Here is a 104143-nt window from a genome sequence, read left to right as displayed (position 1 = left end):
ACCTTTACTGCAGCTTAACATTGGCATTGGGTAAACGATGTGTAGGATAGGCCGGAGGCTATGAAGGGGCGTCGCCAGGCGTTTTGGAGCCACTGTTGAAATACGGCCCTTTGTTTGCTTGGTGTCTAATCCCTGTACAAGGGAGACATTGTTTGGTGGGTAGTTTGACTGGGGTGGTCGCCTCCAAAAGAGTAACGGAGGCTTCCAAAGGTTCCCTCAGCACGCTTGGTAACCGTGCGCGGAGTGCAATAGCATAAGGGAGCTTGACTGCGAGGCCGACAAGCCGAGCAGGGTGGAAACACGGGTATAGTGATCCGGCGGTACCGTATGGAAGGGCCGTCGCTCAAAGGATAAAAGGTACTCTGGGGATAACAGGCTGATCTCCCCCAAGAGCTCATATCGACGGGGAGGTTTGGCACCTCGATGTCGGCTCGTCACATCCTGGGGCTGGAGAAGGTCCCAAGGGTTGGGCTGTTCGCCCATTAAAGTGGCACGCGAGCTGGGTTCAGAACGTCGTGAGACAGTTCGGTCCCTATCTGTTGCGGGCGTGGGAAACTTGAGAGGATCTGACCTTAGTACGAGAGGACCGGGTTGGACGGACCGCTGGTGTACCGGTTGTGGTGCCAACTGCACTGCCGGGTAGCTACGTCCGGAAGGGATAAGCGCTGAAAGCATCTAAGTGCGAAACCCACCTCGAGATGAGGTTTCCGTACAGGGTTGTCATAGACGATGACGTTGATAGGCTGCAGGTGTAAAGCCGGAGACGGCATAGCTGAGCAGTACTAATAGCCCGAAAGCTTACCTGTGGAAATGTTGTATTATCTTTAAGTAGTCATTGGTACTTTAAAAACATAAATAGCAAGAACTTAGGCGACCTAGCCAGAAGAATTTGGGCGGTACGGCGCAGGGGATCCACCTCTTCCCATCCCGAACAGAGAAGTTAAGCCCTGTCGCGCCGATGGTACTGGGGTTACACCCGGGAGAGTAGGTCGCCGCCCTCACCTATCAGGCCCCTTTTACAGAAATGTCAAAGGGGCCTTTTTTTATGCCCTTGTCCTAGGTTCTCTTTTTATCTATGGCCTCCTAAAGGTGTAAATGGATAAACTTTTTAGATTGTGGTTTATTTTTAGCAAAAAAAATGGCAGATTTGCACAAATAAAAACAGCATGGCAATTCTATTCAAATCTTTAAAATTAATTCAGGGAGATTCAATTTTGGCACCTCAAGATTATGTTTTTGATGGTGGTATATTAAGACCTTTAGAGGGTGAAGATGAAAAATTTGATGAGGTAGTGGATGTTTCCAATTGGTTAGCTTCTGAAGGTTGGATTGATTTAAGATGTGGGGTTGGAGAGCCTGGATTTGAATATCAAGAAACTTTCGAAAGTCTTGGCGAATCGCTTAAATATTCAGGTTTTACCCAAGCTGTTATAATGCCCAATACAGAACCTACCATCCAATCAAAAAATGAGGTGGAATTTGTTAAGAATAAGGTTAAGGACTTTTTGACTAATATTCATATTCAAGGGGCTGTAACCAAGGATACAAAGGGCGATGACCTCACTGAAATCTTGGATATTAACCATCATGGAGTTAATATTTTTGGAGACGGAGTGGTGCCAGTTTCTAATTCCGATAGGATGATGAAGGTGCTTCAGTATTTACAAAAATTTGATGGAATTTTATTTGATCAATCCTATGATCCTTTGTTGTCTATTTTTGGGCAAATGCATGAAGGTTATACTTCAACAGCCTTAGGGATGAAGGGGATTCCAAATTTGTCAGAAGAAGTTGCTATTCAAAAGAATATTGAGATCTTGAGATATACAGGAGGCAATTTGCATATTCAAACTGTGAGCACAGCAAAAGGTGTGGATGCTATTAGAAAGGCTAAAGCAGATGGATTAAATATTAGTGCTGATGTTTCTATTTATCAATTGTTGTTTTCAGATGAAGATTTGATCAATTATGATAGTAATTTGAAAGTAATCCCTCCTTTTAGGGGAGCAAATGATAGGGAAGCAATAATTGAAGGATTAAAAGATGGAACCATTGATGCGATTGTCTCTAATCACCAACCAAAAGATTTTGATTCGAAACATATGGAGTTTGATCTAGCTGCTTTTGGAATGAGTGGTCTACAGACTTTCTTACCTGCACTGGTTAAACTTGAAAAGGTGCTGGGATGGCCATTGTTGATACAAAAGATTACTTCGGGGCCTGCCAAGGTAATTAAAGATGAATCTAAAAGGTTAAGTGCTGTGACTTTATTTGATCCAAATGAGGAATGGTCATTTGATAAAAAATCAAATAAATCACTTTCAGAGAACTCTCCGTTCTTTAACCAAAGATTAACAGGACGCGTTAAAGCTGTTATCAATAAGGGTAAATTTGTACGTTTGGATGACTAAATACATTAAGAACAGTTACCTTTTTGGGATAGTAGGAGGTGCACTTTCATTGCTTGCGTTTTGGGTGCTAAAAGCCTTAGACTTGGAACCTATAGATTTTACATTATTTTTTGCTTGTATGATCACTCCAGTGTTTGTCTTTATAGGTATGAAGAATTTCAGGGATCATTATAGTGATGGAGAACTGATTTTTGCCCAAGGTATGACGGTTGGTTTTGTTATATATACTTTATTGGCTTTGGTAACGGCATTAGGAATCGCCTTGTTCCTGAATTTTGACGAAGAAATATTTTTAAGTCACAGGGCTGAGAAGATTGCCTGGCTTGAGGGACAGAAGGATTATATCACTGAGAATGTGAATAAGGAGGCGTTTGAGGAAACCATGGCCAAAAATTTAAGCATGAGTATATCGGATATTGCATTGGATGTATTTTTGAAAATTTTCATGTTGGAATTATTTTTTACAATTATTATTTCCATAATTTTAAAAAGAACTAAATCTTAAATATTATGGATGATCAAATGACAATAGGAGAGGCTTCAAAAAAATGGGGACTTATTTATGGTATTATTGGTACTATAATAATACTGATTTCAGCGATGTTCGATTTTTCTTCTCAAGGTTTTGGAGCACAGGCAGCCTCTGGCTTTTTGTCAATATTGATCGCTTTTGGGGTTTATTATTTCAGTACGAAAGAATATAGAGAGGCAAATAGTGGGGTACTGAGTTTTGGTCAAGGCTTTAAGATTGTATTTCTAGTTGGCCTAATAGGAGGTGCTTTAAGAGGACTTATGTTTTATATCTATCTCAAAGTCGTGGATACTGAATATGTACAAAGGATAGTTGAAGCGCAAATTGAAGCTCAAGAGAAAATGGGGGCTACCTATGATCCTGACAATGTTCCGGCATTTATGAAATTTTTTCAATCAGCTGAATTTTTTGCAGGATCATCCTTGATTAATGCATTAATTGGAGCACTGATCATTGGTTTGATAGCTGTGGCCATTAATAAAAGAACAAATAGTCAAATCGTATAAATGATTCAAGTTTCCATAGTAATTCCAGTTTTTAATGAAGAAGAATCATTACCTGAGTTGTCCCATTGGATTAATAAGGTAATGGTTCGGCATAATCTGAATTATGAGGTTATTTTCGTCAATGATGGCAGTACAGATGATTCTTGGGAGGTGATTTCTTCCCTGGCCCGAGAAAATGGACATGTGAAAGGGATATGCTTTAGTAGAAACTATGGAAAATCTGCAGCACTTGATATTGGGTTTGGGAAGGCTAAGGGTGAGGTAGTCATTACCATGGATGCCGACTTACAAGATAGTCCTGAGGAAGTTCCTGGCCTGTATAAGATGATTAAGGAAGAAGGATATGATATTGTTTCTGGATGGAAGAAAACGCGTCATGATCCAATCAGTAAAACGGTGCCTTCCCGGTTTTTTAATGGGGTGACCAGGGTGATATCAGGTATTAATTTACATGATTTCAATTGTGGCTTGAAAGCTTATAAAAATAAGGTGGTCAAACAGATTTATATTTATGGAGAGATGCACCGCTATATTCCATTGATAGCCAAGTGGAATGGTTTTACTAAGATTGGTGAAAAGGTAGTGGATCACAGGGCAAGAAAATATGGTGAAACTAAGTTTGGGCTTGAGCGATTCGTTCATGGCTTTTTGGACTTAATATCAGTTTCTTTTGTCAATAGGTATAAAAAGAAACCTATGCATTTTTTTGGCACATTAGGTACTTTGTCCTTTTTGACTGGTTTTTTGATTACCGTCTGGTTGGCTTTCGAGAAATTTTATGGACTTAGGAATGGGCTTTTTGTGCGCGAAATTACCGACCAACCATTGTTTTATTTGGCTTTGGTAGCTTTGATTGTTGGGGTGCAACTTTTCTTGACGGGATTTTTAGCTGAGATGCTGATTTCCAATACTACTAAAAGAAATGATTACAATATTGATCAAGAGATAAACTTGGAAAATTGATGTACTTTTCAGTTATCATTCCAGTTTTTAATCGTCCAGGGGAATTAAGAGAGCTTTTATCGAGTCTTTGTCAACAGTCCGATGGTGATTTTGAAGTACTCATCGTAGAAGACGGTTCCAAAATTAGGAGTGATCAAGTCGTAGCCGATTTTGAACAACAGTTGGATATTCACTATTATTTCCAAGAGAATACAGGGCAGGGATTTGCCAGGAATTTTGGTATGCTAAAGGCTCAAGGGGAGTATTGGGTGTTTTTTGATTCTGACTGCGTCATTCCTAATGATTATTTTAAGCTGCTTCGTGAAGTGATAAATGAGAAAGGATTGGATGCACATGGTGGTCCAGATAATGCGATGGAAGATTTTTCTGATTTTCAAAAGGCTATTAACTTTAGTATGACTTCTATTTGGACTACTGGAGGAATCAGAGGGAAGGTGGCAGATCCTAAGAAATATCAAGCGCGAGGTTATAATATGGGGTTTTCAAGAAAAGTGTATGAGCGTCTAGGAGGATTTGTGGACCCTAATCAAGGAGAGGATATTGAGCTCAGTATAAGAATAAAAAATGCTGGATTTAACCTGCAATTGGTAGAGGAAGCTTATGTTTATCATAAAAGGAGAAGTGATTTTGGATCTTTCCTTAAGCAGAGTTTTTCGTTTGGGATGAACAGGGTTAATGTCAACCGATATCATCCAGGAGCGATAAAGGCGGTTCATTTAATGCCCTCAGGCTTTTTATTGGGAGCTGTTTTAACACTCCTTTCTTTTTTTATTATTCCGAGTCTTTTTATTGTAGGTGTCTTTTTCTATGGTTTGTGGACTTTAGGTGTCTTTTTGGACGCTAGCATAAGTAATCAATCTCTCGGGGTTGGTCTATTAGCAGTTTTATGTGCATATGGCCAGTTATTCTCCTATGGAGCAGGAATGATCAAGGCACTATTGGATAATAGATTCAAAGATTAATTTAGTCCCTTTTTACAGTAATAAATGATTTCTTTTGGAGGCAAGGCATGTTTGGAAACAAACTCATTTGATAGTTCCTTAACAAAATTATTTTCTTCTACTACGAGCCCTGATTTACTTAGTCTTTTAGCATAGTCATTTCCATATTTTCTTACATGGTCTCTTTGGCCAAATAGCTTTTCTCTTTCCGCAGGGGAGGAGATGGACTTGTCTTCCAGGGTCATAGGAATATCATACACAGGGGACTGGATGATTCCCCATCCATCAGGTTTTAGTACCCTGTTGATTTCCTTACAAGCAAGAATGTCATCATCCACATGTTCCATTACATGATTACAAAAGACCACGTCAAAACTATTGTCTTCAAAAGGGATGTCGTGGATGTCCATTTTTACTTTTGCCAATGGGGATTCTATATCTCCTGTGATATAGTCTAGGTTAGTCAATTTTTCAAAGCGGTCAATAAAGCACAGTTCCGGTGCCACATGAAGCACTTTCAAAGGGGCTGAAAAGAAATTGGTTTTTTGCTGAAGGAAGAGCCACATGAGTCTGTGGCGTTCCAGGGCAAGGCAGTTAGGGCATAGGGCATTTTCTCTGGCTTTTCTTCCATATGGTAAGAATTTTCGGAAGGAATGGTCACATACTGTACAGTTGACCTTGTTTCCCTTATAAAAAACAGCCATGATCCTTAGGATAAAATGACTGATTAATTGTAAAAAACTTCTTGGGATATATCGGATGACAAAACTGATTATTTGTTTCATTTTAGAGGGGAATAATTTTTCAAGGCTGCAATTTAGTAAAACAATTTTTTCTCTTTTAACAATTTTTAATTAAGAATTTAGTTTGAGGTTTTATTTCAATGGCTATATTTGGGTGTAGTTGGGTCTTTTCTTAGTGATAAAAAATTTAATTTTGTTGTTATAGCTAATGGTGATTATGCTTAATAAAATTCAATCATGAAAAAGAATTTAATATTTGTCGGTTTAGGGAGTGTGGCGGTCATAGTGCTGTTGTACTTTATTTTTTCTCCTACTGCGTCCGGTGGGGCTGCGGACTTGATTGTTCCAGTAAGGAAAGGAGACTTTACAGTGGAGATAACCACCACTGGAGAATTGAAAGCACTTCGCTCAGTGCAAATCCTTGGTCCGGTCAGGGCTAGGGATTTTAGGGTTAACCAATTGACCATAGAAAAAATGGTAGATGAGGGGACTGTGGTGAATAAAGGAGATTTTATAGCCTCATTGGATAAGTCTGAATTATTTGGAAAGATCAGTGATGGCCAAAATAACCTCGATTCCGAGATTGCAGAGTATGAAAAAACAAAGTTGGATACTGCGCTGACTTTGAGACAAGAACGGGATAAGATTCTGAATTTGGATTATACTGTAGAACAAAAGAAGCTGGTGCTAGAGCAGTCTCAATATGAACCGCCGGCTACGATCAAGCAAAATGAATATGATTTGGAAAAGGCCAAAAGGGATCTGGACCAAGCGAAAGAAAACTATAAAATCAAGTATGAGCAAGCAGTTGCTCAGATGGTACAGCGTACGGCTAGGTTAAGAAAGGAAGAACGAGAATTTGAACAAATGAAATCATTGTTGGAGGATTTTACTATCAAAGCTCCTCAAGATGGAATGGTGATTTACCAATCCAACTGGGATGGCACCAAAATCTCCGAAGGTTCACAGATTAGTGCCTGGAATCCTGTAGTGGCCACTTTACCAGATTTGACAGAAATGCAAAGTATTACCTATGTGAATGAGGTAGAGATCAGAAAAGTGAAGATTGGTCAAGAAGTAGAGATTGGTTTGGATGCTTTCCCTGAGAAAAAATTCACTGGGAAAGTGACGAGGGTGGCCAATGTAGGACAGCAAAGACCTAATTCTGATGCCAAAGTTTTTGAGGTGACCATTCTTGTGAATGAAAGTGATCCGGTGATGCGTCCAGCTATGACTACCAGTAATGCGATTATTGCCCAGGATTTAGGTGAGGCGCTTTTTGTGCCATTAGAAGCCGTGCATGTACAAAATGATAGTATAAATTATGTCTATCTAAATAACGGAGCTAAGCAAGAGGTGAAGTTAGGGACTTCCAATTATGATGAGGTGGTAATAGAAATGGGCTTAGAAGAGGGAGATAAGGTCTATCTTTCTATTCCTTCTTGGGCAGATGGAGGCCAACCTGTCAAATTATTGGCCGCTTTGGATGGGAAAAGAAATCCTAAGGATGACGAAGCTGTTGAGCCATCTATTGAAGCTAAAGAAGAAAGAAGAAGACCTGGAGGTGGTGGACCTGCCAGTGGAAGACCTCAGAGACCAGGAAATTAATTTTTTTGATATATGATTAATGCGAGACTTCTCTCCAATTTTTACAGCGCCTTTGAAGCGGTGATGGCCAATAGGCTGCGCTCTTTATTGACGGCATTGGGGATAATATTTGGTGTAGCGGCTGTGATTGCCATGATGGCCATCGGTAATGGTGCCCAGCAGGAGATTTTAGAGCAGATCAAACTGGTGGGAGTGAATAATATCATCATTGAACCTATAGTGGAGCAGGTAGAAGAAGAATTGGATGAAGCAAGTGGTTCCGGTCCCGGAGAGGAAAAGAATAAGTTTTCTCCAGGTCTTAGAATGCTGGATGTCGAGGCGATCAGGGAAGTGATACCTGGGATCCAAAAGCTCAGTCCTGAAATTATATTGGATACCTATATTGTCAAAAGTGGGTTGCGTAGATCTGCGAAATTGGTAGGTGTGACGCCTGAGTATTTTGATGTGACCAACTTCAATCTTCGTGAAGGTTCTATGTTTACCGAAAATAATTTGATAAAGGGAGATCCTGTCTGTATTATCGGTAGAGGGGTACAAACTAAGTTTTTCAGTACCGAAAACCCTATTGGTAAAATGATCAAATGTGGTAACAAATGGTTGCGAGTGATAGGGATACTTGAGGAAAGAATTGTTTCAGATAAGAGTATTGCCAAATTGGGGATCAGGGATTATAATATGGATGTTTACATTCCTGTTCAGACCATGTTGGTGCGTTATAAAAACCGTGATATGATCACCTCAGGGAGCCTGGTTTCAGGAGCAAGGGGGAGAAGAATACGTACTATTGTTGGGGCTTCAGGGGGAAGTGCATCACAAACCAATCCTCATCAGATAGATAAGTTGGTGGTGCAGGTAAAGGAGAGTCATATGCTTCAGCCTACCGCAGAAGTGCTTTCCCGTCTTTTAGAAAGGAAGCACTATAATGTGATAGATTTTGAAATAACCATTCCAGAGCTATTGCTGAAACAGCAGCAAAGGACACAAAACATCTTCAATATAGTGCTGGGAGCGATTGCAGGGATTTCACTTTTAGTAGGAGGGATAGGCATTATGAATATTATGCTGGCCTCTGTGATGGAGAGGATCAAGGAGATCGGGCTGAGGTTATCCTTGGGGGCAAAAAAGACGGATATAGTCCATCAGTTCCTTTTTGAGGCCATGATGATATCTGTTTCAGGAGGGATTATTGGGGTCATATTGGGCGTTATCCTGGCCAGTATGGTCTCCAGATTTGGAGATTTCCCTACCATTATAACTATTTCATCCATCATGGTTTCTTTTAGTGTGGCCGCTACAGTAGGTTTAATTTTTGGGATCGCACCAGCCAAAAGGGCAGCGAATCAAGACCCTATAACTTCTTTAAGACATGAATAAACGATTAACGCTTTTATTATTTGCCATTACTGTTTTATGTATTTCGAATACGGTTTTGGGGCAGGAAAAAATTAAATATTCCTTGGAGGACATTATCGCCAGGGCTAAGTCACGGTCACCAGCGGCATTAAGTGCCGAAACAAGAAAGGAAAACCGATATTGGGCTTATCGTTTTTATAAATCCAATTATAATCCTCAGTTAAGATTGCAGGGGACATTACCTAATTATCAACAGTCTGTAACGCCAGTACAACAACCTGATGGTACTTATGAGTACAGGCAAGTTGAGCAGAGTTTAATAGATCTTGGTGTTGGTTTGCAACAGAGTATTACTGCGACGGGGGGGATGATTTCAGTTAATACTTCGACAAGTAGATTTGATAATTATTATGCACAGGATAATGAAGAAGGTGTCAGGTGGAGTGGTGTTCCAGTAAACGTTAGGCTTAGTCAGCCAATATTTGCATATAACAGGTTGAAATGGGATAAAAAAATACAACCCTTGGTATATGAGCAAAGTAAGAAGAGCTATGTTGAAGAAATGGAGCAGATCAGTCGAACAGCGACTCAATTGTTCTTCAGGTATTTGATTGCTCAGGTGAGTTATGATATTGCGATGCAAAATAAAACCAATACTGAGGCTATTTATAAAATAGAAAGAGGACGGTATAATATTGGGACAACTACTGAGGATCAATTGCTTCAGGTTGAACTGTCAGTGCTTGAGGCAGATCAATCCTTAGCTTCGGCTAAACTGGATTTGGAATCTTCTGCATTGTCCTTAAGGTCTTATATTGGCCTTAATGAAAATGTTGATTTTGATTTGGTTTTGCCTGATGAGATACCAGCTTTTGAAGTGGATGTGGAAAAGGCAATAAACTTGGCTTTTGAAAATAATTCTGAAGCTGTGGACTTTAATATTAGGAAGTTGCAGGCAGAGGCAGAAGTAGCCCAAGCTAAAGGTGATCGATTTGATTTAAATTTAAATGCGAGTTACGGGTATAATAATGCCGCTGGAAATTTTTCTGGTGTATATCAAAATCCTAATCAACAAGCTATTGTTAATTTATCTGTAGGTGTGCCTATTCTCGATTGGGGAAGAAACAAAGCTAGAATGGGGCAAGCTAAAGCCAATCAAAAATATGTGAATTATACAGTTGAGCAGGATATTATCAATTTTGAGCAACAAGTATTTACCCAAGTGAAGAATTTTCAGCAGCTGAGAGATAGGATTACTATTAGTGAAAAGGCTGATGAAGTGGCCGCTAAAAGATATGAAATTTCCCGTCAGCGTTATTTGAGTGGAAAGGTAGATATTACCAATCTCAATATCGCCCAGCAAGAGAAAGATTCAAATAAGAGAAGCTATATTCAGTCGTTACAGGAGTACTGGGCAGCCTATTATGAATTGAGGCAGTTGACCTTGTATGATTTTCAAAACGATCAATTATTATACAATCCAGATTTAGAACCAAGCAAATAAAAAAGAGGCCTATTCGGCCTCTTTTTTTGTGTTTCCAGGTTTGGGTAAGCGACCTGCTTTTTTTAAGGCATCATGGATCATCCACTCCAACTGACCGTTGGTACTTCTGAATTCATCAGCCGCCCATTTCTCCACAGCCTTCATTAATTTTTCGTCTATTCTTAGGGCAAAAGCTTTTTTACCAGCCATATTTTAATCCTTTATTATTGATGTAAGGTACCTACGTTCAGTACAGGACTGGCACTTTTATCAGAGCACAATACAACCATTAAGTTGCTCACCATAGTGGCGCGTTTTTCTAAATCAAAATCGATGATTTCTTTTTCTTTCAGATCATCCAATGCCATTTCTACCATGCCCACTGCACCATCGACAATCTTCCTTCTGGCAGCAACGATGGCGGATGCTTGTTGTCTCTGAAGCATGGCACTGGCAATTTCTGAAGCATAGGCCAAGTGGCTGATACGGGCTTCGATTACCTTAATGCCGGCATGTTGTAAACGTTCACTGATTTCATCTTCTAAGGATTTGTTCACATCTTCGACGCCCGAACGTAAGGTGACTTCCGCATCTTCTGCTTCAAAATTGTCATAAGGGTAAAGGCCTGCCATTTTTCTGACGGCAGCATCTGCTTGTAAGTGGACAAAGTTTTCATAGTCATTTACCTCAAAGGAAGCTTTAAAGGTGTCTTCCACTTTCCAGACTACAATGGTTCCCACCATGACGGGGTTACCTATTTTGTCATTGACCTTTAAAGGGGTGTTTTCAAAGTTTCTTACCCTCATAGAAATCTTTTGCTTGATCATAAATGGGTTTACCCAAAAGAAACCGTTGGACTTTACGGAGCCCTTATAGGCGCCAAATAAAAGCAGTACCATGGCTTTGTTGGGTTCCACGATAAAGAAACCTGGGAGAAGAAAGATAAATATTATCCCGAAGATGATACCCAGCACAAAACTACCAGTTCCTACTAATACAACGATGGCTGCTATGATCAATAGTTCAATAAAAACCATGATATAACCTGAAATGGGCTTAGTTATTTTTTCCATATTGTTATGATGTTAAAATGATATCATAATAAATAACGTATTGAATTATAAAAGGTTGTCTAAGGGGAGGAGGCTTGAAGGACTTTACCTTGGAAAGATTAGCGGGGACACTATAAAAAAATAAGAGCCAAGAATCTCATTTCTTGGCTCCTTAATCTAAGCTCTTTGTTCTTTATTCTTAAGTTAACATGGCTCCGTTAACCTGAATAACTTGTCCTGAAATATAAGAACTCATATCAGAACCTAAGAATACACAGGCGTCAGCCACTTCTTCAGGCTTGCCTCCTCGTTTCATAGGGATAGCATCTCTCCAGCCTTGTACAGTTTTTTCGTCCAATACCTCGGTCATCTCAGTTTCGATAAAGCCAGGAGCGACTGCATTGCTTCGGATTCCTCTTGAACCTAATTCCAAGGCTACGGATTTGGTGAAGCCAATGATGCCCGCTTTTGAAGCTGCGTAGTTCGCTTGACCAGCATTTCCTTTGATACCTACCACAGAAGTGATATTGATGATGCTTCCTGATTTTTGTTTCATCATGGTTCTGTTGGCTGCTTTTACGGTATTGAAGCAAGATTTTAGGTTGATATTCATTACTTCGTCCCAAGCTTCTTCAGTCATTCTCATTAGCAAGTTGTCGCGGGTAATTCCTGCATTGTTTACCAAAATGTCCAAAGAACCGAATTCCTTAATTACATCAGCCACCAAATCGTCAGCAGCCTGAAAATCTGATGCATCTGAACGGTAACCTTTGGCTTTAATGCCAAATTCAGCCAATTCCTTTTCTAAGGCTTGACCTTTCTCCACGCTTGACAAAAATGTGAAAGCGACGTTGGCACCTTCTTGAGCGTATTTAATAGCAATTGCTCTACCTATTCCTTTGGAAGCCCCGGTGATAAGGGCTGTCTTTCCTGAAAGTAATCCCATATTTATTGTTATTGTTAGTTCATATTGAATGGTCAAAAATAGGGATTTATTCCCAAAAACAAGTTGCCGATGGTTTTAAAGGTGGATCAGTCCTATCCTTTTTTAGCATCTATATAATATGATTTTAAATTGTCTTTGAGCCCTTTGAATAATGGAAACCAAATTTTTTTCTGAGCTTAAATATTTTAAATTTGCGTTGGTTAAGAAAGCTATTTAAAAAACATATATATGTCTTCAACTAAATTTGATGTTATTGTAGTAGGTAGTGGTCCAGGTGGATATGTAGCGGCAATCCGCGCATCTCAGTTAGGCCTTAAAACTGCCGTAGTAGAAGCTGCCGAATTGGGTGGTATTTGTTTGAACTGGGGATGTATTCCTACCAAAGCTTTATTGAAAAGTGCTCAGGTTTTTGAATACATTAATCATGCAAGTGATTACGGTATTTCTGTTAAGGATGCTGAAGCGGATTTTGGAGGAATGGTGAAGAGAAGTAGAGGGGTAGCCGAAGGAATGAGCAAGGGAATCCAGTTCTTATTCAAGAAAAACAAGATTGAGCAACTTTTGGGCTGGGGAAAAGTGAAGCCGGGCAAGAAAGTGGAAGTTGAAGATAAGGATGGTAACAAAACTACCTATAGTGCTGATAATATCATCATCGCTACAGGTGCAAGGGCTAGAGAGCTTCCTGCTATCAAGATTGATAATGAGAAAATCATTGGTTATCGTAAGGCCATGACCTTGGAAAAGCAGCCTAAGAAAATGGTTGTTGTAGGTTCAGGGGCCATTGGAGTAGAGTTTGCTTATTTCTATGCTGCAATTGGTACAGAAGTTACCATAGTCGAGTTTATGGATAGGATTGTTCCTAATGAAGATGCGGAAGTTTCCAAGTCTTTGGAGAAAATCTACAAAAAGGCAGGAATGAAAATAATGACCAGCACTGAGGTAACTGCTGTGGATACCAAAGGAGATGGTTGTAAAGTGACTGTTAAGGGCAAGAAAGGTGAAGAAAGCCTTGATTGCGATGTAGTGCTTTCTGCTGCAGGTGTAGTGGCCAATATTGAAAACTGTGGTCTTGAAGATGTCGGAATCGTAGTAGATAAAGGCCGTATCCAAGTGGACGAGTTCTATAAAACCAATATGCCTGGATATTATGCCATTGGAGATGTGATCCCAGGCCCTGCATTGGCACACGTGGCTTCTGCTGAAGGAATTATCTGTGTAGAGAAAATCGCGGGCCATAATCCAGAGCCTTTGGATTATGGTAATATCCCTGGTTGTACTTATTGTTCTCCTGAGATTGCTTCTGTCGGTTATACCGAGGCAAAAGCCAAAGAGGCCGGTTATGACCTTAAGGTTGGTAAATTTCCATTCTCAGCTTCTGGTAAAGCTTCAGCAGCTGGTGCAAAAGATGGATTTGTGAAATTGATCTTTGATGCCAAATATGGTGAATTACTTGGTGCACACATGATCGGGGCAAATGTTACAGAAATGATTGCTGAGATTGTAGCTATTAGAAAACTGGAAACTACTGGTCATGAGTTGATTAAGACAGTTCATCCACACCCAACGATGTCAGAGGCGGTGATGGAAGCTGCAGCAGCTGCATATGATGAGGTAATTCATTTGTAAAATTGAATAACTTATTTTAATATTATGACACGAGAGGGTTGCCTTCTCGTGTTTTCTTTTTTAAGCAAGAAAATAATATTTAACCCTCAGCAACTTTTGCAAGAAGAACAACTCATAACAGGACTAAGAGCTCGGGATCGACAAACAGTGGACTATTTGTACGAAAAGTACTCTAAGGCCTTGTTTGCTGTTATTTCCAGAGTGATCAAAGACCGCGATATTGCAGAGGAAGTTTTTCATGATGCTTTTGTTAAGATCATTCGGAAAATAGACAGCTATGATGAATCAAAAGGCAGGCTCTATACCTGGATGGCCAATGTCTGCAGGAATGCAGCCATAGACAAGACCAGATCGAAGGAATTTTCTAAAAGCCAAAAGACCAATACGATTGATAACTACGTATATGGTTTAGAAGGATCGTCAAACACACTGGATTTGGTGGATGGGATTGGCGTGAAGGAACTCATGGGCAGTTTGAATGAGGAACAACGATTCGTGGTCGAATGTATTTATTTTAAAGGTTACACGCATTCCGAGATTTCGGAAGAGTATGAGATTCCATTGGGAACGGTGAAGTCCAGAATTCGTGCAGCCATTAATATGTTAAAAAAGAATATTAATAGAATTTAGTGGATATTCAATCTTACATAGCGTCAGGTAAGTTGGAGCTTTTTGTGCTGGGTGAACTCAGTGAAAGAGAGCGGGAAGAAGTATTGCAACTCTCTCAGCAGTATCCTGAAATTAAGCGGGAACTGAAAGAGATAGAGGAGGCCATGTTTGCTTTTGACAATGAATTGGGGGTAAAGCCTTCCGATACGGTGAAGGATAAGATATTTGATACCCTGAGTCAAGAGCTTGATACTCCTAAGATCACTGAGAAAAAGATGACTGCCGCTCCAACAAAAGAGATAGCCTTACAGCCTTGGAAAAGTTTTGCTGTAGCTGCTTCTATTGTAGCCCTTATGGCTATCGGTGTGGCGGCTTATTATGCCGTGAGGTTTTATGATGTAGAAAATAAGTTTACCAGTTTATTGGAGGAGAGAAATGTACTAAGCCAAGAACTGGAGATTAATAAGGCTCGATTTGAGGAAACAGGAGATCAATTACAAACCTTATTATCCAAAAACTACGAACGAGTTCCGATGTCTGGAGCGAGTTTTGAACTTCAGAAAGATGCTTTAGTAGATGTTTTCTGGGACAAAGCATCAAAAGAGGTATATGTTTCAGTAAATAATCTTTCCAACTTGGATGCAGATAAAGATTATCAATTATGGGCCATTGGAGATGATGGGCCGGTAGGTATAGGGATTGTTAAGCCTGGTGAAAAACTGAAATTACAGCAGATGGAAGCAGCTGTCAGTGCAGGGGCCTTTGCTATCACTATTGAACCCAAGGGAGGTAGTGAAGCTCCGACATTGGAGAATTTGGTAGTTATTGGTGAAGTAGCTTAGATTACTATAGAAATATTGATAAAAGCACGCTATTTTTATTTTAGCGTGCTTTTTGTTTTAGTGCATAATAATATTTATCTGGTTATCCGTAATGATGCCTGCAACCATAAATCCTTTGCTAAAGTGCTCGGAGACCTGAAACAGTTGATACCTAAATCAAGCAAAACAATCGTTTCCATTTGCTGATATACATAATTATTAAAATGTTATCCTTACAAGTAAATCACTTGTTTAACCTATTAAATGGATTAATTCGAGCATTTATAATGTAGCTGTTCCTTTAGAATATATTTATCAATGCCCATTGCTATAATTTGACCAGGTCAGGATAGGACCCTTTGTTTTCATGGAAATCTGTTACAAGAAAGAAAAATCTTATCTGAACCATCTAATTTCCCAACTATTCCGAAAAATCAAATTAATCATTCAGCTCCTTGAATAGTTGGAAAAATGTTAGCTGGTTGCGATAACGGAAAGATGTATTCCTAAGCTTCTTATGACCAAAATATTTAAAGGAATGTCCACATGCTTTTCTAGGACATAAGGTGTAGACTTTCCTAAGTATTTGATATGATAAACACGGCTAAAACACGGGATAAACACGGCTTAACTAGGGGTTAAATACGGGTTAAAGATGGAAGGTTAAAAATGTTACATTCATTATGTTTTTTATATTTTAAAATTTAAAATAAATCTGATTATCCGCAATGATGCCAGTAACCTTAAATCCTTTGCTTAAGTGGTCGGGAGTTTGAAGACTGAAGACCGAAGGAGTTGATGTTTTAATTAAAACGAACATTTCGATTCGCTTTTAACCTTTACTGGTGCAATTGCGGATATACATTTAAAATAAATAAGCCCTACGCTGATATTTGATTGTTAGTCAATTACTGTCAATTAGCTTGGACACACTTTTATTTTACCTGAAAAATATAGAATTTAGATTCTTAAAGCCTACCCAAATATGCAACTGGAACTTTCTACACCCGCACTTTTATTTTCAGCAATTACCCTGTTAATGCTGGCTTATACTAATAGGTTTTTGGCCATGGCAAGTTTAATTAGGGGCTTGAATGAGCGGTATAGAGAAAATCCTGATGATGTGCTATTGCTGGAGCAATTGAAGAATTTGCGTAGAAGAGTAAATATGATCAAGAATATGCAGATTTTTGGTGTGCTGAGCTTTTTGTTGTGTGTGATATGCATGTTCTTGATTTACCGAGAAATCAAGACCGCAGCCAATATTGTCTTTATGTTGAGTATGATAGCTTTATTGATTTCATTGGTAGAGATCAATCTGTCTACAAAGGCCCTGAATATAGAGCTTGGAGGAATGGAAAAGACATTCAAGGCATCTAAAGGTCCTTTTAATTTTAGGTATAAAGAGTCAAATAAACCATCGAATTCATAGCTGATGATGATAAAAAGTGTGAAGGTCTGGGGACTTTGTTTTTTCGTTTCAGTCCTGATAAGCTGTTCCGGCCAATCAGAGAAAAAAGAGTTGGCGGGAAAAAAGCATTACTTGGAATTTACTGATGTAAGCGCCACCAAGGAGTTTTTTAGCTGGAATTCAGGTAGGGATTTTATGGTAAGTGCCCATAGAGGAGGAAGCTATTCTGGCTATCCAGAAAACTCCATAGAACTATTTGATTATGTCCTGGAAAATACCTCTGCCATTATTGAATGTGATATTGCTTTGACCCAGGATTCTGTTTTGGTTATGATGCATGATAATACCTTGGATAGAACCAGTACAGGTAAAGGAAGGGTGGCAGATAAGACATTTGATGAGCTAAAACAGTTGAATTTGGTAGATCTGGAAGGGAAAGTGACCCAATTCAAAATTCCAAGCCTAAAGGAAGTGTTGAAATGGGCAAAAGGAAAGACCATTTTGACTTTGGATTTCAAAGATAATGTGCCTTATGAAATGGTTCTGGAAGAAATTAAGGCAACCGGTACCGAGGCTTATGTGGTGTTGATTACTTATAGTTTTGGAGCAGCCAAAAAGTTATATCGGTTGAATCCTGAGCTAATGCTTTCTGTTACTATCAGAAATAAGGATGAGTGGGAGCGATTTGAGGAGACAGGTATTCCTGTAGAGAATATTATTGCCTTTACAGGTTTGACAGAGAGAGAAAGTTCCTTTAATAAAATGCTTCATGAGCATGGTGTTTTTACCATCCTTGGCGTATTGGGGAATTTGGATAGAAGGGCTATTTCCAGAGGTGATCAAATTTATAAGGAATTTGTAGAAAACGGTGCCGATATTTTGGCAACAGATAGGCCCATTGAGGCGGCAAAAATGATAAAATAGCATATCAATGAATATTGAATTAAGAAGTGATACATTCACCAAGCCTACTACAGAGATGAAGCAGGCCATGTTTGAGGCTGAGGTGGGTGATGATGTTTTTGGTGAAGATCCAAGTGTAAATCGTTTAGAGGAAAAGTTGGCGAGTATTTTTGGAATGCAGGCAGGGCTTTTCTGTCCTTCAGGAACTATGACCAATCAGATTGCCGTTAAGCTTCATACAGGTCCCCAGAAGGAGGTTATCTGTCATAAAAATTCCCATATATTTCTTTACGAGGCAGGAGGAATTATGTCCAATGCCTTTGCTTCGGTGAGGCTGTTGGAAGGGGAATTGGGGAAGGTGACAGCGGAAGAAGTGAAGGAAGCTGTTAATCCATATGATGTACATGCAGCAGAGAGTGCATTGGTCTCTTTAGAAAATACCATGAATAAGGGAGGGGGGAGTATCTACACCTTGGACGAAGTTCGGCCTATCAAAAAGGTATGCGAAGAGGAAGGATTGAAATTGCATTTGGACGGAGCAAGGATATTCAATGCATTGGTGGAAAGTAAAGAAAGTGCCAGTGATTGGGGAACCATGTTTGATACCATTTCAGTCTGTCTTAGCAAAGGTTTAGGCTGTCCTGTTGGTTCTGTTTTATTAGGCGATAAGGAGACCGTTAAAAGAGCAAGAAGAATAAGGAAATCAATGGGGGGAGGGATGCGTCAGGCCGGATATCTGGCAGCTGCAGGTATTTATGCTTTGGACCATCATGTGGAGAGACTTGCAGAAGATCATCGTCGGGCAAAGGTTCTGGGCAGCTTATTGCAACAGCACCCAAACATTTCTGAAATCCTTCCAGTCCATACTAATATTGTAATAGCGAAGTTGGAAGGGCTTAGCCCAAAGCAGCTATTAAGTGACTTTGCTTTGAAGGGGATTAGAGCTGTACAGTTTGGAAAAGATCAGGTCCGATTTGTGACACATATGGATTTTACCGATGTGCATTTAGAAGAATTTAAAAGGAAGTTTTTGCCTTCATAAACATATTATTAAGAGCATGAGTCAAGAGCCATTAGCAGAAAGAATGAGGCCAGTGAGGTTGGAGGACCTGATTGGGCAGTCCCATCTTAGCGCTCCCAATACTTTTTTATATAGGGCCATAAAATCGGGAACGGTACCTTCACTGATTCTTTGGGGCCCGCCAGGGGTAGGTAAGACCACAATCGCCAATATCATTGCCAATGAGGTGAAAGCACCTTTTTATACTTTGAGTGCAATTAGTGCTGGCGTCAAGGATATTAGGGGAGTGATAGAAAAAGCACGTTTTCAACAGGGAGTGGTATTGTTTATCGATGAGATTCACCGTTTCAATAAATCTCAGCAAGATGCGCTATTGGGAGCCGTGGAGAAAGGGCAGATCAGGTTAATTGGTGCTACCACAGAAAATCCTTCATTTGAAGTCAATGCGGCCTTGTTGTCAAGGTGTCAGGTGTTTACGCTTAATTCTCTTGAGAGGGAGGATTTGGAAGCCATGATAGTACAGGCATTGAAGGAAGATGTGCTTTTGAAGAATAAAAATGTCCAGCTAAAGGAAACAGAGGCCTTGTTGAGGTTATCTGGTGGAGATGGAAGAAAGCTGCTGAATCTTTTGGAAATAGTCATCAATGCCATTCCTGAAGATCCTATAGTGGTGACCAATGAGAAGGTGACTGAAATTGCACAACAAAAGGTAGCGATATATGATAAATCGGGAGAACAGCATTATGATATTATTTCAGCGTTTATCAAGTCGATCAGGGGATCGGATCCCAATGCTGCAGTTTATTGGCTGGCAAGGATGATTGAGGGAGGTGAGGATGTGAAGTTTATCGCCAGGAGGTTAGTGATATTGGCTTCTGAGGATATTGGGAATGCCAATCCCAATGCGCTACTTTTGGCTACAAATTGCTTTGATGCGGTGAAAATAATAGGTTATCCAGAAGCAAGAATTATTCTTTCCCAGTGTGTGACTTATTTGGCCAGTTCTGCTAAGAGCAATGCCAGCTATATGGCGATCAATAGGGCCCAGGCTATTGTTCGTCAGGACGGAGATTTGCCTGTCCCTATACATCTTAGGAATGCTCCGACAAAATTGATGAAGGATCTGAATTATGGTAAAGGGTATAAATATGCCCATGACTACGAAGGGAATTTTGTGGAGGAAGAATTTATGCCGGATAAGTTGAAGGGGCAAAAGTTGTATGATCCGGGTAAGAATGCTCGAGAAAATGATCTTCGGAAAAATCTTCAAAGAATGTGGGGTAAAAAATATGGGTACTGAAACTAGTACCCATTTTTATTTTCAAGGATGGATTTTAGAAGGTTTAAGCTTGCTTATGTTTGGCTGTTTTTTCATCCATAGTGACATCTCCATTTTTGCGGATTTGCATGCGGTAATAAACCAGTACTTCATCAGCTCCAGCCTCTAGGACTGCCTCTTGGGCTTTTTTTGCAATTGCCATCAATTCGTCTTCAGGGCCTTCCATGACAGTTTCAAAAGGATTGACTTCATATTTCACTCCTGCAGCTTTTATGACTTCTATAGCTTTGTCCACAAGGCTATAGGTGTCGAGTTGGTTGCTTTTAGGGACGATTTGTATGCCTAGGTTGATTGATTTCATTTTATTTAGAGGTAAGGGTTAATCATTGAATTGGCTCATGGTCATATTGATACCAATAGTACAAAAGCCCTTTATCATGTCGATAGCCTTGTCCATGATGATCGGTAATTCATTAATTTCGGACTGTGACCATCTGCCCAGTACGTAGTCTATTTGTCTTCCTTTGGGGTAATCATCTCCAATGCCAAAGCGCAATCGGGGATAATTCTGTCCGCCGGTTAGTTCTTCAATATTTTTCAGTCCATTATGGCCTGCTGAAGATCCTTTGGCTCTTAAGCGCAGCTTTCCAAAGGGGATTGCTACATCATCGACAATGACCAATACGTTTTCCTTGGGGATTTTTAATTCCTTCATCCAGAAATTCATGGCCTTACCACTCAGGTTCATATAAGTGGTTGGTTTGATCATATAGATATTTCTCCCCTTGAATTTGTATTCTGTAGTGAAAGCCAGTCGATTGCTGCTCCAAGAAAGACTCTCTTGGTCTGCCAATCGATCAAGTGTGAGGAATCCGATATTATGTCTCGTAAGTTCATATTCTGGGCCAATATTACCCAGTCCTACAATTAAATACTTCATGAGATGCCTTTGAAGATAAATAAATTAAAATAAAAAATCCCACCGACAAGCTTGACGGCAGGATTTGTTAAGTTCATGTATGAAGGCTGAATTAATCTTCAGATTCTTCAGTAGTCTTTTTACCTCTAAGTGCTCTTGGAATACCGATGGTAGCAATAGAAACATTAGGGCTTGTAAGGATTTCAAAACCTTCGGCTTTCACCTCAGCAACTTTTACAGATTTACCAAGTTCCAAGTGGCTGATAGATACTGGAATGCTGTCAGGAAGATCTTTAGCCAAACCTTTAACAGTAAGAGTTCTTGCTTTCAATTCTAATTTCCCCCCTTTAAGGATACCTGGAGAAGAACCATGGATATCCACAGGAATGTCCATTTTGATGGCTTTATCTTCACTGAACGCCAAGAAGTCAGCGTGCAATAAAGTCTCACTTACTGGGTGGTATTGTGCTTCACGAAGGATCGCTTTTACTTTGGTTCCTTCGATGTTTAGGTCTACCATGTGTACTTCAGGAGTATAGATCAACTCCTTGAAAAGAATGGCAGGGGAATGGAAGTGAATTTGCTCTTTGATACCTGGTCCGTAAACCACACATGGTACGCTTCCTTCTTCACGGATTTGAGTCAATTCCGACTTGTCGAGATTTGCTCTTTTAAACCCTATAATCTCTAACGATTTCATAATCTAGAATATATAAGTGTATGAATAAATTAAAATTCTCTTTTTAAATAAACAGGGCACTGATAGAATCATTGCCTGTCACGGCATGAATGGCTTTGGCAAATAAATCAGCCACTGTCAATACCTTGATTTTTGAAGACTCTCTTTTTAAAGGAATGGTATCTGTGACGACTAGTTCCTCCAAAACAGAGTTTTCAATATTTTCATAGGCTTTTCCTGACAAAACACCATGTGTCGCGATCGCCCTAACTGAATTGGCTCCCTTATCCAAAAGGATTTGGGCGGCCTTGCAGATGGTTCCGGCAGTATCTATCATATCATCTACCAAAACAACATCCCTTCCTTCTACCTCACCAATTACTTGCATGGAAGCCACTTCATTAGCTCTCTTTCGGTGTTTGTCACAAACAACCATTTCTACTTCAAAATGCTTGGCATAAGCTCTGGTTCTTCCTACACCTCCTACATCTGGTGATGCAAAGATAAGATTGTCCCCTAAATCCAGGCTTTTCAAATAGGGCACAAAAATAGCTGATCCATTTAAATGATCCAAAGGAATGTCGAAAAATCCTTGTATTTGGCCGGCGTGCAAATCACAGGTCATGATCCTATCAGCACCGGCAGAGGTGATCATATTGGCGATCAGCTTAGCGGCAATAGAAACTCTTGGTCTGTCTTTCCTGTCTTGCCGGGCATATCCGAAATAAGGGACTACTGCACAAACTTTATAGGCACTGGCTCTCTTTGCAGCGTCGATCATCAGGCACAACTCTAATAGATTGTCAGCATTGGGGTTGGTCGATTGGATAAGGAAAACATGGCATCCACGTACAGACTCGTCGAAACTTGGTGACATTTCTCCATCACTGAACTTGGATAGTGTTAATTTTCCTAATTCCTGGCCGTAGTTGGTGGCGATTGATTCTGCAAGTTTTTTGGTATTGGTCCCAGCAAAGAGTTTAACCTCAGGCATCATGTGTGTATTTGTTGTAGGAATAGTTAAGACAATATTTCTCCACAAAGATAGAAAAAAAGGTGGAACTGCTAATAAAAGGATTTAGGTTAAAGATTTAATCTCCCAAGATATTAATCACGTTGTTACGATTGTATTAATATGTTGATATAAATATTAACATAAGGATAATATTGATAAGGTTTTGGAGAGAAATATTAAATATAATTTTGCAGCCTAAATATCAGAGACTGATTTATCATCCGCTGAGTTATTGTCAGATATATGCAAGGAATCTTTGACAATAGAAAAAGTAAAATTATATCTTTATAAAAAAAGCAATTCTTATGGAATTAAGGAAGGCCATTGCCTTATTTGTCCTAATCACTGTGATTACGGTAAAAGCAAATGCTGTGCAAGTTAAAGAAAATGACTCAACTAGAGTCGATGTTCAATATACCACCAGAGGTTTTCAATTTACAAGTCCGGATAATAAATATAGACTTCAGATTGGAGGAAGGCTTCAGTTTAGATACGCCTATCCAGGGGATCAAGATCCGGTCACTTTTGATGATTTTGAAGTACAAACCAGAAATATTTTCAAAATTAATAGGGCTAGGCTTAAGGTAGGAGGATTTGCTCATCAGCCATGGTTAAAGTACTATTTTGAATATGAATTAGGAGCGAATAGGTTGTTGAATTTTGAAGTGAAGTTGGAAAAGTTTAAGTGGCTTAGTTTTAAGGTGGGGCAATGGAAAATTGATTACTCCAGAGAAAGGTCCATTTCCAGCGGTAAGCAGCAAATGTTGGAACGTTCTATAATCAATCGTCCATTTACCTTGGATAGGCAGCAAGGAGTATCTGCATATGGACGAATAGATAATGGGAATTTGTTGGACTTTAATTATAGTTTGTCCATTTTGACTGGTAATGGTAGAGGAGCAAGGGACAATGATGACCACCATTTGATGTATGTGGGCAAAGTATATTGGAATTTTTTAGGAGACGGAGTCGATTTCAATGGGTCTGATTTGACCTACTTCACGAGTCCTCAGGCTTCCATAGCCGCTGCTGGAGCCACCAATACAAGTATGTATACCAGGTTCTCATCTGGAGGAGGTGGAGATTTGGAAGGATATGAAGATATTGGCCAGCCAGGCCAGTATCAGGTTGATCAATATGTGCTGGAATCAGCTTTTGAATATAAAGGCTTCAGTTGGCAGAGTGAGTATCATCGTAAAAGGATTCTAGATACACGTGGTTGGGCAGCCGACCACCATCTAGAGGGGTATTATGGCCAGGCAGGTTATGTGGTGAACCACCAAAGAGGAGCGCAAGAAAACCCTTTGTTTGAAGTAGCCGGAAGATATGCTTTCTATCAGCCTGACAGGGCGATACCTAGAAATACTACCGAAGAGTATGCCCTTGCGCTTAATGTTTTCTTTGCGGAGCATAGGAGCAAGTTGACTACTGATGTGACTTATTTTGATTTTGACAGGGCATCGGTTAATAGAAGGGCTTCCAGTTGGAGGTTCAGAGTGCAGTATGATTTTTCTTTCTAATTCGTTCAAATATGATTCAAACAGTTCCTTGAAAGGCTATTTGATAGACAAAGGTTACGAATGCCAGCGGAGTTTGATTGCGCTGGCATTTTTGGTTTAAAGCCAGTGCTAAAGAGGAAGGACTGGAATTATTGCAGTTCTTTTTTTGTTGAGCAAAAATACTTTAAGACCTTTGCAGGATATATAACCTTCCCATATATAATGTTTAATAGAGAGATTTACAAAGAAAGAAGAGCCCATTTAAGAGCAAAGATGGGTAGCGGCCAGTTATTGTTTTTAGGCAATGAAGAGGCAAGTATCAATTTTAAACACAACTGGTATCCCTTCCGTCAGGACAGTACCTTTTTATATTATTTTGGATTATCCCTTCCAGGTTTGGTGGGGGTGATAGATTGTGACGAGGACAAGGATTATATTTTCGGAAATGATTACGAGATAGACGATATTGTTTGGACCGGTCCCCAGCCAACCATTGCCGAGCTGGCAGAAAAAGTTGGCGTGAGCTATACAGCTCCTTTGTCCAAAATAGCGAATACGATAAAAAAAGACTGTCAGGTATTGCCTCCATATAGAGGAGAACATGTGTTGAAGCTGAGGGAGATTTTCAAAAAGTCAGTGGAAGAGGTGGAGGCCATGGCTTCGGTGCCATTTATTCAAGCAGTGGCCGAGCAAAGAAATATCAAGTCTAAGGAAGAATTGGTAGAATTGGAAAAGGCCGTTACAACAACTTCTGAATTACATCTGGCCGTAATGAAAGCGGCAAAGGCGGGCATGAAAGAGTATGAGTTGGTGGCTATTGCTACAAAAGTAGCTAGGGACAAAAATGCCGCTTTGTCGTTTCCACCGATATCGACCATCAATGGGCAAACCCTTCACAATCATTATTACGGTAATACTATCAAGGACGGAGATTTACTTCTTTTTGATAGCGGAGCAGAGTCACCGGAATTTTATGCAGGAGATATGACCAGAACTTTCCCTGTAAGTGCTCGATTTGATACGCGTCAGAGAGAGCTGTATGAAATCGTATATAGGTCCCACAGGGCTGCTGTGGAGGCTTTGAAGCCAGGGGTGAAGTTTAAGGATGTCCATTTGTTGGCTGCTGAGACTTTGGTAGAAGGATTAAAAGGTGTGGGTTTGATGAAGGGGGATGCAAAAGAAGCCGTAGCAGCAGGTGCACACACCATGTTTTTCCAATGCGGTTTAGGACATATGATGGGATTGGACGTTCATGATATGGAAAACCTCGGCGAGCAATATGTGGGGTATACTCCTGAGTTGAAAAAATCAACAGAGTTTGGCCTGAAATCACTGAGACTTGGCAAGGAATTAGCTACTGGCAATGTGATCACCGTTGAACCTGGTATATATATAATTCCTGAACTGATTGATATGTATAAGGCTACTGGACAGATTGATGCTTATATCAATTATGACCTGCTGGAAACCTACAGGGATTTTGGAGGAATCAGGATAGAGGAAGATTTCGTTATTACATCGGATGGGGCAGACTTATTAGGGACGCCATTGCCCATTGCTCCAGATGATGTGGAAGGTGTCAGAATGGAGGCTTTGAAAGGCTAATATGAAAATAACTCATCTCTTGGGTAGAAAACCCGAGAGATGAATTTATTTTTTTGTTAGAATTGCATTTAATTTGCAGCGTGAAAGAACCTGATGAAAGGAGAATTGATTGTTATTGTGTGATTAATTTGTCCTTAAGTCAGAAGATGAAATAATTGAAAGTGTATCAAATCATAAAAATATCGATCAACTTAGTGCTGTTAACTGCAGTTATCCTCTTCTGTTCTGAAGAGGAGCTAAAGCCGGTATATGATACATTGCCTCATGGTGAAATCCTGAGTAAGGTAGAAATGGTGGCGTTAAAAGGGAAAGCCCAATACCGTCCATTTGCTCAAAAAATCAAAAAGCATTCTAATGAAGATGACCATCAAAGGGTAAAGAATTTCTTTATAAGGGTTTGTTCCCTATCACTGGGCAAAAATACCTTTGATGCTAATTTTTTATTTATATCGGTTGACAACCCAATATTTGACCTGGCCCATGTTTTTATAGGAAGGGCACCTCCTTACAGGGCGATAAGCTAATTCCTAAAGTTCAATAATTCTATTTCTTTTAGTGGGAGACCATTGATGAGAAGGTGGCGATTTTGACGCTCTTCCATTGGGTATTCCATGCTATTATAATTGCCAAAATGATACATATTATTCTTCATACCTTTCTATTGAGTATTTCTCCTTTTGGAGAGTCCAGAGTGGGGATTCCATATGCCGTAATCAATGGTTTGGATCCTATTTTAGCCCTTTTGGTGGGCTTGGGGGCTAATTTATTGGTTTTTCCGATTTTATTGTTCCTTATAGATACCTTCAATGCAAAGCTTTGGAAACATAAGGTCTATAAGAACCAGTCAGTTAAACTGATGAGGAGAGCAAAGAATGGGGTTGGGGATAAAATAGAAAAATATGGTTTTTGGGGCCTTATGGTTTTTGTTATGATTCCTTTGCCTTTTACCGGGGTTTATATGGGAACTATTGCGGCTTATATTTTCAAATTACCGCGTAGACAATCTTTTTTTGCCATTAGCGTAGGAGCAGTAATTTCTTGTTTGATTATTGCCTTTGGTTCTCATTTGGGCAAATTGGGAGTAGAGTTGATCTAAAAAATAGCCGTTTAATGAAAGGAATGTTGTGGATATTAAACAGGCATTATAATATGTGAGACGATTATGGAGCTAAAATGCCAATTAATAAAACCAAGAAAATCCTAAACGGAAATCCATGCTGCTGAAACTGTCCTCACCAAAAGCCTGATTGTACCGAATGCCTAAATCCAAGCTGCTGGAATAGGCGATTGGGACAGAAACCCCTACTGCTGGAGCTATTCCAAACAGAAACTTATTGTCTTCAAAACGGTAAAGCCCTATTTCTTTCCATCTTAGCACGTTATAGCCTCCAATTCCTAAAGACAGGTATGGTTTTGCTTTTCCAGAATCACCATAATAATAGCTGGAGGTTAGCAAAACGGGGATGGAGTTGATATAATTAAATTCTTTGGCAGTTAAGACAATGGTTTTATTGTTCCGCTCAATAATATTAGAGACCGGTCCATCACTAGAGGAATAGTAAGTGGATAATCCGGAGCTGATACCAATGGATAAGTTGTATTTGATAAAATATTCATAGGCTACACCAAACCCTCTAAAACTGAAGTCATCAACAAATTCTTTCGCGTCGCCTATTGTAGTAGACGGGCTATAATGTAAGGTAAACTTATTGCTTCCTTCTTGTTGGGAAAAGGCCGGGTATGATTTGATAAGGCCGATGACCAAAACAAGACAGATAGGTATAAGGTGTTTTTTAAGCATCTTTAAGTGACTTTAATTTATTTATTTAAATAGGGAGAGTCTATAAACATTCTCTCAAGGCCTGAGCTGATCCTGTTTTCTATATTGCTTTGGCTACCACTAAGTAGACCATTCAATGCCCCTGTCCATATAACAGGTATGGGGTTTGGAGCATTGTTATTGTTGACTGTAACTCCGTTTGGTGTGATCATTTCTATCAATACAGTTCCTTCCCGGTACGAGTAAACTCCCCCAAAATAGCAGCATCCACCTGGATATCCCGGATACCATCCCCCTGGAGGGTATCCGGGTGAATACCAGCCCCAGCCTGGCCACCAGCCCCAATAGTCCCACCAACCCACTAAATTGAAATTGACGGTATTAATAACCGTGATAAGAAGGATCACATCAGATCCCTCAGATGCGGGATCTTGTGCTTCTTGCCAGCCATATGTACTGAATTTTTCATTGACTTCAGTAAGGAGAAAATCTTCCGTTTCTTCAGCAAGTGACTCATCTTCGTTGCTTATAAAGACCACACTGTCGGCTAGTGTATAAGTCAAAAAGTCATCAAAATTGATATTGTTGTCCCTAGATGTAATGACCAAGTCCAGTTCGTCGACAAATTCTGGTCCTTTGGGCGTGCAGGCTTGAGATCCTATTATCAGTAACCAAAAAAGTCTCCAAATATATTTTGTATAAATCATCGTTTGAACTTTTTGACTTTATAAAACATCCTTTGTGTTTGTTTAATGTATAAATTATCCAAATCAGTAGGGAGTACTAAATTGATCTAATTGAGAAATTTTATAAAAGTGATCATAATCTATTGATTTTTAGGTGAATAATGTTGTTTGGTGGAGGTGGTCTGTTAAATTGGTGCTTCAAGAAGTGATGAGAAAGATGGTAGAGATAAACTTAAGGCAAAGAATGTGAATGCTATTTTTTAAAAACTATATAGTGTAAAATATATAAATGGGGAATTAAAAAATGTTTTTTGGTTCTATCTTAGTGGTTTGCAGTTACTGAATCTGTGATTTATTCACCAATTAACCTAAACTTATGAAATTCCTTAGACTACAGTTATTCCTTATTTTTTTACTAGCGACACAATTGAATGCCTCGGCCCAAACGATTGATCCACAAGCAGTCAAAGATGAAATGAAAAGAGTTGCGGACTGGCAAATTGAACATTTTCGTTATAGTTATAGCGGTTATAGTAAGCCCCATCATCCTCTAGACTGGACCAATGGGGCTTTATATGTGGGAATGGTTAAGTGGGCTGAGCTTTCTGGTGATGATAAATATTATGAATGGTTGAAAGGAATAGCAGATGAACATGACTGGGACCTGCATAGAAGGAAATATCATGCAGATGATCATACGGTTGGTCAATTATATGCAGAACTCTACAGGAAGTATGGTAATGATGCCATGTTGGCACCAACTATCAAGCAGTTTGATTTTATCCTTTATCATCCTTCCAATAGCTTGTTGAATTGGGGTACACCATATCACCAAGATAGGTGGAATTGGTGTGATGCCTTGTTTATGTCACCGCCAGTATGGGCCAAGCTTTATAAAATCACAGGGGAGCAAAAGTACCTCGACTTTATGGTAAAGGAATATAAAGCGACCACAGATTTTCTTTTCGATAAAAAGGAGCATTTGTACTACAGAGATGAACGTTATATAAGCCAAAGAGACAATGGAACCAAGGTCTTTTGGGCCAGAGGGAATGGTTGGGTGTTTGCTGGATTGGCCAATATTTTAACTGAACTGGAGACAAACTCAAAGGAGTATAAATACTTCGCCAAAATCTATAAGAAAATGGCCAAAAAGCTTTTGGAGATCCAGACACCAGAAGGACACTGGGCAATGAGTCTATTGGGACAGGAATTCTATCCAACCCCTGAAACCAGTGGGTCCTCTTTCTTTACGTTTGGACTGGCTTGGGGGATCAACCAAGGCTTGTTGGATGCTGAGGAATACGAACCTGCTGTGAGGAAGGCTTGGAATGCGATGGTTTCCCATATCACTGATGATGGTATGCTAGGTTATGTGCAGCCAATAGGTGCAGCTCCGGGTAAAGCATGGTCGGATAAAACAGAAGTTTATGGTACCGGTGCATTTTTGAGCGCTGGTTCTGAAGTATATAAATTGTACAATAAATAGATCAAAACATAAGTGATCAGGGTGTTTACCAAAAAGGATGTCCTGGTTTTATATGCAGTATTGCTTTGCACCAGCCTTGCAGGAAGGCTAAAAAAATAGCAGTAGGAGAACTGATTGAAAGCTAGGGCAAATTGAGCCAAATAAATTAGAAGTTTTCCTCTCCCTATTTTTGGTAGTCCCAAAATATTTTGGCTTGAAAGCTAAAGAAAAAATTAACCCTAATTATACTAATAAACCTATATAAACTATGAGCAAGTATGCTTTCATCTTTATTGTCTTTTGTTTTTTTGCCTGTGGAGGAAAAAAACAAAAGCAAGTTTCTGAGCAGTCAGTTTCCATCTCAAATCCCATTATTCGAGGTGAGTTTCCGGATCCTTCTGTAATTGAAGTTGACGGAACTTATTATGCATGCGGTACTTCAAATGATTGGGCTCCAATTTATCCTATTTATAGTTCCAAGGATTTGGAGAACTGGGTTTTTGAAAGCTATGTCTTTGCAGAAACGCCAGAGTGGGCCAAGTCCGGTTTTTGGGCGCCTGAGCTTTTTTATCATAATGGTACCTTTTATTGTTATTATACTGCCAAAAGAAAAAACGGGGTTTCCTGCATAGGAGTAGCCACTACCAAGGATATCAGTAAGGGATTTGAGGACCATGGTGTGTTGATCGAATGGGGCTCAGAAAGCATAGATGCTTTTGTATTTGATGATGGAGGAGAGCTTTATGTCACTTGGAAAGCTTATGGTCTGAATCCTGATAAGCCTATCCAGATTTTGGGTTCAGGTATGACCAAAGATGGGCTGGAATTAAAAGGAGAAGTGTTTGAGGTAGTCACTGCAGAGGCAGATACTTGGGAAAGAGGGGGCATAGAGGGGCAGTCCATGGTGAAAAAGGATGGTTACTATTATTTATTGTATTCGGGAGCAGCATGTTGTGGTGGAGGTTGTGATTATAAGGTGGGAGTAGCCCGTGCTAAATCAGTCACTGGTCCGTGGGAAAAATATGAAGGCAATCCTATATTGAGTGATTTTGGTGATTGGAAATGTCCCGGACATGGTACCCCTATAGAGAATGAGTCCGGAAACTGGTATTATATCTATCATGCTTATGCGAAGGATGGCTTTCCATATTTGGGGAGGTCCGGATTGATCAACCAGTTTTATTGGGATGAACAGACGGGATGGCCTTATTTTAAGACCAATGAATTGATTAGTAAGTCTTCAGGGCAAGTGGAACCAATTGATATTGAAGATGATTTTAATGGAAATGAATTGTCTGCCCACTGGAGATGGGATTTGTCAAGTTATTCTCCAGATGTTAAGTTAGAGAATGGTCGTTTAAAATTATCAGGAAAAGGGGATATGTCTGATAAAGGTCTCGGAGCAGTCATCAACTTGGTGCCTGAAAAGGCAAATTATGAAGCAGAGGTCAAATTAAATTTGCAGCAAGACGTTTCGAAAGGCTTAGTTTTATATGGTACTCATGAGAATATGATTGGTTTGGTGCTTCAGAGCGAGGGATTGGAACTGTTTGAAATCCGTGGTGGAGCTTACCAAAAGTTGGAGGCTGTGGAGATAGGAATAGAAGAGGAGATTTCTTTAAAGGCTAAAGTATTAGAAGGCCATAAAGTGAGCTTTTCTTATCAATCTGAATCAGGTGAATGGATTAAGGTTGCTTTGGAAGGCAAAGGAGACGCTCCTTTGGTCGGTGATTTCTTGTCTTTTTGGCAGTGGGGGGTAAAGCCTGGGGTTTTTGTTAAAGGTAATAGTCAAGGAGAATTTGAAGCATTTAAATTGACTTATTAGCGTTGGAGAATAATTGATCATTCAAGAGAAAAGCATCCCGAGAAATCGGGATGCTTTTTTAGTTTCTTTTTGGGTAAAATGAGGTTTAATTGGGGATTAAATTTTGTAACTTGAAGAAAGGAGCAAGGCAAAACAATTGATATGGTACCATTAAGAAAAACTATTTCCTTTTCAGGCTTGAACAATTTGAAGATGGCGATAAAGGCAGAATCGGACAATCTACATCAAGATTTGATTTCCTTGATTTTTATAGAGAATGAAGAAAAATCCGATGAAAATTTTAAGCTGGTCATAGAGTTTGAAATGTCGACGAATAAGGTGAAAAAGTGGTATTGTGAAGGGGATTATCAGCATGAAAAAGGGGAAAAAGCGACACTTTCAATTGAACATAAAATCAAGGGCGGATCATTAGAGGCCATATGCCATTCTATTATTGATGAAATAGAAAAGGCCTATAAACTTTGGGCTGAGCTCAAATGAAAGGAAAGAAACAGGTCTTTTCTTCCCAAGAGAAAGTTTACAAATTCTTTTTATACTTAGAAGGAGGAACTCCCATGTACTTTTTAAATAGTCTGGAGAAGTAAAGCGGATCTTGGAAATCCAGTTGAAAACTGATCTCTTTGATGGACAATGAAGTTAGATTGATAAGTTCACAGGCTTTCTGGATTTTTAATAAGTTAAAATGATGAATAAGCGAGTGTCCTGTTTTTTGTTTGAATAAGGTAAAAATTGATGAAGGCGATTTGTTAAACGCTTTTGAGATGTCTTCGATTTTTACAGTTTCATAAATATGCTCATTGAGGTAATTAATGATATTATTGATCAATTGATCATGGTTTGATTCGGTCTTTTTAGTGGATTTTAGTGAATAATGAATAAATGAACCTAAAGTTTTGTAGAGTAGCATACTGGAATATTCGAAAACCTCTTTGGATAAGCCATTTTTAAAGATGTCAATCAGGTATTCAAACTCTGCTATTCGATTTTTTTCAAAGGGGATAATAATCGGTTTTCCATAGTTTTGTCCAGCAAAACGCCTATATATTTCCTGTGAATGATTGCCGGAAAAATGTATCCAGAATATGGACCAAGGATTTTCCTTTTCAGAATAATAGTAATGGGCTTTATTAGCTTCTATAATTAAAAATGAATTGGGCGTTAATTGAAATTCATCCTTTTCTATCCCAACCGAACCATATCCTTCAATACAATAAATTAATATGTGTTCAGAGCACCCCTTGGGCCTCTTTCGGAAATGGTGCAGGGCTTTTGGGAAGTAGCCAATATCGGTGAGGAAAAGGTCACGATTAATTGCTGAATTGGAATAGTCTTTAAGCAGGCCTCTTGGGATGACGGTCATTTTTTCACCAATAAAACCTGCTTTTATCAGGGCCTTATTTTTCACGGCATCTATGAATTTGTTGATACAACGAATATATCATAAATATTAATTGATATAATTTCAATTTTGTGTTTTTGTCCATGTTAAGAATGTTTTTATCCATTTTTACTAAGTTATATTAGGCTAAGTTTGTTTAATGCATAATTCCTCAAGATCAAAGCGGGGAATTTACACCAAGCTCTTTTTGATTAATAATGAATTTGAATAACCTAAAACAACTATGAGCAATAAGAATTATAATTCACCCTACCTGTTGGCTTTGGCCTTTACCTCTGCCATGGGAGGGCTGCTGTTTGGCTATGACTGGGTGGTTATTGGAGGGGCGAAGCCCTTTTATGAGCTGTTTTTTGAAATTAACCAGTCTCCACAGCTACAGGGCTGGGCCATGAGCAGTGCCTTGGTAGGCTGTATTTTTGGGGCCATGCTTTCGGGTACTGTGTCTGACAAATATGGGAGAAAATACCCTTTGATTTGGTCAGCAGCTTTATTTCTGATTTCAGCATTTGGTAGCGGATATGCAGACGATTTTTATTGGTTTATCATATACAGATTGATAGGTGGTGTGGGAATAGGCTTGGCCTCGACATTGTCACCTATGTATATAGCAGAGGTGGCTCCTGCGGAATTGAGAGGGAGATTTGTGGCTATCAATCAATTGACGATTGTCGTAGGGATCTTGGCCGCACAGATTGCCAATTATCTTATTGCCGAACCTGTTCCGGAAGGTATTTCTTCATCTGCTATGCAGGCTTCTTGGAATGGTACTATGGGCTGGAGATGGATGTTCTGGGCTGAGATCCTGCCTGCTGCTGCCTTTTTCTTGCTGATGTTTGCAGTGCCAAAAAGCCCAAGGTTTCTTTTGAAAATAGGGGAAGAGGCCAGGTCTACCCATATTTTGAGCAAAATAGGAGGTTTGAATTATGCCAAAAAGGAAGTCAGAAAGATCAAAGAAACCTTAGTTGAGAAGGATGACAAAGTCCATTTTAAGGATTTAAATGCACCCAAAATTAAGCCCATTTTAATTTTGGGAATAGTACTGGCCATCTTCCAACAGTGGTGCGGTATCAATGTCATATTTAATTATGCGGAAGAAATTTTCAGTAGCGCAGGTTACAGTGTAGGAGACATGCTTTTCAATATTGTAATCACAGGTAGTGTGAATTTGGTGTTTACTTTGATGGCCATGAGAACGGTGGATAATTGGGGGCGTAAAAAGCTGATGTTATTTGGTTCCGGAGCGTTGGCCATCATCTATTTTGTCCTTGGGCTAAGCTATTTCCTTGGTTGGACAGGCCTTCCTATTTTAGTTTTGGTAATTTCTGCAATAGCAGTATATGCGATGTCTCTGGCTCCGATCACCTGGGTGGTACTATCCGAAATATTCCCCAATAGGGTGCGTGGACTGGCCATGTCAATTGCCACTTTCAGCCTTTGGGTAGCATCATTTGTGCTGACCTTTACCTTCCCCTTATTAAACAGCGAACTAGGAGCATATGGTACTTTTTGGGTCTATAGTGGTATCAGTGTGTTGGGCTTTTTATTTATAAGGGAAAAATTACCAGAGACCAAAGGCAAAAGTTTGGAAGAAATAGAAACAGAATTCTTAAGATAAAATATATGAGCAGCTTTGAAAAGGTAAAAGCTTGGAAGGAAAGAGTGATCATTCCTACTTATGAAGTAAGTAAGGCAGAGACATACCCCATTTTCTTGGAAAAGAGGGTTTATCAGGGGAGTAGTGGATCTGTTTATCCTAACCCTGTCATTGAGAAGATCAGTGATGAGAAAATCGATAAAGAATGGGATGTAATTTATCTAGAGAACCGTTATATAAAAATAATGGTGCTGCCAGCCCTTGGAGGTCGTATTCAGATGGCCTATGATAAGGTGAAGCAAAGACATTTTGTCTACTATAATGAAGTGATCAAGCCTGCATTGGTAGGGTTGACAGGACCTTGGATTTCTGGTGGTATTGAGTTTAACTGGCCACAGCACCATAGGCCAAGCACCTATGATCCCGTTGACTCTACCATTGAGGAGAATGCAGATGGAAGCGTGACGGTTTGGGTGAGTGAAGTGGAACGTATGTTCCGCACCAAAGGGATGGCGGGATTCACCCTACACCCAGATAAAGCTTATTTGGAGATTAAAGGCAAACTCTATAACAGGACTCCGCATCCGCAGACTTTTCTTTGGTGGGCCAACCCAGCGGTTGCAGTAAATGACCATTACCAATCAGTATTCCCGGAAGATGTCAATGCTGTCTTTGACCATGGGAAAAGAGATGTGTCCCGTTTTCCAATTGCCACAGGAACATATTATAAAGTAGATTATTCTGCTGGAGTGGATATTTCCCGATATAAGAATATTCCAGTGCCCACTTCCTATATGGCGGTCAATTCGGATTTTGATTTTGTAGGGGGCTATGAGAATGATACCCGAGGAGGGTTACTGCATATTGCAGATCACCACGTTTCACCTGGCAAGAAGCAGTGGACTTGGGGGAATGGTGATTTCGGACATGCTTGGGACCGGAATTTGACCGATCGTAATGGTCCCTATATTGAATTGATGTGTGGGGTTTATACGGATAATCAGCCTGATTTTTCTTGGATACAACCTTATGAAGAACGTGATTTTACCCAGTATTTTATGCCTTACCAAGAGGTAGGAGTGGTGAAAAATGCTACAAAAGATGCAATGCTAAATCTCACGATCGAAGATGGAAAAGCAAATTGCGTAGTGTATGCTACAGGTGTGTTTCCAAACAGCCGGATAATCCTTTTACATAATAATAAGGTATTATGGGAATCAGTCTTTGATTTAAATCCGGAAAGTGTGTTCCGCCAATCGATAGATTTATCAGGGCATGTAGGGGAATTGTCGGTTGAAGTGAAGGATGATAGTGGACGCGTATTGGTAGATTGGAAACAAAGGGCTGAAGAACTTAAACCAGTTCCTGAAGCAGCCAAAGCAGCCAAAGATCCTAAAGACATAAAAACCAATGAGGAGCTGTATCTGACAGGGCTTCATATTGAGCAGTATAGGCATGCGACTTATAGTCCTTTGGATTATTACAAAGAGGCCATTAGCCGAGATGCTGGGGATGTAAGGTCCAATAATGCCCTGGGCTTGTACCTAATGAGGACTGGCAAGTTTGAGGAAGCAACAGTGCATTTTCAGGTAGCTATAGATACGCTTACCAAATTCAATCCAAACCCATATGACGGTGAACCTTATTTCAATAAGGGAGTAGCCTTGAGGTTACAGGGGAAATTGGATGAGGCTTATGATGCCTTTTTTAAGTCTTGCTGGAATGCGGCGTGGCAGGACGCTGGTTATTTCAATTTAGCGCAAATAGCGTTGATCCGTGGAGACTTGGATAAAGCCCTTGAATTGGTAGATAAGTCACTAATCAGAAACTGGCATAACCACAAAGCAAGGCATTTAAAGGTGGCTATTTTACGTAAGTTGGGTAGGGCAGAACAGGTAAATGCTTTGATTAGCTCCTCCTTGGAAATCGATAAATTCAATTTTGGAGTACTTTTTGAAAAGTATTTGATCAGTCGAAAGGAAGCGGACGAAGTTTATTTAAAGGAACTGATCCGGGATTATAGTCATAACTATTTGGAATATGCTTTGGATTATGCGCAGGCAGGGCTTTATGAAGAGGCAATCGCCTTATTGAAAGTCCATACTGAAGGCAAGGACTCAGTTTACCCAATGGTTTGTTATGCGATGGGCTATTTCCATTCTGAATTGGGACATATGGAGCAAGCTTTAAATTATTATAAACTAGCTACTCAGATGCCTACAGATTATTGTTTCCCTAATAGACTGGAGGAAGTGGTGATGCTTCAGGCGGCCATTGAAGCTAATAGTGAAGATGATAAAGCCTTATATTATTTAGGGAATTTCTGGTTGGCCAAGAGGCATTATGAGGATGCCAGAAGTTGTTGGGAAAAATCCCTGGCACTGAATGGAGATTCACCATTGGTATTGAGAAACCTTTCTTTGATCTACTATAATAAATTTGATAGAAAGGATGAAGCACAAAAGCTGTTGGAAAAGGCATTCGCTTTGGATAAGAGCCCAAGGCTATTGATGGAGCTGGACCAGCTTTACAAAAAGGTAAATATGGTGCCTGCAGTACGTAGGTTGTTTTTGGAGAAACATATAGAGCTAGTTAATTACAGGGACGATGTATATCTCGAGTATATTACCCTGCTGAATATGCTGGGTGAACACCAGAAAGCATTAGATCTTTTAATGAGCAGACAGTTCCATCCATGGGAAGGAGGTGAAGGGAAAGTGCCTGCTCAGTACATCCTTTGCAATGTGGAGCTTGCCAAAGCTGCTATTTCCAAAAAGGAATTTGAGTTGGCGGTTAAATACCTAGAAGCAGCGCAAAAATATCCTCATAATCTAGGGGAAGGCAAGCTTTTTGGCGCTCAGGAAAATGATGTGTTTTATTGGTTGGGATGTGCTTATATGGGCTTAGGCGATCAGCAAAAAGCAAAGGATGCCTGGAATAAAGCCTCTGAAGGATTGAGTGATCCAAGCCCCGCATTGTATTATAATGATCAGCAACCAGATAAAATATTCTATCAAGGGTTGGCCTTATTGAAATTAGGTGACAAAACAGCTGCATTGAAGCGCTTCAATAAACTGGTGGATTATGGAGAAACCCATATTTTTGATGATATCAAAATTGATTATTTCGCAGTTTCCTTGCCTGATTTGTTGATTTGGGATGAGGACCTAAATGTGCGCAATCATATCCATTGTAATTACCTGATAGGATTAGGGAAGTTTGGAAGAGGGGAGATGCCTGCAGCTCAAAAGGCCATGGAAATGGCTTCAGAGCAAGATCTTTATCATTTAGGAGTACATGTTCATAAGATTTTAGTAGATAGCAATGAGCCTGTTTAGTGTTGGAAAAGTAAAAAGCACCCCTTTGAATTTTTTAAGGGGTGCTTTTTACTTTCATTATTATCATCTAGAAGAATTAATGACTGGATTCACTCATATATTTCAACCACCACTCTTCTTGTGGGTAATCTTTTCCAAGTTGTACCCGTTGGCCGATAACAGGGTGGATCATGGTCATATTCTGTTGCTCACTTTCCTTTTTAAATCGCTTTACCGGTTCGGTCCAAGAATGGGTAGATAAGCTAAAGGCTCCCCAGTGGATTGGCATTAATATTTTTCCTTTAACTCCCTTCCCAGCAGTTACACTTTGTTCAGGAAGCATGTGGATATCTGGCCAGGCGTCATTGTATTGTCCGCATTCCATTAGAGCCAAATCAAAGGGGCCATGTCTTTTGCCGATTTCTTTAAAGTGGGGACCGTAGCCACCGTCACCACTGAAGTAAATGGAAGTATTTTCAGATTTGATAATCCAACTGGCCCATTGGGTTTTATTTCGGTCTGTTAATCCCCTGCCAGAAAAATGACGGGATGGGCTGGCAATGATTTCTATGGAGTTTAATTTTGCCTCTTCCCACCAATCTAATTCAGTGATTTTTGAGGCTGGAATTCCCCACGCGCTAAGGTGGGCGCCCACTCCTAGTGGTGTATAGAAATGCTTGGTAACTTCCTTTAACTGGAGAATGGATGGATAGTCCAAATGATCATAGTGATCGTGGGATAGGATGATCGCATCAATATCATTCAGTTTTTCTATTGGAATGGAGGATTCATACAGGAATCTTTTTGTGCCAATGGGAAGGGGAGAAGGATTCCCGGTTAACATCGGGTCGATCAAAATTCTCTTTCCTTCCAGCTCAATTAAAAATGCAGAATGACCATACCAGGTGATATGACACAAGCTATCTGTTTTTTTGTCAAGGACAGATTCGAAATTAACCTCTAATGGCCTGCTGGGAGCACTTTGTTCAGAGAATAGAAGTTCAGGCAATAATGGCAATACATCCCATAATGATCCTGTGCTCGTTTCAATTAGGTTGATGAACTGATTTCCGTCGTAATTGGGTGAATTGTTGATCCTTGATAAATAATCACCTTCGGGGCTCTCTCCAAACTGGGGAGCTACTTTGGTATAGGAGTAAGCAATTGTTCCAAAGACTAGAATAATTAGAGTCAGAAATAATGTGTATCGAATGATTGTATTAATTGTCTTCTTAGCCATCAATAGGGACTTATGAATATTATTAGTTTGCTTTAAGGGGTTGGGTAATTGTTGTTCTTTTTTAAACTTAATCGAGTAATCTAAAACGAAGATCGACCTTGATTTGTTGAAAAACATAGGTTCGACGGATCATTGTATAGCTTTTACTATCCAGTTATTTTCAGATTTATCTTAGGGTATTATTGGAGCTGTTTGCCCAGAGGTAAATGTCAATAATTAAGATGATGATTTCAATACAGAAAGAATAAGACTTTTATTGTTTTGTATTGATCTCTGAAATCCACCAGAAAATAATCCTTTGGTATTTTGAAGAAAAAACGTGGGTTATTAATGGAAATATACTATAGTGACGACGGATTTGCGGTAAGCGAAGGATTTATTTTACTTTTTTGAAGGATATGTAGTATTGGAAGGCTTGGGTGCTTTTTAACTTTGGGTTTGGGATTTGTTTATAAATGCAAAACCCTTTTAGCAAATAAATTAAAGCAATAACATTAAACTCAAAACTACTAATGCGTACAAACAGATTTTTAGGAGTTGCTGTATTATTTTGGTTGGCGATGACTGCCAATGCCCAGCAGTGGACTCCTAAGCAAGCACCTTTAATGACTAAATTTGCCAAGGATGTGGATCCAGAAAATGTCCTTCCAGAATATCCTCGTCCACAGATGGTAAGAAAAGAATGGAAAAACCTTAATGGTCTTTGGCAATTCCAGCCAGGAACATGGGAGAGGGAACCTTATCCAAAAGGGAAATTGTCAAGAAATATACTTGTACCTTTTGCTGTAGAGTCAGCGCTTTCTGGAGTACAAGAAACCACCCATGAACGATTATGGTATCGTAGGGAGTTTACCGTTCCAAAGGATTGGGATGGACAGCGTATTCTCATGCACTTTGGAGCAGTGGACTATGAAGCGGTGGTGTTTATTAATGACCGACCAGTAGGGAAACATGAGGGAGGTTATGATCCGTTTTCCTTTGATATCACAGATCACCTCAAAGAGGGAACCCAGACGGTTACGGTCAAAGTTTGGGATCCAACAACTAGAGAAGGTTTTCCTAGGGGAAAGCAGGCCCTCAATCAAATAGATATCATGTATACTCCTGTAACGGGGATATGGCAAACAGTATGGCTAGAGCCTGTAGCTAAGGATAGAATTGTGGACTTTGAAATGGTACCGGATATAGACAATTCCCAACTTAATTTGTCCGTGGAAACTTCAGGTGGAAGGTTCTTGACGTATACGGCAGAAGTTAGAGATGGAGATAAGGTGATTGCGACCGTTGATTCCAAGCCTATGAAGCCCACAGCCATTTCGATCAAGAATCAAAAGCTTTGGTCCCCTGATTCCCCTTTTCTGTATGATATGACCATTACCCTTAAAGATGGGGATAAAGTAGTCGATGTGGTAGATACCTATTTTGGGATGAGGAAGATTTCAGTGGAACAGGAAGGAGAATTCCAAAAACTTTACCTGAACAATGAATTTGTTTTTCAAATGGGACCATTGGATCAAGGCTATTGGCCTGATGGATTGTATACTGCGCCTACAGACGAGGCATTGCGCTATGATTTGGAAGTGACCAAAGAGCTTGGCTTTAATATGACCAGAAAACATATTAAGGTAGAACCAAAGAGATGGTATTATTGGGCGGATAAATTGGGATTGTTGGTATGGCAAGATATGCCTTCTTCCAGTAGTTATACTCATGCTGCACCAGAACCTAACAAGGAGGCCTTTACTAGAGAGCTGATGCGCATGGTGGACAATCTTAAAAATGTGCCAAGTATAGTGATGTGGGTGATTTTCAATGAGTCCCAAGGACAGCATGATACGGAACATTATTCCGCTTTGGTAAAAGGATTGGATCCTTCCAGGGTCGTTAATGAAGCCAGTGGAGGAACCAATCATGGCGCAGCAGATGTGGCCGATGTTCACAGTTACCCACAACCAGCCTATGCTCAGAGCCCTTATCAAGTCACTGTTTGTGGGGAATATGGCGGTATTGGTTATCAGATGGATGAACATATTTGGAATCCTGATGATTTGAAAGAATATATTACAATCAATACAGAAGCTGAATATTTGTCCATGTATGATGACTTTGCGGATATGTTGGTGCAGTTTAAGACCAATCAAGGCTTGAGTGCGGCAGTATATACCGAAATTACCGATGTGGAAATAGAACTTAATGGGATCATGACCTATGATCGCGTGTTGAAGGTCGAGCCAGAGAAGATTGCCCGTATCAACAAAAAGATAATAGAAAAAACGGACCATGTGTATTCGTTGGTTCCAACCGCAAAGGAGCAAAATATAGACTGGCAGTATACTTTTGAAAAACCAGCGAACAATTGGACGGAAACTGACTTTTTAGCCTCAAGCTGGAAAACTGGAAGAGCAGGTTTTGGGTCTAAAGGCACTCCAGGAGCTATTAATGGCACTACTTGGGAAAGTGATGGGATTTGGCTTAGAAGAACTTTCGAGCTGGGAGATCTTTCGAAGATTGACTTGGATGATATTCGTCTAAGTATCCATCATGATGATGAATGTGTGGTATATATTAATGGGGTTAAGGCAGCAGAATTGGATGGGTTTACTTCCAATTATGTCAATAATCCTATTTCTGATGAAGCCAAAAAAGCTTTGGTATCAAATGGAACCAATACTATTGCTATTCACTGTAAGCAAAATATAGGGGGACAGTATATCGACGCAGGCCTTTCTATAGCTACTGGAAATAAAGCGATTGCTGAGAAAACTTTGGAGAGTTTAAAGTGATAATAGTCTAGATTTTCAATTACTGAAAGCAGGGAGATGGTAGAAACCGTCTTATAATAATTCTATCTAATTATTTAGATGGAAAGTTATAGGACGGTTTCTTTTTTAATTTAAGTTACTTCTGATATTTTTGGTCTTTAGGCCTAGATACTCTTGTTCTATAAATACAGAATAGTAATTAGGGAGAAGCAGCCAAGATGGGCAATGATGTGATCATGACGCCGAGTGATCCGCTGTATCTAAATCGTGTACAAGAAGATCCAGAAAAAGAGCCTCATGGGCCTTCTTTTTCCATAAATACTTTGGAAAGGGTGTATGAATACCATCCTTTTCCTAAACAGTTGAGCCAAGAGGAGCGCAAGCACATCAAAGGGGTACAGATAGCTGTATGGACGGAATTTATTTCTTCTGTAGATCATCTCGAATATATCTTACTGCCTAGAATGCCTGCCTTCGCAGAGCTTTCATGGACTGGAAAGGAAGACAAGAACTTTGATGACTTTGTGCGTCGTTTGAATGCTTGGCATTATCAGGCATGGAAGCAAAAAGGAAAACGCTTTCATCCAGCATATTATTCGGGCAGTCAATATTGAAAAAAGTATAAAATAAATTTTTGACCAAACTAAAATAATTGAACCAAACCCATTCTAAATTATGAACCCAAATAGTTTGAAAATTAATATAGTGCTGCTCTTAATGCTCATTGGTTTTTATGCGCATGCGCAACGTCCACAGACTCCATTGATGGGCTGGTCTAGCTGGAACAATTACAGGGTAAATATCAGCGAGGATATTATAAAAAAACAGGCTGATGCGATGGTGGATCAAGGGCTGCTTGAGGCTGGTTATACCTATTTGAATATGGATGATGGGTATTTTGGTGGTCGGGATGGTAAAGGAAACCTTTATTCTCATCCAGAAAAATTTCCTTCAGGTATGAAGGACTTGGCAGATTATATCCATAGTAAAGGACTGAAAGCAGGGATTTATACCGATGCGGGAATCAATACTTGCGCATCTTATTGGGATAAAGATACTTTGGGAGTGGGCGTTGGTCTATATGGGCATGAAAGCAGGGATCTTTCCCTAATGATTGAAGATTGGGGCTATGATTTTGTGAAAGTGGACTGGTGTGGAGGAGACTGGATGGGCTTGACCGAAGAGGTGAGGTATACCGAAATCAGCAAAATCATTAGAGAAATGGACCCGTCAGTGGTCTTCAATGTATGTCGGTGGGAATTCCCAGGAGAGTGGGTGGTCAATATCGCAGATTCTTGGAGGGTGTCTCCAGATATTGGAAATAATTTTAAATCCATCATGCGGATTATAGACCAGAATGCAGATTTATGGATGTATTCTGGGCCAGGCCATGTTAACGATATGGATATCCTACAAGTGGGAAGGGGAATGACTTTTGAAGAGGATAAGACACACTTTACCATGTGGTGCATGCTTAATTCCCCACTTATAGCCAGTAATGATCTGACTACTATTTCGGAAGAGACCTTGAGTATATTGACCAACAAGGAGTTGATAGCGATCAATCAGGATCCAATGGTTTATCAGGCAAGGAGGGTGATTGATCATGGGGATTTAGAGGTTTGGGCCAAGCCGCTAATTTCTACCATCAGCGGCCAAGTGGCGGTGACCTTGTTGAATCGTACATCGAGTAAGGAGAACATTTCCTTTAATTTAAAGGATGTAGGGCTATCTGGAGAAAATGGTTATTCCATGACAGAATTATGGTCAGGAAAATATTTTGAAAAATCCAAGACAGAAAAAGTGACTTTTGAGGTGCCATCCCACGGAGTGGTAGTGTTAAAGATAGAGGGAGAAAGTTTGCCTTTCAACTTGTTTCAGTATAAGCCAAAAAATAAAGATAACTGAGGGGACACTTAATCTCTAGCTAAGAGAAGTAGACTGTAGATAATAATTTTCACTCTTAAACATCGGCTGATCACTTTAGAGATTTTCCATTTTCTTTCCTTTTTTATCAATGATAAGACCATCTATATAAAATTCTTTGTATAGATGGTTTTTGTTTTTGATTGTTTTCGTTTAGTTACGATATTGTTCCTTATTTAGTTTTTATAGCTTTGTTTTGTTAATATTTAAGATTCGGAAATGAATAAAATGAATTTTGTCTGGCAAATTATATTCGGGGTGATTTTATTATTGGTAGCCCCATTTGACATGAATGCTCAGATTTTAAAACCTGCAAATGAGCCTAATCAGGCTCAGAAGGAAATGATCAAAAGGGGCTATGGTATGTTTATTCATTTTGGCATTAACACTTTTGCTGATATCGAATGGTCAGATGGAAGTATCCCGGTGGAACAGTATCAGCCTACTGATTTGGATCCTGATCAATGGGTTAGGGTCGCAAGGGATGCGGGCTTTCGATATGTTTCGTTGATAACGAAACATCATGACGGGTTTTGTCTGTGGGATAGTAAGTATACAGACTATGATGTAGCTAGCTCTCCTGTGAAAATGGATGTGGTAAAGGCCGTTTCAGAGGCTTGTGAAAAGTATGGGTTGGAATTTGCAGTTTACTATTCTTTATGGGATAGAAAAGAACCTACTTTCAAGGATGAAAATCCTCAGAAGTACATTGATTACATGAAGAATCAATTGACAGAGCTGTTTACCAATTACGGGACCATTGCAGAACTTTGGCTGGATGGAGGCTGGAGAAGGGATCCTAAGGATTGCGGCTTGGATCAACTTTATGCCTTGGTCAAAGGTTTTAATCCCAATTGTGCCTTTAGTGTGAATCACACCATTTTGAATGAAGCAGGCAAGCGTAAGTTTACTTTGCCTTCTACTATGACGGAGGATAATAAATATTACTTCCAATATTTTCCATCAGATTTTAGATTGTGGGATCCAAAATTGATTACCCGCTACGACAAAAAGCAATATTTACATGAGGGGAAATCTTATTATTTGCCATTTGAACATACTATTTGTATCAGTAGTCGATGGAACTGGTTCCAGAAATCTAAGCATTTACCAGTTCGTTCTTTGGATGAATTAGAGGAGCTATTTTATTGGTCTACGGATAATGACAACTGCTTGGTAATCAATGTTCCACCAGATCAGACCGGCAAAATACGCGAATATGAGGCGAATGCGGTAATGAAGCTGGGTGAACGATTAGGAATAGAAAAAGATAAACCACTACCAAAAAATGGTGAGTTTATTTCTGCGAAAATGCCTGTATCTGCCAGTTCAACCTTAAGAGAAAAAGGAAAGGAATACACGGCCAGTGCAGTGACAGACGGAAGTCTGGATAGCAGGTGGTCTGCTGCGGACACGTTAAGTTTCCTGGAAATTCAATTGGACCCGGAAAATAAATTTAACAAAATAAGCATTTTTGAATATCAGGATAGCGAGCAACTGGATGATGGCTTTTCAAACATACGAACCAATAGGATTAAGGAATATAATATTCAGGTTTTGACTGATGGGAAATGTAAAACGATTTATGTAGGCAGCGAATCCATGGGGGATTGTAAGGTAATCAGATTTCCGGTTTATTATCAGGGAACCAAGCTAAAATTGAATATTACCAAGGCTCAAGGATTACCATCTATAAATGAAATTAATATAATTGATATGTCGGCTAGTAAAAAGGGGTAATGTTGGCAAAGAAATAAAAATGGCGCTTAATGCTTGTCTAGCCTCTGTTTTACTTTGGTTGTTATTAGGGGCACTTGGTTATTTGATTGAAAGTGTCTCTCCTAAAAATAGATGCTTAAATTTAGTTAGTTATAAAATCCGGGGAATGATGGTTTCTCGGATTTTTTTGTTTGGTTTTTAGACCACGGGGTATATGCATTCTTCTGCTGAGGAAATAAGCCTCTATCATTAATTGAATTAGAAACTGAATAGGTACGAACTGGTATGACTTTTATTATATTTGTTAGCTGAGGAGAACGTTATAGGTCAATTTTAGGAAGAAGAATGAAGAAAGAAGCTAAATACAAAAAAATAGTGAATCATGTCATTGATGGGATCAATAGGGGGGAGTTTAAGTTAGGGGATTGGATCCCTTCTATCAACGAATTCCGGAAAAAATATGCTTCATCCAGAGATACAGTTTTTGCAGGTTTGAGTGACCTGAAAGCTAGGGGAATCATTGATTCGAAACCGGGAACAGGGTATTTTGTGGCCAGTACAAAGGTCGAAACCAGGAAACATATCTTTTTATTGTTCAATGAATTCAATGAGTTCAAAGAGGACTTGTACAATGCATTTATGGGATCCATAAAAAAAGGAGATACGGTGGATCTTTATTTTCATAATTATAATAGAAAGGTCTTTGAAACACTACTAACTGATGCGATAGGTAAATATACTACCTATGTGATCATGACAGGAAAGTTTAAGGGGATTGAACAGCTCCTTTCGCCAATAGCCGATAAAGTCTATTTATTGGATCATTTTGAATCCAAACTTCAAGGTAAGTACCCTTCTGTTGCCCAAAACTTTGAAAAGGATACTTATGAAGCTTTGAGTTCTGGTTTGGAGCATATTCTAAAGTATAAGCGCATCCTCATGGTCCAAAGTCATGAAAAAGAGCCTCTGGAAAGATATGATGGACTGCAAAGGTTCTGTTTGCAGTTTGGACTGGAGCATCAGTATTTGAACCGGATAGCGGATGAAAAAATTAAAGTGGGGGACCTTTATGTTTTAGTGGATGACCGTGATATGGTGAAACTCATAAAGCAGTCAGAACTGCAAAAAATTAAATTAGGGAGTGAGTTTGGTATAATCTCATATAATGATACACCGCTTAAGGAAATACTAAGGGGGGGGATTACTACTTTATCCACTGATTTTAGAAAAATGGGCGATACCATGGCTCGTCTAATATACCAGAATGGTATCGAAACGATTGAAAATCCCTGGAAACTGACTCTCCGAAAGTCGATCTGAATTTTGCAAGTGTAGATGGAATTGGTGCTTTTAGGCTTATTATTGCCGATTTTGATGAGCTGAAATGTTGATGGTCTACAGTTTGTGTAACAGTCATCTGTTTAGTTTTTTGATCTATTTAGGTCAGTGTAAGTTATGTTTAATTCAATAATTAAATATAAGTTTCATACCAGTTCGTACCAGTATAAATTTTTATTATATTTGACCATACAATATTGGAAATGTAGCTTTCAATACAATAACTCAAAATATGAATCAGATTTTAATGAAAAACAGCCCTCTTATTATTGCCATGGCGGCATTGATGGCCTGTAGTACAAATGCGCAAAAGGAGGATCTGTCAGTATCTGCTGCGAACTCCAATATTGTGGAGGTCAAGGTCGACCAAGGTTTTTGGGGACCAAAACTGGAGACTTGGCGATCGGTGACTATTAATGATGTTTTCGACAAGTTTGAGGGCGATTATCAACTTGAATGGCGATTGGGGGATGAATATGACAGAACCCAACAAAGAAGGGATGCCTTCAAAAATTTTGACATGGTGGCTGAGGGAAAGCGTGGTACAGGTGAACACCACGGCCCGCCTTGGTATGATGGTTTGGTGTATGAGACCATTCGGGCTGCAGGAGATTTTTTATACCATTCACCTGATCCTGACTTGGAAAGTAGGGTAGATGCCTATATTGATAGGATTGCGGCTGCCCAAGCATCAGATACAACAGGATTTATCAATACTTATACACAGTTGGTGGAGCCAGATCGCAAATGGGGAAGGAATGGAGGTTTTTTAAGATGGCAGCACGATGTGTATAATGCAGGGATGTTGATAGAGGCTGGAGTACATTATTATAAGGGCACCGGTAAGACCAAATTGCTGGAAGTGGCCGTGAAAATGACCAACCATATGTATGAGACAATGGGGCCTAAACCCAAGTTGAATATCATTCCTGCGCATGCCGGTCCAGAAGAAGCGTTATTGGACATGTACCTGTTGTTTAAAAATCATCCAGGGTTGAAGGAAAAGATTGGTGCTCTTGTAGATGAGAAGGAATATTATGACTTGTTGGAGTTTTGGATAGAAGGCAGGGGGCAGCATGTAGGCTTGCCCAAATGGGATGAATGGGGAGGCCCGAGATCTGATAGCTGGATCAGAGAAAACAAATATGAAGACCCTGAAAAGTATGGCAAGCATAGCAGACCATCTTTCGGAGATTATGCTCAGGATTCCATTTCCGTATTTGACCAAAAAACCATTGAAGGACATGCTGTAAGGGCTACACTCCTTTCGACGGGAATTGCTGCCATGGCAGTGGAAAATAATGAAGATAATTATATCACCACGGCCAATAATTTGTGGGATAATATGGTGGGAAAAAGAATGTCTGTCAATGGCGGGGTAGGTACCATTGCCTTTGACGAGAAGTTTGGGCCGGATTATTATTTGCCCAACGATGCCTATCTGGAAACATGTGCAGCCGTAGGAGCTGGTTTTTTCAGTGAAAAGATGAGTGAACTGGAAAGGGATGGGAAGTACATGGATGAACTTGAAAGGGTATTGTATAATAATATTCTCTCAGGGATTTCATTAAAGGGAACAAGGTATACTTATGAGAATCCGTTGGTCTCTGATCACCATCACCGCTGGGACTGGCATGATTGCCCATGTTGCCCACCTATGTTTTTAAAGATGGTTTCCGCTTTGCCGGACTTTATTTATTCAGTAGAAAAGGACAGGATATTTGTCAACTTGTTTGTGCAGAGTAGTTCTGATATTCAGCTAAATGACGGGGAAAAGGTTTCTTTGAATCATAGGACCGGATATCCTTGGGATGGGGATATAAGTATAAGTGTGAATACTGATAAAAAGGATAAGTTCTCCATATTGGTGAGAATTCCAGGTTGGGCACAAGGGATAGAAAATCCTTATGGCCTTTACCATTCTGCATTCGAAGGAGAATATGAATTGTCAGTAAATGGGGAGACAATCAATGCGGTACCAGAAAAAGGTTATATTGCTTTGGACAGGAAATGGAATAAAGGTGATGAGATATCTTTAAAACTGCCTTTGGAGCCAAGGTGGGTATTGCCCAATAGTAATATTAAAGAATTGAGGGGAATGGCAGCCTTGGCTTCCGGGCCTGTCATTTTCGGTTTTGAGGAAAGTGATAATAAAGATTTGGATGACCTTGAAATTTCTTTGGATAAACCTTTGAATATTTCTTTTGAAAGAGAAGAGCTAGGAGGGGTGAATGTAATTACAGGAGAGGGACTGTCCAAAGGAGAAAGTGGAGTATATAAAGCAGTGCCCTACTATGCCATGGGGAATTCAAATCCTGGTGAAGCATACAAAATTTGGATGCCCATAGATGAGGCGAATAGTATGGAATAAGAAGAATTGAAATTAAAAAGTATCTAAGTTTAGGATTATTTATAAAGATTGGGGCCAGGTTTTTCTGGCCCTTTTGCATTTTATTTGCCTTTTGGGGCTACTGAGAGGGGGAAGTGGAGATGGTGGTGTTGATCTGAAGTATGAAAGTGAAATGGATTGATCGTTTTAACTAATTTTTGCTAAAACGATTAAATAATTTTTCACCTAGAAAACTATAATTATGTGATTATAGAGTATTGTTGAGGCATGGATTAAAGGAAAGTTTTTTATAAACTTTGTTAAAGTTAGGTTTCTGAGCGACAGAGATGGTTTTTGATTTTACTGAAATCCAAACTGGTAGCTCAGACTTGGTTTTTAAGTGTTTACAGGGGCTGAGTGTTTTGGTAAAAAATAGTTAATCGATTTAGCAACTTGTGTTTTATTTTATTACTTTGCCAATAATATCAGGAAAAAAGGTGTGAAATACTGGTAGTCGGTTGGTGTTCAGAAATAGCTTTAAAACGATGGGTTTACATTCTAAAAGACCGGCTTAGTACTTTTCAGGCCTTTTTTATAAACTGATTATTGTAAATATTATTCCTTGGCATTGGATATAAAGCCAAATGTACAGGATCAATAAAATTAATAATTAACCCAATGAGACCAAGTAGAATCCGTAATGCGGTATTTAGTTTTTTTGCTGTATTTATTTTGAGTTTGTTGAGTGCTCTGGCTCAAGATGCCTATTTTGTAGACGGTTACCATGGAGGTATCTATGGTCATTATCCTCGTTGGCAAACCCAATTTATGCTAGATCAACTTTCCATGCACCCTGAATGGAAGATCAACCTTGAAATTGAACCAGAAACTTGGGATTCCGTAAAAGTTTACGATCCTATAGCTTATCAGAACTTCCAAAAAGCCATGATTCAGCCAGGATTTGCCGAGAGAATAGATATTGTCAACCCGTCTTATGGGCAGGCTTATCTTTTTAACATTTCTGGGGAATCCATTATCAGACAATTCGATCTTGGTATCCGTCATATGAGGGAACATTTTCCTCAGTTTTCCTATACCACTTATTCGTCCGAAGAACCTTGTTTTACAAGTGCCTTACCGCAGATTCTAAAGTCTTTCGGCTTTAAATATGCGGTATTGAAAAACCCTAATACCTGCTGGGGTGGGTATACCCGTGCATATGGAGGAGAACTGGTCAATTGGAAAGGACCTGATGGTACGCTGATCAAAACCGTGCCTAGATATGAGAGCGAGGCCTTGGCTTCAAATTCTACTTGGCAGACAAAGGCATGGGGAAATGGACAATCCTATATTGAAGCAGCTTTTGAGCAGGGAATAAAGCATCCAGTAGGGATGTGCTTGCAGGACGCTGCTTGGAAGGGTGGGCCTTGGCTGGGGGCAGATCAGCCCTTATACAGGCCATCACATTATGTGACTTGGACCGATTACTTTGAAAACATTGTGATATCCGAAGCTGAAGAGGTTTGGGACTTTAGTCAAGAAGATGTTTTGGTTAGCTTGGTTTGGGGGGCTCAAGTGATGCAGCAATTGGCACAAAATGTCCGTGTTGCAGAGAACAATATCACCTTGGCAGAAAAAATGGCGGCTTATGCCAAAGCCTATTCTGCTGGGACATGGTCAGTGGAAAAATTTGACGAAGGATGGAGAAACCTCACGCTTGCCCAACACCATGATTGTTGGATAGTGCCATATAACAGGGTGGAAGGAAGCAAAACCTGGGCTGATAAAGTGGTGGATTGGACCAGCATTACCAATGATATCAGTGAGGAAGTTATAGATGATGTACTGGGTAGGGAAGATGCAAACATAGAAACCTCCTTATTCATCAATGTCTTCAATGGCCAAGGGACTGCAAGAGAAGAATTGATCAAAGTGGATGCGGATAAACTGCAGGATAGAAACTGGGTGGTAATTGATAATGAAGGAAAGCAAATCCCCAGTCAATTGGCTTCTGTAAACGGAGAGAAAAAATTGTTGTTTAGGGCAAAGGTTGGATCATTGGGCTTGAGCAGTTTTCGCTTGGGACAAGCCAAAATGTCCAAGGGGAATGGATCCGAAGCCCTTATAATGCCAAATGGTAAAGTTCAGGTCAATACAGATTATTACGAGGTGCTCATTGATCCATCTAAAGGAGGAGTAATAGAAAGCCTAAAGGCGAAGAAACTAAAAGGCAAGGAGTTGGTTGATCAGCATGCAGATAGAGGTTTCAATGAAATTAGAGGCCATTTTTATGATTTGGGTAAGTTTCTATCCAGTACAGATAGTCCTGCCAAAGTGGAAATATTGGAAAATGGACCTTTGATGACCACTGTTTCTGTCAAGGGGCAAATAGGTGAACATCCATTTGAGCAATTGTTGAGTTTTTATCAGGGAGAAAGAAAAATTGATTTTGAGCTGACCATAGACTGGCAGGGTAGTCCAGGAATAGGTCATTATTCGCAAATGGAAGTTTATAAAGCAGAAGACCCAGAAAAGGCATTTTATAATGATGCCTATAAACTTTTGGTACACTTTCCATTGGGATTTGATCAGCAGCAGGTATATAAAAATGCGCCATTTGATGTGACCATGAGTGACCTGGAATCTACCTTTTTTAACCGTTGGGATAGTATCAAAAATAATATTATCCTGAACTGGGTGGATGTAATGGATGAAGATGAAAACCTTGGTGTAGCCTTGTTTTCTGATCATACCACCAGTTATGCTCATGCCAAAGATCATCCTCTTGCACTTAATATTCAATACTCAGGAAGGGCATTGTGGGGGATGAATTATAAAATCGAGGGGCCAAGTCATGTCAAATACGCTTTGGTACCTCATCAAGAAAAATGGGATGAAGCAGGGATCTGGATGGAAAGTGTTCAATGGGATGAGCCTCTGAAAGCCCAATTATCAACTTCATCAGTTGGGGATTTGGCCCATCAATCCCTGTTGGAGTTGGAAGATAAGGGTTGGCAAATTACCACTGCACATTTTGCAGGAAGGGATTTGCTGGTGCGATTGTTTAATGCCGAAGGAACTGAGAAAGCATCAACCATCTTGGTGGATGGGGACTTTGCCGGTGCCGAACTTATTGAACTTAATGGCGACGCTATCCAGGAACTTGAGGTCTCTGGAAAATCACAAAATAAAATTCATTTGTCTATTCCTCGTTTTGGGGTGAGGACGCTAAGAATAAAGGAATACCATCAATAATTTACTTTGAATAAACCTATAATGACCTTGAGAATTAATTTGTTGGCCTTGGCCATGCTGGCGCTTAGCATACCAACATTTGCGCAAATGAGTTCGCAAAAAACTGAAGCACTTAATCCAGTACAATATGTGAATCCCTTTATTGGGGCCAGTACCAGTACTGATGCTGCTGGAGTCTATCATGGACTTGGAAAAACTTTTCCCGGTGCGGCTACTCCTTATGGATTGGTGCAAGTAAGTCCCAACACCATTACTGGCGGGGATAATGGCTCAGGCTACAGTTATGAGCATACCTCGATTGAGGGATTTGCCTTTACCCAGATGAGCGGGGTAGGCTGGTATGGTGACCTGGGGAATTTCCTGGTGATGCCCACAACCGGTGAATTACAGACCGTAGCAGGTCCGATGGATCAGCCGCAAGATGGATATCGTTCAACCTATGACAAGTCTAGTGAATATGCGGAGGCGGGATATTATAAGGTTGATTTGACTGAAAGTAATATAAAGGCTGAAATGACCGCGGCCCCGCATAGTGGAATGTTGAAATTTATTTTCCCGGAAAACAAGCAGTCCCGTATCCAGATTGATTTGGCCAGAAGAGTGGGCGGCACTTCTACATTGCAGCAGTTGGAGGTAGTGAATGATCAAACCATTCGTGGATGGATGAAGTGTCCTCCAGAAGGAGGTGGCTGGGGAAATGGTGATGGGAGTTCGGATTATACCGTGTATTTCTATGCCCAATTCAGCAAGCCATTTAAGGAGTATGGGGTTTGGAAAGCGGATATCCCATCGGACTGGAGTAGGAAAAGAGAAGCGGTAGAAAGTGAGCGCTATCAGCAGCGAATAGCTGAAGCTGTAGTAAAAAGAAAGGTGAAAGAAGCCCAAGGGAAACATATGGGGTTCTTTGCCGAATATGAAACAACGGAAGATGAAGCTATCTTGGTGAAAACAGGGATCTCCTTTGTGAGTATGGAAGGGGCAAAAAACAACCTTGAAACTGAGATCAAAGGCTGGGATTTTGAAAAGGTAAAGGAGAAGGCCCAAGCACTATGGAATTCAGCACTTTCTAAGGTGGCCATACATGGAGGAACTGATGAGCAGAAAACGGTTTTTTATACAGCCCTGTATCATAGCATGATTGACCCGCGGATGTATGAAGATGTTGATGGGAAGTATATGGGGGCCGATGGTCAGGCACATCATTCCAGTGACTTTACCAAGAGAACCATTTTCAGTGGATGGGATGTTTTTCGCAGTCAGTTTCCTTTACAGACTATCATTAACCCAGTATTGGTCAATGATATGATCAATTCATTGGTGACCATGGCTGACCAAAGTGGCAAGAAATATTTGGAGCGTTGGGAGCTGCTGAATGCTTACAGTGGCTGCATGATTGGTAATCCAGCTGTGTCCGTTATTGCAGATGCCTACAGTAAAGGAATTCGAGATTTTGATACGGAAAAAGCCCTCCAGTACATGGTCAATTCTGGTGAGAAATTTGGAAATGGAGCAAAGGGTTATACGCCAGGAGGCTTAAGTATTTCCCATACCTTAGAATATGCCTACACGGAGTGGTGTACGGCAATGATGGCAGCAGATATGGGAGAGAAAAGTATAGCAAAAACCTTCTTCGATAGGTCAAAAAGTTATCAGAACATTTTTGATGATTCGGTTGCTTGGTTCCGGCCAAGAAGGGAAGACGGTAGTTTTGATGCTTGGCCTGAGGAAGGGCGATTGGTGGAATGGTACGGAAGTATTGAAAGTAATGCTTATCAGCAAGGTTGGTTTGTACCTCATGATATCAAAGGAATGATTAAGTTAATGGGAGGAAAAGAAGCCGTAAGGGAGGACCTGACTGATTTTTTCGAAAAAGCTCCTAAAAACCTAATGTGGAATGAATATTATAACCATGCCAATGAACCTGTTCACCATGTGCCATTTTTATTTAATTATGTGGAGGCACCTTGGTTGACCCAAAAATGGACCAGATTGATTTGCGAGCGTGGTTATAAAAACAGTGTGGAGGGCTTGGTAGGGAATGAAGACGTCGGGCAAATGTCTGCTTGGTATGTCTTGGCTTCTGCAGGACTGTATCAGGTATGTCCGGGAGACACCAGGGTGGATATCACCAGTCCAGTGTTTGATCAGATAAGCTTTCAGCTTGATCCTACTTATGCGAAGGCCAAGACTTTTACGGTGACCGCCACTAATAATAGTCCCGAAAACAAATACATCCAGAAAATTCAACTTAACGGAAAACAATTGAAGCACCCATTTATTGATTTTAGTGATATTCAAGCAGGAGGAGAACTGGAATTGGTCATGGGAGCAACACCAAATTATAACCTAAAATAAACCATGAAAAAAATATTTTCCTTAACGATAGCGACATTTCTTGTCGCGAGCATAGCCATGTCCCAGTCCATCAAACCTTTTTCTAAAGGAGATAAAGTGGCCTTTGTGGGAAACAGCATTACAGAAGCGGGATATTATGAAACTTATATCTGGCTGTATTATATGACACATTTTCCAGATCGGCGGATTGAGATCAGGAATGTGGGAATTGGCGGAGATGTGTCTGGTCAGATCAATGATCGCTTGGAGTCGGATGCCTTGGCATTGGATCCTGATGCTGTTGTGATCACCTTTGGGATGAATGATACAGGTTATTTTGAATACAACTGGGATAACCCCGATAAATTCGCAGATGAGCGAGTGGAGAAATCCTATAAGGATTTCCAGGGTATCATTGACCAGTTAAAAGCAGCACCTAAACTGAGAAAAATTATCATGAGTTCATCTCCTTATGATGAGACTATGGAGAATGAAAACAATCATTTTCCAGGAAAAAGTAAAGCCATGGAAAGGATTGTGGCTTTTCAGAAAGAAGAAGCAGAGAAGCAGGATTGGGATTTTGTGGATTTGTATTATCCAATGGAAGCGATTAATCTGAAGGGGCAAAAAGAAGACCCTGCATTTACCATAACCGGCCCAGATAGGATCCATCCGGGCAACGGAGGACATTTGGTCATGGCTTATCTTTTTTTGAAGGCCCAAGGCTTGGAAGCTCCAGTGGCTGAAATTAATCTTGATCCTGAGAGCAGTTCAATCATTAAAGAAGAAAATGCGACGATTTCCAATCTTAAAGTAGAAGGGGAAAAGCTCAGTTTTGAATACTTGGCCAAGTCTCTGCCATTTCCGGTAGATACAGTTTCCAAAATGTGGGGAAATGAGCAGAAGCAATCATTGGCATTAGAGGTGGTGCCTTTTATGGAAGAGTTTAACCGCGAAATTTTTCAAGTTCAAAATTTATCTGGTGATCAAAATTACGAACTGATGATAGATGGAGAGTTGATAGGCAAATGGACTGGAAATGATCTAGCCAAAGGAATCAACTTGGCAGCAATCAAAACTACACCGCAATACAAACAGGCATGGACCGTGATGAATTTGGCGAACACCATCCGGAATATTGATAATAAAATCCGCGAATATTATTGGATGCAATATGATGTGTTCAAAGACCTGGATATGATGTTCGAGGATGACCAACATGCGATTGAAGTAGCCAGAAAGATATCTAAGGACAATGGTTTTGCCCGCAGCAAAATGGAAACCTATGAGGCCATGCGCTTTGAAGCCATTCGCAAAACCTATGAAGATCAGTTGGAAACCGTAGCTGATGTGATCTATAAGGTGAATCAACCGCTCAAAAGGAAGGTTGAGATCCGTCCTGTTCAATAATTTTTTATGTGTATGAGTTGTAAGCAGATGATAATCCCTGTGATTAAAAGAAAGGAAGGGGGCAAGCGCATCGCCTTATGGATGGTTTTTGTTCACCTTTTTTTGATCAGTGCTTTTGGTCAAGTTTCAGATAAGGGGAATGATCAAAAGCCATGGAATGCCAACTGGATTTCTGTTCAAGGTTCAGATGGCTATGCCTATGGTGTTTATTATTTTAGAAAAGACTTGGCGCTTGATCAAGTCCCAGAAGATTTTATTGTCCATGTTTCTGCAGATAATCGATATAAACTTTATGTGAATGGCAAATTGGTCTCATTGGGGCCAGCTCGTGGCGATACATATTTTTGGAATTATGAAACGGTTGATTTAGCTCCTCACCTTCAGCAAGGTAGAAACAATGTGACCGCCTTGGTATGGAATGAGTCGGAGTTGAGGCCGGAAGCGCAGGTCAGCTTCCGGACGGGCTTTATTTTGCAGGGTGATTCAGAAAGGGAACAAATACTCAATACCGATGGGAGTTGGAAAGGTGTCAGAGATAAAGGTTATCAGCCTGCACCAAGCATTTTTGCGGCAAGTACAGGTGAAATGGTCGATATGAATAAGTCAGTGATGAATTGGAGTGACCCGGATTTGGATGATAGTTCATGGCCCAAAGCAGCGGTTTTATTGCAAGGAAAGCTTAAAGGTGATTCAGACGGATTTGGTTGGATGCTGGTACCAAGTACTTTGCCGCAGATGGAAATGAAATACGATAGGATTCCGAGTTTGAGAAAAGTGGAGGGTATGCAAATATCAAATGACTTTCCTTTGGAAAAAGATGCCATCACCATACCAGGACATTCTAAGGTGAGTCTTTTATTGGATCAAACTTACCTAACAAATGCTTATTTAACGCTGAAATTTAAGGAAGGAAAAGACGCAAAGATCGGGATAAAATATGCAGAAACATTAATGGATGGATTTACCGATTATGGTGCTCAAAAAAGTAATCGTAATGAAGTGGAGGGTAAGGTTTTCTATGGTCGTAGGGATAGTTTGATTTCAAACGGAACAATGGGGCAATCATTTACGACACTTTATTGGCGGACCTTTCGATATATAGAATTATCAGTTGAAACTAAAGACGAGCCATTGACCATTTCTGATATTTATGGGACTTTTACGGGCTATCCATTTCAGCAAGCGTCCCAGTTTAAAACTGATAATGTTGAAATAGATAAAATTCTTGGGATTGGCTGGAGAACGGCCCGGCTCTGCGCCATGGACACTTATTGGGATTGTCCTTATTATGAGCAGCTGCAATATATTGGGGATACCCGTATTCAGGCCATGATTACTTATTACAATTCTACAGATGATCGTCTTGCACGGAATGCCTTAACACTAATGGACCATTCGCGATTGCCGGAAGGAGTGACCTTGAGTCGTTACCCGACCAAAGGAACCCAGGTAATTTCTACTTTCTCTTTATGGTATATTGGTTTGCTGTATGATTATTGGATGTATAGGCCTGATGAAGCTTTTATCAAGGATAAGCTTTCTGGAGCCAGGGCAATCTTGGAATTTTTCAGCAAATACCAACAAAGCGACGGTTCTTTGAAGAACACACCTTACTGGAATTTTGTGGATTGGGCGAATGGAGAAGGTTGGTCAGTGGGTGTTCCGCCTAAAGGAGCAGATGGAAGCTCGGCAATTATCGATATGCAACTGCTATGGGCTTTCCAGTGGGCAGCCAAATTAGAAGAACATTTGGGCTTGGCTTCTTTTGCCAAGCAATATGAGCAAAAGGCAAAACAACTTAAAGAGACCATAGTGAGGAAATATTGGGATTCATCGAGGAATTTATTTGCTGATACCCAGGATAAGAAACACTTTTCCCAACACGCCAATTCATTGGCCATTTTAACAGGCTTGGTTGATAAAGAAAAGGAGCAGGCGGTTTGTAACAGCCTGCTCACAGATAGTTCACTTACGGAATGCACCTTGTATTTCAAGTATTATCTGTTTCAGGCTTTGGAAAAAGGAGGCTTTGGAAATGATTATATGCAGTGGTTGGATGTATGGCGGAAAAGTATGGATGAAGGAATGACCACATGGCCAGAATATTCGAATTTAGAATACACCCGTTCGGAATGTCATGCTTGGTCAAGTAGTCCAAACATTGAATTTTACAGGATGGTACTTGGTATTGACAGTAATGCCCCTGGATTTTCTTCTATTAAAGTTGAACCACATTTGGGAGATCTCTCAGATGTAGGAGGAGAGATTCCTCATCCAAATGGCAAGATCGCTGTCAACTACCAAAAATCCGGGGCTGAGTGGATAATTGATATATCAATTCCAACCAAAACATCCGGCATGTTTATTTGGGAGGGAAAAACATATCAGCTGAATGAAGGCAGGAATTCCTTTCGGCTTTAAATGGTTTGCGGAAGAATGATGGATGAACGGAAAAGATCGGAATATTGGGCAACATAATAACAGGAACTATGAATAAACAATTTAATTTATACATCATTATTTGTTTTCTTCTTTTGGTCTCTTTGCAGGCTAAAGGCCAGGAGCTGTCTTTTGCTGATCCATTGGGAGACCATATGGTCGTGCAGCAAAATAAGCTGTTGAAGGTGTGGGGAAATGCTGAACCAGGAGCCATAGTACGGATTACAGCAGACTGGGCAAGCAGCCCCGTTGAAGTTGTCGCTGATTCATTCGGTAAGTTTTTGGGGATTTTGCCCGTACCGAGGGTAAAAAGAGGTGATTTTAGTTCGCACTGGTTACGGATCAGCAGTAATAAAACATCCGTTCAATTGGACGATATATTGATCGGGGATGTGTGGATTTGCAGCGGGCAGTCCAATATGCAATTTGGCATGGATGAGGCGGTCAACGCCGAGGAAGAAATCAAAAAGGCCAATCATCCCAATTTGAGGTTGTTTTATGCTGGATTAAATTTTAGCAATGTTCCCATAGATGACATAAATGGGGAGTGGAAAAGCTGTGACTCCTCCGCTGTTCGTAAGTTTTCTGCGGTGGCTTATTATTTTGGGAGTAAATTGCATGAAGACTTGGATATTCCTGTGGGAGTGATTTTTACGGGGATTGGAGCTTCAGCGGCCCAAGCTTATGTTCCTCGAGAGGTGTTGCAGGCCGATTCTGTCTTGAACGGAGTGTATTTACAGCCTTATTTACAGTCAGATAAGTCTAAGGAGAAAATTGATGGGGGATTCAGTTTTGAAAAGGTTACAAGACCTTATTTGCTTTATAATGCTATTATCCATCCTTTCAAGAATTTGTCCATTTCCGGTTTTTGTTGGTATCAAGGAGAATCCAACAGGCACGAGCGGGAAAGCTACAGGCTGCTGACCCAATCTATGATCAAGAGTTGGAGAGCTGCTTTTTCTCAGGGAGAGTTGCCTTTTTATATGGTGCAGGTGGCTCCGTTCTTTTATGATATAGAAGATCCGAAAATGGCAGATTATGCATTTTTTAGGGAAGCTCAAGAAGAGGTTACAGCATTGGGCAATACAGAAATGGTGGTGACTATGGATGTGGGGGAAGCAAAGGACCTGCATCCGAAAAACAAGAAGCCCATAGGGGAAAGACTGGCTAGAACGGCATTGAACAGGTATTATGGGGAATTGCAGGTAGATTATCAAGGTCCTCAACTTATGGATGTGGAATATGATAAAGGGAAAGCAGTGGTGAGCTTCAAAACGGAATCAATAAAGAGTGGCTTGCAGACCAATGATGGGATGCCTCCCAAATTTTTCCAAGTGGCAGGTGCTGACCAGGTTTTTTATCCTGCTCAAGCGGTAATAGAAGGAAATCAAGTTGTCCTGAGTTCCAAAGAGGTGAAAAAACCAGTTGCAGTGCGCTATGCATTCACCAATTACCCCGTGACTAATTTAGAAAATAAAGCAGGCATTCCTGCAGTGCCATTTAGGACAGATAATTGGCAGGAACCTGATTGGAAATAATGGAGTGATAAGGATCTGGACCTTTTCGAAAAGAATAATAAATCAGTGCGAGTCCCAATAAAATGAAAGGGACGCTCAAGAGCTGGCCCATGTTCAAAGGGAGTTGTTTTTCGAAAGGGACTTGGTTTTCTTTTACAAATTCAATTGCCAATCTAGCTATCCAGAGGGAAGTCAGGATTCCTCCCAGAAAAAAACCATTTCCAAATTTTTGGGAATGGTTTTTCCATAACCAGAAAAAGACAAAAAAGAGTATCAAATAGCAAATGGCTTCGTAGAGTTGCGCAGGATGTCTGGGAACCAAGTCAACTCGGGCAAAGATAAAAGACCAAGGCAAATCAGCCGGTTTACCAATGATTTCGGAATTGATCAAGTTACCAAGTCTGATCGTAACACCTGGAATTAAAGCCACAATGGCCAGTCTGTCAATTACCCAAAGATAGTTCCAGTGATGAATCCTGCAGAATGCAAGAACGCCTATAATGATCCCTGCGACACCACCATGGCTGGCCATGCCTGAAAAGGGAGGGGTGATAATTTCTAAAGGATCGGTGAGAAAGATATCGATATCATAAAATAAAAAATGTCCCAGTCGTGCTCCTAGGACAGCTGGTACGACTATATAGAAAAATAGACGTGGCAAATCCTCTGTGTACCGTTTGTCCCTGAGAAAAATATACAGTCCCACCTGTCTACTTAATATCAGCCCAATGGCCCAAAGCAGCCCATACCAGTACAGAGATAATCCTATATTGGGAAAATGGAACAATTCTGTTTTGGGATTCCAAAATATATGAGAAATGATAGGATAGGGCATTTGGAGGGTAAATTGTTTGATGAATTTCCAGTGTTTGGACGAATTTAAGGATGTAATATAAGGTATAATTTTAATTTTTTGTCATGTTGTTCTGGTCAATGTTTCTGTGAATAGCTAAAACGAATAACTTATTAATATGCTGGTAAATGTATTGATGAGTTTTATTGATGTAATCAGTTTATTCTATTGATAATATTGTAATTTTATGATTAATATTTTGATATTTTATTAATGTCATCCGTTTTATTAACTGATAATAGCTTTGTTTTTTAATGAATCACTTTTAGTTTGTTGGACCATTTTTATAAAAATGATGATTTTGCTGTCATATTCTATGAATTTGGTTCGTGAAATAATATTTGCAGGGGTGAATGGTTATTGTTTAAAAAGATCATCGTTTTTTATAATAAATAAAAAATATGAAATTAAATTTTTTTAATGTGGTAATAAAACAGTTTAATAACTGTCATTAATGTAAAAATCAAAATAAATATAGGAGTCTATGGTATTTTTCATTAAACATATTTAGATTTGCTAAAACGAATTAGTTAACAATGAACCCTATGAAAAACAATTACCTAATCTTACTTGGGGTTTGTTGTTTGTGTTTTGGTATTTTGTCCTGCCAACAAAGCTTTTTGGATGAGACACAAACAACAAATCTGGATGAGCAAACCGTTTTTTCAGACAGTACATTTACCATGTCATTTCTCATGGATATTTATACTGGTGTTGGATTTTCGGAGGATCCCGGGCGTTTTGGTGCAGGCGGGACTCGGAGTGGGGGGCTGCAGACCGCTACTGATGAGGCGGAGCCTCGTATTTTGTCTTCAATAACGACAGATATCCAGTTTATTACAGGAACTGTAAATCCCTTAATTATTGATGATACTCCATGGCGGGTAGGCTACTCTAATATTAGAAAGGTGAACCAGTTCTTGGCGCACTTGCCTGAGGCACCGCTGGACGAAAGTCTAAAGACCCGTCTCAAAGCCGAAGCGCGATTTTTGCGGGCTTGGTATTATTCTATTCTCCTAAAGCATTATGGAGGAGTGCCATTAATTGGAGATGTAGTGTTTCAGTCTCCTGAGGAAATCGTTGCCCAAAGAAATACCTATGCGGAGTGTGTGGAATATATCGTTGCTGAATGTGATGCTGCAGCACTGGATTTGCCTAACCGTCCATTTGGTCGAAATCACGGTAGGGCAGGAGCAGGTTCTTGTATGGCTTTAAAGGCCAGGGTGCTTTTATATGCGGCCAGTCCATTGTTTAATGGAAGTGGTTTTGGCGATGACAAGGTGGAATTGGTTGGATATACGGATCAGGATCCAGCAAGGTGGCGCTTGGCTTGGGAAGCGGCCAGGGCAGTGATCGCTGTTCAAGAGTTTGATCTGTTTGTAGACAATGGTACAGCGCCAGGATTTGGTTTTTATAAGCTGTTTTTGGCCAGTGATTTTGCCTCAGAAGGAGCTTATAAAGGGACGCTTTTTGAAATTAAGCAAGGTCATGGGAATTATAGAGAACAGCTGTTCAATCCACCATCTCGAGGAGGAGGAGGAGGAGGCTTTCCTTATCAAGAATTGGTGGATGCTTTTGGTATGAGCAATGGAAAACCCATTACAGATCCATCTTCAGGCTACGACCCTGATAATCCTTATGAGGGTCGTGATCCACGTTTTTACAATTCAATTGTATACGATCAGACGCCATTAAGAAATGCAGGAACACCAGATGTCCCTGTGGATATTTATACAGGTAACTTTAACGGAGAGCTGCAGGGGCAGGATGCTGTATTTACCGGTACACCAACCGGGTACTACGGAAAGAAGTTTTTGCACAAAGCTACTGCGGCAAATTGGTGGATTGGGGTTCCGCAATCGAGACCATTATTAAGATATGCAGAAGTACTTTTAAACTTTGCCGAAGCGAGAAATGAGGATTTGGGACCAGATGAAGAGGTCTATAGTGCTTTGGAGGCTATTCGCATGCGTGCTGGACTGGATCCGTATGCTTTGCCCTCCGGATTGACCAAAGAAGAAATGAGGGGAGTGATCCGAAATGAAAGGAGGGTTGAGCTGGCCCTTGAAGGACATCGCTTCTGGGATGTGAGGAGATGGATGATTGCTGAGGAAGTGGGAAATCAAACCAAAACAGGTATGGAAGTTCAGCGCAATGGTAGCAATGTGACCTATAATCGCTTTGATGTCAGGAAGCATGTGTTCAGAAAGGCAGCCTATTTTTGGCCTTTACCCTATGATGAGGTGGCAAAATCTCCTGAATTAGTTCAGAACCCCTACTATTAATCATTTATCAACAATTTACCCGAAATGAAGGATACACTAAGAATACTTAAGTGCGGGCTGTTATGTGCCGTACTTAGCTTGATCTTTAGCTCCTGTATGGAGCTGATCGGTGAAAATCAAGAGGAGACCATTCAGGAGAGTGTCAAGGATATCAGTGGGGAATGGCAAATAAAAAAGGCCTTCCGGAATGAACTTGACATTACTGAGATGATGGATTTTACCCAGTTCAGGATTACTTTTTCTGAGGACCATACTTACCAAGTCAGTAACTACCTGCCTTTTTTGGTGAGAAACACCGGCGAGTGGCATTTGGATGATCCCCAATATCCATTTTATATCAGCATGACTCCTACTGGTGGGGAAGCACTCAATACCGAATTTGACTTTCCTATTGCCAATGGGGATCGTGAGATACGATTGATTTTTAGCCCAGGCTGTTCCAATAATGCTTATGAGTATGTACTTGAACGTGTGAAAGAATGAAGTATTTAAGAATGATCAATAAAAAGTGGATTTATACCAATGTGCTGATAGCCGTTGTGGCTTTTTTGCTGACCATGTGTCTTTTTTTGGATGGTATTGAATATCCGGACACGGTGGTGGCAAATGAAGAGGCCACCTTCCATATGAAAGTAAGGGTGGATGCTGCCGAAAACAGTGACAATGTAAGGCTGGTGATTGGATATTTGGTGCCCAAAAGCTGGAGAGCTGCAGAAAATACTACAGTTACTTATACCAGCAGCATCGATGAAGGGCAAATGAACATGTCACTGATCCCCACGGAAAGTCTGCCCAAGAATGGTGGAGGGGTGACTTGGTCACAAGGCATTAAGGCCAAATATGGTTTTGGACCGAATGTGTTAGATGATATGGAGTGGGTTGCCTACTGGTCAGATAGGGTCTATAATGTGGCCAATGGGGAAGATATCACTGCAGATATTGCTATAAAAACAAAAATTGGACCTGATAACCTGAAGGTGAAATTGGGATTCTTTGTCAACCACACCAATGACGGTTTGGGACAAAATACGGATCATTTTAAAGTGCAGTTTACGGATTGTATTTCTGTGACTGATGGAGAAGGTGATGTGACTGATTTTTGTGAATTGCATTTTAATTCTGCCCAACCGCTTACCGCGAGCAAGGATGATATCGTGACCTTGAGGTATCAAGGGGACATTGGTGATAATCCATTGGATCCTTATGAAGATATCTATTTGTGTTCCAAAGTTATTACTGATAAAGGCAATGTCTATACAGTGTGCGATGCTACTTCCAAAACAAAGATGATGAAAGAATCCACCTTTGGAAGAACCTATAGCCTGACCTTTTGGCCAGCAGGCTTCTATGGAGTGCCAGAGGATGAAAATATCCTTAGGATGGAGTACACTTTTACCAATGCAGATGGATCTGTTGAGTTGCAGGAGGAGGAAGATGGCGTTCCGTCAAGTCCATTTGTATACACGTTCAAGTGCGAATAAATAAACCTCTAATGACCAAATGATTTTGAAAATGAATACAGATTGTCATTTAAGATATATAAGGCGGGCGATCATCATCATGGTGCTTGGTGTGCTTTTGCCCCACATCATGCTTGCGCAAGAAGAAAAAGACCTAGGTACGACGGTGCTTGGTCCTAGTGTGATCATTATGGATGATTATGGTAATCCCGTGAGTGGGGTGGAAATGAAAGATGGTGCCGGAAATTTTATCGCCTCTAGTAATGAAGAGGGCATCATCTATTTAGATAAAGAGTTGGATGGCGTATTTAGCTTCCATCACGAGGGCTTTTATGTGATCCGCAAAAAAATCGGACCTGAATCCCGGGAAGGAGATGTGAGTGCTGTTTATCTAATGGAACGTTTTGTCAAATCTCCCAAAAGGATGGAGACCCTATATGGTGATGCTGATCCTGAAGTTTATTTAGGGGCATCTTCGGCCGTTTATACCGATCAACTCAGCACTACTTTGGGCAATACGATTTTACATGCATTGCCAGGACGGATAGCAGGCTTGGATGTGTCACAGCATTCTGGGATGGCTAATCCTAGCACTAGTGGTAATAGTAATGCGGATATTATCGGAAATATCCCTGTTAACGGTAGAGGTACCCCAAGCGATAACAAGCAATTTTGGTTCAGTGCCAGAGGGCAAGGCCCTGTGACAGTAATCGATGGTATCCAAAGGGATTTGTTTTCGATCGATCCAGAAAATGTGGAATCCGTTACCCTCCAAAAGGATGCCCTTTCTTCCATTTTGATGGGGATGCGAAGCAGTAGGGGGGTTTTGCTGATAGAAACCAAAAAGCCAAAAGATGATCAGTTTAGACTCTCTTTTACAGGGCAGGGAGGTATGCAGCGCTTAATGAATGTTCCCAAGCCATTGTCTGCTTACCAATATGCTTATATGCTTAATGAGGCCTTGCAGTATGATGGTAAATTACCAGCCTATACTTCTTCCGATTTTCAAAAATACCTCAATGGCAGCTCTCCTTATACTCATCCGGATGTCAACTGGTATGATGAGGTATTGAAAAGGGATGCGCCTATTTCCTCTTATAACCTTAATGTAAATGGTGCCGGAGGAGCAGCTAGGTATTATGTGGGACTTAGTTATATGAACCAACAAGGACATTTCATTACATCTGATGCCAATTCCTATAATACCAACTTGGGATATGATAGGTATTTGATTACTTCTAGCGTAGATGTGGATGTTACTGAAGATTTTACCGTAAATGCCACCATTTTTGGTAGAATTGAAGATGGGAATCAACCTGGAGCTGGTGCTTTTAATATCTTAAACGACATCTTCAGAACGCCAAACAATGCTTATCCTGTTTATAATCCCAATGGCTCATATGGAGGGAATACCTCGTTCACCAATAACCTGATGGCACAAACGGTGAACTCCGGTTATATCGCCAACTATAGCAAGGATGCCATGGTGAACATCAAGCTGGATTACGATTTTAATAAGTTCATAGAGGGTTTAAGCATGAGTGCGACTTCCAATGTTTCTACCCAGGCTCAATCCGCTATTGTTAGGAATAAGCGGAGCATAGTATACCAGTTTTTGCTGGAGGAAGGTGCTTCTTTAGAAGAAGGAACCTATACGACCTATGGAAGTAACCAAGCCCAGTCCAATAGTTATACCCCTGTTTCCACCTATAATAGCTGGTATGGTCAGTTGGATTTGACCTATGACCGTTCATTTGGAAAGCATCATGTGACAGGGACCCTATTTGCGGACAAAAAAGTAGAAACAATCAACTATGATCTACCAAGAAGGCCTTTCAATGGCGCCTTCAAGGCCAAATACGATTTTGCCAAGAAGTACATGGCAGAAGCGGCCATTGTGTACAGTAAGTACAATGGATATCGTCCTGGAATGCAGGGAGGTGGATTTTATGCCTTCGGATTGGGCTGGGATATTGCCAAGGAAGATTTCTTGCTCAATGCTGACTGGTTAGAACAATTGAAAATCAGGGGGATCTATGGAAAGACAGGTAACGGTATTGACAATGCGGGTTATTATAATTGGCGCCAGTCTTACCGAAACAGTGTGACAGACTATACCTATTTGCAAGGTTATTCTGAATTTAATCAGATCGCAACGATCCAAAACAATCCTATGGCCAACCCCAATTTAACTTGGGAAAAGGCTAATAAGCTAAATATCGGAATTGACCTCTCCATGTGGAATAATCGCTTAAGCTTTAGTGGTGACTATTACCGTGATATTTATTTCGATATGCTTCAGGTAAGAGGAAAAACCATTGCTTTTGGTGGTTTTGAGTTTCCTGTAGAAAATATAGGAGAACAACTACGAACAGGGGTGGAACTGGCACTTACTTATCAGAATAATATTGGTAGTTTCAATTATTTCCTAACGGGCAATTGGACCCAAAACCGCTCAGAGGTGCTTTATATGGATGAGCAGGATATAGAGGAAGCATATCGCAGAAGGACAGGGAAACCAGTAGGTACTACCTTTGGATATGTTGCAGATGGCTATTTTACCTCTGTAGAAGAGATAGAAAATTATGCCCTGTTTGAAGGCTATGAGGTAAAACCAGGAGACATGAAATACAAAGACCTCAATGGAGATGGTTTGATCAATGAGTTTGACCATACGGCCATAGCAGGTTTGAAACCCTATTCATTTTTTGGATTAACGGCCGGTTTTAATGTAAAAGGATTGGACTTTAGTGTGTTGCTTCAGGGGGCATATAACCGTGATATAAATATCAACAATGATGTGATGCAAGCTGGATTCCAAGTGTATGGACAGCAATACGGGCAGGCTTATCAACCTGTTTTGGGAAGGTGGACACCGGAAAATAAGGACATCGCTACCCATCCCCGCTTGACTGCAGGAGGTAATCTTTATAATATCAGCCCCGGTTTTGCCACAGGCAGCCATATGATCAAGGATGGAGATTATGTCAGGGTGAAGAATGTAAGTATAGGCTATACTTTGCCTCCAACACTTTCAAGAAAAATAGCCAATGCCCAAGTGAGAATCTTCGCCAATGCCACCAACCTGTTTACTTTCAGTCATTACAGTTGGGTAGATCCTGAGGTAACCAATTTTACCAGTTACCCCAACACGCGTGTGATCAGCGGCGGTCTCAATATCAAACTTTAACATTAAACCCTAGACCAAGCGAATGATGAAAAGATCATATATAAATAGTTTATCTAATGGATTAAAGGTGTTTTGCCTAAGTACAGCGTTACTGGCCTTTGCTTCTTGTGAGGAGGATTTTGAAGCCATTCCGGTAGAGCAGTTTACAGAAGACTTTGTTTTCTCGACCACTGATTCCCTGGGAGTACAGGCGAGACAAAATTTGGCGGCCATATACAGTACGATGTATAACCGGCACAATAGGATCGGTGGGGATTATCTGGATGCCGCTACTGATGATGCGATTTCTTCCACCATCAATGAATCCGATGTGGATCGATTGGCGATGGGCAGGTATACCCAAACCAATATGATTGGGTCTGTGATGAACCTGGCTGTCAATTATCAAGCGATAAGAATGGCCAATATATTTATTGCAAACATCGATAAGGTGCCTTTGAAAGATACTTTTGGGGATGGAATGCCGCTCAATTTGGCCTGGAAAAATGAAGCACGGTTTATCAGGGCATATCATTATTTTGAACTGCTTAAGCGCTTTGGAGGAATGCCTTTAATGGGAGATACCATCTTGGGCCTGGATGATGATCTAGAACTGCCTAGGAATTCCTTCGAGGAATGTTTGGAGTACATCATAAGCGAGTTGGAGGATATTGAAGATGGTCTGAGAACCTATCCACTGGCCGATCTTACCAGTGAGGCCCATGTAGTGACAGCAGAAGCAGCTATGGCGTTGCGGGTGAGGGTTTTGTTATATGCGGCAAGCCCATTGTTCAATGGTGGGAATATAGGACAATCAGCTGAAGAGAAAGCATTACTGGGATATGCACAATATGATGAACAGCGCTGGCAGAGGGCAGCAGATGCCGCTAGGTATTTTATGGATAACTATGGGCATAACTTCTCGTTGAATTCAAGCTTTAAGGATGTTTTTATAACTGATGGTAATCCAGAAATTATCTTTTTTAGACAAGGAGGAAACAATACTAATATAGAAGCCACAAATGGGCCAGTAGGGTATTCAGGAAACAATCTTGGACAAGGAAGGACCAGTCCCAGCCAAAATCTAGTGGATGCTTTCTTGATGAAAGACGGAAAGACCATAGATGACCCAACTTCTGCCTATAGTTATCTGCCTTTTAGACCTTATGAAAACCGCGATCCGAGGCTCAAGGCTACTGTACTTCATAATACCGCCACATGGCTAAACAAGGAGATAGAAACTTTTGAGGGAGGAAAAGACAATCCTAAAGGCGCCAGTCAAAAAACCAAGACGAGCTACTATATGAGGAAGTTTATGGGCAATTTCGAAAACCAGGATGCTTATGCAAATGTACGGCACAATTGGATCGAATTGAGGTATGCAGAGGTTTTGATGAGCTTTGCAGAGGCCCAAAATGAAGTCTCAGGACCTACTTCAGAGGTAGAAGACGTTATTTTTTCCATTAGGGAAAGGGCCGGAATAGACCCGGGAAGTGATGGAAGGTTTGGCTTGCAACAAGGACTGACCAAAGAAGCAATGCGGGAAGTAATCCAAAATGAAAAGCGGATAGAATTTGCCTTTGAAGAACACCGCTATTGGGATCTAAGAAGATGGAAAAAAGCATCAGAAGTCTATAGTCCGGAAAACCCTGTAAGGGGGCTGGTGTTGGTAAAGACGCCCACAGGCTTTAATGTGAATGAAGTGGATTTGTTGGAACTGGATTTTGAGGAGAGAAGATATTTTTATCCTATTCCCTATTCGGAGATTTTGAACAATAAAAACATGGTCCAAAATCCGGGGTGGTAATAATCCAGGTAGGACATTTTAACATGACTTTAAATCAAGTGATGATGAAAAAGATGATACAACTAAGCCTGTTTTTGGTATGTGGACTGATATCCACTGCCATGGCCCAAAATAGCATATTGCGCGGAATCGTTAGCTCTTCAGATGGGGAGACCCTTCCGGGAGCTACCGTCGTGGTCAAAGGAGATAATCCACACGGCACCACTACGGATATCGATGGTACTTACCAGATAAATGTAACTCCTGGAGATGTGGTGGTATTTTCCTTTGTGGGGTTTATACCTCAGGAATTTGAGGTAGGCAATAGGAGCAAACTGGATGTGGTGATGAAGATGGATGAAACAGCCTTAGATGAAGTGGTGGTGGTAGGTTTTGGTGAGGCCAAGCGGATTACCCTGACCGGAGCGGTAAGTTCGGTAAAAGGAGCTGATATTAGGACCATTCCAACTCCAAGTGTACAAAACACCTTACAAGGTAGGATGCCCGGTTTTTTTAGTCAACAGCGCTCAGGACAGCCTGGTAGGGATGCTTCCGATTTCTTTATCCGTGGGGTAAGTTCTCTGAATCCTGCGGGAAATGAACCTTTGATCATTGTGGATGATGTACAGTATTCCTATGATCAACTTTCTCAGATCAATGTCAATGAAATTGAGAGTATTTCGATTTTGAAGGATGCTTCTACAACTGCAATCTATGGTATCAAGGGGGCCAACGGCGTGCTAGTAGTAAAAACCAGAAGAGGAGAAAAAGGTGCACCCAAAATCAACCTTCGGGTGGAACAAGGTTTCCAGACCCCTGTTAGAAAACCATCTTTTCTGGATGCTTATAATACAGCCACTTTGGTAAATGAAGCCTATAGAAATGATGGTCTCAATGAGCCTTTCAATGAGCAGGACTTGGAAGCCTTCAAAAATGGAACTGACCCTTATGGTCATCCGGATGTCAACTGGTATGATGTGGTGTTTAAGCAGTTTGCTTCCCAGAGGAATGCCAATTTGGATATTTCAGGTGGTGATGATAAACTTAGATACTTCGTCAATGGAGGGGCATTTACCCAAAATGGATTGGTGAGGGACTTCTCTGATCCAAACAATGAGGTGAACAATAATTATTTTTACCGCAGGTTCAACTATAGGACCAATTTGGATTTTGATATTTCCAAAACCACCAGTTTAAGACTTGATGTGACCACCAGGTTTATGAATATCAATGAACCGCGGGGGCAGAATGTGGTTTCCGAAATTTACAACTTTGCAAAAATCAGACCTTATTCGGCTCCTCCATTGAATCCGGATGGTTCTTATACCTATGCTTATGATACTGATGAAAAACTGCCTACGATCAATGCCAGAATAGCTAATGGAGGGTATTCAAGGACTAGAAGAACCGATATGAACTTTTTGTTTGGCTTTGATCAAGACTTGGGCTTTATCACCAAAGGTTTAAGTGCTGAGGGTAGAATAGCTTATTCCAGTATAGAGGAAAATAACCGCCAGGTTTTTAGAAGTTCATATCCGACTTATCATTATGATCCTGAATCGGATAGCTATTCTATTGATCCAAGAGGAAACTATGCTTATGGAACTTATGCCGTATTGGGCAATCAGAATTACAGTTCTAAAAATGTCAATCTGCAAGCCTTCCTGAACTATAATAATACCTTTGATGAAGACCATCATGTTGCCGGTACCTTGTTGTTTAACCGTCAGAGTAGTACAGCAGTGTCCTGGGCGGCAGTACCAAACAATTTCCAAGGGTTTACGGCCAAGACTGCCTATACCTATAAGGATAAATATTTGATCGATTTTAACCTTGGCTATAATGGTACAGACCGGTTTGAGACAGGAAAACGCTATGGTTTCTTTCCTGCGTTGGGATTAGGCTACAGTATTTCCCAAGAACCCTTTTTTAAGGAGAAATTCCCTAAAGTAGATCTATTAAAATTGAGGATGTCCTACGGTTTGGTAGGGTCCGATAGGACCTCTGGAGACCGGTATCTTTATAGACAGGTTTATTATAATGGAGGCGGATATATCCTAGGAGAAACAGCGGGCATTGGTTATCCTACGATTTTTGAAGGGGACTTGGGTAATCCAAATGTGACTTGGGAAAAATCAAGGAAATTTGATATAGGTGTAGACGGAGATTTGTTCAATAGCCGGTTGACCTTTACCGTTGATTATTTCTATGATTACCGCTTTGACCAATTGGTGACCAGGGAAGATATCCCATTAATGTTAGGGGTAGGCGTAGCCCCAACCAATGTGGCAGAGACCCAAAATCAGGGTTTTGACGGTCAGGTGGGCTATCGTTTTTATAACCGGAAGGGGTTGGAGATCAGTACCAATTTTGTGTTCTCCTATGCGAAAAACAAAATTCTTTATAAGGCAGAAGCCCAGCAGTCTTATCCTTGGTTAGCAGAAACAGGGGAATCTATAGGACAGCCTTTTGGATATACCTTTGAAGGATTCTATACAGATGAGGATATCGCGACATTAAATGATACTGATCCAGAGAATAATGTGGCCGTTCCCCAAAACGATGTGCCCGTCCAAGCCGGTGATCTAAAATACAAGGACCTTAATGGAGATGGTGTTTTGGATAATATTGACCAGAGTCCTATTGGTATGCCTAATCTCCCAAATACCACCTTGGGATGGTCCACAAATTTCTTCTATAAGGGCTTCAGTGCAAGCTTCCTGTTTCAGGGCTCATTCGGATATAGCTTCAGTGTAGTGGGAACAGGGATAGAGTCTTTCAAAAGCCAATTCCAGCCAGTTCATTTGGAAAGATGGACACCTGAGACCGCTGATACTGCCACTTTTCCAAGGTTAACAACCAATCCAACTACCGTGAACAGTAGCGCTGCTTATCCATCTGATTTTTGGTTGATTGATGCTTGGTATGTCCGCTTAAAAACCATTGATATCGGCTATGAACTTCCAAGTAGCAAATTGCCATGGGGTATCAATAAAACCAGGGTTTACCTGAACGCTTATAATTTGTTTACTTGGACGAGCTACGATAAATACCAGCAAGATCCAGAGATTAGTACCAATACCGCAGGGGATGCCTACTTGAACCAGAAGGTGTTGAACCTTGGCTTACAAATAACTTTCTAATTATTATCATCATCACAAAAAAACAATAAATCTGTGAACATCAAACCTATTCAATTGAGCCTGATGGCCTGCTTTGTAATCCTGAGCAGTGCCTTCACGGCTCCAAAAAAGACACCTGATTTGGTGAGCTTGGTTGATACTAGGCAGGGGACCGATTCAGAGTGGTCTTTGAGTTATGGAAATACTTATCCTACAGTTGCTATGCCTTTTCCGGTTCATTCTTTTTCTGCACAAACAGGTAAAAATGGAGATGGATGGAAATATCAATATAAAGCGGAAACCATACGAGGCTTCCAGCAAGTTCATCAGTGTAGTCCTTGGGTAAATGATTATGCTACTTTTTCTTTGATGCCCGTTATCGGAGAATTGGTTGTAAATGAAAATGAACGTGCCACGGCCTTTAAACATGAAAATGAAACGGCTCATCCCCATTATTACAGTGTGGAACTGGACAATGGCATTCAGGCAGAAATCTCTCCTGTCACCCGAGGAGGGCACATGCGTTTTTCTTTTCCAAAAGGGGAAGAAGCATTCTTGGTATTTGATGGATATACTGAACAAAGTTCGGTTAAAATTGACCCTAAGGCCAGAAAAATCACTGGATGGGTGAATAATGGACTATTGGTGCCGGATAATTTCAGGGCATATTTTGAATTGCAGTTTGATCAGCCATTTGTGTCATATGGTACTTGGGAAAACAAAGAAAACAGTGTTCAAAAGGGGGAGAAGGAAGCCGAAGGTGATGGTAAAGGAGCTTATATTCAGTTCAAACCAGGTACGGTGGTGCAGGTGAAAATTGCTTCTTCTTATATAAGTCCAGCACAAGCGAATTTGACGATGCAGCAGGAATTGGAAGGACATAAGCACCTGGAGCAAACCAAAAAAGAAGCAAAGGATAAATGGAATGAATTAATGGGCCGTGTGCTAGTGGAGGGAGGAAGTGAAAAAGACCGAGCCACATTTTATGCCTGCCTCTTTAGGGCCAACTTGTTTTCACACCGGTTCTTTGAAATCAACGAAGCGGGAGACCCTTATTATTTCAGTCCATACGATGGTAAAATCCACGAAGGATATATGTATACAGACAATGGGTTTTGGGATACTTTTAGGGCGCAGTTTCCCTTGAGCAATATATTGCACCCTACTATGCAGGCAAGGTATATGCAGTCTCTTTTGGACGCACAGGAGCAAAGCGGGTTCTTGCCGACATGGTCTTGTCCCGGAACTTCCGGTATCATGATCGGTAATCATGCCATTTCTCTTTTGGCGGATGCACATGTAAAGGGAGTGGGCGGATTTGATGCAACAGAGGCCTTGGAAGCCTATTTCCATGAAATCACCAATAAAGGACCTTGGGGAGGTTCCAATGGAAGGGAAGCTCATAAGGACTGGTTTGAGCTGGGCTATATTCCATATAAGGTAGTTGGGGAAAGTGCCGCAAAAACCCTAGAATACAGCTATGATGACTTCTGTGGTTATCAAATTGCCAAATCCATAGGTAATGAATATTATGCGCGAATATTTGGTCGTCAGATGTACAATTATAAGAACATTTATGACCCAGAATCCGGGTTTATGCGTGGCAAAAAAAGGAATGGGGAATGGGCTTTGGGAGAAGACTTCAACCCTATTTCATGGGGAGATCCTTTTACAGAAGCCAATGCCTGGCAATATACTTGGTCGGTTTTTCATGATATTAATGGACTGGTGAATTTGATGGGAGGAGTGGAGCCGTTTACCAAAAAATTGGATACTTTCTTTTCAATGCCATCAGTCTATGATGTGGGGCATTATGGGCAAGTGATCCACGAAATGCGGGAAATGGAATTGGCCAATATGGGGCAATATGCGCATGGTAATCAGCCTGTACAGCATGTAGCTTATTTATACAACTATATAGGACAGCCATGGAAAACCCAGCATAGGGTAAGAAAGATTATGAGTGAACTTTATCATCCCACTCCACAAGGTTTTCCTGGAGATGAGGATCAGGGTGGCATGTCTTCTTGGTATGTACTGAGTGCAATGGGTTTTTATAGCGTTTGTCCAGGGACTGATCAGTATGTGATTGGAAGTCCTTTGTTTGAAAAAGTTACCCTTACTTTGGAAGATGGAAAGGAATTCGTGGTGGAGGCCAAGAACAATAATGCGGACAATGTTTATATCCAATCAGCGACATTGAATGGTCGGGATTTTACTAAAAATTATATTACCTATTCCCAGATTATCAATGGAGGAAAACTTTCCTTTGTGATGGATAATATTCCTAATAAAACGCGTGCTGTAGCCGAAGAAGATAGGCCATTTTCACTTTCTGAATTGGAAGAACCTTCTTCATTTACCACTGAAGTTCGTCAATAAGTCTGTAGGTAACAGGACAAATGAAGAAAAGTAAATAAGAGGATTGTTAAGTAATGGGGGGAAGCTGTTCATGCCGATCCCCGTTCCCTTGAAAACCAATCTGTTTGTGTGCCCAGATATAGTAAGGTATCGCTTGTTTTGGCTTTGACTTTTTTATCAGAAAATATAACCATACCATTTAAAAACAAAAATGAATATTTATAGTGATGAAAGGGTGGTCATGACCTTGGACGCAGGAGGAACCACCTTTGTTTTTTCAGCGTATCAGGCAGGAAATGAAATAATAAGCCCAATAAAGAGACCTTCCCATGCCGGGGAATTGGATAAATGCCTTAGGACTATTTGCGAGGTGTTTAAGGAAATTAGGGAAATGTTGCCTGATGCTCCTGTGGCGATTAGTATGGCCTTTCCTGGTCCTGCGGACTATAAAAACGGTATCATTGGTGATCCACCTAATTTCCAGGCCTTTAGGGGAGGGGTGGCCTTGGGGAGTATGCTCAAAAGAGTGTTTGGTCTTCCTGTTTTTATCAATAATGATGGAGATCTATTTACTTATGGAGAGGCTATGGGTGGTTTTCTACCTGAAATCAACCAGAAACTAAGTGCTTTAGGAATTGACCGAAAATATAATAACCTGTTTGGGGTCACATTGGGGACAGGGTTTGGTGGAGGGTTGGTGATGAATGGTCAGCTTTGTAGAGGGGATAATTCTGCATCAGGAGAAATATGGTTGACCAGAAATCTGCTCAACCAAAACTTGATAGCGGAAGAGTCTGTGAGCATTAGGGCAATAGAAAAATACTATAAAGCGAAGACCAAAGATAAACGGGTGTTAAGTCCTAGGGAGATCTATGATATTGCGATAGGGAAAATACCAGGTGAGCAGGAAATAGCTTATCAGGCATTTGAAAATATGGCTACTGTTATTGGGGAGTCATTGGCGCATGTGATGACTTTGATTGATACGCCAGTGGTGATAGGAGGAGGAATAGCTGGGGCATCTTCTTTGATTTTACCTAAAGTGATAGAACATTTAAATGGGGTGATAGAAATGGATCAAGGTATAAAAGTACCCAGAATTGTTTCCACTGTTTATAATGTGGATGACAAAGCGTCTTGGCAGGAATTTATTACGGATAAAGTTTATGAAATAGAGGTGCCATTTAGCCAGGGTGAAAAAGTGCTTTACCGTCCAGAGAAGAAGATTCCTATAGGTCTTTCGAGGTTAAGTACAAATGAGGCAGTTGCTATAGGAGCCTATGCCTTTTCGCTTCGTGAGTTGGAAATAGTTTCCAGCCATTCTCAAGCCAAATTTTAGTTGAATATAGGCGAAGTGTCGAATGGGCTGTAAGAAGTCTATAAAATAGATCATGAGGGAAATTTAGTCAGAGGATTGAATTTTCAAGAAATATAACGTGCAAAATACTAGCATTAGATTAAGAACTAAATGAGATGAGAAATACATTTACAAGAAGGATTTTGTTATTAAAACTCTTTTTATTTTCCCTTTTGGGGCTTTTTTTTGAATCCTGTGGGAATGTGGAAAAAGTAAGTAATAAAGAAGGACAGATAAATGATCGTCCCAATATCATTTATATAATGGCCGATGATTTAACGACACAGGCGATTACTGCTTATAATAATCGGTTTAAAGACATTGCCGATACACCAAATATGGACAGACTAGCCACGGAAGGAATGTTGTTTCATGATGTATTATGTACAAATGCTATTTGCGGTCCAAGCAGGGCTGCAATTCTAACAGGAGATTATAGCCATCGCAACGGCTATTATAAAAACTGGGAAGGAGGTGAGTTTGATGCTAGCCAATGGACTTTTCCGCAGGAATTTCAAGAAGCTGGATATGCCACCAGCCTTTTTGGAAAATGGCATCTAAATAGTGAGCCAAAAGGTTTTGATACCTATAAATATCATGATCATCAGATTGGAGGGCAACAGGGAGTTTATTGGGATCCTGTTTATAATGAAAATGGCAAAAAAGTTAAAAGGGAGGGGTATGCCACCAATATAACCACAGATTTTGCTCTAAATTGGCTTAAGAATACTGAAAAGTCCAAAAAACCATTTTTGATGTTGTTGCAATTTAAAGCTCCACACCGCTCTTGGGTAAGAGATAGCATTTATTCAGATCTATGGAAAGATCGTGATATGCCCTATCCATCAACCTTTAACGATAATTACAAAGGAAGGGAAAAAACTGCAGGTGATACTGAAATGGAAATGGAACATCTTTTTATTAACACGCCTGAAGGAATGAGTAGAGAAGAGACCAAAAAGTGGAGATACCAAAGTTTTATAAAAGACTATCTAGCTACAGTAAAATCTGTAGATGACAATGTGGGAAGGGTTTTGGATTATCTTGATGAAAATGGATTAACCGACAATACAATGATCGTTTTGACTTCAGATCAGGGATTCTATCTTGGAGACCATGGATTTTTTGATAAGCGGTTTATCTATGAGGAATCACTTCGAATGCCTTTTATAGTTCGATATCCCAATAAAGTAAGGGCTGGATCAGAAAGTGATGCTATTATTGGTAATATTGATTTAGCACCTACACTACTAGATATCGCTGGTATAGAAACAGATCATAGGACCCATGGAGAAAGTTTTGCATCCATATTGAAGGGCGAACAACCTGAGAAGTGGAGAAATGCCCTCTACTATCATTATTATGAGTTTCCTATGTGGCACCATGTACAGCCTCATTATGGTATAAGAACAGATCGTTATACCCTGGCGCATTTCTATTATGATATTGATGAATGGGAGTTATATGATAATAAGAAAGATCCAGAACAACTCAATAATATTATCGATAATCAAGAATATGCTGATATAGTGGTTAAATTAAAGGAGGATCTTAAAAAATTGATGGAGAAATATGGTGATGATAAATCCTTGGAAGAATTTCGGGAAGTAAGCAATAGAAATTTTGATGATATGAGTGAATAAGAGTGGGTAATGTTAGGATAATTAATATCATGCTAATCGCAAGTCATAAAGATGATTGTGTATACGTTTATATTTTATTTATGAAGGTTAATTTAAGTTTTTTAGATAATTTTAAGTTTAATTCAAAATGCAATGGCCAGAAGCAAGGTGTCCATCAGTGACATAGCAAAACAACTCAATATATCCACCACCACGATTTCATTTATTCTTAACGGCAAAGCCAAGGAAAAGCGGATCAGTGATAAGCTTGTTGCCAAGGTTTTGAAAAAAGTGAAGGAGGAGGGGTATATACCCAATATGGTAGCAAAGGGCTTAAGGACAGGAAAGACCAATATCATCGGCCTTATGGTAGAGGATATTTCCAATCCGTTTTTTGCCAGTATTGCCAAAAAGATTGAGGAAAAAGCCCATCAAAACGGTTATAAGATAGTTTATTGTAGTACGGAGAATGATATTAAGCGGGCCAAAGAGTTTTTGACCATGTTCCAGACTTTGGGCGTAGATGGCTGCATCATAGCGCCTACCATGGGCATGGAGGAAGATATTCGAGATTTAGTGGAAAAAGGGATGGATGTGGTGCTTTTGGACCGGAAATTCCGCAATATGTCTGCCGATGTGGTTATGGTAAATAATGAGGAAGGGGTTTATAATGCCGTAGTCCATTTGGTCAAAGAGGGCTTTAAAAAGATTGCCTTTATAGCACTGGCACTTGACAAACCTGAGAAAGAGGATCGAATAATTGGTTATAAGGAAGCCATGGAAGATAATGGCCTGGAAGCCTATGTTTTTCCTCTTCCGTTTCGTGTAGAGCATTCCGAATATGTGAAGGAAATCACGGATATCCTTAAAAACCACCAGGGTTTTGATGCAGTGTTATTTGGGACCAATTATTTAGGAATAAGTGGCCTGGAGGCAATTGGGGAATTGGGACTGAAAATTCCTGAAGACTTAGCCATTGTGTCATTTGATGATCATGATCTTTTTAGGATCTACAAGCCAGGAATTTCAGCTATTGCACAGCCCATAGAAGAGATTTCCCAGACAGCTATTGACACCTTATTGGATAGGTTGAGACAGGATGATAAGCAAAAGGTGAACCGCATGGTTTCCTTGGCTACCACCTTGATTTTGCGAGGTTCGACAGAAAAAGTTGCAAAAGATAAATCTTAGTATAAAATTGGGGACACGAACCTTTATTTTGCCCCATGAAAAATAAGTTGTTGCGTTACGCATTTATTGTGTCGACGGTAGGCTTTCTCTTTGGTTTTGATTCTGTGGTTATTTCTGGAGTAAATCTTCCCTTGAAAAGCCTTTGGGAAAGTTCGGATTGGTTTCATGGTACTTTCATTATTTCCATTTCGCTTTGGGGAACTGTTGTGGGAGCTTTGTTAGGTGGATATCCCACCGAAAGGCTGGGGAGAAAGTCCACCGTGCTTTGGGTTGGTGTTTTTTTTACGGTTTCGGCCATTGGTTCTGCTCTGGTAAATGATCCGTATTCATTTTCTTTTTTTCGGTTTGTAGGAGGTCTGGGAGCCGGAGTAGGATCTATCGCTGCGCCTGCCTATATTTCAGAGATTGCGACAGCCCGGGACAGAGGGAAGTTGGGGATGCTCTTTCAGTTTAATATTGTTTTTGGGATTTTGATGGCTTTCTTATCCAATTACCTATTGGATGGAACAGGAGGAGAAGATGATTGGCGCTGGATGTTGGGAATCGAATTGGTTCCTGCATTGTTATTTACTGTTTTTATACCTTTTGTCCCTGAGAGTCCTAGGTGGTTGATTGTCAGTCGGAATAGATATGAGGAAGGTAGACGGGTTTTGACTTTGTCTATGTCCAAAAGCGAGGCCGAACAGGCTTTTGCTCAAATGCTTTTGCGTACCGAAAGCAATAAACCAAGCACTGTACGTTTGTTTTCAGGAAAATACCGACAAATATTGATGATATCCTTTTTGATGGCTTTTTTTAATCAATTTTCGGGTATCAGTTTTGTCTTGTTCTACGCTCCAGAAATCTTAGAAAAGGCAGGACTGGCCACTTCTGATTCACTCCTCAGTTCTGTTTCGGTAGGGCTGGTCAATTTGATTTTTACATTTGTGGGGATTTATTTAATCGATAGGGCAGGAAGGAAGCTACTGATGTACATTGGTTCAGTGGGCTATATCATTAGTCTGTTCTGTATCGCATATGGTTTCTACTTTTCTATGCCGGCCATGTTTAAATTGATATTCATGCTCCTATTTATTGCCTCACACGCTGTTGGTCAGGGAGCGGTCATTTGGGTATTCTTGTCTGAAATTTTCCCAAATGAGATTCGATCGTTTGGGCAGGCATGGGGATCAGGCTTATTAAATGTGTTTGCCGCCATTATTGCTCTTTTCGGAGCTGTACTGATCAACTCTTTTGCTCCTTGGATAGTCTTTGTTTTATTCGCAGGCTTTATGGTCTTGCAGCTTTTGTTTACTCATTTTATCATGCCTGAAACCAAGGGAGTATCATTGGAGGATTTGGAGCGAAAACTGGTGAAATGATGATTTAGGTATAAAGACAGGCTTAATTTGAGGCTTGGATTTGTGCTCATTGTCAAATACCCAAGAGTCCAAAAGTCAGATGATTAGTATTATTTATTTTCCTAAAATTAAATTTTCAAATCTTTTTATTACATTGCTAAAACGTTTAATCTAATCGTTCGTTACTGAAGTATCTTAAAGTGAAAACTAATGTAAGATGGTAATAATGAACGATGTGATAGATGAATAAGTAAATGATGCCATCTTTTAATAATTACAGGGATTTAAGTATTTACAATGCTTTTTTGAATGTGGATGCTATGTAAAAGACTAGAAGAGGTTGGGATTAGTTTTAGTGTGATTTAAGGAATGGAGATCAAGTTATGATAGGTAGAACAGTGAAGATTGATGATTTTTTAGCAAATAGCTAAAACGTTTAACTTATGTTCAAAGCAGGAGTAAGTGGGATTGAAATAATTGAATAAGAGAAAACCAATAAACCTATAAATACCAAATTAACAATAATGAATAAGCTGAAATTCACGTGGTGGCTGTGTAGTACTTTGTTGTGCTACTATGGTACCTATGCCCAAACCTTAAGGATGTCCTTAAATAGTGTCAACCCACAAATAGAGTGGGAAATTAAACCTCAAGATGAGGTGGCAGCCTCTGGATTTGAATTGTCTCTTCCGGGGCATAGCATGGCGGATTATGTAAAGGGCTTGGTTCCTGGAGTTATTTTTACCGCATATGTTGATGCCGGTTTGGAAAAAGATCCCAATTTTTCTGATAATATTTACCAAGTGGATGAAGCATTCTACAACCGTCCTTTTTGGTATCGGACGGAATTCAACCTTCCGGAGGATTATCAAGAAGGGAAACGGGTTTGGTTGCATTTTGATAATACCAATAGATATGCAGATTTTTATTTTAATGGCATGAAACTGTCAGGAAACCAGGTATCTACCAAAGATGTCAGTGGTCAAATGCTACGGACCAAATATGATGTGACTGATTTGGTGAATAGGACCGGGAGAAATGCTATTGCTGTATTGATTACTGATGCTGATCAGAAAAAGAGTCGGGAGTCCAAAGAAGGATTTGGCGTAACAGCCAGTCCTACCTATCTGTCGGCTGCTGGATGGGATTGGATGCCATATGTTCCAGGAAGATTGGCAGGTATTACCGGAGATGTCTATCTTAATATAGCCGGTGATGTGACCATGGAAGATCCTTGGATCAGGTCACAGCTGGAGTCCAATGAAGTAGCCTATCTTTTTATTTCCTCGGCACTGAAAAATGCCTCATCTTCTAAAATGGAAGCCAAAATTTCAGGTGTCATTCAACCTGGGAATATTAAATTCTCTAAGAACATCACCTTGGAACCTGGGGCTACTTCGAAAATCTATATTGATAAAAAGGACTTTTCAGAATTAATTATTAAGGATCCCCAACTGTGGTGGCCAAATGGATATGGTGAGCCCAATCTTTATACTTGCGAGTTGACCTGTAGTGTCGATGGTGTTATTTCCGATCAGAAAGAAATTACTTTTGGGATAAAGGACTATGACTATAGGTTTGAGAAAAATGCCGCAGGATGGCCTGTGATGACCTTCTATATTAATGGGCAAAAGCTGTTTCTCAAAGGAGGAAACTGGGGGATGAGTGAATATTTGTTGCGCTGTCATGGAGAAGAGTATGAAACCAAGATCAAGCTGCACAAGGATATGAACTATAATATGATTCGTTTATGGACGGGGTGTGTAACGGATGATGAATTCTACGACTATTGCGACAAGCATGGGATCATGGTGTGGGATGATTTTTGGTTATATGTAGCTTATAACGATGTGGCCAATGATGAGGATTTTAAAGCAAATGCATTGGACAAAGTAAAGCGGCTAAGAAATCACCCAAGTATTGCCCTGTGGTGTGGTGCCAATGAAACTCATCCCAAGCCTGAATTGGATAATTACCTAAGGGCTATAGTGGCTCAGGAGGACCACAATGATAGGATGTATAAGTCCAGTTCCAATCAAGACGGGCTTTCTGGAAGTGGTTGGTGGGGAAATCAACCGCCTAAGCATCATTTCGAAACTTCTGGCAGTAATTTGGCTTGGAACGATCCTCCATATCCCTATGGTTCAGATCGTGGCTATGGACTCAGAACTGAAATCGGTACCGCCACTTTTCCCAATTATGAAAGCATCCAACTTTTTATCCCCGAGGACCAGCTTTGGCCGTTGCCTACTGATGAACAACTAAAAGAAGATGATGATAATGTATGGAATAAGCATTTCTTTGGTAAGGAAGCCTCCAATGCCAATCCGGTCAATTATAAAACAGCAGTTAACCAGCAGTTTGGGATATCTTCCAGTTTGGAAGAATTTGCGGAAAAAGCGCAGTATCTAAATATTGAGGTGATGAAGGGGATGTATGAGGCTTGGAACGATAAAATGTGGCACGATGCCTCAGGTCTTCTGATTTGGATGAGTCAGTCGGCTTATCCTTCCTTTGTGTGGCAAACCTATGATTATTACTATGATGCTACGGGTGCCTATTGGGGTGCAAAAATGGCCAGTGAACCATTGCATATCCAGTGGAATTCTTCCAGCAATAGTGTCAAAGCTATTAATACAACTTCAAAAGACCTTATGGGTGCAACAGCTAAAGCGACTATTTATAATCTTCAAGGAAAGGTGTTGCCAGAATTTGGAAAAGAAGCCCGGGTGGATGTTTTGTCCAGTAATATAGCCGAAGCCTTTAAGCTTAATTTCAATCCAGGAAATATTGCTAATGGGAAAAAAGCGGTGGCTTCTTCAGGGAATGAAACCGTGTCTTTGGCAGTGGATGGTGGTGCAGGCAGCCGGTGGGAAAGTGCTTATAGTGATGAACAGTGGATGTATGTGGACCTTGGTAAAGAAAAGCTGATAGAAAATGTGGTATTGAAATGGGAGAAAGCTTATGCCAAAGCCTATGAGATACAGGTTTCCAATGATGCGATCAGTTGGGAAACAGTTTACAAAACGAATAATGGAATAGGTGGAACGGAAAATATCTCTTTGGAGCCCCAAAAAGCACGATATGTGAGTGTAAAGGGTATCAAAAGGGCTACAGAATTTGGTTATTCTCTTTATGAAATAGAAGTCTATGGGGAGCAAGATAGGAAAAATGATTTTACACCGCTTCATTTTATTAAGTTGGAACTTGCCGATGCCCAAGGGAATAAATTGTCTGAGAACTTCTATTGGAGGAATGGATTGAATGATCTTGATTATACTGGGTTAAATACTTTGCCTTCAGCTGACCTAATGTGTAAGTTGGTGGAAAGAAAAGGAACGAAGTTTTGGGTTTCTATTAGAAATAATTCCAAAACGGTAGCTTTTGGAAACCGATTGAGATTGGAGAATAGCATCAGTAGGGAACGGGTATTACCAGTGATCATGTCCGAAAATTATTTTACGCTGATGCCTGGAGAAGAGCGAAAGATTTCTTTTGAAGCAGATCAGGAGCTTTTGGAAGGAGGAGTAGACTTGTTGCTTAAACAATATGGTCAAGAAGAAGAAAATCAGCTTTCGGTAGCCTTTTAACCCTACTATTAGGCTTCTAGTCAAAAGTTACTTCTGCAGATAAAGTGAAATGATTTTTATAAAATAAGTAAAGCATTAATTAATCTTATCATGAAAAATTACCTTAAACCCTTAATGATCATCGGATTTTTATTTGTTTCGATGCTTGCACATGCAAAGGTCAGTTTACCCCATTTCTTTTCGGACAATATGGTGTTACAGCGCGATAAAGTCATAAAAATATGGGGAAAGTCCAGTCCCAAAGAGAAGGTGACTGTTCGGTTCAATGGTGAAGAGCGGCAAGTAGTTGCTGGTAAGGGTGGGATGTGGCGTGTTTCCTTGCCAGCCATGGCCTATGGAGGGCCTTTTGAAATGTCCATCGAAGGCAATGAAAACAATATTGTACTCAAAAATATATTGATCGGGGATGTGTGGCTATGTAGTGGGCAGTCCAATATGGAGTTTGGCTTAAATGGTGATCTGACAGGGAAAGAGGAAATTCAGCAATCGAAAAATTCAAATATTAGGTTGTTGAATGTGCCTAAAACCATTCAAACAAGCGAGACATATGATATAGAAGAAAGTAGTTGGCAAGAATGCGGACCATCGACTACAGCCAACTTCTCAGCGGTAGGGTATTTCTTTGGTAAAAAGTTACAGGCTGATTTGGATGTTCCAATTGGCTTAATCAACTCTTCCTGGGGAGGGACTGATATAGAAACTTGGACAAGCTGGGAAGCATCAATGAACAATGAGGAATATGCAAAATATGCGGGGCAATCAGTCGAAAAAACATTGGGTTATTCTACGGAAGATCTCGATCAGTTTAAGCAATCGCTTGAAAACGATCCGGCCATAAAAAAGAAATGGTATGATTCGGACACTAAGCTGAAAGGTTGGAAAAAAATGATGGTTCCTAAAAGTTGGGATGGTGAATATGAAGATGAGGATGGGATCATTTGGTTTCGTAAGAAAGTGACATTACCAAAAGGGGTAGAAGGAATGTCCGGAGAGCTCAATCTTGGGCCGATAGATGATGCAGATATCACATGGGTAAACGGAACAAAAGTGGGAGCGACTGATTTTTGGATGGCCAATAGAAATTATAAAATTGCTCCTGACATTTTAAAAGCAGGTGAAAATACCATCATGGTGAGTGTGAAAGACAATACTTCCGTCGGAGGCATCAATGGGAAACCAGAAGATGTCTATCTGAAAGTTGGAGATAAAAAGTATCCATTGGCAGGAGAATGGGATTATAAGCCCTCGGTAACCAGCTCAGGATATGGCTTTTCTAAATGGGGAACTGGACCAAACTCATTTGCCTCATTATTATACAATGGCATGATCCATCCTTTGGTAGGGTTTGGAATAAAAGGGGTGATTTGGTACCAAGGAGAAAATAATGCCGGGGAAGCTTATCGGTATCGGAAGCTGTTTCCTAATATGATTAAAGATTGGAGAGCTCAATGGGAAGATGATTTTGCTTTTTTATGGGTGCAATTGGCCAGTTTTATGGCGATCGATGAAAAACCTTCTGAAAGCGAATGGGCAGAGTTAAGGGAAGCTCAGAATATGACACTGGCCCTACCTAAAACTGGGCAGGCTGTCATTACGGATATTGGTGAAGCCTTTGATATTCATCCCAGAAATAAAAAAGACGTAGGGATACGTTTGGCGCATACTGCATTGAATGTGGCTTATGGGAAAGATGTCCTGCCTTCTGGGCCGGTTTTTGAAAAGTTGGAAAAGCAAGGAAAGCAAATGGTACTTAGCTTCTCTCATATAGGAAGAGGGCTTTCTACACAGGATAGTAGTAAATATGCTTATGTGAAGGGCTTTGCCATTGCAGGGGAAGATAAAGAGTTTGTTTGGGCCCAGGCCTATATCTCAGGCGAAAAGGTGATAGTTTGGAGTGACAAGGTGGAAGATCCTGTGGCTGTCCGCTATGGATGGGCGAATAATCCCATGGAGATAAATTTGGTCAATAGTGATGGACTTTTGGCTTCTCCTTTTAGAACAGATAACTGGAAGGGGATTACGGAGGACAATAAGCCAGAATAATTGAACTGAAAATAATCTGCTTGTATTGGTGCCAGCTGTTTGCAGTTTTAAACTACTGTAAACAGCTGGCATTTTTGGTTTCTTTCCCTTGAATTTTAGAGGGGCTTGCTTTTTAATTAAGGTTTGTAACTGGGAAATAATCCCTCCAGCTCAAAATGTTTTGGAGATCAGAACACTTGACATAAAGTCCGGGGCTCATTTTCGCACCCACCGCCATTAATATGGTGATATAGTCTTTTCTTCATTTTGTTTGATAGGAATGGTGTGCATTAGTTGTTCAATGTCCATGCTTGGATGACTGTTGAGGTGATAAGTAGTAGAAAAACAATGTATCTTAATACATAAGGTATATTGTTTTTCTTTTTATAAATGGCAAGAGGAATAAAACCATTGTGTTCTAGATGATGATCTGTTATCGTGAAGAGTTGAATAAATGCATGATAAACTGATTAAGGATATTATGTGGTGGCTTTCTAAGTCAATTCTATTGTTGTGATTGAAACATAACGAAAATAAATAGTTTGATTACACATTTTATGAATTATGATGATTTTAGGTGCTTTTGGAATAGAGGTGTTTTAATTAATCTGTAAAATATTTGGTCAATTGACAAAAAATAGAAATATTTACAAACATAAAGTATCTAGCATAGTTAGGTATAACCCTATTTTCCTAAATCTTTTTGAGTCACAATAACCTTTTTGGTTATTGTAAAGAAAAATTCATTGTTACTAGATGAAGTGATAATGGATAGGTTTTTCTAGTATGCCTCAATATTTATGGTTTTCAATGTTGATTAATCAAATGGTTGAACCATAAATAAACCCAGAATGAAAGGTATCATTAAAAAGTTTTTCGCAGCAAGCCCTTTTTCTAAGGGACAACAATTATTTCTGTCATTTCTTCAAAAGGAAATTCAATATATTTTGAAATTTCATACTGTGAACGATAGTCCACCAGTGGTTTTATCTCTATTCCTCAGGAACGCCATAAGTTAGGGATTAGGGAAATTTTACTTGGAGTCATCCTTGAACTTTTGTTTATACTGGTTTGATTATTCTGATTTAAAGTATAAAAAGTACTGAAAATCACTCTCTTGTAATTGTTAGCATCAGACTCAGAGGGATCTGTACATACTTTAATAAGTGTAATAAGTACACAAAAATTCAAAAAGGACTTAAGCATCAAAAACTATCCCATAAGCTCCTGTTCAGAAAGAGTTAATGTAACTCATTTCAAATATAATCTTTATAACAAACCCAAAATTTCAATTATCCATGAAAAAGCAAATCCAAAACAGCAGTTAAAATAGGTAGAATGACCTGATTTAAGCCTTGATGTCTAAAAATTCAAAAAGTAAAGAAGAAGGCAATTTTCAATTTTGATTTATACAAAACCTTGAAACAATATGGAAAAAGCAATACCCAGGCAAACCTTAAAGTTTTCCAAAAATTTTGGGGGCACCTTTATATTGAAGCTGCTATTTATAGCTGCTTTGGTCATTGGTCCAAAAGGAGCTGCCCATTCTAGTATTTCGGGAAAAGAAATTGGCTCCAATTATGAGGACGCCAAAATAACCATGCCGAAGGATCCACTTAAGTTGGACAAAAAAGATAAAATAATTATTGATGTAGTTGAAATTAAAGGGAAAGTACTTGATGGAGAAGGTCTTCCCATTCCAGGAGTAACTGTAAGAATAGAAAGTACTACAAAAGGTACTGTCACGAATATTGACGGGGAATATACTATTAATGCAAATGAAGGTGAAACCTTGGTTTTTAGCTTTGTTGGCTTTAAGGAACAAAAAGTACAGGTAGGTTCTCAATCGATCATCGATATCGTCCTTGAAGAGGATCTTCAATCATTGGATGAAGTAGTGGTTGTGGGCTATGCGGAACAGAAAAAGGAGACTATCGTAGGGGCAGTCACCCAGACCGATGGTGAGGTACTCAAGCGAACCGGCGGGGTTTCCAATGTGGGACAGGCGCTTACCGGTAACTTGCCAGGTGTGATTACCACATCCAGTGTGGGTACGCCAGGCGAAGAGATGCCCCAAATCGTCATCAGAGGGCAAAACAGCTGGAATGGAAACTCTCCTTTGATTTTGGTGGATGGAGTTGAACGTCCAGAGTTTTTTGCCAATATGGATATCAATTCTGTGGAGTCCATTTCTGTCTTGAAAGATGCTTCAGCTACAGCTGTATTTGGGTCTAGAGGTGCCAACGGTGTGATCATCGTCACCACCAAAAGAGGCCGTTCAGGTAAAGCAGAGATTACCGCTAATATAAGCACCACCATGAAATCTGTATCCAAACTACCGGGTAAGCTGGATTCATATGATGCTATTGGTGTGCGGAATCTGGCGATTGAACGTGAATTGTCCTTGAGCCCAAATAGCTGGGATGAGATGATTCCTCAAGATATGAGGCTAAAATACCGCTTTCCGGCCAATTTGGAAGAAATGGAGCGGTACCCGAATGTGGATTGGCAAGATGTAGTTTTCAAGGATCAGGCCATGGCTTATAATGCTAATGTGGGCATTCGTGGTGGTACTGATTTTACCAAATATTTTGCTAGTATAGACTACCAATATGAAGGCGATTTGTTCCGAAAATTTGATACAGGAAGAGGCTATCAGGCAGGCTTTAACTATAATAGGATCAATTTTAGGAGTAACCTTGATTTTCAACTGACTTCCTCGACCAAACTAGGGGTTAACCTAGGTGGTACTTATGGTGTTCGTCAAGCTCCTTGGGCTTATGATTTCCCAGAAAGTTATTGGAATTCTGCTTACAAAAGTCCGCCGGATGTTTTCTTACCTAGGTACTCGGATGGGGCCTACGGTACTTATACCCCGGACGATTATGCGGTTACAAACTCCTTGTTAAACCTAGCTGCGAGTGGGGCTGAGTATATCACTGATACTCGTCTGTCCACCAACTTTGTGCTGGAACAAGATCTTGACATGATTTTAAAGGGATTGAATTTTAGAGGGACTTTGGCGGTAGATAATTCTTTTCGGGAAGTGGACAGAGGGATAAATGACCTCTACAATAGCCCATTTACCAAATGGATTAACCCTTTTACAGGAGTTCCTGAATACAAGAATCTTTTGGATCCTAATACCCGATTTGATTTTGTGGAGGCTGTTACCTGGCAAAATGCTGGCGGGACAGTTCAGGGAGCGCAGCGAAGAATGTTTTATCAGTTCCAGATGAATTATGCCGGCAATTTTAACGATACCCATAATTATACCTTAATGGGCTTGATGAATAGGCAACAAGATGCCATTGGGAGTGTCATTCCTAGTTACCGGGAAGACTGGGTGTTCAGGGCTACCTACGATTATAAAAATAAGTATATGATCGAATATAATGGCGCCTATAATGGCTCCGAAAAGTTTTCACCCGAGTATCGTTTTGCCTTCTTTTCCTCAGGAGGATTGGGTTGGAATATCTCCGAAGAGAATTTTATCAAGAACCTTTCCTTTGTAGACAGATTGAAATTGAGGGCTTCTTATGGAGAAGTAGGTGATGATAATATCGGTGGAAGATTTTTATTTATGGATCAGTGGGCCTATGGGGGCACATCCCAAATGGGAGTGATTGGTGAATCTGGTGAAGACAGCCCTTATACCTGGTATAGACAAAATGCCATAGGAAATCCAAATGTACATTGGGAAACGGTTTACAAATATAATATGGGATTGGAATTTGGCTTTTTTAATGGATTGATCAATGGTAGTGTAGACTGGTTCCGCGACAATAGGGTGGATATCCTAATGTCCAGTGGTCGTTCAGTACCCAGTTACTATGGAGCCAATGCTCCTGCAGCCAATTTGGGTAGGGTAGAGACAGAAGGTTATGAATTTACGATTGGCCTGAATCATATCTTTGATAGCGGGATCAGACTTTGGGGAGATTTCTCTATGACCCATGCCATCGATCAGGTGATTAAAAGAGATGATCCTGAATTACGTCCTGATTATCAGAAAAACGCTGGCTATCAGCTTGGTCAGTACCGTAGCCATATCAGTGCGGGCTATTATAATACTTGGGATGAACTATATGGTAGTCCTCAGCATAATACCAATGATATGGCTAAACTTCCTGGAAGCTACTATATAGTTGATTTCAATGGAGATGGGGTAGTTGATTCCTTTGATTCTGCTCCTTATGGCTTTTCTGGTGTGCCGCAAAATACTTACAGTACCAATTTAGGTATAGAATGGAAAGGCCTGAGCCTATATCTGCAGTTTTATGGCGTAAACAATGTGACCAGGGATGTTTCATTGACCAGCTTGGCAGGAGGTCTGAATATAGTTTATGATGAAGGAAGCTATTGGTCCAAAGAAAATACCGGTGCAGATTCACCATTGCCTAGATGGCGGTCACAACCTTCCAGCTATAATAATGGTCCAAGGTACCTCTATGATGGCTCTTACTTGAGACTGAAAAATGCTGAAATCGCCTATAATTTCCAGTCAGATTGGGTGAGAAATCTGGGTATGAACAATATGCGCTTATATATAAATGGCAATAACCTTTTGCTATGGACGGATATGCCTGATGACAGGGAGTCCAATTTCGGAGGGCCTTCTTATCAAGGTGCCTATCCTACTGTTAAAAGAATCAACTTGGGTCTAAATGTTACATTCTAAACGAGCCAATCCAATGAACAAATATATAAAACCATTAATGAGGGGATCGATTTGGATAGCGATGTTTTTGATCGTTACCTCTTGCGAAGACTATCTGGAGAGAGCACCGGAATCCATTATTTCAGAGGAACAGGCCTTCCAAAATTTTATCAACTTTCAAGGCTATGTAGAAGAGTTGTATCATTGCGTACCCAATTTTACTTTGTCCGGTTATACCAGTTCCTGGAATTGGGGAGAGGATGAAATCGAGTCCACAGCAGGTACTTTCCATTTATCCTATAATATCGATCGGGGTAACTTTTGGGCCTGGCAGGTAGAAAATGGTGCAGGAAATAATGGGTGGTTGGATGCCTCCTCAGCTAATACGGACAGGAATCATAAAAATAAAGGACTTTGGCCGTTGGCTTGGTATGGTATCCGTAAAGCCAATATGGGATTGGAAAATCTTTCCCTGATGACAGATGCCACTGAAGAAGAACGGAGGTTGATTGAAGGACAGCTATTGTTTTTCAGAGCTTGGTTCCATTTTTCTTTGATCCAATATTTTGGAGGCATGCCTTATATTGATCAAGTTTTGCCGAGTGATGAGCAGTTGACCTTACCACGCTTAAGTTACCATGAATGCGCCGATAGGGTGGCAGAGGACCTGAAAAGAGCAGCAGAATTATTACCTATTGATTGGGATGATACCACGACCGGAAGAAGGACATTGGGTAAAAACCAGCAAAGGATCAATAAAATCATGGCCTTGGGTTATTTGGGTAAAAATTACCTTTGGGCAGGAAGTCCTTTGATGAACTCTGTATCTACAGGAAGTGCAACTTATCATGTAGGATATTGTAAGAAGGCTGCAGATACTTTTGGCCAACTATTACAACTTGTAGAAAGCGGGGAAACCCAATTCGCCTTGCTGCCTTTTGACAAGTACAATGATAATTTTTATACCACAAGTCAAAACTGGGCCTTGCCCGGTGGAACTGAGGCTATATTCAGGTCGGTGTACTACTCTGCCAACGATACCCACTGGCGAATTTCAAAGCAGTATAAACCTACCTTCATGGATGATGGTGATCCGACAAATTTCTATCCTACTGCCAATTATGTTCATGATAATTTTGGGATGGCCAATGGCTTGCCATTACCGGATGACGTAACCCAAGCAGATGCAGAATCAGGGTATGATCCCAACTATCCATGGAAAGATCGTGACCCACGTTTTTATAAGGTGATTGTTTATGATGGTGTAAAAGTGATTCAAGGGGCTATTCCAGATCCAAATCAGGAAGCTAATCGATATGCTAACCTCCATACGGGAGGTAGTTATAGAGAAGTGGTGACAGGAAGCTTATCAGGGTATGCCAATCGTAAGTTTTCTCCACTGACAGCCAATAAATATGATAGGGCCTATGATTGGGGAGTTGCCCTACATATCAATGTACCATATATGAGGCTGGCTGACATCTACCTGATGTATGCAGAGGCCACCTTGATGGGGTATAACAGCATCGCTGCTACTTCTTCGACCTTGGGTAAAACGCCAGTAGAGGCGGTTAATGTGATAAGGGAGCGGGCCGGAATGGTCGGTGTCCATGACAAGTTTTTAGGATCAGTAGATGTGTTTTTACAAGAATTGAGAAGAGAAAGAGCAGTGGAATTGGCTTTTGAAAGACATCGATTTAATGATCTCCGCAGATGGATGCTATTTATCCAGGAGCCTTATACCATCAAAACTTCATTTGAGTTTGATAGGTCAGGGGAATTCAATACCGATGACCCTAGCCAAAACCGCATTGTGAACATGAGGGAGGAAGTGATTATTGAGCGAAATTTTACTTCCAAACATTATTGGTTGCCGCTCAAGCTAGCTGATGTGAGCCTTTATCCTGAATTTAATCAAAATCCGGGATGGTAGTATCAGTTTTTTTGTCCCTTTATAAAAACGAACAAACATGATGAAATATATAAAAATAGCTTTGCTCTGCTGTGCATATATGGTGCTGTTTCCACTGTGCCTTATTGCGCAGGAAACAATGAAAATCAGCATTGATCCGACGATCAAAACAAGTTCAGGCGAACCTGTTCGCGGTGCTATTGTCAAAAGTGACCTGGATGGATACTCAGCAGTGTCTGATAGTTTGGGAACAGTGCATTTGGAAGTAACCTTAAATACCTATTTAGGGGTAGAGGCTCCTGGTTATGAGACCAAAATACTTCAAGCGCATGCTGAACTGGAAGAAATCGTATTATTCCCTTACTTGGAGGGAGAAGAAGTTTTGGTGGCTTTCCAAACCAAGGATAAGAATGATCTGATGGGGGGAGTGTCATCCGTAAACATGCCAGAGATCATGGATAAGAATTATATCACCTATCCATTGGATGGTATGGAAGCTTTTGTAGGTGGATTTAATGGAAATTTATGGGGAAATAGCAGTTATTTGACACTTGTAGATGGCGTTCCCCGTGATATAGGTAGTGTGATGCCTACTGAAATAGCGCAAATATCCTTTTTAAAAGGTGTCAATGCAGTGGCGCTTTATGGAAGCAGAGGAGCGAAAGGAGTTTTGTTGATCACAACCAAACGCGGTGTAGCCAATAAGCAAACGATTGATGTCCGTACTAATATTGGCGTGAACGTACCCAAAAGTTACCCTAAATATTTAGGATCAGCTGAGTACATGAGCCTGTATAATGAAGCCAGGTCAAATGATGGTTTAAGTCCTCTTTATACGGAGGAAGAAATCTTTAATCACGCTTCCGGAAAGAATCCTTATCGCTATCCAAATGTGGATTACTTTTCAGAGGACTACTTGCAAAAAGCCTATACCCGCTATGATGCCACCATGGAAATCCAAGGTGGTAATGAAAGTGCAAGGTATTATACCAATGTAGGCTTTTGGTCTGAAGGATCGGTACTGGATTTTGGTCAGGCTGCAGAAAATGGCAACGAAAGGTTCAATATACGTGGAAATGTGGACCTCAACCTTAACGACTATATTTCTGCCAAGGTAGATGCAGCTGCCATCTTTTATAATGGAAAAGGAATCAATGCCGATTACTGGGGTGGATCCGCTACACTAAGACCTTATCGTTTTGCACCCTTAGTGCCTATTGATATGTTGTCTCCTGATGATGAGACTGCCCAGAATTATGTTCAGAACAGCCAACATTTGATCGGCGGGAAGTATTTGTTGGGAGGGACCCAGCTGGATCAAACCAATCCCATTGCCGGAAGTTATGCAGGTGGATCGTCAAAATATACAAGTAGGCAGTTCCAGTTTAATGCCGGCCTAAATGCGGATTTAAGAAATGTATTAGAGGGTCTTTCCTTCAGTTCACTTTTTGGACTGGACTATGCCACTTCTTATAACCTTTCATTCAATAATGACTATGCTGTTTACCAGCCTAGGTGGACGAATTATAACGGGATGGATGAAATTGCCGGCTTGACCAGATATGGACAGGATGCCAGCTCCAAAACCCAAAATATCAGCAATAACTGGTTTAGACAGACCCTGTCATTTTCTGGTCAATTGAATTACCAGAAAAGCATCGATAATAAACACCATATCTCTGCGATGTTGGTTGCCAATGGTTTTCAGACGGGTGAGTCCGGGATCTATCATAAGGTGAGTAATGCCAATCTTGGAATCCACGGTAGTTATCACTATAAATCAAAGTATTACCTGGATTTCAGCGGAGCGATGATCCATAGTGCCAAATTGGCCCCGGATAACCGTAAAGCTTTTTCCCCTACTTTGGCCCTGGGATGGAGACTTAGTGAGGAGGACTTTTTGGCTTCCTCTTCCGTGGTGGATGACCTGAAATTATCAGTGTCAGGAGGTATACTTCATACCGATCTGGACATTGATGAATATTACCTATATGAAGGTATATACACGGATGAAGGCTCTTGGTATGAGTGGAAAGATGGTTTGAACAATTACGCTACAGATGTAAGGAGAGGACAAAATTATGACCTAGGACTCCCAAAAAGAGAGGAAATCAGTGTAGGACTGGATGCTTCCTTGTTTGATAGATTGTTGACATTGAATGGTTCCGTCTTTGTCAGTAAAATGACCGGGTTGTTCCTTCAGGATAGTAATATATACCCTAGCTATTTTGAAACAGGCTGGCCGATCTCTTCATGGATACCTTATGTGAATTATAATAATGACGAAAGAAGAGGATTTGATTTTCAATTGAACTTGAACAAACGGATTGGACAGGTGGATTGGAGTTTAGGTTTCTCAGGTATTTATTATGATACCAAAGCATCCAAAAGGTCAGAAAATTTTGAGTTTGATTACCAAACTAGAGTTGGAAAACCCTTGGATGGTATTTGGGGACTACAGAGCTTGGGCTTTTTCTCTGGGATAGATGATATAGAAAACTCCCCAGAACAAGCTTTTGGAGAAGTAAAACCGGGAGATATCAAATACAAAGACCAAAACAATGATGGTATTATTAATGCCCAAGACGAGGTATATCTTGGTAGAGGAGGTCGGTCTGGTGCCCCATTGACCATGGGCATTAACCTATCAGCCAAATATAAAAACTTCACCTTTTTTGCTTTGGGAACTGCCCGCACTGGAGCCTATGCCATGAAGACCAATAATTACTTCTGGGTCAATGGGGATGACAAGTACTCTGAAGAGGTGAGGGGTAGATGGACAGAAGCTACAAAGAGTACGGCTACCTTCCCACGTCTGACCACATTAAATGGAGCCAACAACTTCCGTAATTCGGATTTTTGGATGTACAGTACCAATCGTTTTGATTTAACAAGGGTGCAAGTTTCCTATTCATTCCCTAGCAGTCTATTTGGCCAGCGGTTCTTGAAGGGGATGGACATCTATGCCAATGGTGCAAATCTACTGACCATAGCCCCAAACAGGGATATTTTGGAGATGAATATTGGCAGTGCCCCGCAGACCAGGTTTTATAATATTGGTGTTAAAGCGAAATTTTAACAAGACCCAAAATGAACATGAGAATAAATCTTAAAATAGCAGCTATCATTACAGGATTAGTGGCTTTGACAAGCTGTAGTGATTTAATTGATCCGGCATTGGAGAATATCCAAAGCAAGGAACTGATAAGGGAAAGACCGGGTATGATACAGGGGCTATTGTTGAATGCCTATTTAAGGATTCCTACCAATGGTTATAATTTCAGTGAAATGGCGACTGATGATGCTGTCAGTAATGACCTTAATAGTGGCTTTTTGAATATGGCTACTGGTCAGTGGGCATCGAATAACAATCCAGTGGACCGGTGGTCTTCCGCCAATTCAGCTATACAGTACCTCAATGAGATGTTATTGGAGGTAGGCAATACACAATATGCCTCCAATCCCAATGTCAACCAAATGTTTTTGGACCGTTTGACTGGTGAAACCTATGGTTTGAGAGCCCTTTTTATGTATTACCTCTTACAGGCCCATGGAGGTATCTCAGGTGGTGAATTATTGGGAGTGCCCATTTTCTTGGAACCACAATCTGTAGATTCAGATTTTAATATTCCAAGGGCCACTTTCGATGCCTGTATGGAACAGCTTTATGCAGATATTAATAAAGCCTTGGAGTTACTGCCTATGGATTATTATAATATCAGTAATGAGGGAATGATCCCTTCAAAGTATAGGGAATTCGGAGCGCAGGTCAGTGAGTATAACAGGGTGTTTGGAGACGATGCCAAACAATTGGTTTCTGGAAGAATTGTTATGGCCATCAGGGCACAGGCAGCCTTGTTGGCGGCCAGCCCATCTTTTAACCTTGACAATGACCAGACCAAATGGGAAGATGCCGCTACCTATGCAGGAAGTTTATTGAATGATATCGGAGGGGTAAGCGGACTGGATCCCAATGGCGTGACCTGGTATAATAATACAGGGGTCATTGATGCTTTGGGAGCAGGAAACAATCCTCCTGAAATTCTTTGGAGGGGATCTATAGGTGGTCCTACCAATAACTTGGAAACACAGAACTTTCCTCCAACGCTTTATGGAGAAGGGTTGGTCAATCCAACCCAAAATTTGGTGGATGCCTTTCCTATGGCAAATGGTTATCCTATATCAGATCCGGCCTCAGGATATACGGAGGATACACCTTATGCCAACAGGGACCCAAGGTTGGCCCAATTCATTTTGCTGAATGGAAGCACTGCTGGACCATCAGGGACTACGATCAATACGGCATTGGACTCAGACACCAATGATGGGCTGAACAAGGTAGAATCATCTACCCGTACAGGCTATTATATGCGCAAACTGCTACGTCAGGATGTAAACCTTGATCCTGTAGCCAATACAAGCCAAAGACACCTTCAACCTAGAATGCGGTATACAGAATTCTTCCTGATTTATGCTGAGGCTGCCAATGAAGCTTGGGGGCCGATGGCTAGTGGATCTTTTGGGTTTTCGGCCTATGATGTAATCAAGGCCATCCGGGAGCGTGCAGGAATAGGCATGGATAATGGAGATGCTTATTTAGAGTCGATCAAAAGCGACCAAGCAGCCATGAGAGAATTGATCCGTAATGAACGTCGCTTGGAATTGTCCTTTGAGGGATTCCGCTTTTGGGATTTGCGTAGATGGAAATTGGACTTGACCGAGACCGCTCAAGGAATGCGCATAGAAAATGAAGATCAATTTTCTGTCATCAATGTGGAAAATCGGGTTTATCAGGATTATATGATTTATGGTCCGGTACCTTATGGCGAGCGTTTGAAATTCAGTGCGCTTCAACAGAATACCGGTTGGTAATTGATATGAAAGCTAAGAACAATTGGTTGTAAGAGAATTAAAAGCAAAAACAATGAAAAAGATACCATATATATTGATAGCGATTGTCTTGATATTTTCATCTTGCGAGAATGAGGATTGGGAATTCCCGGACTTTGATTACCAAACGGTATACTTCGCTTACCAATTTCCTGTCCGTACGATCACTATGGGGGAGGATATTTTTGACACTTCCCTAGACAATGAAGGGAAGTTTAAATTGATGGTGACCACCGGCGGAGTATATTCTTCTCCAAATGATGTGTCTGTGCAGATCGAGGTGGACGAATCATTGGCCGAGGGACTGTTATTTGAAGAGGGAGGAGATGAAATAGAAGTCTTGTCTTCAGAATATTATCAGTTAAGTTCTGAAACGGTGACCATACCACGTGGAGAGATTGCAGGAGGGGTTGAGGTACAGCTGACCGGGGCCTTTTTCAATGATCCTAGGGCCATAAAAAAGACCTTTGTACTACCTGTAAAGATTACTGGAGTAGCCAATGCGGACTCTGTTTTGTCTGGAGTTCCGGTGGTAGAAGACCCCAAGAGGGCCATTGCGGAAGACTGGTTCCCTGCACCCAAGGACTTTACATTGTATGCTGTTAAATACGTAAATGAATGGCACGGAAATTATCTGCGCAGAGGAAAAGATATAATCACTGGAAAAGACGGTGTGATCATCGATGAAACCATTATTAGACATGAAGAAAATGTGGAGGATGACGAAATCAATGAGTTGCTTACCCAGTCTCTTTCTGAAGTGGTGTTTCCATTAACGCTAACAGGGGAAGGTGGAGAAAATATTACAGCTGATCTATTGTTGACTTTTGATGATCAGGGTAACTGCACAGTTTCTGCCGCAAATGATGGTTATACAGCATCTGGAAGTGGAAAATTCGTAAAGGATGGTGAAAAATCCAGTTGGGGAAATCAGGATAGAGATGCGGTTTACTTGGAGTATGAGATTGATTTGCCCCAAATGCAGGTGGCCTCAGTGGATACTTTGGTGCTGAGAGACCGAGGAGTAGGCATGGAGGTATTTAGTCCTGTGCTGAAATAATCTATTGATGAATTAATCCGAGACTAACATGAAAAAAAGATATATCAATATTCTAGGCGGAGTAGCCTTGTCATTAACGGCATCCTGTGTGGATTATGTGTCCACAGATGAATACCAGGTCGAAAAACCGGAAAGTATAGCCCTTCAAGAAGAGCTGAATTCCTATAATACCCTTAAGACATATATAGATAGTATCGCTAATCCAGATTTTATTCTTGGAGGTGCGGTGAGTCAAACTGAATATGCCGATAAGGGTGTTTTGTACCGACTGATCAATAGTAATTTCCAAGAAATCACTGCGGGATATGGTATGAAGCATGGAGCAGTGGTACAATCCGATGGAAGTCTGAGCATGGATGCCGTCAATGCCATGTACCAAGCGGCAGCAGAGGCCGGAACTTCGATTTATGGTCATACCCTCTGTTGGCATGCCAACCAAAATGCGGCCTACTTGAATGGGCTGTTGGAGCCGCTTGTGGTGAATTCACCTGCTTTTGCCAATGAGTTGGACCTGAGCGGACTTATGGCAGGAGATCTTGCTGGCTTTTCTACTAATGGTGATGTATCCATCATCGAGAATGAAGGCATGGGAGAAGGAACGTCCGCCATTAAATTGACTGCTGGTGCCAGTGTGTCTTCACCAGGAGACCTTCAGTTCGTTATCCCCGGTATTCCTTCTGAGGCAGGAATGGAGTATGAAATCGTAGCCTATATCAAATCAGATATACCAGGTGAGGGTAGGATCAGTTTTGAAGGATTGGAGAATAATGAGCCCGAGGTAGATTGGATGGGGACAGGAACGGCTTCGGCTACTTTCCAAACTTCTATGTCCTGGAAGGAAATCAGGTTTAGCCTAAGTGATTTTCAAGGAGATTCCTTCAAATTGAAGTTTGATATGGGATATGCCCCAGGGGTTACCTATTACTTGGATATAAATAACTTATATGTTTATGATCCTAATGGAGAACCTGCGATCAATAACCTAGTGGGGGACGGAGATTTTGAATCCGGTACAGGCTGGGGAGGCTGGGGCAATAACTCCACCCGTGGTATTACCGAGGATGGAATGGGATTTGGCGGAGAAGGCAAAGCCTTTTTTGTCACTAACCCTTCTGTAACCGGAGGCTTCTGGGAAGTACAGACCGTATATAATTTTGCTGAGCCGCTTGAGAATGGAGAATCCTATAAATTGAGCTTTTGGGTAAAAGGTGACGCTGAGGGGATCATCCGTCCTGAACTACAAAGCCCTAATTATTCTTCCAATGGTTTTGGCCAGGTGATGGTCACCAGAGAATGGCAGCAGGTTGAACTGACTACTACGGCAACTGCTGATGATAGGGAGCGGCTTATTATAAGTTATGGGGAATATGCCGGTACGGTGTACATTGACAATGTGGTCCTGAGCAGTGCCTCCCTTTCTGGTGGAAGTACTACTTTGGTACAGAAAACACCTGAGGAAAAGGAATCGATCATCTCAGGAGAGTTGGAAAGATGGATATCAGGAATGGTCACCAACAGTGCCGAACATGTAAAAGCCTGGGATGTGGTCAATGAACCGATGGATGATAACAACCCGTCTGAACTGAAAACCGGCATTGGAAATTCAGATATGGCCGCGGATCATTTTTATTGGCAAGATTACCTGGGCAAGGATTATGCGGTCAAAGCCTTTCAGTGGGCCAGGGAAAATGGCAATCCGGATGACCTCCACTTTATCAATGATTATAACCTGGAATATAATCTGGACAAATGTCAGGGACTCATTGATTACGTAGCTTATCTGGAAAGCCAAGGTGCTCAGATAGACGGTATCGGTACGCAAATGCACATTGGCATTGATTCCAATAAGCAAAATATTGCCATAATGTTTGAAATGCTGGCGGCAACAGGAAAACTGATCAAAGTTTCTGAATTGGATGTACGGGTAAATTCAACCAACCCTACACCGGAAATGCTGGAGCAACAAGCGGAGATGTACAAATATGTGGTGGAAACCTATAACGAGTATGTTCCGAAAGCACAGCGCTATGGCATTACGGTATGGGGCATTACAGACAGTCCTGATGATGCCTCATGGCTGCCAGGAGAGCGTCAGGGACTTTGGGATCTTAATTTTAACCGAAAACCAGCCTATGTTGGTTTTGTAGAAGGACTTCAAGGATTATAGATAGGGGTTGAGCCGGTGATAAGCCTCTTGGCTATCACTGGCTTTTTTTTCTGTCATAAATTAGACTTTGCTTCCTATGAATATAAAAAATGCCACTTATGTGGGCGGAATTATCATGTTATGGCTTTTTTTTGGGTGTAGCACGACCGATGATCCTTTTCCAGATCAGAAGGAAAAGGAAGAAGAGGATGAAGTTTTAGCCATCTCTTGGCCCAAGCCGATACAGCCACTACATGTAGAAGGTAGGTTTTTGAAGGATCCCTGTGGTAATTCTGTGAACCTTCATGGAGTGGCCATGACCCCAAGTCCCTGGTTCAATGGGGGACATGTAGGGGAATGGCGATGGAACAATTATGATGTGGAAGGATGTCTGGCCTATAACAAGTCCGTGATGGATAAACTTTCCGCCGGTGATGAAGATGGATGGTACCTGAATTATGTCCGCTTGCATATCGATCCTTATTGGTCCAATACACCTGGTGAACCTATTCCGGAAAATGACATTTCCCGATTTAATTTTGACCGCTTTGTTACGGCTGTGGATAAGGTGATCGTGCCTTTGATTGAGCATGCCAAGTCCAGAGGGATGTATATCATACTGCGCCCTCCTGGGGTCTGTCCGCATGAAATTGCCGTAGGAGATGAGTATTATGATTACTTGATGACCATTTGGGACCATGTTTCCCAGCATCCTGACCTGAAAAATACAGACCATGTGATGTTTGAATTAGCCAATGAGCCGGTACATATTTTGGGCACGAATGGTGAATATGGTAGCGATACGCCGGCCCATTATGAGGCTTTACAACAGTTCTTCCAGCCGATTGTAGATAAGATCAGGGACAATGGGGCGGGAAACATCCTTTGGATACCCGGTTCGGGATATCAATCCCACTACCGGGGATTTGCCGATTACCCTATTGTGGGAGAAAATATCGGCTATGCCGTCCACCTATATCCCGGTTACTGGGGACAGGACCTCAATGACCCCACTGCCTTACGGCAACAGTGGGAAAGGAATTTTAAACCTGTAGCTGATTTTGCGCCTATAGCGGTGACGGAAATTGATTGGGCACCGGAGCAATATGGTGTATGGGGAAAAGGAGGCATTACCGGTACGGCCAATGGTTGGGGCTTTGGCGCCAATTTCAAGTTGTTGGCTGATGAAACGGGAAATGTCAGTTGGAACCTACTGGCTCCAGAAAACCTGATCGACCGGGGAGACCCCGAAGGAGGTATTGCTTATGATGCTGATCCGGATGCCTGCGCCAAACCGGTGCATCAATGGTTTCGGGAGTATGCGGAGGAATTGGAGCTATGTGAGGGTACAGCAGGAGAATAATTGTAAGGAAAATTTTGGTCTGTCTTAAATAGACAGTTGAAAGAACGAATTAAGACAGTTCTAATTCTATACTATTTGGAGAATTTGGCATACAATGAAGGTGAGTGGCTCGGGGCGTATTTACAGGGTTTTGTAGCTCCTGCCACTTCCTCATTGCCATAAGAAATTAAGCTTACAAAATAACAATCTTTTTATCTGATGAAATCTGGTTTTATAATTCTTTCATTACTCATTTTGCTAGGTGCCGCTTGTGACCGGAAGCACGATAAAGTATTGCTTCAAATTGGATCTTATACGTTGACTGCCAATGAATATGAGTCCATTAAAAAAAATGAAAAGTATAGTCAATTATCCACAGAGCAATTACATGAACGCTTACTGGAAGAAGGGTTGATTTTGGCTTATGCATTGGATCACCAGTATGATACAATAAAGCAAATAGCCAAGCAACTGGAATATATTCAACGCTTTTACGCTTCAACTGTAGAAGGCTATGTTTGGAATAGAAAGGTGAAGCCACATCTCAAGGTCAGTGAAGAAGCACTTCAAAAGGCCTATAAGCGCAGAAATGTAGGGTATGATATAGAGGTGATACTTATTCCTACGAGGGAAATGCTTTTGGAATACCTAGATCCGGAAGTAAAAGTAAATACTGTTGAAGGTTTTAACAGACTAAAGGAAGAGGTGGATGCGGATGAAAGGATTAAAAATTATACTTACACATCCCATTACCCATTTAACCCAATGGGGATATACCTTGAAAATTTGGCCCAATTAAATATTGGGGATGTTATTGGGCCATTGGAGACTTTAAATGGATTCTTTATTGTCCATATCTCCGACTCGAAAAGAACACCTTTAAGGCCATATGAGCAAGAAAAGTCCGTTATTGAGCAGGATTTACTTTTTGGTTTGAAAGAAAAGTACATATGGGAAAGCCAACAGCGGATTTTTGAGGAGGCAAATCCTATTATGCATGAACAGGCGATTGTGGATATGGCTGCCATGTTTGATCCGGATAATAAAAATTGGCCAGGGGTAGATCCTGAATCTGTATTGATGGAATACAGGTTTGAGGGGGAGAATATTCCCTATACGGCAAGCAATTTTATGGAATTTGCCCGACATCAGCCTGTATTTAAGGGCCTATTATCAAATCATAATGATATGAAAAAGATGATGGGCAGCTTTTTAATTGGTAAATACCTGCTTCAAGAAGCGAAAGACATGGGGATGGAAGGGGATGAGGAGTATTTACAGTGGATTAAGAACAGGACAAATGGGGTTTTTGTACACCATTTTAAGCGGAAAAAAATCTTACCGGAGTTGAAAGTGTCAGATGATGAACTGAAAGCATATTATGATAGCAATTCCGAAAAATTCCAGTGTTTTGGTGAGGCGAAGATCAAGGTTTATAAGCATGCTGATTATCAACAGGCCATGGAAAGCCGGCAATTGTTGCAGGAGCAAATCCAATTTGATAAAAAAAGAACAAAAGAAAGTATAGCTGAATTAGAGATCATAGAGATTGAAATGCCTAATGAGCATTATAGTGTGCCAATTATAGAGGCTGTAATCAAGCAAAGTTCCGGGGAATTGTCCATGCCCGTCAAAGTAGGAGAGTCCTTTTGGTTGGTCAAATTGCTGTCTAAATCCGGCACATCTACTATTCCTTTCCAATTAGTTCAGCA

The 104143-nt window shown here is 40.6% G+C and carries 69 protein-coding genes and 2 rRNA genes (2 of these 71 only partly in view); 58 read left to right on the top strand and 13 right to left on the bottom strand.

Annotated features, from left to right (window positions below; translation table 11 throughout):
- The 7 genes from KZP23_RS22725 to KZP23_RS22695 all read left to right on the top strand — a co-directional run.
- Positions 1–806: ribosomal RNA gene (locus KZP23_RS22725) — 23S ribosomal RNA — on the top strand (it extends 2071 nt beyond the left edge of the window).
- A gap of 83 nt (positions 807–889) precedes the next feature.
- Positions 890–1001: ribosomal RNA gene (gene rrf / locus KZP23_RS22720) — 5S ribosomal RNA — on the top strand.
- A gap of 165 nt (positions 1002–1166) precedes the next feature.
- Positions 1167–2411, top strand: a complete 1245-nt coding sequence (locus KZP23_RS22715; RefSeq protein ID WP_226334083.1) for a dihydroorotase — start codon at positions 1167–1169, stop codon at positions 2409–2411.
- A complete protein-coding gene (locus tag KZP23_RS22710; protein ID WP_226334082.1) occupies positions 2404–2916 on the top strand; it encodes a DUF4199 domain-containing protein in 513 nt (170 codons plus the stop codon). The genes KZP23_RS22715 and KZP23_RS22710 overlap by 8 nt, the downstream gene beginning before the upstream one ends.
- Positions 2917–2921: 5 nt before the next feature.
- Positions 2922–3449, top strand: coding sequence for a DUF4199 domain-containing protein (locus tag KZP23_RS22705; protein ID WP_226334081.1), 528 nt, complete (start codon positions 2922–2924; stop codon positions 3447–3449).
- Positions 3450–4412, top strand: a complete 963-nt coding sequence (locus tag KZP23_RS22700) for a glycosyltransferase family 2 protein (protein WP_226334080.1) — start codon at positions 3450–3452, stop codon at positions 4410–4412.
- Positions 4412–5374: a glycosyltransferase gene (locus KZP23_RS22695; RefSeq protein ID WP_226334079.1), complete on the top strand. Its 963-nt coding sequence runs from the start codon at positions 4412–4414 to the stop codon at positions 5372–5374. The genes KZP23_RS22700 and KZP23_RS22695 overlap by 1 nt, the downstream gene beginning before the upstream one ends.
- Here the strand turns inward: KZP23_RS22695 and KZP23_RS22690 are convergent.
- Positions 5371–6138, bottom strand: coding sequence for a class I SAM-dependent methyltransferase (locus KZP23_RS22690; RefSeq protein ID WP_226334078.1), 768 nt, complete (start codon positions 6136–6138; stop codon positions 5371–5373). The genes KZP23_RS22695 and KZP23_RS22690 overlap by 4 nt on opposite strands.
- Before the next feature lie 195 nt (positions 6139–6333).
- Here KZP23_RS22690 and KZP23_RS22685 point away from each other — a divergent pair, with 195 nt between their 5' ends.
- The 3 genes from KZP23_RS22685 to KZP23_RS22675 are packed head-to-tail and all read left to right on the top strand — an operon-like array spanning position 6334 to position 10561.
- Positions 6334–7704 carry an efflux RND transporter periplasmic adaptor subunit gene (locus KZP23_RS22685; protein ID WP_226334077.1) on the top strand — a complete coding sequence of 457 codons (1371 nt, stop codon included), beginning with the start codon at positions 6334–6336 and terminating at the stop codon, positions 7702–7704.
- A 12-nt stretch (positions 7705–7716) separates the two neighbouring features.
- Complete coding sequence (locus KZP23_RS22680; protein ID WP_226334076.1) at positions 7717–9078, top strand: ABC transporter permease; 1362 nt, start codon at positions 7717–7719, stop codon at positions 9076–9078.
- Complete coding sequence (locus tag KZP23_RS22675; RefSeq protein WP_226334075.1) at positions 9071–10561, top strand: TolC family protein; 1491 nt, start codon at positions 9071–9073, stop codon at positions 10559–10561. Before KZP23_RS22680 ends, KZP23_RS22675 begins: the two co-directional genes overlap by 8 nt.
- Before the next feature lie 9 nt (positions 10562–10570).
- Here KZP23_RS22675 and KZP23_RS22670 read toward each other — a convergent pair whose 3' ends face one another.
- The 3 genes from KZP23_RS22670 to fabG form a co-directional block, all read right to left on the bottom strand.
- Positions 10571–10750, bottom strand: a complete 180-nt coding sequence (locus tag KZP23_RS22670; protein WP_186758304.1) for an Arc family DNA binding domain-containing protein — start codon at positions 10748–10750, stop codon at positions 10571–10573.
- A gap of 14 nt (positions 10751–10764) precedes the next feature.
- A complete protein-coding gene (locus tag KZP23_RS22665; protein ID WP_226334074.1) occupies positions 10765–11613 on the bottom strand; it encodes an SPFH domain-containing protein in 849 nt (282 codons plus the stop codon).
- Between the two features lie 178 nt (positions 11614–11791).
- Positions 11792–12538: a 3-oxoacyl-[acyl-carrier-protein] reductase gene (gene fabG / locus KZP23_RS22660; protein WP_186758300.1), complete on the bottom strand. Its 747-nt coding sequence runs from the start codon at positions 12536–12538 to the stop codon at positions 11792–11794.
- A gap of 228 nt (positions 12539–12766) precedes the next feature.
- Between fabG and lpdA the strand changes: the two genes are divergently transcribed.
- The 7 genes from lpdA to KZP23_RS22625 all read left to right on the top strand — a co-directional run bounded on the left by lpdA (position 12767) and on the right by KZP23_RS22625 (position 20229).
- On the top strand, positions 12767–14164 hold the full coding sequence (gene lpdA / locus KZP23_RS22655) for a dihydrolipoyl dehydrogenase (protein WP_226334073.1): 1398 nt from the start codon (positions 12767–12769) through the stop codon (positions 14162–14164).
- Between the two features lie 96 nt (positions 14165–14260).
- Complete coding sequence (locus KZP23_RS22650; protein WP_226334072.1) at positions 14261–14794, top strand: RNA polymerase sigma factor; 534 nt, start codon at positions 14261–14263, stop codon at positions 14792–14794.
- Entirely contained in the window at positions 14794–15615 is an 822-nt protein-coding gene (locus KZP23_RS22645; protein ID WP_226334071.1) for an anti-sigma factor, read from the top strand. Before KZP23_RS22650 ends, KZP23_RS22645 begins: the two co-directional genes overlap by 1 nt.
- A 964-nt stretch (positions 15616–16579) precedes the next feature.
- On the top strand, positions 16580–17026 hold the full coding sequence (locus KZP23_RS22640) for a DUF2721 domain-containing protein (RefSeq protein ID WP_226334070.1): 447 nt from the start codon (positions 16580–16582) through the stop codon (positions 17024–17026).
- Between the two features lie 3 nt (positions 17027–17029).
- On the top strand, positions 17030–17929 hold the full coding sequence (locus KZP23_RS22635; RefSeq protein ID WP_226334069.1) for a glycerophosphodiester phosphodiesterase family protein: 900 nt from the start codon (positions 17030–17032) through the stop codon (positions 17927–17929).
- Positions 17930–17936: 7 nt separating this feature from the next.
- Entirely contained in the window at positions 17937–18950 is a 1014-nt protein-coding gene (locus tag KZP23_RS22630) for a threonine aldolase family protein (protein ID WP_226334068.1), read from the top strand.
- Between the two features lie 16 nt (positions 18951–18966).
- Positions 18967–20229, top strand: a complete 1263-nt coding sequence (locus tag KZP23_RS22625; RefSeq protein ID WP_226334067.1) for a replication-associated recombination protein A — start codon at positions 18967–18969, stop codon at positions 20227–20229.
- A 43-nt stretch (positions 20230–20272) separates the two neighbouring features.
- On the opposite strand, the gene KZP23_RS22620 is transcribed toward KZP23_RS22625, so the two are convergent.
- From KZP23_RS22620 to KZP23_RS22605, 4 genes are all read right to left on the bottom strand, one after another.
- The gene (locus tag KZP23_RS22620) at positions 20273–20569 is read right to left on the bottom strand and encodes a thiamine-binding protein (RefSeq protein WP_226334066.1); all 297 of its coding nucleotides are present in this window, start codon (positions 20567–20569) and stop codon (positions 20273–20275) included.
- An 18-nt stretch (positions 20570–20587) separates the two neighbouring features.
- Positions 20588–21148, bottom strand: coding sequence for an aminoacyl-tRNA hydrolase (gene pth / locus KZP23_RS22615; protein WP_226334065.1), 561 nt, complete (start codon positions 21146–21148; stop codon positions 20588–20590).
- A gap of 91 nt (positions 21149–21239) precedes the next feature.
- Positions 21240–21827 carry a 50S ribosomal protein L25/general stress protein Ctc gene (locus KZP23_RS22610; RefSeq protein ID WP_226334064.1) on the bottom strand — a complete coding sequence of 196 codons (588 nt, stop codon included), beginning with the start codon at positions 21825–21827 and terminating at the stop codon, positions 21240–21242.
- Between the two features lie 43 nt (positions 21828–21870).
- Positions 21871–22800, bottom strand: coding sequence for a ribose-phosphate pyrophosphokinase (locus KZP23_RS22605; protein WP_226336572.1), 930 nt, complete (start codon positions 22798–22800; stop codon positions 21871–21873).
- Between the two features lie 326 nt (positions 22801–23126).
- Between KZP23_RS22605 and KZP23_RS22600 the strand changes: the two genes are divergently transcribed.
- From KZP23_RS22600 to KZP23_RS22585, 4 genes are all read left to right on the top strand, one after another.
- On the top strand, positions 23127–24341 hold the full coding sequence (locus KZP23_RS22600) for an OprO/OprP family phosphate-selective porin (RefSeq protein WP_226334063.1): 1215 nt from the start codon (positions 23127–23129) through the stop codon (positions 24339–24341).
- A 201-nt stretch (positions 24342–24542) separates the two neighbouring features.
- Entirely contained in the window at positions 24543–25925 is a 1383-nt protein-coding gene (locus tag KZP23_RS22595; RefSeq protein WP_226334062.1) for an aminopeptidase P family protein, read from the top strand.
- 194 nt (positions 25926–26119) lie between these two features.
- Positions 26120–26449: a hypothetical protein gene (locus KZP23_RS22590; RefSeq protein ID WP_226334061.1), complete on the top strand. Its 330-nt coding sequence runs from the start codon at positions 26120–26122 to the stop codon at positions 26447–26449.
- Positions 26450–26556: 107 nt separating this feature from the next.
- The gene (locus KZP23_RS22585) at positions 26557–27021 is read left to right on the top strand and encodes a COG2426 family protein (protein WP_226334060.1); all 465 of its coding nucleotides are present in this window, start codon (positions 26557–26559) and stop codon (positions 27019–27021) included.
- Positions 27022–27105: 84 nt separating this feature from the next.
- Here KZP23_RS22585 and KZP23_RS22580 read toward each other — a convergent pair whose 3' ends face one another.
- Both KZP23_RS22580 and KZP23_RS22575 read right to left on the bottom strand, forming a co-directional pair.
- A complete protein-coding gene (locus KZP23_RS22580) occupies positions 27106–27726 on the bottom strand; it encodes a PorT family protein (protein WP_226334059.1) in 621 nt (206 codons plus the stop codon).
- Between the two features lie 17 nt (positions 27727–27743).
- Positions 27744–28412 carry a DUF4136 domain-containing protein gene (locus KZP23_RS22575; protein WP_226334058.1) on the bottom strand — a complete coding sequence of 223 codons (669 nt, stop codon included), beginning with the start codon at positions 28410–28412 and terminating at the stop codon, positions 27744–27746.
- A gap of 355 nt (positions 28413–28767) precedes the next feature.
- Between KZP23_RS22575 and KZP23_RS22570 the strand changes: the two genes are divergently transcribed.
- From KZP23_RS22570 to KZP23_RS22560, 3 genes are all read left to right on the top strand, one after another.
- Positions 28768–29880 carry a glycoside hydrolase family 88/105 protein gene (locus KZP23_RS22570; protein ID WP_226334057.1) on the top strand — a complete coding sequence of 371 codons (1113 nt, stop codon included), beginning with the start codon at positions 28768–28770 and terminating at the stop codon, positions 29878–29880.
- A 247-nt stretch (positions 29881–30127) separates the two neighbouring features.
- Positions 30128–31684 carry a family 43 glycosylhydrolase gene (locus KZP23_RS22565; RefSeq protein WP_226334056.1) on the top strand — a complete coding sequence of 519 codons (1557 nt, stop codon included), beginning with the start codon at positions 30128–30130 and terminating at the stop codon, positions 31682–31684.
- Positions 31685–31825: 141 nt separating this feature from the next.
- Complete coding sequence (locus KZP23_RS22560; protein WP_226334055.1) at positions 31826–32164, top strand: hypothetical protein; 339 nt, start codon at positions 31826–31828, stop codon at positions 32162–32164.
- A 37-nt stretch (positions 32165–32201) separates the two neighbouring features.
- Here the strand turns inward: KZP23_RS22560 and KZP23_RS22555 are convergent, their stop codons facing one another.
- Positions 32202–33089, bottom strand: a complete 888-nt coding sequence (locus tag KZP23_RS22555; protein ID WP_226334054.1) for a helix-turn-helix domain-containing protein — start codon at positions 33087–33089, stop codon at positions 32202–32204.
- A 217-nt stretch (positions 33090–33306) separates the two neighbouring features.
- On the opposite strand from KZP23_RS22555, the gene KZP23_RS22550 reads away from it, so the two are divergent.
- Positions 33307–34698, top strand: coding sequence for a sugar porter family MFS transporter (locus tag KZP23_RS22550; protein WP_226334053.1), 1392 nt, complete (start codon positions 33307–33309; stop codon positions 34696–34698).
- 5 nt (positions 34699–34703) lie between these two features.
- A complete protein-coding gene (locus KZP23_RS22545; protein ID WP_226334052.1) occupies positions 34704–38015 on the top strand; it encodes a tetratricopeptide repeat protein in 3312 nt (1103 codons plus the stop codon).
- A gap of 76 nt (positions 38016–38091) precedes the next feature.
- On the opposite strand, the gene KZP23_RS22540 is transcribed toward KZP23_RS22545, so the two are convergent.
- On the bottom strand, positions 38092–39234 hold the full coding sequence (locus KZP23_RS22540) for an MBL fold metallo-hydrolase (RefSeq protein WP_226334051.1): 1143 nt from the start codon (positions 39232–39234) through the stop codon (positions 38092–38094).
- A 512-nt stretch (positions 39235–39746) separates the two neighbouring features.
- On the opposite strand from KZP23_RS22540, the gene KZP23_RS22535 reads away from it, so the two are divergent.
- From KZP23_RS22535 to KZP23_RS22485, 11 genes are all read left to right on the top strand, one after another.
- A complete protein-coding gene (locus KZP23_RS22535) occupies positions 39747–42017 on the top strand; it encodes a glycoside hydrolase family 2 protein (protein WP_226334050.1) in 2271 nt (756 codons plus the stop codon).
- A gap of 197 nt (positions 42018–42214) precedes the next feature.
- The gene (locus KZP23_RS22530) at positions 42215–42610 is read left to right on the top strand and encodes a family 20 glycosylhydrolase (RefSeq protein WP_226334049.1); all 396 of its coding nucleotides are present in this window, start codon (positions 42215–42217) and stop codon (positions 42608–42610) included.
- Between the two features lie 61 nt (positions 42611–42671).
- Positions 42672–43904 carry a glycoside hydrolase family 27 protein gene (locus KZP23_RS22525; RefSeq protein ID WP_226334048.1) on the top strand — a complete coding sequence of 411 codons (1233 nt, stop codon included), beginning with the start codon at positions 42672–42674 and terminating at the stop codon, positions 43902–43904.
- 237 nt (positions 43905–44141) lie between these two features.
- A complete protein-coding gene (locus KZP23_RS22520) occupies positions 44142–45662 on the top strand; it encodes an alpha-L-fucosidase (RefSeq protein ID WP_226334047.1) in 1521 nt (506 codons plus the stop codon).
- 324 nt (positions 45663–45986) lie between these two features.
- Positions 45987–46961 carry a GntR family transcriptional regulator gene (locus tag KZP23_RS22515; protein WP_226334046.1) on the top strand — a complete coding sequence of 325 codons (975 nt, stop codon included), beginning with the start codon at positions 45987–45989 and terminating at the stop codon, positions 46959–46961.
- A gap of 250 nt (positions 46962–47211) precedes the next feature.
- Entirely contained in the window at positions 47212–49350 is a 2139-nt protein-coding gene (locus KZP23_RS22510; RefSeq protein WP_226334045.1) for a glycoside hydrolase family 127 protein, read from the top strand.
- Between the two features lie 636 nt (positions 49351–49986).
- The gene (locus KZP23_RS22505) at positions 49987–52563 is read left to right on the top strand and encodes a glycoside hydrolase family 38 C-terminal domain-containing protein (protein ID WP_226334044.1); all 2577 of its coding nucleotides are present in this window, start codon (positions 49987–49989) and stop codon (positions 52561–52563) included.
- Positions 52564–52584: 21 nt separating this feature from the next.
- On the top strand, positions 52585–54918 hold the full coding sequence (locus tag KZP23_RS22500) for a GH92 family glycosyl hydrolase (protein ID WP_226334043.1): 2334 nt from the start codon (positions 52585–52587) through the stop codon (positions 54916–54918).
- Between the two features lie 3 nt (positions 54919–54921).
- Positions 54922–56307, top strand: coding sequence for an SGNH/GDSL hydrolase family protein (locus KZP23_RS22495; RefSeq protein WP_226334042.1), 1386 nt, complete (start codon positions 54922–54924; stop codon positions 56305–56307).
- A gap of 12 nt (positions 56308–56319) precedes the next feature.
- The gene (locus KZP23_RS22490; protein WP_226334041.1) at positions 56320–58728 is read left to right on the top strand and encodes an alpha-L-rhamnosidase-related protein; all 2409 of its coding nucleotides are present in this window, start codon (positions 56320–56322) and stop codon (positions 58726–58728) included.
- A gap of 68 nt (positions 58729–58796) precedes the next feature.
- Positions 58797–60284, top strand: a complete 1488-nt coding sequence (locus KZP23_RS22485; RefSeq protein WP_226334040.1) for a sialate O-acetylesterase — start codon at positions 58797–58799, stop codon at positions 60282–60284.
- Here KZP23_RS22485 and lgt read toward each other — a convergent pair.
- A complete protein-coding gene (gene lgt, locus KZP23_RS22480; RefSeq protein ID WP_226334039.1) occupies positions 60247–61098 on the bottom strand; it encodes a prolipoprotein diacylglyceryl transferase in 852 nt (283 codons plus the stop codon). The genes KZP23_RS22485 and lgt overlap by 38 nt on opposite strands.
- Before the next feature lie 563 nt (positions 61099–61661).
- On the opposite strand from lgt, the gene KZP23_RS22475 reads away from it, so the two are divergent.
- From KZP23_RS22475 to KZP23_RS22375, 21 genes are all read left to right on the top strand, one after another.
- On the top strand, positions 61662–63401 hold the full coding sequence (locus KZP23_RS22475; RefSeq protein WP_226334038.1) for a RagB/SusD family nutrient uptake outer membrane protein: 1740 nt from the start codon (positions 61662–61664) through the stop codon (positions 63399–63401).
- Between the two features lie 24 nt (positions 63402–63425).
- On the top strand, positions 63426–63884 hold the full coding sequence (locus tag KZP23_RS22470; RefSeq protein ID WP_226334037.1) for a DUF5004 domain-containing protein: 459 nt from the start codon (positions 63426–63428) through the stop codon (positions 63882–63884).
- On the top strand, positions 63881–64882 hold the full coding sequence (locus KZP23_RS22465) for a DUF4961 domain-containing protein (RefSeq protein ID WP_226334036.1): 1002 nt from the start codon (positions 63881–63883) through the stop codon (positions 64880–64882). Before KZP23_RS22470 ends, KZP23_RS22465 begins: the two co-directional genes overlap by 4 nt.
- A gap of 31 nt (positions 64883–64913) precedes the next feature.
- Complete coding sequence (locus tag KZP23_RS22460) at positions 64914–68051, top strand: SusC/RagA family TonB-linked outer membrane protein (protein ID WP_226334035.1); 3138 nt, start codon at positions 64914–64916, stop codon at positions 68049–68051.
- A 22-nt stretch (positions 68052–68073) separates the two neighbouring features.
- On the top strand, positions 68074–69837 hold the full coding sequence (locus KZP23_RS22455; RefSeq protein WP_226334034.1) for a RagB/SusD family nutrient uptake outer membrane protein: 1764 nt from the start codon (positions 68074–68076) through the stop codon (positions 69835–69837).
- A gap of 23 nt (positions 69838–69860) precedes the next feature.
- Positions 69861–72959, top strand: a complete 3099-nt coding sequence (locus tag KZP23_RS22450) for a SusC/RagA family TonB-linked outer membrane protein (protein ID WP_226334033.1) — start codon at positions 69861–69863, stop codon at positions 72957–72959.
- A gap of 33 nt (positions 72960–72992) precedes the next feature.
- Positions 72993–75320, top strand: a complete 2328-nt coding sequence (locus tag KZP23_RS22445; protein ID WP_226334032.1) for a GH92 family glycosyl hydrolase — start codon at positions 72993–72995, stop codon at positions 75318–75320.
- A 190-nt stretch (positions 75321–75510) separates the two neighbouring features.
- A complete protein-coding gene (locus tag KZP23_RS22440) occupies positions 75511–76638 on the top strand; it encodes an ROK family protein (protein WP_226334031.1) in 1128 nt (375 codons plus the stop codon).
- A gap of 134 nt (positions 76639–76772) precedes the next feature.
- Positions 76773–78299, top strand: a complete 1527-nt coding sequence (locus KZP23_RS22435; RefSeq protein WP_226334030.1) for a sulfatase family protein — start codon at positions 76773–76775, stop codon at positions 78297–78299.
- A gap of 132 nt (positions 78300–78431) precedes the next feature.
- Positions 78432–79469, top strand: coding sequence for a LacI family DNA-binding transcriptional regulator (locus tag KZP23_RS22430; RefSeq protein ID WP_226334029.1), 1038 nt, complete (start codon positions 78432–78434; stop codon positions 79467–79469).
- A gap of 35 nt (positions 79470–79504) precedes the next feature.
- On the top strand, positions 79505–80830 hold the full coding sequence (locus KZP23_RS22425) for a sugar porter family MFS transporter (RefSeq protein ID WP_226334028.1): 1326 nt from the start codon (positions 79505–79507) through the stop codon (positions 80828–80830).
- Positions 80831–81333: 503 nt separating this feature from the next.
- Positions 81334–84399 (top strand): galactose-binding domain-containing protein, encoded by a 3066-nt coding sequence (locus tag KZP23_RS22420; protein WP_226334027.1) that lies wholly within the window; start codon positions 81334–81336, stop codon positions 84397–84399.
- A 90-nt stretch (positions 84400–84489) separates the two neighbouring features.
- Positions 84490–86442, top strand: a complete 1953-nt coding sequence (locus tag KZP23_RS22415; protein WP_226334026.1) for a sialate O-acetylesterase — start codon at positions 84490–84492, stop codon at positions 86440–86442.
- Positions 86443–87850: 1408 nt separating this feature from the next.
- A complete protein-coding gene (locus KZP23_RS22410; RefSeq protein WP_226334025.1) occupies positions 87851–91102 on the top strand; it encodes a SusC/RagA family TonB-linked outer membrane protein in 3252 nt (1083 codons plus the stop codon).
- Between the two features lie 13 nt (positions 91103–91115).
- On the top strand, positions 91116–93014 hold the full coding sequence (locus tag KZP23_RS22405; protein ID WP_226334024.1) for a RagB/SusD family nutrient uptake outer membrane protein: 1899 nt from the start codon (positions 91116–91118) through the stop codon (positions 93012–93014).
- Between the two features lie 37 nt (positions 93015–93051).
- Positions 93052–96072, top strand: coding sequence for a SusC/RagA family TonB-linked outer membrane protein (locus KZP23_RS22400; RefSeq protein ID WP_226334023.1), 3021 nt, complete (start codon positions 93052–93054; stop codon positions 96070–96072).
- 11 nt (positions 96073–96083) lie between these two features.
- Positions 96084–97865, top strand: coding sequence for a RagB/SusD family nutrient uptake outer membrane protein (locus tag KZP23_RS22395; RefSeq protein WP_226334022.1), 1782 nt, complete (start codon positions 96084–96086; stop codon positions 97863–97865).
- Between the two features lie 52 nt (positions 97866–97917).
- A complete protein-coding gene (locus KZP23_RS22390) occupies positions 97918–98943 on the top strand; it encodes a DUF5627 domain-containing protein (RefSeq protein WP_226334021.1) in 1026 nt (341 codons plus the stop codon).
- A gap of 28 nt (positions 98944–98971) precedes the next feature.
- Complete coding sequence (locus KZP23_RS22385) at positions 98972–101110, top strand: endo-1,4-beta-xylanase (RefSeq protein WP_226334020.1); 2139 nt, start codon at positions 98972–98974, stop codon at positions 101108–101110.
- 76 nt (positions 101111–101186) lie between these two features.
- Entirely contained in the window at positions 101187–102452 is a 1266-nt protein-coding gene (locus tag KZP23_RS22380; RefSeq protein WP_226334019.1) for a cellulase family glycosylhydrolase, read from the top strand.
- Between the two features lie 198 nt (positions 102453–102650).
- Positions 102651–104143: the 5' portion of a peptidyl-prolyl cis-trans isomerase gene (locus KZP23_RS22375; protein ID WP_226334018.1), read on the top strand. 127 nt of this gene lie beyond the right edge of the window; the window shows 1493 of its 1620 coding nt (coding positions 1–1493); the start codon lies at positions 102651–102653; the stop codon falls past the right edge of the window.

The sequence above is a fragment of the Echinicola marina genome, assembly GCF_020463795.1.
In the GTDB taxonomy this organism is placed as follows: Bacteria; Bacteroidota; Bacteroidia; order Cytophagales; family Cyclobacteriaceae; genus Echinicola; species Echinicola marina.
This window is presented reverse-complemented; position numbering and strand designations above follow the sequence as displayed.

Bases quoted from the DNA above. Each gene is read 5' to 3' on its own strand.
- KZP23_RS22620 (WP_226334066.1), bottom strand. From the start codon at position 20,569: ATGAAATCAATCAACCTAGGCATACAAATCGTCCCTAAAAGCAACCAA.
- lpdA (WP_226334073.1), top strand. From the start codon at position 12,767: ATGTCTTCAACTAAATTTGATGTTATTGTAGTAGGTAGTGGTCCAGGT.
- KZP23_RS22565 (WP_226334056.1), top strand. From the start codon at position 30,128: ATGAGCAAGTATGCTTTCATCTTTATTGTCTTTTGTTTTTTTGCCTGT.
- KZP23_RS22400 (WP_226334023.1), top strand. From the start codon at position 93,052: ATGATGAAATATATAAAAATAGCTTTGCTCTGCTGTGCATATATGGTG.
- KZP23_RS22560 (WP_226334055.1), top strand. From the start codon at position 31,826: ATGGTACCATTAAGAAAAACTATTTCCTTTTCAGGCTTGAACAATTTG.
- KZP23_RS22420 (WP_226334027.1), top strand. From the start codon at position 81,334: ATGAATAAGCTGAAATTCACGTGGTGGCTGTGTAGTACTTTGTTGTGC.
- KZP23_RS22460 (WP_226334035.1), top strand. From the start codon at position 64,914: ATGAATACAGATTGTCATTTAAGATATATAAGGCGGGCGATCATCATC.
- KZP23_RS22670 (WP_186758304.1), bottom strand. From the start codon at position 10,750: ATGGCTGGTAAAAAAGCTTTTGCCCTAAGAATAGACGAAAAATTAATG.
- KZP23_RS22430 (WP_226334029.1), top strand. From the start codon at position 78,432: ATGGCCAGAAGCAAGGTGTCCATCAGTGACATAGCAAAACAACTCAAT.
- KZP23_RS22640 (WP_226334070.1), top strand. From the start codon at position 16,580: ATGCAACTGGAACTTTCTACACCCGCACTTTTATTTTCAGCAATTACC.
- KZP23_RS22610 (WP_226334064.1), bottom strand. From the start codon at position 21,827: ATGAAATCGTTAGAGATTATAGGGTTTAAAAGAGCAAATCTCGACAAG.
- KZP23_RS22700 (WP_226334080.1), top strand. From the start codon at position 3,450: ATGATTCAAGTTTCCATAGTAATTCCAGTTTTTAATGAAGAAGAATCA.
- KZP23_RS22685 (WP_226334077.1), top strand. From the start codon at position 6,334: ATGAAAAAGAATTTAATATTTGTCGGTTTAGGGAGTGTGGCGGTCATA.
- KZP23_RS22575 (WP_226334058.1), bottom strand. From the start codon at position 28,412: ATGATTTATACAAAATATATTTGGAGACTTTTTTGGTTACTGATAATA.
- KZP23_RS22705 (WP_226334081.1), top strand. From the start codon at position 2,922: ATGGATGATCAAATGACAATAGGAGAGGCTTCAAAAAAATGGGGACTT.
- KZP23_RS22675 (WP_226334075.1), top strand. From the start codon at position 9,071: ATGAATAAACGATTAACGCTTTTATTATTTGCCATTACTGTTTTATGT.
- KZP23_RS22600 (WP_226334063.1), top strand. From the start codon at position 23,127: ATGGAATTAAGGAAGGCCATTGCCTTATTTGTCCTAATCACTGTGATT.
- pth (WP_226334065.1), bottom strand. From the start codon at position 21,148: ATGAAGTATTTAATTGTAGGACTGGGTAATATTGGCCCAGAATATGAA.
- KZP23_RS22595 (WP_226334062.1), top strand. From the start codon at position 24,543: ATGTTTAATAGAGAGATTTACAAAGAAAGAAGAGCCCATTTAAGAGCA.
- KZP23_RS22635 (WP_226334069.1), top strand. From the start codon at position 17,030: ATGATGATAAAAAGTGTGAAGGTCTGGGGACTTTGTTTTTTCGTTTCA.
- KZP23_RS22580 (WP_226334059.1), bottom strand. From the start codon at position 27,726: ATGCTTAAAAAACACCTTATACCTATCTGTCTTGTTTTGGTCATCGGC.
- KZP23_RS22515 (WP_226334046.1), top strand. From the start codon at position 45,987: ATGAAGAAAGAAGCTAAATACAAAAAAATAGTGAATCATGTCATTGAT.
- KZP23_RS22545 (WP_226334052.1), top strand. From the start codon at position 34,704: ATGAGCAGCTTTGAAAAGGTAAAAGCTTGGAAGGAAAGAGTGATCATT.
- KZP23_RS22550 (WP_226334053.1), top strand. From the start codon at position 33,307: ATGAGCAATAAGAATTATAATTCACCCTACCTGTTGGCTTTGGCCTTT.
- KZP23_RS22425 (WP_226334028.1), top strand. From the start codon at position 79,505: ATGAAAAATAAGTTGTTGCGTTACGCATTTATTGTGTCGACGGTAGGC.
- KZP23_RS22485 (WP_226334040.1), top strand. From the start codon at position 58,797: ATGAATAAACAATTTAATTTATACATCATTATTTGTTTTCTTCTTTTG.
- KZP23_RS22390 (WP_226334021.1), top strand. From the start codon at position 97,918: ATGAAAAAGATACCATATATATTGATAGCGATTGTCTTGATATTTTCA.
- KZP23_RS22505 (WP_226334044.1), top strand. From the start codon at position 49,987: ATGAGACCAAGTAGAATCCGTAATGCGGTATTTAGTTTTTTTGCTGTA.
- KZP23_RS22475 (WP_226334038.1), top strand. From the start codon at position 61,662: ATGAAAAACAATTACCTAATCTTACTTGGGGTTTGTTGTTTGTGTTTT.
- KZP23_RS22380 (WP_226334019.1), top strand. From the start codon at position 101,187: ATGAATATAAAAAATGCCACTTATGTGGGCGGAATTATCATGTTATGG.
- KZP23_RS22680 (WP_226334076.1), top strand. From the start codon at position 7,717: ATGATTAATGCGAGACTTCTCTCCAATTTTTACAGCGCCTTTGAAGCG.
- KZP23_RS22440 (WP_226334031.1), top strand. From the start codon at position 75,511: ATGAATATTTATAGTGATGAAAGGGTGGTCATGACCTTGGACGCAGGA.
- KZP23_RS22500 (WP_226334043.1), top strand. From the start codon at position 52,585: ATGACCTTGAGAATTAATTTGTTGGCCTTGGCCATGCTGGCGCTTAGC.
- lgt (WP_226334039.1), bottom strand. From the start codon at position 61,098: ATGCCCTATCCTATCATTTCTCATATATTTTGGAATCCCAAAACAGAA.
- KZP23_RS22605 (WP_226336572.1), bottom strand. From the start codon at position 22,800: ATGCCTGAGGTTAAACTCTTTGCTGGGACCAATACCAAAAAACTTGCA.
- KZP23_RS22585 (WP_226334060.1), top strand. From the start codon at position 26,557: ATGATACATATTATTCTTCATACCTTTCTATTGAGTATTTCTCCTTTT.
- KZP23_RS22435 (WP_226334030.1), top strand. From the start codon at position 76,773: ATGAGAAATACATTTACAAGAAGGATTTTGTTATTAAAACTCTTTTTA.
- KZP23_RS22710 (WP_226334082.1), top strand. From the start codon at position 2,404: ATGACTAAATACATTAAGAACAGTTACCTTTTTGGGATAGTAGGAGGT.
- KZP23_RS22690 (WP_226334078.1), bottom strand. From the start codon at position 6,138: ATGAAACAAATAATCAGTTTTGTCATCCGATATATCCCAAGAAGTTTT.
- KZP23_RS22490 (WP_226334041.1), top strand. From the start codon at position 56,320: ATGAGTTGTAAGCAGATGATAATCCCTGTGATTAAAAGAAAGGAAGGG.
- KZP23_RS22665 (WP_226334074.1), bottom strand. From the start codon at position 11,613: ATGGAAAAAATAACTAAGCCCATTTCAGGTTATATCATGGTTTTTATT.
- KZP23_RS22530 (WP_226334049.1), top strand. From the start codon at position 42,215: ATGGGCAATGATGTGATCATGACGCCGAGTGATCCGCTGTATCTAAAT.
- KZP23_RS22405 (WP_226334024.1), top strand. From the start codon at position 91,116: ATGAACAAATATATAAAACCATTAATGAGGGGATCGATTTGGATAGCG.
- KZP23_RS22715 (WP_226334083.1), top strand. From the start codon at position 1,167: ATGGCAATTCTATTCAAATCTTTAAAATTAATTCAGGGAGATTCAATT.
- KZP23_RS22410 (WP_226334025.1), top strand. From the start codon at position 87,851: ATGGAAAAAGCAATACCCAGGCAAACCTTAAAGTTTTCCAAAAATTTT.
- KZP23_RS22455 (WP_226334034.1), top strand. From the start codon at position 68,074: ATGATGAAAAGATCATATATAAATAGTTTATCTAATGGATTAAAGGTG.
- KZP23_RS22540 (WP_226334051.1), bottom strand. From the start codon at position 39,234: ATGGCTAAGAAGACAATTAATACAATCATTCGATACACATTATTTCTG.
- KZP23_RS22570 (WP_226334057.1), top strand. From the start codon at position 28,768: ATGAAATTCCTTAGACTACAGTTATTCCTTATTTTTTTACTAGCGACA.
- KZP23_RS22520 (WP_226334047.1), top strand. From the start codon at position 44,142: ATGAATAAAATGAATTTTGTCTGGCAAATTATATTCGGGGTGATTTTA.
- KZP23_RS22450 (WP_226334033.1), top strand. From the start codon at position 69,861: ATGACTTTAAATCAAGTGATGATGAAAAAGATGATACAACTAAGCCTG.
- KZP23_RS22535 (WP_226334050.1), top strand. From the start codon at position 39,747: ATGCGTACAAACAGATTTTTAGGAGTTGCTGTATTATTTTGGTTGGCG.
- KZP23_RS22470 (WP_226334037.1), top strand. From the start codon at position 63,426: ATGAAGGATACACTAAGAATACTTAAGTGCGGGCTGTTATGTGCCGTA.
- KZP23_RS22630 (WP_226334068.1), top strand. From the start codon at position 17,937: ATGAATATTGAATTAAGAAGTGATACATTCACCAAGCCTACTACAGAG.
- KZP23_RS22695 (WP_226334079.1), top strand. From the start codon at position 4,412: ATGTACTTTTCAGTTATCATTCCAGTTTTTAATCGTCCAGGGGAATTA.
- KZP23_RS22385 (WP_226334020.1), top strand. From the start codon at position 98,972: ATGAAAAAAAGATATATCAATATTCTAGGCGGAGTAGCCTTGTCATTA.
- KZP23_RS22465 (WP_226334036.1), top strand. From the start codon at position 63,881: ATGAAGTATTTAAGAATGATCAATAAAAAGTGGATTTATACCAATGTG.
- KZP23_RS22525 (WP_226334048.1), top strand. From the start codon at position 42,672: ATGAACCCAAATAGTTTGAAAATTAATATAGTGCTGCTCTTAATGCTC.
- fabG (WP_186758300.1), bottom strand. From the start codon at position 12,538: ATGGGATTACTTTCAGGAAAGACAGCCCTTATCACCGGGGCTTCCAAA.
- KZP23_RS22495 (WP_226334042.1), top strand. From the start codon at position 54,922: ATGAAAAAAATATTTTCCTTAACGATAGCGACATTTCTTGTCGCGAGC.
- KZP23_RS22395 (WP_226334022.1), top strand. From the start codon at position 96,084: ATGAACATGAGAATAAATCTTAAAATAGCAGCTATCATTACAGGATTA.
- KZP23_RS22625 (WP_226334067.1), top strand. From the start codon at position 18,967: ATGAGTCAAGAGCCATTAGCAGAAAGAATGAGGCCAGTGAGGTTGGAG.
- KZP23_RS22510 (WP_226334045.1), top strand. From the start codon at position 47,212: ATGAATCAGATTTTAATGAAAAACAGCCCTCTTATTATTGCCATGGCG.
- KZP23_RS22415 (WP_226334026.1), top strand. From the start codon at position 84,490: ATGAAAAATTACCTTAAACCCTTAATGATCATCGGATTTTTATTTGTT.